Origin of the sequence: Leifsonia sp. RAF41 (genome assembly GCF_052114085.1) — a bacterium.
Classification (GTDB): Bacteria; Actinomycetota; Actinomycetes; order Actinomycetales; family Microbacteriaceae; genus Leifsonia.
Genome location: NZ_JBFREB010000001.1, coordinates 963,293 through 1,072,340, shown reverse-complemented (window position 1 = coordinate 1,072,340; position 109,048 = coordinate 963,293). Strand labels below are relative to the sequence as shown.

Here is a 109,048-nt window from a genome sequence, read left to right as displayed (position 1 = left end):
GCGCAGCCAGAGGGGCCGGCGTCGCCGGATGGGCGCCTCGGGCGCCGGGAGAACCTGCGTCGTGTTGTCACTCATCCTCGTCCCCCTCACATGCGGTCGGGCGCCGAGACTCCCAGCAGCCCGAGCCCGTTGCGGATGACCTGGCCGGTGGCGTCGTTCAGCCAGAGGCGGGTGCGGTGGAGGTCGGTCACGGGCTCATCGCCGTGCGGGAGGACGCGGGTGGAGCCGTCCCGCACCGCGTACCAGGCGTGGTACAGGCCCGCGAGCTCTTCCGTGTAGCGTGCGACGCGGTGCGGTTCGCGCAACTCCGCCGCCAGAGCGACGATGCGCGGGAACTCCTGCAGGCCGCCCAGTAGTGCCGACTCCGTCTCGTGCGTGAGCAGCTCGGGAGCGAACACGCTGCGGTCGACGCCTGCCTTCTCGGCATTCGCGGCGACGGAGCGGGTGCGGGCATGCGCGTACTGGACGTAGAACACCGGGTTCTCATTGCTGCGCTTGGCCAGCAGGTCGAGGTCGATGTCGAGCTGGGAGTCGGTAGACGAGCGGACCAGGGCGTAGCGCGCGGCGTCGACGCCCACCGCATCCACCAGGTCGTCGAGGGTGACGATCGTGCCCGCCCGCTTCGACATCCGGACCGGCTCGCCGTCTTTCACCAGGTTGACCAGCTGCCCGATGAGGATCTGGAGGTTCACGTTCGGCACGTCGCCGAACGCCGCCACCATCGCCATCATCCGGCCGATATAACCGTGGTGGTCGGCGCCCAGCATGATGATGTTCTGCTCGAAGCCGCGTTCGCGCTTGTCGAGGTAATAGCCGAGGTCGCCCGAGATGTACGCGGGCTCGCCGTTGGAGCGGATGACGACGCGGTCGCGGTCGTCGCCGAAGTCGGTGGTCCGCAGCCAAATCGCGCCGTCGGCCTCGAAGATGTGGCCCTGCTCGCGGAGGCGCTCGATCGCGCGCTCGACGGCACCGGATTCGTGCAGCGAGTCCTCGTGGAAGTAGACGTCGAAGTCGACGCCGAACGAGTGGAGGCGGTCCTTGATCTCCTCGAACATCAGCTGCGTGCCGATGGAACGGAACGCCTCCTGCTGCTGCTCACGCGGCAGGTCCGCGAGGTCGGTTCCGCGTGCGGAGGACTCGGCGACGACGCGTTCGGCGATCTCGCCGATGTAGGCGCCGCCGTAGCCGTCCTCCGGGGTCGGCTCACCCAGGTAGGCGGCCAGCAGGCTGCGCGCGAACCGGTCGATCTGCGAGCCGTGGTCGTTGAAGTAGTACTCGCGGGTCACCTCCGCGCCCTCGGCCTGCAGGATGCGCGCCAGGCTGTCGCCGACGGCCGCCCACCGAGCGCCGCCCATGTGGACGGGGCCGGTCGGGTTGGCGGAGACGAACTCCAGGTTGACGCGCAGGCCGTCGTAGACGTCGCCGCGACCATACGCGTCGCCTGCCTCGATGATCGTCTGCGCGAGCTGGCCGGCGGCGGCCGCCTCCAGGCGGAAGTTGATGAACCCGGGACCGGCCACCTCGGCCGAGGCGACGCCGTCGATGCCGGCCGCGGCGGACGCGATCTGCTCGGCCAGCTCGCGCGGGTTCGCTCCGACCTTCTTGGCGATGCGCATGGCGACGTTGGACGCCCAGTCGCCGTGGTCGCGGTTCTTGGGCCGCTCCAGAGGCACGTCGTCGACGGTGAGGGTCAGTTCCGGGATGTCGGCGCCCGCCTCGCGTCGCTGCTCGACCACCGTCGTCACGATGTCGAGGAGGGCGGCGGAGAGATCAGCGGGTGTCATGACGAACGATTCTACCGGGCCGGAGGGACCGCCCCGGATGGCGGTGCGCCCTGGCAGTTCCGACCCGTCTCCAATTGATAGGGTCATCGCGACGCGCGCTCCCGCACAGCGCGCGCCGAGCACAGAGACGAGTCGCCTGATGACCACCACCACCCGCCGCTTCGCCCTTCTCGCCGTAACGACCACGGTCGTCCTGGCCGCCACCGTCGCCCTCGCCGGCTGCACGCCGTCCGCGACGCCCGCCACCCCCTCGCCGAGCCGGACCGCCACCGCGGCCCCCACGCCGAGCACGACTCCGCTGCCCGTCGTGACCCCCACCGCGCCGCCGACGCCGGTCGGGCTCACCTGCGACCAGGTGCTGACGGCCGACCAGGTGTACGCGTTCAACCCCAACTACGGCGCCGACCCGAACTACGCGCCCAAGGACGGCTCCCTCGAGAAGAAGATCGTCGACTGGCAGGGCGTCGCGTGCGGCTGGCTCAACCAGACGAGCAGCGACGTCGTCCAGATCGCGGTGGCCAAGCCGCCGGTGGATGTGATGGAGAGCCTCAAGAACAGCGCGATCACCGACTCCAAGCCGGTGCCGACGTACGGCGTCCCGCCGGAGATCGAGGGCTACTTCAAGCCCGGGTCCGCCGGACAGGTGCAGATCTTCCGGGGACCGTACTGGATCGTGGCCGAGTCGAGTGCGTTCTTCGAGCCGGGGGACGCCGGCCCGCTGATGGAGAGCGTGCTGGGCAACATCCCCGCGTCCTGATCCAGCGCCGGGCCGCCTCCTCGCGGTCGGGCCTGGGCTCGCGGCCGCCGTGTCTTCGCCTGCTGTGCGGGGATGCTAGCCTGGTTGGGCACCCTGGCCCCCATAGCTCAGGGGATAGAGCGTCTGCCTCCGGAGCAGAAGGCCGTAGGTTCAAATCCTACTGGGGGCACCATTCCTTCATTCGTGAGCCGCTTCATCCGAGAGCCGCATGGACTGTTCCTACTTCGACGCCGGCGTGTGCCGCTCGTGCACGCTGATGGGTGTGCCGTACGCGGAGCAGCTCGAAGGCAAGGACCGTCTCGCCCGCGAGCTGCTGTCCCCGTTCGGGGATGCCGTGTGGCTTCCGCCGGTGGCGAGCGCTGAGGCGGGCTACCGCAACAAGGCCAAGATGGTCGTCGGCGGCACCGCGGACGCGCCCACGATCGGCATCCTCGGCGAGGCGGGGCGCGGTGTAGACCTGCGCGAGTGCGGCATCTGCGCACCGGGCATCCGCGCGGCGCTTCCGGTGCTCGCTGGGTTCATCACGCGGCAGCGGCTGGAGCCGTACAGCGTGCCGGATCGGCGCGGTGAACTGAAGTTCGTCCTCGTGACGGAGTCCCCCGACGGTGAGCTGATGGTGCGGTTCGTCGCCCGTTCGGAGCACACGGTGGCGCGGGTCAAGGCAGGGCTGGACGGGTTGCTGGCCGAACTGCCGCGTGCGCGCGTGGTGACGGTGAACCTGCAGCCCGAGCACAAGGCCGTGGTCGAGGGCGATACGGATGTGGTGCTCACTCGCGAGTCGGCGCTCCCGATGCGAATGGGGCCGATCTCGCTACGGCTGCGCCCGCAGAGCTTCTTCCAGACCAACACGGCCGTCGCGACCGAGCTGTACGCGCAGGTGTCGTCGTGGGTCGACGAGATCGCTCCCGCCTCGGTATGGGACCTGTACTGCGGGGTCGGCGGGTTCGCCCTGCACGTCGCTGCGCCGGGGCGCCGCGTCGTGGGTGTCGAGACCAGCCGCGAGGCGGTCCGCAGTGCTCGCGCGAGCGCTTCGGCTGCGGGCCTGCCTCAGGTAGCGTTCCGCGCAGGCGACGCCACCGCATTCGCTCTCGGAGCGGTCACCGCTCCTGAACTGGTGATCGTGAATCCACCCCGTCGCGGCATCGGAGCGGAACTCTCCGCCTGGCTCGAGGGTTCGGATGTCCGGAGCGTGGTCTACTCCAGCTGCAACCCCAAGAGCCTCGCCCACGACCTGGCCCGGATGTCGTCGTACAGCATCCGGACCGGCCGCGTGCTCGACATGTTCCCGCAGACCGGCCACATGGAGGTGGCCGTCCTGCTCGAACGGCGCTGAGCTGACCCGCTGGCCCAGCGGCTAGCTGGCAGCCGACTCGCGCTTGGGAAGCTTCCAGCCCGGGCGCACGTAGTGGCAGGTGTACCCCCACGGGATGCGCTCCAGGTAGTCCTGGTGCTCGGGCTCGGCTTCCCAGAACTCCCCTGCCGCAGTCACCTCGGTGACCACCTTGCCCGGCCAGAGGCCTGAGGCGTCCACGTCGGCGATGGTGTCCTCGGCGATCCGGCGCTGCTCGTCGTTCTCGTAGAAGATCGCCGAGCGGTAGCTGGACCCGACGTCGTTGCCCTGACGGTCCTTCGTCGACGGGTCGTGGATCTGGAAGAAGAACTCGAGGAGGTCGCGGTAGCTGGTGCGCTCCGGGTCGTACTCGATCTCGATGGCCTCGGCGTGGCCGCTGTGGTTGCGGTAGGTGGCGTTGGGGACGTCGCCTCCGGTGTAGCCCACCCGCGTGTCCGTCACGCCTGGGAGCTTGCGGATGAGGTCTTCCATGCCCCAGAAACAGCCGCCGGCGAGGATTGCCTTCTGCGTCATTGTGGTCTCCTTGATGTCGTTGATTCTGTGTCGTTACTTCTGGAAAAGGTGGGCGTACTGGCCGTACCCCGCCTCGTCGAGCTCAGCGAGAGGGACGAAGCGGAGAGCAGCGGAGTTGATGCAGTACCGCAGTCCGCCCTCTTCGGCGGGCCCGTCGTCGAACAGGTGGCCGAGGTGGCTGTCGCCGTGAGCCGATCGGACCTCCGTGCGCACCATGCCGTAGGTGCTGTCGGTCTTCTCCACGATGTTGCCGGGCTCGACCGGGATGGTGAAGCTCGGCCATCCCGAACGGCTGTCGTACTTGTTCACGGACGCGAAGAGCGGCTCCCCCGACACGACGTCGACGTACAGGCCCTGGTCGTGGTTGTCCCAGAAGCGGTTGCGGAACGCCGGCTCGGTGGCGGCCTCCTGTGTCACCGCGTACTGCTGCGGCGTGAGACGGCTGACGGCCTCCGGGTCCTTGCGGTAGTCCTGTGTCACGTTTCCTCCTCGTGCGGTGCGCTGGCTGCAACACCTTCAGTAGATGGAACACGCGACCCCACCCGGATGGTCCCGTCCTTCCTGTGAGTTCGCCGTGTGCGCGAGGACACTGCGGATGCGACTCAGAACGACGTCCCACTCCCCCAAGACCTGGGCCGCGGAGACGCGAAGGCGCCGCAGATCGAGTGCGGCCATGATCGCATCCCGTGCTCGGTCGCGCTCGAACTGCCTTCGATCGTTGTGGAATGCGAAGCCGTCGATCTCCAGGTAGACGACTCCATCGACCCGCATGTCGACGCGCCCGACTCCGACGACATGCACCTGCTGCTCGACGATGTGGCCGAGACCTTGCAGACGCTGCCGCACGATCGACTCGACGCCCGAATCCGCACCGGCGCGAGCCAGGCCGCCCCGGGCTCGTACGTTCACCGGTTGCCGGGCGAGCACCTCCCGGAGGGCGACGGGGTTGGTGAAGCCGGCGGAGATGGCCGTATCGAAGACGGCGACCGCGGTCTCCTGGTCCGCACACCGCGCTACCGACCTGAGGCAATCCCCGAGGCTCACCCTCCAGACCTCCGCGTGAGGCTCGAGCGGAGACCAGTGGCACAGGTGTCCGGAGCGCGGGCCTGCCCGAGCGTTGGGCGCGAACTGCAGATGAAGCCGGGCATCGTCTCCCGACCACAAGCCATAGCTGCGGGCCGCCGTCACGCAGGAGAGGCGCCCTCGAGCCGCGATCGCGGCCATTGCCGCCGCTGGTGCGGACGGCAGCGCGTAAATGCCCGTGCGCGGACGCCACAGCGAGCCCTCCCGCACCGCCGCTGTCAGTTCGTGGGACGAGGCGCCGGCGGCACGCAGCTGACGGGCGGAGGCTATGCCGCCGAGGCGGTCAACAGTAACGAAATCGATCATGGTGCGAGCCTCCCATCGCCCGCGGACGGCCGGCGCGGCCTGCCTGAATCTGTGGATAGCCGAGCGGGGACGCCGATTGTGAAACGAAGGAGATCGGGGTTCGAATCTCCTTCGATTGGCAGTCCTGCGGGAGATTCGAACGTGAGCCGACCGAACCTCCTTCGCTGGCGACCGTGCAGAGGCTAGACGGGCGAGGCGGGCGACCTCTAGCCTGGCGCCGTTCCGAGAGTGTCGCCCCACCCGTTCACAGCACCGAACGAAGGAACACGCATGCCGAATCCCACCATCGTCCTGGTCCACGGAGCCTGGGCTGACGCGTCCAGCTGGAACCCTGTCATCACCGACCTGCGCAGCCGCGGCTACACGGTGCTCGCACCGCCGAACCTCCTGCGCCAGGCGGCATCGGACGGTGCCTATGTCGCGTCGTTCGTCGCCCAGCGCACCGAGGGCCCGGTCGTGCTCGTCGGGCACTCGTATGGTGGCGCGGTCATCAGCGCGGCTGGGCTCGGCGGCGGCGACGTGCGCGCACTCGTCTATATCGACGCCTTCATCCCCGACGAAGGGGAGACGGTTTTCGGCCTCCTCGGCGGTTCCGGGTCGGCACTCGATGTGCCGGACCCGACCACCGTGCTCGACATCGTCGGCTTCCCGGGCGCCGCAGAGGGCAACGCGGACGCGTACCTGAAGGCGTCCACCGTGCACCAGTTCTTCGCTCAGGACCTGCCGGAGGAGGCGCGCGATCAGATCGTCGCGGGTCAGCGTCCGATATCGCTGGAGGCCAACACGACTCCGGCGGGAGCGGGAGCGTGGCAGAGCCGTCCGGTGTGGGCCGTGGTCGGCACCGAAGACAAGGTCATCCCGCCGGCGCTGCAGCGGCGGATGGCGGAGCGCGCCGACGCGACCATCATCGAGACGGCGTCAAGCCACGTCTCGATGCTCTCCGCGCCGGATGTCGCCGTCGGAGCGATCGTCGCCGCGGCCGAATCCATCGGCTGAGCGCTCGATTCTCGGCTCCCCACCGCCCTAGAGCCCGGGCCCATCGACCCGGGCTCTACGGCCGGGCCTCGTGGCCGGGCTCGCCGTGCGTCCTCCGCTCCTCCTTGAGCTCTGCCTCGAAGAGGTGGCGGCGACCGCCGGCGAGCCGGTCGCGTGCCTCCCGCTCCAGGTCCCGGAACACCGAGTAGTAGCCGTCGTCGTAGTCCTCGACGATCTGGAAGGTCCATCGGCCGGCGATGACGTTTCGCCCGAGCAGTTCGCGCTCGATCCGGTCACCGAGTTCCGTGTGACCCGCGTCGCGCAGCTTCGAGACCGCCTCGCCCAAGGTGAGGTCGGCGGTGCCGGTCAGCCGGTGGAATCCGTACAGGAGCCCCCGGGCGTGCTCCACCACCTCCAGCGCTTCGGACAGCGAGCCGAGCGCATCCACTGTGGCGTCGTCGAGCCCCGCTGGCCGGGTGTGGGCCGCATCGGGTCCGTCGCCTGTGTCCTGCTCGGTCTCGTCGGCGGCATTCGCACGATCGGTCATCGGCTCTCCTTCGTGGTCGGGGGGACGTCGTCGGGGTCGATCGCGACCGGCTCGCCGTCCGGTTCGCGGATCACGGGGATGGCGTCGGTGAACTGCTGCGCCCGCTGCTCGCCGTCCGGCGATCCGCTGAACAGCCGGCCCTCCTCCTCGCTCCGAGCGCGCGGAGGCCGCTCGAGCGCCTCCGGTCGCTCGGCCAGCTCGACGCGCTGCCTCGGGAGGGACCCCGGCGAGTAGCGCTGCATCCAGTCGATCAGGCGCTCCCGCACCAGGCAGCGCAGGTCGAACAGAGTCGGCGCATCCTTCGCCGTGACCAGGACGCGGACGCGCACCCAGCCGCCGACCGCATCCGTCACCTGGAGGATGCCCGTGCGCTTGTCCCACAGGTCCGTATCGGCGAGGACGCGGTTCAGCTCGGCGCGCATCCCTCCGGTGGAGACGCGCCAGTCGAGGTCGAATTCGACCGAGCCGAGTAGCTCGCTGTGCTGGCGTGTCCAGTTCTCGAAGGCCTTCGTCGTGAAGTACGTCGACGGCAGGACGAGTCTGCGGTCGTCCCAGACATGGACGACGACGTACGTGAGCGTGATCTCCTCGATCGTGCCCCATTGCCCCTCCACGACCACGACGTCGTCGATGCGGATGGCGTCCGAGAAGGCGAGCTGGATGCCGGCGAACAGGTTGGCCAGGCTCGACTGGGCGGCAACACCCGCGATGATGCCGACGATCCCCGCTGACGCGAGCAGGCTCGCGCCGGCCGCCTGCAATGCGGGGAAGGTCAACAGGATGGCGCCCAGTCCGATGACGACGGCAGCAACAACGGTGAGGCGGCGGAGGATGAGCACCTGCGTCCGCACACGGCGCGCGTAGCGGTTGTCCGGAACGTCGAGCCGGTAGCGGTCGAGCCCCAGATCCTCCACGAAGATCACGAGCGCGGCGGCGAACCACACTCCGGTGGCGATGGCCAGGATCAGGAACGCGTGATGGATGCCGCTCCTCCAGGCCGCCGTGGTGTCCGGCGGCAGGGTGACGGCGACCGCGATCCACAGCACGATCACGAGGAGGAAGAGCCGGAAGGGGACGCGCGAGCGGCGGATCAGCAGCGCGGGCCACTGGCGACGCCGGCCGATGAGCCGAAGGATGAGCGCCAGGATGGCGGTGACGACGACCGCGACGACAACGGCAAGGAGGCAGGCGCTGGCCAGGCCGGGCCAGCTGCGCAGGGGGAACACGGGTCGACGGACTCCTCGGGTCGGGATGCGTGACGGAGTGTACGCGCGCGCCGGTCGAGCCTCCACCTGCTTCGCGAGCACCGCCTCCCGGGACTAGCCTGTCCAATCGGGGCAGATCCCGACCGAGCGTGAAGGAGCGGCAATGGCAGCGACACGGACACTCTTCATCGGGGGGACGGGCGTCATCAGCTCGGCCTGCGTGGCGGAGGCGCTGGACCAGGGCCACGAGGTGACCGTGGTGAATCGCGGCAACAGCTCGATCCGTCCCCTGCCCGACGGTGTCGAAGTGCTGCACGCCGACATCCGCGACCCCGAGAGCGTCCATCGGGTGCTGGGTGAGCGCAGTTTCGACGTGGCGGCTGAGTTCCTCGCTTTCACGCCCGAGCATGTCCGGACGGACTTCGACCTGTTCGAAGGCCGGGTCGGCCAGTTCGTCTTCATCAGTTCCGCATCGGCGTACCAGAAGCCGCCGTCACGCGTGCCGGTCACCGAGTCCACCGCGCTCAGGAACCCGTTCTGGCAGTACTCGCGCGACAAGATCGCCTGCGAGGACCTGCTGGTGGAGGCGTACCGTGACCGCGGCTTCCCGGTGACGATCGTCCGTCCGTCTCACACCTACGACCGCACGCTCATCCCGACGTCGGGTGGCTGGACGGATCTGGCCCGGATGCGCCGCGGCGCCCCCGTCGTCGTGCACGGCGATGGGACGAGCCGATGGACCATCACGCACAACACGGACTTCGCCGTCGCCTTCGTCGGGCTGCTGGGGCTGCCCGAGGCGGTGGGCGACAGCTTCCACATCACGGGGGACGAGGCCCCGACCTGGGACCAGATCTACTGCGACCTCGCCGAGGCGCTCGGAGTCGAGGCCGACCTGGTACACGTCGCCAGCGAGTCGATCGCCGCCGTCGTGCCGGACCTGGGGCCTGGCCTGCTCGGCGACAAGGCGCATTCGATGCACTTCGACAACAGCAAGGTGAAGGCGCTCGTGCCCGGCTTCCACGCGCGCGTGCCGTTCGCCCGCGGGGCCGGCGAGATCGTCGAGTGGTTCCTCGCCGACGCCGAGCGCCAGAAGGTGGACCCGGACCTCGATGCCGCGTTCGACCGCCTGGTGGACCACGCCCGCGCGTTCGCCTGAGCGCGGTCCCTCGACGAGTGGTGAGTCGCTGCTCGAATGGGGGTCGAGTTGCGACCAGATGTCACCACTCGTCGGGTGCCGCTACTTCGAGTAGCCGCCGGATGAGGACGACGAGGATGCCGACATGATCTTCGTGCCGTCCGGACCGACGACCCACCAGATCCCGGCGAAGCCCTGGCCGGTGACATCACCCGCGGAGGTGTCCTGGGCGAAGGTGTAGAGCGGCCAGCCGTTCAGCGTGACCTGCTTCTTGCCGTCGACCCCGGTGATGGTGCCGATGGTCCCGGTGACGCCGGTGACGGCCGGGTGGTCGCTGGTGGCCTCGATCGCCGGCCACTGGGCGGCGCAGGCGCCCGTGCAGACGCTCTTGCCGGAGTTGGCAGTGTCCTTGTCGAAGACGTAGGCGGTGAGGCCCTTGCCGTCGACGACGACCGTGCCGAGTGTCGTCGATCCGGTCTTCAGGATCTCTCCTCCCGAGGCGGATGCGGAGGAGGACGACGATGACGACGACGGGGACGGGCTCGCCGGCGCCCCGTAGCCGCTCCCGGACCCTCCTCCGGACGAGCAGGCGGCGAGCGCGAGGAGCGCGGCGGCGGCTCCGGCGGTCAGAGCGCCGAGGCGGATGCGTGCAGTGATGGTTCTCATGAGCGGATGCTCCCTTCCATCCTGTGCACGCTGCCGGGGCCCCGAATAGTTCAGCTTCTGAGGGAACAATCAGGGCACAATTCGAAACAAGAGCTTTACTATAAAGAAACTTTCCTGATACATTCTCGCGAAAGCATCGTTCCAACGAAGGGATGAGGATGACCGGACCGGTTCGGGGCACCCCCGGGTGGCTGCGCGAGACCAACGACCGCACTGCGCTGTCGCTGCTGCTCGAGCACGGCGTCCTCACCCGCAACCGCATCGGCGAGCTCTCCGGGCTCTCCAAGCCCACCGCCGCCCAGATGGTCTCGCGGCTCGAGACGGCGGGTCTCATCCACGTCGTCGGCGAGGTGTCCGGTGGACGGGGACCGAACGCCGCGAGCTACGCGGTCCGCACCGATCGGATGCTCGGCGTCGCGATCGACATCGACGCGGAGGTCATCCGCTCGACCGTCGTCGACGCCGCCGGCGAGGAGCGACCCATCGCCGTCACCCCGCTCGCCGGCCGCTCCCCCGAGGTGGATGTGCGGCTCGCGATCGACGCGGCATGCGAAGCGGCGGGCGTCGACCCCGAACGCGTCGGCGCCGTCTGCATCGGCGTCCAGGGCGCGCTCGACCCGCGTACCGACGAGCTGACCTACATCGAGACGCTGCCCGGGTGGCCCAAGCAGGGCATCCGCCGCCGCCTCGGCGACGCGCTCGGGCGTGCGGTGCGCATCGACAACGACGTGAACCTGGCGGCCCTCGCCGAGCGGACCGACGGTGCCGGACGCGACGCGGGCGGCTTCGCGCTGCTCTGGATGGGCGAAGGCCTCGGCCTCTCCGTCGACCAGGGCGGCAGCGTCCACCGGGGCGCGTCGGGCGGCGCGGGCGAAATCGGCTACCTGCCCATCCCTCGCTCGGCGGCCGAGTTGGATGCGGACGCCCGCGACCTGCAGGACCTCATCGGAGGTCCCGCCGTCGCGCGCCTCGCCGACGCCCACGGGCTGTCACCGCAGTTCGACGGCACACCCGATGCGCGCGAGGCCTTCCTGCACGAACTGGCCCGCCGCGTGGCCGTGGGCGTCGTCCCCGTGCTCGCCCTGCTCGATCCCGAACTCGTCGTCCTCGGTGGCGCGACAGGCCAGGCCGGCGGTCCCCGCCTCGCCGCGCTGGTCACCGCCGAGCTCCGCCCCGCCTGGGGCGACCGCAGCGTCGTCGCGACCGGCGTCGCTGCTCATCCCGTCCTCCGCGGAGCCCGGGAGCACCTCATCGGCGACGTGCGCGATGCGCTCTTCGCCGAAGTGTCGCGGATCGCACCGTAGCGTTCCGCGTCCTGCCATTGCACCGTCTGCCCTGCATCATCCACCCGCACCACCAGCAGTGAGGGAGTCACACCCGTGAAACACCGTCATCTCATCACCGCGGCCGCGGTCACCGCCGCCGCCGCGCTCGTCCTCTCCGGATGCTCCGGAGGGTCCGGAAGCGCGACCTTCAGCGAGACCACGCCGAAGGACCTCAGCGGCACTGTGTCGTTCTGGCACTTCTTCTCCGACCGCGAGGCGAAGGTCATCCAGTCGGTCGTCGACGATTTCGAGAAGAAGTACCCGAAGATCAAGGTCGACGTCCACTCCGGCCAGGACGACGAGAAACTCCAGAAGGCGATCGCCACCGGAAGCAAGGTCGACGTCGGACTGTCCTACTCCACCGATATCGTCGGCAACTTCTGCTCCAACGGTGCCTTCCGCAGCCTGAACAAGGTCATCGAGCGGGACGGCGTCGACATGGGCCAGTTCTCCGACACCGTGAAGTCGTACACCGAGTACAAGGGCACGCGCTGCGCGATGCCGATGCTCGCCGATGTGTACGGCCTCTATTACAACAAGGACCTTCTGCGGGGCGCCGGCTTCACCGCGCCGCCGAAGACCCTGGGTGAACTGGAGTCGATGGCCGAGAAGCTGACGACCTTCAAGGCGGACGGCTCCATCAAGACCCTCGGCTTCAACCCAACCATGGGCTGGTACGAGAACTCGGCCGCCCACTACGGCCCGGCCGCCGACGCCGCATGGCTCAAGCCGGACGGCACCAGCGCGATCGGCTCGAGCGAGGGCTGGAAGGAGCTGATGACCTGGCAGAAGGGGTTCGTCGACAAGATCGGCTGGGACAAGCTCAATACCTTCACCTCGGGACTGGGCCAGGAGTTCTCCGCGGATAACGCCTTCCAGACCGGGCAGGTCGCGATGAACCTCGACGGCGAATACCGCACGGCGTTCATCGACGACCAGGCGAAGCAGCTGAACTACGGCACCGCGCCGTTCCCGACAGCGGACAACCACACCGACCTCTACGGCGGCGGCTACATCACCGGGAACATCATGGGCATCTCGAAGGGGTCGACGCAGCCCGAACTCGCCTGGGCGCTGATGAAGTACCTGACGACCGACACCGACGCCGTCGTGAAGCTTGCGAACGGCCTGAAGAACGTGCCGACCACGAAGGATGCGCTCAACTCGCCGAAGTTGGAGGTCTCGGACCAGTTCAAGACCTTCCTCGACATCGCGTCCAACAAGAACGTCCAGACCACGCCCGCCAGCCCTCTGGGCGCCGGCTACCAGCAGTCGTTCGAGGACTGGTGGAACAAGTACCAGAGCCAGGGCGGCGACCTCGATGCCGGGCTGAAGGCGGTCGACAAGCAGATCGACGACGCGCTCGCGCTGAGCACCGGTCCGTGAGCCGAACGTCATGACCGCGACCATCGATCGTGCGGGGCGGGTCGCCGCCCGCCCCGCACGGCGCTCCCCCGCACGACGGCGGCGGAACCTCGTCACGCTGGCGCTCCTGGCGCCCGCACTGCTGGGGCTGCTGATCTTCTTCGTCTACCCGCTCATCGCCTCCATCTACTACTCGTTCACGCGCTTCGACCTCGTTTCGGCGCCGCAGTGGATCGGGTTGCGCAACTACGAGTACCTGTTCACCCAAGACCCGAACGTCTGGCTCGCGACGCTCAACACGCTGTGGTTCGTCGTGATCTGGGTGCCGGTGAAGACCGCCTTCGCACTGCTCATCGCCGGCCTCCTGGCCCGCGCGCGCCGCGCCTCCGGTCTCTGGCGGACGGTGTTCTACCTGCCGGCGCTGGTGCCGCCGGTGGCGAGCGTTGTCGCCTTCGTGTTCCTGTTCAACCCGGGAACCGGTCCGGTCAACCAGGTGCTCGGCTGGTTCGGGATCAAGGGCCCGCTCTGGTTCAACGACCCCGCGTGGTCGAAGCCCTCGCTGGCACTGCTCGGGATCTGGGTCATGGGCGACATCATGATCATCTTTCTTGCCGCTCTGCTGGATGTGCCGCGCGAGCAGTACGAGGCCGCCTCCCTCGACGGCGCGAGCGGCGCGCAGAAGGTCCGCTACGTCACCATGCCGTCGATTTCGCCGGTGCTGCTCTTCGCCGCGGTGACCGGAGTGATCGCGGCCATCCAGTACTTCACGGAGGCGGCGGTGGCGTCGTCGGTCGCCTCCGGCAAAGCCGTGGTGGGGCAGGGCATCTCCACCAACCTCGGCTATCCGGACGGCTCGCTCCTGACCTACACGCAGTGGCTGTACGTGCGCGGGTTCGGCACGTACCAGCTCGGCTATGCCTCGGCTCTCGCGGTGCTGCTGTTCGTGGTCGCGGCCGTCATCCTCGTCCTGCTGCTCCGCCGCTTCAAGGCGTTCACCCCGGAAGGCGCGCAATGACCTCCGCCACCCTCGATCCCGACACGACCGCGGCGAACCGCCCGCTCGCGCCCCGGCGCATCCCCACGCCGCGTTCGGCACGCTCCCGGCGCATCCTCGCGTGGATCGCCGAGCACGCGGTGCTTGTCGTCCTGGCCGTGCTGTTCGTCGCTCCCGTCGTGTTCGTCTTCCTGACGTCGCTGATGTCGAGCGAGCAGACCCTGACGGCCTCGCTGTGGCCCCAGCCGTTCCGCTGGGACAACTACGTGAAGGTGTTCACGACCGTCCCGCTGGCGCAGTGGTTCGCGAACTCCGCTGTGTACGCAGTGCTCGCCACCGCCTTCATGCTGGTGTCGAGCATCCCGGCCGCGTATGCGCTCGCCAAGATCCGGTTCCGCGGCTCGGGCGTGCTGTTCACCGTGATCATCATCGCGATGCTGCTGCCACCGCAGGTCACCGCGATTCCGATCTATGTGATGTGGTCGCAGCTGGGGCTGACCGGGACGCTGTGGCCGCTCATCCTGCCGAATCTGCTGGGCGACGCGTTCTCGATCTTCCTGCTGCGGCAGTTCTTCCTCACCATCCCGACCGAGTACTCGGACGCCGCACGCATCGACGGCAACGGCGAGTTCGGCGTGCTGTGGCGGGTGGTGCTGCCGATGGCGAAGCCCGGCATCGCGGCGACCGCGATCTTCCTGTTCTTCGCCTCCTGGAACGACTACTACGGACCGCTGCTGTACACATCCGAGAACCCGGCCGCCTGGCCGGTCGCGTACGGCCTCGCGTCGTTCCGCGGTGTCCACGGCACCGACTGGGGGCTCACGATGGCGATGACGATGCTCGTCACCCTCCCCGTGGTCCTCATCTTCTTCTTCGCCCAACGCGTCTTCGTGGAGGGCATCACACTCACCGGCGTGAAGGGATAACTCGTGAAACTGACGGTCGTCGGAGGCGGCTCCACCTACACCCCCGAACTCATCGACGGCTTCGCCCGGCTGCGCGATGTGTTGCCGATCGAGGAACTGTGGCTGGTCGACCCGGATCCTGAACGGCTGCGACTGGTCGGCGGGATGAGTCAGCGGATGTTCCGCGCCGCCGGCCACTCCGGCCGTGTCGTTCCTACCTCCGACCTGGTGGCGGGCGTCGCGGACGCGGACGTCGTCCTGCTCCAGCTGCGGGTCGGCGGCCAGGCCGCACGCCACGGAGACGAGACCTGGCCGCACGAGTGCGGCTGCATCGGCCAGGAGACGACGGGCCCCGGCGGCTTCGCCAAGGCGCTGCGGACCGTGCCGGTCGTCCTCCGCGTCGCAGAAGAGGTCCGCAAGCACGCCAGGCCGGACGCCTGGATCGTCGACTTCACCAACCCTGTCGGCATCGTGACCCGCGCACTCCTGCAGGAAGGCCATCGTGCCGTCGGCCTGTGCAACGTGGCGATCGGCTTCCAGCGCCGGTTCGCGGCCCTCCTGGATGTCACGCCGGGCCAGGTGCAGCTCGGGCACGTCGGCCTCAACCACCTGACCTGGGAGCGTTCAGCACTCGTGACGGATGCGACGGGTACGCGGGATGCCCTCCCCGGGCTCCTCGACACCCGGCTGGAGCAGCTGGCCGAGGAGGTCGAACTGCCCGCCTCGCTGCTGCGCCTGCTCGGCGACGTGCCCAGCTACTACCTGCGCTACTACTACGCCCACGACGAGGTGCTGCGCGAGCAACTGGACTCCCCCACCCGGGCCGAGGCGGTGCAGCGCGTGGAGCGCGAGCTGCTGGAGCTGTACGGCGACCCGGCCGTCGACACCAAGCCAGAACAGCTGGCGCAGCGCGGCGGCGCGTTCTACTCGGAGGCGGCAGTGGACCTGATCGCCTCGCTGACGGGCGACCGGGGAGACGTCCAGGTCGTGAACCTGCGTAACGACGGCGCGCTGCCGTTCCTCCCCGACGATCACGTGATCGAGGTGCCGGCGACGGTGGATGCGCGGGGCGTCACCGCGCTGCCGATCGACCCCCTGCCCGCCGATCACGCCGGGCTCATCTCCCACGTCGCCGGCTACGAGCGGCTCGCTCTGGACGCGGCCGTGCACGGCGGACGTGACCGGGTGCTGCGCGCGATGCTCGCGCATCCCCTCGTCGGTCAATACGACCGGGCCGAGCGGCTCACCGATCTGCTGATCGCGCACAATCGCGACCACCTGGAGTGGGCGCGATGACCGGCGCCGGAGCCCCGCTGGTCATCGCCCTCGACGGCGGTGGCTCGAAGACCGACGCGGTCGCGCTGGAGCTCGACGGTACGGTCGTCGCCGAGGCCCGCGGCGAGACGTCGAGCCCGCACGTGATCGGGATGCGCGGCTCGGCGGACCTGGTGTCCGGGCTGATCGGCCGCCTCCTGGAGGAGACCGGCCCGCGATCGATCGCCGCGGCGAATCTGTACCTCTCCGGGCTCGATCTGCCGAGTGAGATCGACGAGTTCCGCAGGGAGATCGCCGGAACACCGTGGGCAGCGGCGACGGTCGACAACGACCTGTTCGCGCTGCTCCGCGCCGGCACGGGTGAGCCGGATGCCGTCGCCGTCGTCTGCGGGACCGGCATCAACTGCGTCGGCGTGCGCTCCGACGGGCGTGCAATCCGGTATCCCTCCCTCGGCACGATCTCGGGAGACTGGGGCGGCGGTTGGCACCTGGGCGAACGTGCCCTCTGGTACGCCGCGCGTGCTGTCGACGGACGCGGCGCGCCGACCGTGCTCGCCGAAGCTGTTCCGGCCGCCTTCGGGCTGGACACGGTGCAGGAGGTGATCGAGGCCATCCATTTCGGGCGGCTGGCCAGTAACGACCTGGCGCGCCTCTCGCCCACGGTCTTCGCCTGCTCCCGTGAGAGGGATGCCATCGCGGCCGGACTGGTCGACGAGCAGGCGGAGGAGATCGTGACGATGGCTGTCACCACGCTGCGCCGCCTGGAGCTGCTTGCGAAGGCGGTGCCCGTCGTGCTGGGCGGCGGCGTCATCGGCGGCCGTGACGAGCGTCTCCTCGGGACGATCGAGCGCCTCCTCGCCGAGCGGGCACCTGCGGCCCGGATGGAGCTGGTGACAGCCGCCCCCATCCTCGGCGCCGCGCTGCTCGCACTCGAATCCGCGGGGGCCGGGGTGGAAGCGGTCGAGAACGCCAGAAGCACTCTGGAGGAGCGCCCCGCCGCGGTGGTTCAATAGCCCCACGAACCACGACCACGCCATCGAACGTGCGCGGATGGTCGAGGAGCAACTCGCCCGCCGCGGGATCGAGGACCAGCGCGTCCTCGATGCGATGCGACGCGTGCCTCGCCACCTCTTCGTCGAGGACTCCGCGGCGCCGTACGCCTACCAGGACCACCCGATGCCGATCGGCGACGGGCAGACGATCTCTCAGCCGTACATCGTCGCGCTGATGCTGGAGGCCGCCCGCATCGGGCCCGAGGACACGGTGCTGGACGTCGGCACCGGTTCGGGCTACGCGGCGGCGGTCACCGCCCAACTGGCGCATCGCGTGGTGAGCATCGAGCGACATCCGGACCTCGCGAACGGAGCCGCCGCGACGTTGGAAGCGCTCGGTTACCGGGTCGAGGTGGTCACCGGGGACGGGACGCTCGGCTGGCCGTCCGGCGCGCCGTACGACGCGATCGTGGCGGCGGCGACCGGTCCGTCCGTGCCGAGGGCCTGGGTGGAACAGCTCCGCCCGGGCGGGCGCATCGTCATGCCGGTCGGCCGCCCGGGGCGCTCACAGCGCCTCGCGCTGTTCACGCGCGACCAGGACGGCGCGCTGGCCGAGACGAGCCTCGGCGCTGTCGCGTTCGTGCCGCTGGTCGGCCGCAACGGCTGGCCTGGCTGACTTGCTGCCTCCGCGCTCTGTTCGCTGAGGTGAGCGTTGTTGCTGCTATTCGCGTCGAATATCAGCCACGACCTGCACCTCGGCGGCGCGTGCGTGTCAGGCGGGGAGGGGGGCGAGCGAACGGAAGGCGGAGGGGGCGCGGAGGCCCGCGAGCAGGGCTGCCAGTTGGCCGGCGGGAGCAGCCACATCCTCGGGGTGCCACTGCACGGCCAGGACGGGAGCGTCACGGTGCTCGACGGCCTCGATGTGGCCGTCGTGTGAGCGAGCCGTGACCACGAGGTCGGCGCCGACCATATCCACCGCCTGGTGGTGAGCGCTGCGCACCTCGACGGTCGGTTCGCCGAGGAGGTCCGCAACGCGACTGCCGGAGGCGACGTCGACCGTGTGGGTGGTGAGGACCTGCGGGATGGGGACCCCGCGGTTCACGTGGCCGCACTCCTCGCCGAGGTCCTGAACGAGCGTTCCGCCGAGGGCGACGTTGACGACCTGCAGGCCGCGGCAGATGCCGAGAAGGGGCGTGCGGCGTTCGATGGCGGCACGGACCAGCGCGATCTGCGCCGCGTCCGCCACAGGGAGGTGGCGCGACTCGTTCGGGTAGCCCGTCTCGGCGCCGTAGAAGCCCGGGTGGATGTCCTCGCCTCCGACGATCACGATCGCGTCGGCCGTCTCGGTTGCGGCCAGCAGCGCTTCCGTGCCGCGATCGGCCGCCAGGCGGTCGACCCTCCAGCCGTGACTGCGCGCCTCTGCGATGACGTTGCCGACCAGCAGCTGCACGTAGTCGTGGTACGCCGGATCGTGGGAGCGGAAGCGCGTGGCCTCGACGACGGCCAGGGTCGGCTGCTGGGACATGCGCTCCTCCTCTCCACGGGACTCCCCCCATCCCACCAGGCGTCGGCGATGTTCGCACGGTACGCGTAACAGGCGGAAACAGTGACAGGTGGATGCGGCCCGCATACACTCGGCTGAGTATCAGCTGAACCCGAGAGAGTGGATGCATGCGCGTGCGACGTCTGCTGACCTGCGCTCTGCTGGCGCTGGGGCTCATCGCCGGACCGAGCATGCTCCTGGCTGCTCCCGCCGCAGCGCAGGACCCGGTAGACCTGGGTCCGAGCCACGTGGTCGACCAGTCCCATGTGCTGAGCAGCGCCGAGGAGACACGGATCTCGGACGCCGCGAAAAAGCTGTACGACGATCACCGCATCGACCTCTACGTCGTCTACGTCACCGATTTCACCGACCCCACCGAGGCGGCGGACTGGGCCAACGAGACGGCCGCGCGGAACGGTCTGGGGCAACGCGACTATCTGCTCGCCGTCGCGACCGACGGGCGCACCTACTACCTCTCGGGCGACGACGACGGCCCGGTCAGCGCCGATCAGCTCGACAGCATCGAGCAGAACGACATCGAGCCGAAGCTGCACGCGAACGACTGGGCGGGGGCCGGAGTCGCGGCCGCGACCGGCCTCGGCGATGCGGTGGGCGGCGGAGGCGCCGGGAGCGTGTTCTTCTGGGTGTTCCTCATCGGGGTGCTCGTCGTCGGCGTCGTCGTGTTCGTGCTCGTCCGCTCTCGCTCCTCCCGCAAGAAGCAGGCCGCGGCCGGGCCGGCGACACCGCAGAGCGAGCTGCAGACCATCCCCCTGTCCGAGTTGGAGCGTCGTGCCGGCTCCGCTCTGGTGCAGACGGACGACGCCATTCGCACCAGCGAGGACGAGCTGAGCTTCGCTTCGGCTCAGTACGGCGCAGAGGCCGTGGTGCCGTTCCAGGCGGCCCTCGATGCCGCGAAGGCCCAGCTGCGTGAGGCGTTCACGCTGAAGCAGCGCCTCGACGATGCGGAGCCGGACACCGACGAGCAGCGGCGCGAGTGGAACATCCGCATCGTGCAGCTGTGCGGTGCGGCGAACCAGGCGCTCGACGCGCAAGCCGACGCCTTCGACGAGCTCCGGGCGCTGGAGAAGCGCATCCCGGAGGCCACAGCCGAGATCACCGCCCAGGCGACCGCGCTGCGGCAGCGGCTGGCGACGACCCGCACCACCCTCGACGCGCTCGCCGCGCGCTACACCGAAGCGTCGCTTGCGACGGTGCACGACAACATCGACCAGGCCACCCAGCGGCTCGACTTCACCGACACAGCGCTGGCCGCCTCGACGCAGAAAGCGACCGCCGGGGAGGCCGGGGCCGCCGCCGTCGGGGTCCGCGCCGCCGAAGAGTCGGCCGACCAGGCCGGTCTCCTGCTCGACGCCGTCGACCGGCTCGGAGCCGACCTGGCGGCGGCGCAGCAGTCGCTCGACGGCACCCTCGCCGAACTCCGCAGCGACCTGGCCGAGGCGAAAGCGTTAGCGGCGTCCAGTGACCCGGGCGGCACGATCGCCGCGACGGTCGCGGGCACCGAGCAGACCGTCACGGACGTGCAGGCGAAGCTGGCGGCCGGCCTCGTCAATCCGCTCGAGCTGGCACAACGGCTCGACGCGGCCAACCGCTCCATCGACGCTGTCCTGCAGGGCGTGCGGGATGCGCGCGCTCAGGCACAGCGCGCTCAGTCGGCGCTGCAGCAGACGCTGCTCACCGCCAAGGCGCGTGTGTCCGCCTGCGAGGACTTCGTCACGGCCCGCCGCGGAGCCGTCGGTCCGGAAGCCCGCACGCGGCTCGCGGAGGCGGGCCGACTCGTCGTCCAGGCCGAGCAGACGGCAGCGACCGACGCGGTGTCCGCTCTGGCGCAGGCGGAACGAGCCGCGCAGCTCGCCGATGAGGCGACCCAGTTCGCGCAGCAGGACGTCGGCGGCTTCCAGCCCCAGATGGGCGGGATGGGCGGCATGTTCGGCGGCGGAACCTCTGGCCGCGGCGGCGGAAGCGGCGCCATGGGCGCGATCCTCGGCGGCATCCTCATCGATTCGGTGCTGCGCGGCGGTATGGGCGGTGGCGGCGGATTCGGTGGCGGTGGATTCGGCGGCGGTGGCGGCGGCGGCTTCAGCGCCGGGAGCTTCGGCGGCGGCGGGACACGCTCCCGCCGTGGCGGCGGACGGTTCTGACCGTCCGCCGGACAGACCTCACAAGCGCCCATCGGGGCGGGAGCGAAAGGAAGAGCATATGGCGAAGCAATCCATCTTCGGGCGGATCTCGCAGTTGATGCGGGCGAACATCAACGCCCTCCTCGACCAGGCGGAGGACCCGGAGAAGATGCTGGACCAGATGGTCCGCGACTTCACCAACAGCATCGCCGACGCCGAAAGCGCCATCGCGGAGACCATCGGCAATCTGCGACTGCTCGAGGACGACCACCGCGAGGACGTCGAGGCCGCGAGCGAGTGGGGCGACAAGGCCCTCGCCGCGAGCCGTCAGGCCGACCAGTACCGCGCATCGGGCGAGACGGCGAACGCCGACAAGTTCGACAACCTCGCCAAGGTGGCGTTGCAGCGGCAGATCTCGTCCGAGAACGAGGCGAAGGCCGCTGAGCCGCAGATCGCCGCGCAGACCGAGGTGGTCGAGAAGCTCAAGACGGGCCTCAACGGCATGAAGGAGAAGCTGGAGCAGCTCAAGAGCAAGCGTTCCGAGCTGATCGCGCGCGCCAAGAGCGCCCAGGCGCAGGCCCAGGTCATCGACGCGGTGAAGAGCGTCGACATCATGGACCCGACCAGTGAGGTCTCCCGCTTCGAGGAGAAGATCCGCCGCGAGGAGGCCAAGGTCCGCGGGCAGCAGGAGCTGGCGGCATCCAGCCTCGACGCGCAGTTCGAGCAGCTGGACGACCTGGGCGAGCTGACCGAGGTGGATGCGCGGCTCGCCGCGCTCAAGTCCGGCGGCGGGCAGTCCGCGGTGACGTCAGGTTCCGAGGGGTGAGCGGCGCGTCCTTCCTGGTCGTCCCGCAGTGGCAGGGGTCCGGGTCATCGCGGGCGATGCGTCTGATCGACGGCGCGGACGCCATCCGCGGCGATCTGCCGTCCGCCCGCACACACCAGGTGCCGGTGCCCGCCTCGGCCGGTGAGTCGCTGGGGACGGGCGTCAACCGGTTCTCGTCGCTGACCGCCGTCCGGGATGCGACGGCCGAGGAGCTGGCGCTGCTCGAGGCGCCGGTCGTCACCATCGGCGGCGACTGCGGCGCGGAGCTGGCGGCCGTCCAGCACGCGCTGGCCGCGCATCCAGCCGGTGACGTGGCGGTGGTGTGGTTCGACGCGCACGGCGACCTCAACGATGTCGACTCGTCGCCGTCGGGCGCCTTCTGCGGGATGGTGCTGCGCGCGCTCCTCGGGGACGGTCCGGACGGACTCGCCTCCTCCGGGGCGAACGCCCTGGCTCCCGCACAGCTCGTGCTCGCCGGAACGCGCGCGCTCGACGACGGCGAGTCGGACTACGTCGACGCCCACGGCATCCGGCTGATCGAGCCGTCCGGGCTCGACGACCCGGAGGCGCTCGTCGAGGCCGTGTCCGCGACCGGAGCGAGCGCCGTGTACGTCCACATCGACCTCGACGTGCTCGACCCGTCCGCGATCGGGGGCATCGGCTCGCCCGAGCCGTTCGGCGTGCTGCCGGAACGGTTGACGGAGGCGATCCGCGCACTGCGGCGTCGATTCGACCTCGCCGGAGCGGGTCTGATGGAGTTCGCGCCGGAGTCGGTGGACGCCGCAGAGCACGACCTGCCGGTCATTCTGCGCATCCTCGCCTCGCTCACCGGGCCGACCGGCTCGCCGGCGACGGCAGTGTCCGAAGAGGCGCGATAGCTTGAGAGCCATGAGCGCGCCCAAGATCCTCACCGAACGGCGGGGACACGTCATGCTGATCGGCCTCAACCGCCCCGAGAAGCGCAATGCCGCCGACTTCGAGCTGCTCACCCAGCTCGCGGACGCGTACGGGGAACTGGAGCGCGACCCCGAACTGCGCGTCGGCCTGGTGTACGCGGTCGGCGAGCACTTCACCGCGGGCCTCGACCTCGCCGACCTCGGTCCACGCATCGGACCGGACGGTCTGTCGCTCGTCGGCGAGAACGGCATCGACCCGTGGCAGGTGTCCGGGAGCCGACTCAGCAAGCCCGTCGTCATCGCGGTGCAGGGCACCTGTTTGACCCTCGGCATCGAGCTGATGCTCGCCTCGGATATCGTCGTCGCCGCGGCAGGGACGCGGTTCGGCCAGATCGAGGTGACGCGCGGCATCCTGCCGTTCGGCGGTGCGACGCTGCGTTTCCCGCGCGCGGTCGGGTGGGGCAATGCGATGCGCTACATCCTCACCGGCGACCTCTTCGATGCCGCAGAAGCGCACCGTCTCGGTCTGGTGCAGGAGGTCGTCGACGACGGAGCGCAGTTCGACCGCGCCCTCGAGCTCGCCGAGCGGATCGCCGCCCAGGCGCCCCTGGCCGTACAGGCGGCGCTCACCAACGCCAAGCGGGCGATTCGCGACGGTGTTGCGGCTGCCGAGGCGGAGTTGCAGCCGGCCCTCGTGCGCCTATCCGGCAGCGAGGACGCGCGCATCGGTATGGAGGCGTTCCTGACCCGCACCGAGGCGCGGTTCGTCGGTCGCTGAGATTCCATCCATTTCGTCGTCCGCGACGAAGACAGAACGCGGCATCGCCGCAGCAGATCAGGAGAAGGCATGAGCGAGACCAGGGACTACGACGTCATCGTCATCGGGGCGGGGGCTGTCGGTGAGAACGTCGCGGACCGCGCGGTCCAGGGCGGCATGAAGACCGTCATCGTCGAGTCCGAGCTGGTGGGCGGCGAGTGCTCCTACTGGGCGTGCATGCCGTCCAAGACGCTGCTGCGGAGCGGCGCCCTGCTGCGGGCAACGCAGAGGGTGGGCGGCGCGCGGGAGGCGGTGACCGGTCCCCTCGACGTTGCCGCCGTGCTCAAGCGGCGCGACGACATGACGAGCAACTGGAAGGACGACGGCCAGGTCGAGTGGCTGACCGGCGCCGGCATCGACCTGGTCCGCGGCTGGGGCGTCATCACGGCCCCGAAGGAGGTGACGGTGACGGCCGACGACGGCACGGTCACCGTTCTCCGCGCCAAGCACGCGGTCGCGGTGTCGACCGGATCAGCGGCGCTGATGCCCGACATTCCGGGGCTGCGCGAGAGCGAGCCGTGGTCGAGCCGTGAGGCGACGAGTGTTCAACGCGTCCCGGTCTCACTCGCCATCCTCGGCGGCGGGGTCGTGGCGACGGAGATGGCGACCGCTTACGCGGGCTTCGGCACCGAGGTGCACCTGATCGCGCGGAGCGGCCTGCTCGGCGGGGAGGAGCCGTTCGCCGGGGAGCTGGTGGCCGAGTCTCTGAAGGAGCTCGGCGTCAGCCTCCACCTGGACACGAAGACGGAGCGCGTGGAGCGCACCGACGCCGACGGGTTCCGCCTGGAACTCGACGACGGGACCGTCGTCGAGACCGACGAGTTCCTGGTTGCGACCGGCCGGCTGCCCCGCACCTTCGACCTGGGCCTCGATGCGCTGGGCCTCGAGGAGGGCGCCTGGCTCGACGTCGACGACAGCATGCGGGTGCTCGGTCCCGACGGGGAGGTCGTCGACGGCGGCTGGCTCTACGGCGTCGGCGATGTGAACCACCGCGCGCTGCTCACCCACCAGGGCAAGTACCAGGCGCGAGCGGCCGGCGACGCCATCGCCGCCCGCGCCCACGGCCGCGAGGTGTCGCTGGAGCCGTGGGGAGCCTTCGTCGCCACCGCGGACCACGAGGCCGTCCCCCAGGTCACCTTCACCGACCCGGAGGTGGCGTCCGTCGGACTCACCGCCGCCCGCGCCGAGAAGGCCGGCTACCGCATCCGCGTCGTCGAGTATGCGATCGGCAGCGTCTCCGGAGCGCATGTCGTGGCCGACGGCTATAAGGGCACGGCACGCATGGTCGTGGATGAAGACCGCCAGGTCGTGCTCGGCGTCACGTTCGTCGGACAGGATGTCGGCGAGCTGCTGCACTCGGCGACCGTCGCGGTCGTCGGCGAGGTTCCGCTGAACCGGCTGTGGCATGCCGTGCCGTCGTATCCGACGGTCAGCGAGGTCTGGCTGCGGCTGCTCGAGACTTACGGGCGGCCCACCGAATGACGGGACGCTTCGAGCGCGGGGCGCTCGGGAGCCTGCTGCTCGACTCCCCCTTGAGCCGCCTCGGGTACCTGTACGCGACGGCCGTCGGACACGCCTGGGGCTTCCTGTGGAGCACGGGTCGCATCGAGCGGCGCGCCGGGCTGACGGTGTTCCGCGGCATGCCGAAGCGCACGTTCGGGCGCGGCGGCTCCTGCGTCGGTGGGGTCTACCTCACCGACCACAACGTGACCGACGACGTGCTCGAGCACGAGGCGATCCACAAGCGGCAGTGGCAGCGCTACGGGATGCTGTTCCCCTTCCTTTACCTCGTAGCGGGACGCGACCCGCTGCGCAACCGATTCGAGGTCGAGGCCGGCCTCGAGAAAGGCGGCTACCGATGACCCGCACGATCGTGATCACCGGGGCCAGCTCCGGCATCGGGGTGGTCGCCGCCGAGCGACTCGCGGCGGGTGGAGACCAGGTCGCCGTGGTCGGACGCAACCCCGAGCGGACGCGCGCTGTCGCCGAGCGGATCGGCGCGACGCCGTTCCTCGCCGACTTCGAGCGTCTCGACGACGTCCGGGCTCTCGCCGCTGCCCTCCTCGACCGCTACGAGACGATCGACGTGCTCGCCAACAACGCGGGCGGGCTGAACCACGATCGCGAGTTGACGTTCGACGGGCACGAGCGCACCATCCAGGCCAACCACCTGGCGCCGTTCCTGCTCACCGCGCTGCTCCGTCCCCGTCTGGTCGAGACGGCGGCTGCGGGTCGCGATGTGCGCGTCGTGTCGACGGCCAGTCTGGCCAATCGGTTCGGGAGCCTGCGCATCGACGACCTGAACTGGGAACGGCGACCGTGGCAGGGAGGCTGGCGCGCCTACGGTACGGCGAAGCTGGCGACGATCCTGTTCGCGTCGGAACTCGCCGAGCGTCTGACGGGGACCGGCGTGACCGCGTACTCCTTCCATCCCGGGACCATCGCCACCAACTTCGGCAACACGTCACCGCTGATCCGCCTGGGTCACCTGGTGACCCGCAGCACGTTCGGCATCCCCGTCGAGGCCGGCGCCGCGCCGCTGCTCCTGCTCGCAGGCCCCGCGCCGGTCGGCGCGCCGAGCGGCACCTACTTCGACCGCCTCAGCGCGAACGGCCGCACCAACCCGCAGGCGCGCAATGCGCAGCTCGGCCGCGACCTCTGGGCCGCGAGCGAGCAGCTCGTCGGTCTCAGCGTTTCCGCCTGACTTTTCGTTGCAGCCCGTGCATCCGCTGGTCCCAACACCGCGCGCAGCGCCGGTCAGCGGGCGGCGGGCGCCGAGACGGCGGCGGGCGACATGCCGACCGCGTGGATGAGGTGGTCGCGCACCTCGGTCGCCAGGGAGTAGCCGCCGGTTACGATCGCGCGGGTCTCCCCGGGGCCGTCGCACAGCATCTCGTCGCACCACGCGCGCACCGCGCGGGTTCCGGCCTCGCCGGGCGCGCAGCGCTCACCGGTGCCGGGCCGACCACTGCGGCGCGAGCGCGCCAGCCAGGTGACCGTCATGCGCATCGGCGTCGCGAGCGGGACGACCCGGGAGGCATCGCCCACCTCGACGAACACGCGCCCGCGGGCGCAGAGCGGCAGCAGCGCGAGCTCGGCTTCCAGCTCGGAGAGCGAGGACTCGTCGCCGACGACCAGGAACTGCACGCGGTCGTCGACGTGCGCCGTCGTGGCGGTGTGGGAGGCGTGGTCGGGGCGGTACATCTCGTCATCCACTATAGGCGAGGCTTACCTAACCACCACCGGCTCCGAGCCCATCCTCAGCCTGCCAGGGGCGGGGCGCGACGAGCGGGGCGCCGTGGCCGCATCCCTTCCGGACGTCCGGGGTTCGCGGCATGATCGGAACATGCAGCCCTCCGCCTCCTCCCCGATCGCCCCGATGCTCGCGAAGGCGGTTCCGGCCGTCCCCGAGCCCGACAGCGTGGCCGGGGGTCTGAGCTTCGAACCGAAGTGGGACGGTTTCCGCGCCCTCATCTACGCGGCCGACGCCGGCGACGGCAGCATCGGCGACGTGGAGATCGGCAGCCGCGGCTCCAAGATGCTGACGCGCTACTTCCCCGAGCTCGTGGAGGCGTTCCGCCGCCTCCTGCCCGGCCCCTGTGTCCTCGACGGCGAGATCGTGGTGCCCACCGGCGAGCCCGGGCGGCAGCGGCTCGACTGGGAGGCGCTGTCGCAGCGCATCCACCCTGCCGCCAGCCGGGTGAAGTTGCTGGCCGAGCAGACCCCGGCGACCTTCGTCGCCTTCGACCTGCTCGCGCTGGGCGACGAGTCGTTCGTCGACCGGCCCTTCGCCGAACGACGGGCCGCGCTCGAGGATTTCGCGGGCGACCTCCCGGCACCGATCGAGCTGACCCGGACGACAACGGAGGTCGACGTCGCCCGCCGCTGGCTGGTCGAGTTCGAGGGGGCCGGGCTCGACGGCGTCGTCGCGAAGCCGCTCGCGGGCGCGTACTCCCCCAACAAGCGGACGATGCTCAAGATCAAGCACCACCGCACCGCGGACGTCGTCGCGCTCGGCTACCGCATCCACACCAGTGGTCGCGGGGTGGGCTCCCTGCTCGTCGGCCTCTACGGCGACGACGGCGAGCTGCGGAACGTGGGTGGCGTCTCCGCCTTCACCGACGCGAAGCGCCTCTCGCTGATCGACGAGCTCGAGCCTCTGGTCGAGCGCGACGAGAGCGGTGGCGCCGTCACCGGCGAGACCGACCGCAGCCGATTCTCCGGAAGCAAGGATGTGTCGTTCGTCCGCCTGCGCCCGGAACGGGTGCTGGAGGTGCGATACGACCAGATGGAGGGGATGCGGTTCCGCCACACGGCGCAGTTCGAGCGCTGGCGTCCCGACCGCGAGGCGCGCTCGTGCACGTTCGAGCAGCTGGACCGTCCGATCGCCTACGACCTCGGAGACGTCCTGACCTGACGCGCTACGCCTTCTTGGCCCGGCTGGGCTGCACCCGCGGCGGCTCGCCCGGCATCTTCGGGTAGTCGGGCGGGAACGGCAGCTCGCCGAGGCCGTTCGAGAGGTCGCGCTCCCACCACCCCAGCAGTTCGTCGATGCGTCCGGGGTTCTCGCCGAGGGTCTCCCACGGGTCGCCGACCGTCCGCAGCCGCTCCGGCATGGTGAGCACGGTGAACTGCTCGGGCGAGACGTGCTCGAGCTCGTCCCAGGTGATCGGGGCCGAGACCGACGCGTGTGCCAGCGCCCGCGGGCTGTACGCGCCGGCCATCGTCCGGTCGCGGTTGGCCTGGTTGAAGTCGACGAAGATGCGCTCCCCACGCTCCTCCTTCCACCACGCCGTGGTCACCCGGTCGGGCATCCGGCGCTCCAGCTCACGGGCCGCGGCGATGACCGCGTGCCGCACGTCGAGGAACTCCCGCTCCGGCACGATCGGGGCGAACACGTGGAGGCCGCGGTTTCCGGACGTCTTGATGAAGGCGGTGAGCCCGGCCTCCTCCAGCACCTTCCGCAACTCGATGGCGGCGGGGACGGCGTCCGCGAACCCCGTGCCCGGTTGCGGGTCGAGGTCGATGCGCAGCTGGTCCGGGTTGTCGGAGTCCTCGGCGCGGGACGGCCACGGGTGGAACACGACCGTGTTCATCTGCGCGGCCCAGACGGCCGCGGCCGGTTCGTCGATGACGAGCTGGGGATGCGACCGCGCGCTCGGGTAGACGACCGGAACCGCGCGGACGTAGTCGGGCGTGCCGCGGGGCGGGTTCTTCGAGAAGAACTGCTCCCCGTCGATCCCCTCGGGGAACCGCTGCAACGACACCGGACGGTCGCCGTTGGCCCGAACGAACGCCTCGCCGACGTCGACCAGGTACTTCGCCAGGTCGAGCTTGGTGATGCCCGGTTCCGGGAAGATCACCCGGCCGGGACTGGAGATGCGCACCTCCCGTTCACCGTGGGGCCCGGGAACCGTGAGGACGACCGCGTCACCTGCCATGCGACCACCGTACCGCCCGAACCGACGGTGACTGCGATGTGAATTCCTTGTGGGATCCCGCGGGGCCGCTTGAGCGTCCGCCCAAGTGGGCCAGAATGGCAGGGCGGGTGTTCATCTCCGAGCGGCCGCGATCGAGATCTTCGAGAAGAGGTGCATGACCCTGAGGATCGTGAGCTACAACCTCCGCAAGCACGCGGCGAGCGGTGAGTTGGATGCCATCGCGCAGGACTACGACGTCGACGTCCTCTGCCTGCAGGAGTGCGACAGCGAGGCCCTGCCGCAGCGGCTGCACCACCTAGCACTGGCGGACACCACCCGTGCCAACCGCCTCGGGCTGGCGATCTACGTACGCGACGACCGCTACGAGATCCTCCACTCGCAGGTCTTCGCCGTGCAGAAGTCGCTGCACGACCGGGTGCTCGCGCCCGCGAACGAGCGCCTGCTGGCCGTGCACCTGCGCGACCGCGACAGCGGTGAAGACATCCTCGTCGGCTCGTTCCACGCCGCCCCGCTGACCGCCCTCAACTCGCTGCGCCGGAAGCAGATCGCGGCCGCACATGATGCAATGCGATCGGTCTCCCCCAGCACTCCTGTTGTGATGGTGGGCGACTTCAACTACCCATGGTTCATCCGCGGCCTCGAGCGTCACCTGACGACCTCGGGCTACACGCTGAAGCGAACCACCGAGCCGACGTACCTGCGCTACAAGTTCTTCTCGGGCTACTTCGACTTCGTCACCTCAACGGGATTCGAGATCGAGCAGGTGGATGTGCTCCCCGCCGGCGCATCCGACCACCGCCCGATCCGACTGGATGCGGAGCTCGCGGCCTGATAGCGGCCACACCCGCGTCGTGCCCTCGCGCTCCGTCGGCCTCCGGCGTACGGTGAACGGGTTCCGACGACGAGGTGGTGTCGATGGAGTTCCCCGCGTGGCTGACCGGGTGGCTGGCCGGCGATGACTACACGATCGCGCGCGAGATCCTCGAGCGGGGTGTGGCAGCGCTCTACCTCATCGCGTTCGTGTCGGCGGTGAACCAGTTCCCGGCATTGCTCGGTGAGCACGGCCTGCTGCCCGTCCGCCGGTTCCTGCGGCATCCCTACGCCCGCAAACAGCCCACGCTGTTCCGGTGGCGGTACTCCGACCGGCTGCTGCGCGGGGTGGCGTGGACGGGCGCTGTGCTGTCCGCTCTCGTCGTCTCCGGCATCCTGCAGCTGGCGCCGTCGTACGTGTTCGTCCCCGTCTTCCTGGTCGTCTGGTTCCTGTACCTCTCGATCGTGAACATCGGGCAGACGTTCTACGGTTTCGGCTGGGAGAGCCTGATCTGCGAGGCTGGTTTCATCGTCGCGTTCCTGGGGGCGTACGACACGGCTCCGCCGATCACGATCGTGTTCTTCGTCCGCTGGCTGGTGTTCCGGCTGGAATTCGGTGCGGGCATGATCAAGATGCGCGGCGACCGCTCCTGGCGAGACCTGACTGCGCTCTACTACCACCACGAGACGCAGCCCATGCCGAACCCCGTCAGCCGGTGGGCGCACTTGCTGCCGAAGTGGTGGCATCGTGTGGAGGTTCTCGGCAACCACTTCGCGCAACTGATCGTGCCGTGGTTCCTGTTCGCGCCTCAGCCGGTGGCGAGCGTCGCCGCGGTCATCATGATCCTGACCCAGCTGTGGCTGGTCCTCACCGGAAACTTCGCGTGGCTGAATTGGATCACGATCGTGCTCGCCTTCGCCGGCATCAGCGACTCGGTGTGGTCGTGGGCGTTCGGGGGTGCTGCGCTGGGCGGCATCGGATCGGACACCATCCCGCTCTGGTACGCGGTGGTCGCCCTCGCCGCGACGATCTTCCTGGTGGTGCTCAGCTGGCCCCCGCTTCGGAACCTGTTCTCGCGGCGGCAGCTGATGAACGCTAGCTTCAACCGCTGGCACCTCGTCAACGCCTACGGCGCGTTCGGCAGCGTGACCAAGGAGCGCTACGAGGTGATCGTCGAGGGCACCGCCGACGACCCCTACGACCGCGAGGCGCGCTGGCAGGAGTACGGATTCAAGGGCAAGCCCGGCGACCCGCGCCGCGTGCCCCGGCAGTTCGCGCCGTACCACCTGCGGCTGGACTGGCTGATGTGGTTCCTCGCGCTGGGCTCCCGCGACTCCCCCTGGTTCGAGGTGTTCCTGCTGCGTCTGCTGGAGGCGGACCGCCCGACGCTGAAGCTGCTCCGGCACGACCCGTTCGACGGGATGCCGCCCCGCGCCATCCGCGCCCGCATGTTCCTCTACCGTTTCAGCACGCGCGCCGAGAAGCGCGAGACCGGAGACATCTGGGTCCGGTCGGAGGTCGGCGACCTGGTGCCGCCCGTGAGCCTCCGCGACGGTCAGTAGCCCGTGCGCTCGTCCTCGAGTCGGGCCGGGACGCCTCAGCGGGGTATCGCTACATCAATCAGCGAGCTGGCGATTGCGAAGGCGATGACCTCGCCGACGAAGCCCAGAAGCGGGACCCACCAGGTGTACGCGCCGGTTCGTCTGCGGTGCGCCAGCGCGATCCAGCTAGCCGTGAGCGTAGCGGCGGTGGCTGCGGGCACGAGCCAGGTGCTGATTCCGATAAGCGTGAAGTCGCACCCCGTGAGGTCGACGGAACATGCGGCGACCTTCATCTGCTCGATCAGCACGGCGAACGAAAGGGTGGCTCCGACCAGGAGGGCGACGACGAGCAGACCGATGGAGGCAGCCAGATCTCCCGCTCCGCCCCGGGTGGGTGGGTGTCCGTCCAGCGTTGGACCGAAGTCATCGTCGAGATCGTACGACACGTCTTCCCTTTGATTGATGGTGGGCGCCCACGCGCGGCGCCCGCCTACCCTAGTTGTTGTCGGTCAGCCAGCCGCGGATGAAACCCCATCCTGCGGTGGTGAGCGAACTTGCCGCGTAGCTGCCGTGAATGGCCGCGCCCTGCGCGGTGTAGTTGCCCTGGCAGAACTCATCCCCGGCAAGGCAGTAGGACCGGATAATCGGAAGCATGCCTTGTGAAGAGTAACTCGGCGGAAGCCAAGCGAGACGCTTGTAGTTGCCAAGTGCGGGGGTTCCTGACAATCCGAAAATTCCGTTATAGACGCCGGTTCCGGCATTCCAGCTCTCTCCGAAGTGAAAAGTGGGCGCCCCGTACATAACCACAGCACCGATGTGATTCTTTGCGTTGGTCGTCAGCGAACCGCTCGCCCCCGATAGGACGTTGGTGATCCCCTGCGCACCCTGCGAATATCCGACCAGCACGATATTCGATGCGGGACACGAGGACGCCAGGTTCTCGATCTCACCGCGCAGGTTGGCGACGCCAATCTCGAGGCTTGACTGATAGTTGTTCGCCTGCGGATTTCCCGGATCCATGGCGACGGCGGGGTAGTTCAGCGCCTCGACCCAGTACGGAATCTCCGGATCTCCGCCTGCGCCGGCTGTGACGGCGTTGACGGTGTCGCCGAGGCCCCCTGAGACGTAGGTTCGGCCGCCGTTGGTCGTTCCCGTGCCTGCAGGTTCGTTCGTGCCGCGGATCCCGATGATCACCGCGAACGCGCAGCGATTGGATCCCAGTAGGCGTGCGCCGGTGCCGCGGCGAAAACCGCCCCAAGGATGATCACTATCGTTCCGATGACTGCCCCGAGTCGAATCACGTTGCCCACACCTTTCGGAAGGAGGAAATACTCCTGCTGCAGGTACAGACGGTTCTGTGCTCGTATCGTGACGCGCCTGGCCCGAGAATTCCGCGTTCGGGCCGGTGGGCACCGCCCGGTCAGTAGCCCGTGCGCTCGTCCTCGAGTCGGGCGAGATCGCGCCAGATGAGCAGCTTCAGGCGGGCCGGCTTCTCGCGTTCGTAGTCGTCCTTCAGAGCTTCGGCTCCGGAGAACGCGTCGAGCCCGGCCTCGATCGCACGGCCGACCTCATCCCAGGCGTCCTTGCGCCCCCGTTCGACGAGGGCGAGCAGCTCCTCCTCCGAGTCGGCTTTCGCGCGCAATGCTTGAGCGAGCGAGATCGCCGCATCCCGTCGCAGGCGCAGGTTGTCCGCATCCACCCGTCGGTAGTCGTGCGGGTGCAGGGCGTCGCCGCCGAGCTGTTCAGCGGCCTCCAGCTCCTCCTCGATCCGCCCGGCCGCCACCCCCTGCTCCGAAGCCAGTTCGCGCAGCATGGCCGCCGCCTCCATGGCGTGGAGGGCGGGATCGTACGAGTTGCCGTACTGGATGGTGTCCACCACGATGTGGTTCTTCACCGCCATGCGTGTGGCGTAGTCCGCGAGCAGCATGCCCTCCTCGACCGACTGCTCGAGGGTGGGCGCGACGGGCTCCGGAAGGGCGCCCTCGTCGAAGGGACGCGTGCGCGTCGTCTTCTCGACGCCACGGCGGAACCACTTCGGCCAGCGCATGGAACTCCTCGATACCTGAGCGCCGGGCGCGGCGCCGCCCCTCCATTCTGTCCGATTCGGCGGTTCGATCGAGCGTCCGCGACGGCTTCAGCGGCTCCCGAAGAACTCGTTCGCGCGCCGGGTGAACAGGAGCGCCATGATCAGGAGCGCCCAGAGGATCTGGATGATGCCATTCGCCAGCTGCGAGGCGAACAGCAGCAGCACGCCGTTGACGATGTCGATCACCATCACGACGGCGACGACCGCTCTCGCGCCCGAGCTGCCACGCAGCAGGCCGCGCGCGACGATCACGATGATCACGCCGAGGATGATGGAGATGATGGCGGCGGTCGTGATGCCTGCCAGCGCGGAAGAGTTCCCGCTCTGCACCATCGAATCGCGCGTGATGAGGATGATCACGCCCCCGATCACGTTCAGGATGCCGTTGATGTAGGTGAGGACGGCCACCAGTGTGACCGATCCCGGGCGTTGCGCCATGTCGTCCCCTTGCCTTCTCCGGAGGTCGCTTCACCCGGTAGCTTGGCGGATATGGCCGGTTATCGCTACGAGTTCGAGACAGAGCTCTTTCGCTGGGCGTCGCGGCGCGAACTCTATGTGTTCGCCCGGCTGCCGCTCGAGGTGTCCGAGGAGATCCGGCTGCAGCCGCATCCACCGGCCGGTTTCGACTCGGTGAAGGTCGTGGTGACCCTGGGCGGCTCGCGGTGGTCGACGTCGATCTTCCCGCAGTCGGACGGCGCGTACGTGGTCCCGATCAAGAGTGCGGTGCGCCGGGCTGAGGGCGTCGACCTGGGCGACCGGGTCCGGATCGGCGTGGAGACGCTGCTTTAGCTCGAGGCGCTACTTCGCGCCCGACATGATCGTGTTCAGCGCCAGCACGATGATGAGGCCGTTGAAGAAGTAGCTGAGCACCGAGTGCCAGACGGTCGTCCAGCGCAGGCGCGTGCTGAGCACCTCGACGTCCGAGGCTGCGAACGTCGTCCCGAGTGTGAAGGCGAAGTAGACGAAGTCGACGAATCGGGGTTCCGGGGGCGGCGCGTTCTCGGGATGTGGAAACCGCAGCATCGGGTCCGCCGCGGCGTAGTAGCGCTGGTAGTAGATCTGCGCGAAGCCCCAGTGCAGGAAGCCCCAGGCGAGGAGCATCGACCAGACGCCGACGAAGTCCGCGGCGGAGCCGATCTGCGGATCGTTGTGGAGCGCCAGCACCTGGATGGCGGCGCCCAGACCGATGAGGCTGGCCAGGATGGTCGCGGTCATCGAGACGATGCGGGCGACGCGTCCGGTCTCCCACCGAGCCGGACGTCCTCCCGGTGTCGCCGGTCGCTTGGAGATCCGGCCGAGCACGAACAGGACGACAATCAGGTAGACGGTTCCGATCCCGCACCACGACGCGAGCAGCACGAGCGAGGTGCCGACGTCTTCCGACAGCACGATGAACCAGACACCCACCGCGATCATCGCCAGTTGCGCCACGACGCTCAGGGCGAAGCCGACGACCACCATCGGTCGCCTCACGGGCGCGCTCTGCGACATACCTGGATGCTAGCGGTGCGGTCCCGCATCCCACCGCAGGGCAGGATGGAGTGGTGCAGCCGCTTCTCGTCGTCGCCGCCGTCATCCGGGACGGTGAGGCCGACGGCGCGCGCGTGCTGGTGTGCCGACGCGCTCCGGGGAAGGACGCGGCCGGGCGGTGGGAGTTCCCGGGCGGCAAGGTCGAGTCTGGTGAGTTGCCGGAGGCGGCGCTGGCGCGCGAGATCCGTGAGGAACTCGGTGTGGACGTCCGTGTCGGGACGTTGCTCGACCGCACGGTCACCGTTCGCCCGGCCGGCCGTGCGATCGACCTGGCCTGTTACGACTGCCGCCTGGTCGGCCCCGCGCCCACGGCGAGCACCGACCACGATGAGCTGCGCTGGCTGCAGGTCGGGCAGCTGGCCGGACTGAACTGGGCGGAGGCCGACATGCCTGCCGTGACGATGCTGACCGCGCGAACAGCCATGACCGAGGAGGACGTGTGAAGGCCTTGTACTACGAGCGATTCGGCGGCCCTGTGGAGGTGGCCGAGCTGCCCGACCCGACGGTGCCTGCGGGCGGTGCGATCGTGCGCGTCGAGGCGTCCGGACTCTGCAGGAGCGACTGGGACGCCTGGGTCGGACACGACGAGACCGTTCCGCTGCCGCACGTCCCCGGTCACGAGTTCGCCGGCGTCGTCGAGGCGGTCGGTCCGGGCGTCACGCGGTGGAGAGCCGGCGACCGGGTGACCGCGCCGTTCGTGAACGGCTGCGGCGAGTGCGAGTGGTGCCGGGCGGGGGCGGCGCAGGTGTGCCCGCAGCAGACGCAGCCAGGCTTCACCCACTGGGGGTCGCACGCCGAGCTCGTCGCCGTGCGGGCCGCGGACACGAACCTGGTCCGCATCCCCGACGGACTCGAAGCGGATGCGGCGGCCGCCCTGGGCTGCCGGTTCGCGACGGCGTTCCGGGCGGTCACAGCGCGGGCGCGCATCCAGCCGGGCGAATGGCTGGCGGTATACGGCGCGGGCGGCGTCGGGCTGAGCGCGGTGATGATCGGCGTAGCGCTCGGAGCGCGCGTTGTCGCCGTCGACCGCTCGCCTGCTGCCCTCGAACTCGCCATTCGGCTGGGCGCCGAGCAGATCGTGCAGGCTACCGGAGACGCACCTCAGCGCATCCACGACGTGACGGGCGGCGGTGCCCACGCCACCATCGACGCGGTGGGTTCCGCCGAGACGGCGAGCGCCGGGATCCGCTCGCTGCGTCGGCGCGGCCGCCACGTGCAGGTGGGGCTGCTGGCCGCCGCCGTTCCCGACCTGCCCCTCGACCGCGTCATCGGCTGGGAGTTGGACGTGCTCGGCAGCCACGGCATGGCCGCCGCCGACTATCCCGGGATGCTCGACCTGGTGGCGGGCGGGCGGCTGCGGCCGCAAGACCTCGTAGGCCGGTCGGTCGGCTTCGCGGAGGCTGCGCGGCTGCTGCAGACCGCCGACACGGCCCCTCCCACCGGCATCGCCGTCCTCCACCCCGCCCCCTGAGCGCACCGCCCATTCCGCCCTTGCCACGATTCGTGCCGAATTGTCGCTGTGGCGTGGTCACAGCGACAATTCGGCACGAATCGCGACGCCAGGTGGGGTGGCAGGATGGACGCATGCGGATCGCAGACTTTACCCGCCCCGACACCCCCGCCGCACGCGCGGCCGTGCAGATCGCGACGACCTACCACTCCCCCTCACTGCTCAACCACGTGCAGCGTTCGTGGCTGTGGGCGGAGGGTTTCGCCGCCCTGCGCGGCTTCGAGCCCGACCACGAACTGCTGTACGTCTCGGCCCTGCTGCACGACCTCGGCATCACGCCCGAGTTCGACAACAACACCCTCGCGTACGAGGATGCGGCCGGTCACGTCGCCATCGCACTCACTGCGGGCGCGGGCTGGCCGGCCGAGCGCGGCATTCGCGCCCACGAGGTGATCGTCCGGCACAACTGGCCGGAGGTGGACCCCGCAATGGATGTGGAAGGGCACCTTCTCGAGATCGCCACCGCGCTCGACATCTCCGGCGCCCGCTCCGAGGACCTCCCCCTCGACTTCCGCCGCGAGGTCATCGTGGAGTACCCGCGGCTCCATCTCGCCGCCGAGTTCGGCGCCTGCGTGGCCGATCAGGCCGCGCGGAAGCCGGACACCTCTGCGCGCCGGCTCGTCGACGGCGGCGTGCAGCGGAAGCTCCGCGACAACCCGCTGGAACGTATCCTCGAAGGGTGACCGTCGCCCCTCCCGAGCCTCTCGTGCTGCCCGTGGACACGTGGCGCGCCCGCGAGCGCGCGCACGCCGAGCGGGCCGACGCACTGACCGCGGATCACCGCGAGCGGGCGGCGCGCGGCGAGAAGCACCCGGTGTGGGACTTCCTCTTCACCTATTACTCGTACTCACCTGCCCAGCTGCGCCGGTGGCACCCCGGCCCCGGTGTCGCGTTGCAGGACGCCGCTCAGGATGCCCGCGCCGCCTGGCGCTGGTACGCGCCCGGGCCCGGCCCCGGTTCGCTCATCGTCGACCGCGACGGCCTCGAGCGCGAGAAGGCGCCACTCCTGCGGACGGTGGAGCGGATCCTCCGAGCGACGGCGGCCCGACCGGGACGGTTCGGCTGTTTCGGCCTGCACGAGTGGGCGATGGTGTACCGGCAGGGCGAGCACCGGCATCCTGTGCCCCTGCGACTCGGCCAAGAGGCGACGGATGCGGTGGTCGACTCCCATGAGCTGCGTTGCACCCACATCGACGCGTTCCGCTTCTTCACCCCGGAGGCCGTGCCGCGCAACCGCTACCTCCCCACCAGAGAGACGCAGCCGGAGTTCGAGCAGCCGGGCTGCCTGCACGCCGGGATGGACGTCTACAAGTGGGCGATGAAGCTCGGCCCGCTGGTTCCCGGCGAGCTGCTCCTCGACGCGTTCGAGCTGGCCCGCGACATCCGCCTGCTAGACATGCAGGCGTCGCCGTACGACATGCGGCCGTGGGGTGCCGCACCGGTCGCCATCGAGACCGCGGAGGGCAAGGCCGAGTACGTGCGGCGGCAGCGCGGTTTCGCCGAACGGTCCAACGCGCTCCGGGGGCGCATCCTCACCGCCTGGTCACCCGCCGGCGAACTCGTCGGCTGAGCGTCAGCCGCGGTCGCCCTTCTTGCCGGTCGGTGTCGGTGTCGGTGTCGACCCGACGCCCTGTCCGCCGGAACCCGGCGTCGGGGTCGCCTTCTGGCCGTTGCTCACCGTGAGCGTGATCGAGTCGCCGTCGCTGAGAGTCGCGCCCGCCGCCGGGTCGCTTGCCGCGACGGTGCCCGCCGGTTGATCACTGTCGACCGGCGTCGGGTCGACGGTGACATCCAGGCCGAGGCCTTCGAGCAGCTTCTGGGCGACGTCCGGCGACTTTCCGGCGACGTCCGGCATCGTGATCTGGTCGCCGTAGAGCACCGCGTCGGTGGGCTCGGTGAAGTCGGTGCCTCCGTAGGCCGCATTGAGGGCCTTCAGGATGGGCTTGGCGATCGAGAACTTCACGTTGCCTCCGCCGATGCCGCTGAAGTACAGCGAACGCAGCGGCGTCGAGCCGGAGACGTTGCCCACCCAGGTCGCCGTCGCCACCTTCGTCGTGGAGGTGATGAGCCAGTTCTCGAGCGAGTCGTCCGTCGTTCCGGTCTTCGCCATGATCGGGATGTCGTCGTGCGGGTTGGCGCTCGCGGCCGTGCCGCCGCCCTTGATGACGCCCTCCAGCGCGTAGGTCACACCGGCCGCGATCTCGGGCTTGAGGCCCTGCGTGCACGTCGTCGCGCCGACCTTGTGGTCCGTGCCGTCGGCGTTCACCACCTTGTCGATGGCGATAGGCGTGCAGACCGTGCCGTTGTTCGCGATGCCCGCATAGGCCGTGGCCATCGTCAGCGGCGAGATGTAGTTCGTGCCGAGGATCATCGACGGCGTCGAGATCAGCGGGTTGCTCTTGGACGCGGGATGCACGCCCAGGCCTTTGGCTGCGTCCAGGATGGAGCACAGATCGACCTTGGTGCCCATCTGGGCGAACGCCGTGTTGACCGACTCCGCTGTCGCGGCCATGACCGAGAGGCGGCTCGCCGACCCCTCGTCGTTGGTGACGGGCCACGCCGGGCCGTTGATGTCGGCGCAGGTGTTCGTGAAGTCGGAGGTCGGAAAGAGGTGCTGCGAGGCGTTGACCGTCTCGTACAGGCTGTGGCCGGCCTCCAGCCACGCCGCCAGGTCGAACGCCTTGAACGTCGACCCGGTCTGGAACCCCTGCGAGCCGCCGTAATCCTCGTCGGTGTTGTAGTTGACCGCGGTCGTGCCGTCGATTGGGGTGTCCGTGTTGTTGAAGGCCCGGTTCTGCACCATCGTGACGATGCGTCCCGTCCCCAGCTCGAGCGCGACGTTCGAGGCGCCCAGGTCGATGCCGGGCCGTGACCCCGGGATGTACTTGCTCAGCGAGGCCTGCGCGACGTTCTGCAGGTCGAGGTTCAGGGTTGTGTAGATCTTCAGCCCGCCGCGGTTGAGCGTCTGCAGCCGGGCATCGGACGTGGCGCCGTACGCGGGGTCGGTGAGGATCACATCCCGCACATAGTCGCAGAAGAACGCGGCGTTGAACTGCTGCGCGCCCGCGCATCCCTGGGTCGTCGGTGTGATGGCCGGCTGGATGGGCGTGGCCTTCGCCGCGTCGCGCTGCTGCTTCGTGATCGAGTGCGTGATGTACATCCGATCGAGCACGTAGTCGCGCCGCTCCTTGGTCAGCGTGTAGCCGTTGGCGGCGCCGTTCTCCTTGTTGTCCGGCTGGTCGATGCGCAGATTCGCGGGGTTGTTCAGGATGGCCGCGAGCGTCGCCGCCTGCGCCAGGTCGAGCTTCGCGGCGGTCGTGTTGAAGTAGTACTGCGCAGCGGCCTGCACGCCGTACACCTGGCCGCCGAAGCCGACCACGTTGAGGTAGCCGGTGAGGATGTCCTTCTTGCTGTAGGTCTTCTCGACCTGCACCGCGTAGCGCATCTCCTGCACCTTGCGCTGCAGCGTGACGCCGGCGGCGTCGGCGTAGCAGGCCTGCACCTTCTTCTCGCTGGTGAGCGCCTCGCACTTCTCGACCTCGACGTTCTTCACGTACTGCTGCGTGATCGAGGAGCCGCCCTGCACGTTGCCGCCCGCGACGGTGGAGACGGCGCCGCGAACGGTGCCCCAGATGTCGACGGCACCCTCGGTGTAGAACCGCGGGTCCTCGGCCGACACGGTCGCATCTTTCACGGTCTGCGCGATCTGATCCCAGGAGACGTCCTGCCGATTCTGAGCGAAGAATGTCGCGATCGGCACATCCTGACCGCCCTGCTTGGCGTAGACGGTCGAGTTCTGGGCGAACTGCTGGATGTGCAAGTCCGCGGGAAGCGCGTTGAAGTCGCTAGCACCGGCAGCGGCCGCCGCCCCGGCCCCGAGGAACCCCGGCAGCATCAGCAGCGAACTCAGCACGGCGGCGACCAACGCCAGCCCCAGGAACTGCGCGATCAGCCCGCCACGGGTGCGGGCGGGCTTCAGCTCGAAGCGCTTGACGGGCTCCAGCCGCTCGTCGAGGGCGGCCAGGCGTTCGGGCAGGCGGGATCGTTCGGAAGCGGGCACGCCCTCCAACCAACCAGCCGTATCTGGGCGAGTCCAGGGGGTTGCGTGTGCGTCGGTGAGTAGTCCCTCAGGATGTGCACATCGTGACGGTCGTGGAGGCGCTGGGGCCGCGCGATCGAGTGGGCGCAACACGCCGTTACGGTTCGTGGGATAACGGCGTGTTGGGACCACTCGATGCGCAGAGGCCGCGGGGGCCGCGGGAGAGGCCGGGATGCGCGAAGGCGCCGGCCCTGAGAACAGGGTCGGCGCCTTCGCGTGGGGTGGGGCGGGGCGGGTTACGCCGCGAGCGGCAAGGCCGCGGGGGCGGTGACCCGGAGGTCGCCGGCCTCGGCGTCTACGGTCACACGGCCGCCCTCGGCGAGCTCGCCGCTGACCATCAGCTCAGCGATGCGGTCGTCGACCTGGCGCTGGATGACGCGGCGGAGCGGGCGGGCTCCGTACTCCGGCTCGTAGCCGGCGTCCGCGATCCAGGCGACCGCCGCATCCGTCGCCTCGAAGGCGATGTCGCGGGCGGCCAGGCGGGAGGCGGTCGCGTTCAGCAGCAGGCGGACGATGTCGCGCAGCTGCTCGGCGTCCAGCTTCCGGAACAGCACGATCTCGTCGATGCGGTTGAGGAACTCGGGGCGCATCGCCTCACGAAGCTTGCCCATGACGCGGTCGCGGATGTCCTTCTCCGACGAGAAACCGTCCGAGTCCGCCGGCACGAATCCGAGCGCACCGGAACGCGACGCCAGGAACTCCGAACCGAGGTTCGACGTCATGATGACCACCGTGTTGCGGAAATCGACCGTGCGGCCCTGACCGTCGGTCAGGCGACCGTCGTCGAGCACCTGCAGCAGCAGGTTGAACACGTCCGGGTGAGCCTTCTCGATCTCGTCGAACAGCACCACCGAGTACGGGTTGCGGCGCACGCGCTCGGTCAGCTGGCCGGCCTCGTCGTATCCGACGTATCCGGGAGGGGCACCGACCAGGCGGGCGACGGTGTGACGCTCGCCGAACTCGCTCATGTCGAACCGCAGCATGGCCTTCTCGTCACCGAACAGGGACGCCGCGAGCGACTTCGCCAGCTCGGTCTTGCCGACACCGGTCGGGCCGAGGAAGAGGAAACTGCCGACAGGACGGCCCTCGTCACCGAGACCGGTGCGATTGCGGCGCACCGCCTTCGCGACGGAGACGACCGCGTCGTGCTGGCCGATCACCCGCTCGTGCAGCTCCGACTCGAGGCGCGCCAGGCGCTCACGGTCGGCCTCGCCGACACGGGACACCGGGATGCCCGTCGAGCGCGACACGATCGCCGCGATCTCGGGCTCGCCCACCACCGCATCCACTCGGGGGGCTGAGGCGAGCTCGTCCAGCGAGTGCTGAACCGTCTCGATCTCGTCGCGCAGACGCGATGCCTCCTCGTAGTGCTCGGCCGCGACCGCGGAGTTCTTCTCGGACTCCAACGTGGCTAGGCGCTCCATCAGGGCGGACGTGTCCACGCGCTTGCCGAGCGACAGGCGCAGGCGAGCGCCGGCCTGGTCGATCAGGTCGATGGCCTTGTCCGGCAGGAAGCGGTCGGAGACGTAGCGGTCGGAGAGCTCCACCGCGGCACGGATCGCGTCAGCGGTGTAGCGGACCCCGTGGTGGTCCTCATAGGCAGGACGGAGGCCGTCGAGGATGAGCACCGCGTCCTCCACGGACGGCTCGCCGACGGTCACCGGCTGGAAGCGGCGCTCCAGCGCCGGGTCCTTCTCGATGCGGCGGTACTCCTTGAGAGTGGTGGCACCGACCAGGTGCAGGTCGCCGCGGGCCAGGCGGGGCTTGAGGATGTTGCCGGCGTCCATGCCGCCGGACTCGCCCGAACCTCCGGCACCGACCACGGTGTGCAGCTCGTCGATGAAGACGATCAGCTCAGCGGTCCCGGCGCTGATCTCGTCCATGAGCGCGGTGAGCCGCTCCTCGAAGTCGCCGCGGTAGCGGGTCCCCGCGACCATGGCCGCCAGGTCGAGCGAGACGACGCGCTTCTCCTGCAACTGCTCGGGCACATCGCCTGCGACGATCGCGCGGGCCAGGCCCTCGACGATCGCGGTCTTGCCGACGCCCGCCTCGCCCACCAGCACCGGGTTGTTCTTGGTGCGCCGGGAGAGGATCTCGACCGTCTGCTCGATCTCGTCGAGCCGGCCGATGACCGGGTCAAGCTTGCCGTCGCGCGCGAGCGCGGTCAGGTCGGTGCCGAACTGGTCGAGCATCGGGGTCTGCGACCCACCCTCGGAGCCGAGGGAGTCGCCCGGGTCGCCGGCGTCGACCGTCGCGCGGTCGCCCAATGCGTCGCTGAGGGCCTCGGGCGTCACGCCCGCGGACTGCAGCACCCGGCCGGCCGGGGCGTCCCGGCCGATCACGAGCGCGAAGAAGACGTGCTCGGGGTCGATGTAGGTGGAACCGGACGCCTGGGCGACCTGGTACGCGTGGAACAGTGCGCGCTGCAGCGCACCGGTGATGGATGCGCCGTCGGCGCGGATCACGTCGCTGGAAGCGGGCAGGCGCGACTCGGCGGCCTGCGCGACCCGCGACGGGTCGACGCCGATGCGCCGCATGGCGTCAGCGGCCGGCTCCTGCTCGGCCATCACGCGCAGGACGTGGAGGGCGTCCAGCTCGTTGTGACCGTGCTGCAGGGCGAAGCGCCCCGCCTCGGCGAGGATCTCCTGGGTGCGGCGGCTGAGGAAGCGGCTGATGTCGATCGAGCGTGCATTGCGCGCACGCTCACCCGCGAGGTACCGCGCAAGGAACTCGTCGAACGAGTTGTTGCTGTCACCGTCGGGAGTGAAGTTCTCAGGCACGTGTTCTCCTGTTTCTGAAAGTTGAGCCTTGTGCACTCAAGTCCAACGCAGGAGGGGGAGCTTTATTCCGGGGTCCGGCAACCAGTTGATTCGCTGAGGGAGGTGGTGTCAGTCCCCCGCGTCGAGCGCGTCGAGCGCCGCCACATCCTCGGCCGAGAGCTCGAAGTCGACGTCGGCATTCTCGACGATTCGGCTCGGCGTAGTCGACTTGGGGAGAGGCAGGATGTCCTTTTGCAGCAGGTAGCGGATGCTCACCTGTGCGACCGACTTGCCGTACTTCTCCGCGATCGCGGCGATGTCGGCGTTGTCGAGGAGGCGTCCGGTCGCAAGCGGCGAGTAGCCCTCGACGAGGATGTCGCGCTCCTGGCAGAACGCCGTCGTCTCCGGCTGCGTGTTGCCGACGAACCAGCGGATCTGGTTGGCATGCGGAAGGACCTCCGTCGCGTCGATGAGCGACTCCAGGTCGGCCACGGTGAAATTGCTGACGCCGATGGAGCGGGTGCGGCCGGCCTCGTAGATCTCCTCGAACACCTTCCAGACCTCGATGTTGCCCGCGCGGTGGTCGCTGCCGATCGCGTTCCACGGCCAGGGCGCGTGGATGAGGTAGAGGTCGATCGCACCGAGGTCCAGCAACTCGGTGGAGCGGTCGAAGGCGTGCCGCGCGCCGTCCGCATCCTTCACCTCCGCCGGACACTTCGTCGTGATGAAGATCTCGTCGCGCCGCACCCCGCTGTCGCGAACCGCGCGCCCGACGCTCGCCTCGTTTCCGTAGGCGCGGGCCGTGTCGATGTGGCGGTAGCCGGCGTCGAGCGCGGTGCGAACGGAGTCGTAGGTCTTCGGGCCGTCGGGGATCTGCCAGGTCCCGAAGCCGATCTTGGGGATGGCGACCCCATTGGAGAGCGTGAACGTGTCGGTCAGTGCGGGCATGCGTGTGTTCCTCTCGAAGGATGCGGTGCGGCACATGGTAGCCCCGCCGGGCGAATCAGTTGAGCGGGTCCGGGCTCCCGTTGCGCAGGTGCTCGTACACGACCGACGTGCGGACGTCCGCGATCTCGCGCCGTTGGGTGAGCCGGTCGATCACGAACGCGTACAGACTCTCGTTGTCGGCGACGGCGACATGGATGATGAAGTCCTCGTTCCCGCTCGTCACGAACACGCCGAGCGTCTCGGGCAACCCCGCCACCCAGTCCCGGAAGCCCTCGATGACGGGACGCGACGGCGGCCGAATGCGCACCGCGATGAGAGCCTGCACGGGGCGGCCGATGGCGGCGAGGTCCACGTCGAGCATGGCGCCGCGAATGATGCCGCGCCGCCGCAGGGCTCTGGTGCGTTCGAGTGCGGTGCTCGGCGAGACCCCGACAGCCGCGGCGACCTCGCGGTTGCTGCGCCGCGCATCCGACTGGAGTTCGCGCAGGATCGCCCGATCAAGTTCGTCCATGTCGAGCAGAATAGCGGTTCTGCCGAATGATGTTCGGCCTTCGTGCACGGGGCTCGCATTTTCAGTAGATTCGGCTCGCTCAGACCGAACGAAGGGACACGCGTCATGACGAAGACCGTCGGCTTCCTGCCGCACGAGGTGGACACCGGGGCGCCAACGCGGTCGGCCCGGCTGAAGTGGGTGGTCGTCGTCCAGGAGTCCCTGCCAGCGGGTATCGCGGCGAATGCGGCCATCTGCGCGGCAGCGGCCACGGCCGACCGGGTCGATGGCCTCCTGGGCCCGGAGGCCGTGGATGCCGACGGCACCGTCCATCCGGGCCTCCCCTGGGCGGGCTGCTCGGTGCTGCGTGCATCCGGAGAGCAACTGGCTGCGATCCGGGCGAAAGCGGACACAGCAGAGGACGTCTTCGTCGCCGACATGCCGGCCGCGGCGCAGCTGACCCGCATGTACGACGAGTACCTGCGGGCGGTCGCCGATACCGAGTCGGACGCTCTGCCCTACTATGCGGTGAGCATCGTCGGACCGCGCAACCGCGTGGATCGCATCGTCGGAAAGCTCGCGCTGCTCTGAGCGTCACTCTGAGCGCGCCCCGTGGTGCCCGATGTCGGACCCCTGCGCTACCGTCGGCGCATGGAGATCATCCTCGTTCCCGGATTCTGGCTCGGAGCCGACGCCTGGCGGGAGGTGACGCCGGTCATCGAGCGGGCGGGGCACCACGCGCATCCCCTCACGCTGCCCGGGTTGGAGCCGGGCGCGAGCGACCGCGGACGGATCACGGTTCCCGACCAGGTGGACGCGATCGTCCGGCAGATCGACGGGGTGGGCGATGCTGGCGAACGGGATGTGGTCCTCGTCGGCCATTCGGGCGGCGGTCCGCTGGCGTATGCGGCGACGGGTCTGCGTCCGTCCCGCATCTCACGGACGGTCTACGTCGACTCCTGGCCGCTCGGGCCGGGCGGTGTCATCGCCTCGGACATGACCCCGGTCGACGGCGAGATCGACCTGCTCGCCTGGGAGGACTTCGAAGACGCCGACCTGATCGACCTCACCGACGAGCAGCGCGACGAGTTCCGGCGCACCGCCGTCCCCGAACCGGGAGCGATCCCGACCACCCCGATCGAACTGGCCGACGACCAGCGGCGGCGAGCTGTCCCGGCCACAATCGTCGCGTGCGAGTTCACCCCGGCCGACCTGCGCTCCTGGGTCGACGGCGGCTCACCGGTGCTGGCGGAGGTCGGCCGACTCGAGCGCCTGGAGGTGGTCGAGCTCCCGACCGGGCACTGGCCGATGTTCACACGACCGGCAGAGCTGGGCGCCCTGCTGGCGGAGGCCGCCGACCACTGACGACCGTCCAGAGCTGATGACCGCGGTCAGTGCTGCAGGGCGCTCTTCAGCAGGATGACGACGATCCCGAACGACCCTGTCACCACCGCGCCGGCGAGGCACACCAGCATCCTGCGACCGCGTCTGCGGAAGACCGAATAGCCGAGGAGCGCGAGCATCAGCACCGCCAGCCAGAGCGCCAGACCGACCCCGAAGTCGGCGGGCAGGATGCCGAGGGCGGCGAGAAGCAACGGCACGCTGGGCACGATGGCCGCCTCCAGCATCCCGCCGGACTCGGCGAGAGCGTGACGGATCGAGTCGCGCACCCGATTGCCCGTGTCGTCCGCGTCGCCCTGGAAACCGAGCGCCGTCGAGTAGACGTGGGCGAGCCAGAAGATGAGGATGCTCACCACGCTGAACACCAGCAGGCGCACCGCCGACGCCTGATCGTCATCGACCTTTGAGGCCGCCGCAACAACGCTCGCGTACACGATCGTGCCGTAGATCGCGGCCGGCGACCCCCAGTGCCGCCACAGCCCACTGTGGGTCGGCGAATCGCGCCCGGCCGGCGGGCTTCCCGACTCGTTCAGGTCCATCGCCGGCGTGTGGCCGCACTCTCGAGGGCGGCGTCCAGGTCGATCGCCGCCCGGATCAGCGCCAGGTGGGTGAACGCCTGAGGGAAGTTGCCGAGCTGCAGACCGGACGGGTCGACCTCCTCCGCGTACAGGCCGACGTGGTTGCCGTAGGTCAGCATCTTCTCGAAGGCGTACTGCGCCTCCTCCAGCCGGCCTGCGTCCGTCAGGGCCATGACGTAGAAGAAGGAGCACAGCGAGAAGGTGCCCTCCTCGCCCGGGAGCCCGTCCGGCGAGGCCGCCGGGTTGTACCGGTACACCAGACTGTCCGTCACCAGTTCCTCGCCGATCGCGTCTAGCGTGGACAGCCACATCGGGTCCTGCGGCGCAATCATCCCCACCCGGGGCATGAGAAGCGTGATCGCATCCACGACGTCGGTGCCCGGATACTGCGTGAAGGCCTTGCGTTCCGGGTTCCAGCACCGCGTGAAGACCTGTTCGTAAATGGCGTCGCGTTCGGCCGTCCACCGTTCGAGCGGTGCGGGGAAGCCGCGGTCGCGCGCGATGCGGATGCCGCGATCGAAGGCGACCCAGCACATGATGCGGCCGTAGGTGAAGTCCTTCCGCCCGCCGCGGGTCTCCCACACCCCCTCGTCGGGCTGATCCCAGTTGTCCGCCAGCCAGTCGAGGATGCCGCGCAGCTTCGTCCATCCGGGGTGACCCATCGGCCGGAATTGCTCACCCGCGGCGATCGCCCACAGCGCCTCGCCGTAGATGTCGAGTTGCAGCTGGTCCGCCGCACCGTTGCCGATGTGCACAGGACGCGAGCCCGCATAACCTTCGAAATGGTCCAGCGTCAGCTCCTCCAGGTCGGACGACCCGTCGATCCGGTACATGATCTTCAGCGGCCCGGACGAGTCGCCCACCTGTTCGAGCACCCGATCGGCGACCCACAGCTGGAAGGAGATGGCCTCGTCGGTGTAGCCGAGTGCGAGCAACGAGAAGATGGAGAGGGAGGCATCGCGGATCCAGGTGTAGCGGTAGTCCCAGTTGCGCACGCCGCCGAGCTGCTCCGGCAGCGCTGCCGTGGGAGCGGCGACCAGCGCACCCGTGGGGGCGTACTGCAGCAGCTTCAGCACCATGGCGGACCGCTCGACCTCCTCGCGCCAGCGTCCCGAGTGGGTGGAGCGCGAGAGCCAGTCGCGCCAGAAGTCGACCGTGTCGCGGAACAGCCGGGTGCCTCTGGCTCGTCCGAGGGCGCGCGGGTCGCCCGTCGGTTCGGTCTCGAAGGCCAGCAGCCGCCGGTCGCCTGCCGCGAGGGTGATCGTGGTGTCGACGTCGTCTCCGTCGAGAGTGTCCTGGCTGACTCCGTGCAAGGCGGCGGTGGATTCGCCGGCCTCGAACCGGACGCCGTGAGCGGAGGTCGTGGCCGTGTGCGGCTGGCGGCCGTAGTCGAAGCGCGGCCGGCACTCCACCCGGAAGGTGAGCTCTCCACGGACGACGCGGACGACGCGGACGATGATCCGGCTCGCCGTCGGCACCGTCGGCTCGTCCGCCACGGGCATGAAGTCGATGACCTCGCCGACGCCGTCCGCCGACATGAAGCGGGTGATGAGCACGGCCGTCTGCGGGAAGTACATCTGCTTGACGCGCATGTGCTCGCCCAGAGCATGGATGCGGAAGTATCCGCCCTTCTCGGGGTCGAGCAGCGCGGCGAACAGCGACGGCGAGTCGAACCGTGGAGCGCAGAACCAGTCGATGCTCCCTGCTGTGGAGACGAGGGCGACCGTTTGCAGGTCGCCGATCATGCCGTGCTCGTCGATCCCGGGAAATCGGGAGTCGTCTCGCGGTTCCTCAGTCATGTGCGCCTCTTCCGATCGGCCGGCCCTACTCGCGCGCATGCTAACGCCGGAGACGTTCGAGCGGGAAGGGGCGTCGGCCGGACTGAGGGCTAGCCGAGTGCGTTGCCCAGGAGGCATCATGCAGCCGACGCGAAGGGAGCCCCGGATGATCGAGCACGGCAGCGTTCGGAAGGCCGGGGGGCCGACGTCATGACCGGGGTGCGGCAGAGGACCACCGGGCGGGTCGCCGCGCGAGCGGCAGCGCTCGACCTCGAGGGGGCGGCCATCGTGGTCGGCGCTGCAGCGCTCGTCGTCGCGGGCATCGTATCCCTTCCCTTCTTCTGGGGCCGCTCCCTCCCCATCGCCGGCCCCGGCTCGGTGTCGCAGTTCACCGCTCTGGCGGCGGGCGTCCTGGCGGTGGCCGCGTACGTCGTCGGCCGGCTGTGGCACCGCGAGACGTTGACGCCCTTCGGCGGCGTGCCCGACCGCGAGCCGGGCGGTGGCCCGCGTACAGCTCCGGCGGTCCCGGTTTTCGACACGGCCGTGATCGCCCTCGCCCACGGGATCATCGCCCTGCTCGGGTGGCTCCTGCTCGGCGCGGTGCTGGCGGACGGCTTCACCGACGCGACCGTCTACGCGGTGTCGGCGACGGCCCTCGCCGGAGCAGCGGCGGGCGTGACGGCTTACGCGGTGTTCCTTTCGGCGACGCGGATGGATCTGATGCGGTTGTCGACGGTGCTGGCGGCATTCGCTGTAGTGGGCATCCTGGTGGCGACACTGACCGCTCCCGACCCGCACTGGTGGCAATTCCACCTGAGTGCCCTCGGGATGACGAACAGCGTCTCGTCGCTGACCTTCAACCTCACGCTGATCCTGGCGGGGCTGATGATGGCGGCCATCGCGCGGTATGCGACGGACCTCACCCATGTCGACCCGGCTCTGCGGGCCGCGACCCTCCGTGTGCGCGTATGCCTCATCCTGATCGGCGTGCTGCTGGCGGGAGTCGGGCTCTTCCCGCTGGATGTGTCGCAAATCCTGCACAACGTCTCGGCGGTCGGGATGCTCATCGCGTTCGCGCTGCTCATCTTCTGGGTGCGCCCTGCGGTACCCGAGGCGCCGCGCGCGTTCCTGCTGTTCGGTTACGCGTCGTTCGCGGTCATCGTGGTGGCCGCCGTGTTCTTCGTGACCGGTTACTACGTGCTCACCGCGACGGAGCTGATCGCGGGCGTCATCGTTCTCGCGTGGGTCACGGTCTTCCTCCGCGTGAGCGGGGCGGCCGCTCGGGGTCGAGGGTCAGAGCGGCCCGTGGTCGGTGGCGCCGGGTAGCCTCGGCGGCATGGAGATCGTCCTCGATCGTGATGAGGCCCGGCGCATCGCCGTGCGCGCTCAGCGCCTCGATTCCGCACACTCGCCGGCCCTGGTGCCACTGGTCGAGCACCTCACCTTCCTTCAGCTGGATCCGACAGCCGCCATCGCACCCAGCGCCGATCTGATCGCTTTCGCCCGGCTGGGGTCGGCGTACCGGCCCGAGCAGCTCCAGCAGGCCGTGGAACGCGATCGGACGCTGTACGAGCTGAAGGCCCAGGACGATCCGGTCCAGCCTCCGTTCGCCATGGTGCGTCCGGTCTCCGACCTCGCCCTCAACCTCGACCGCATGAGAACCGGGCCGATCGCCGGGTCCTGGCAGGCCTGGCTCGACGCGAATGTGCGCTTCCGCGAAGACGTGCTGGACAGGCTTCGCGACTCCGGCCCGCTGCTGTCGAAAGACATCCCGGACACGGCGCAGGTGCCGTGGCAGTCGACCGGGTGGACACACGAGAAGAACGTCACGCACATGCTGGAGCTCCTGCAGCGGCGGGGCGTCGTGGCGGTCTCCGGACGCATCGGACGGCAGCGCACCTGGGATCTCGCCGAACGCGTGTACCCGTCCGGGATCGAGGCGGTGCCCGAGGCGGAGGCATCAGGGCTCCGCGACGGACGCCGGTTGCGCGCGCTGGGGATCGCGCGACCGCAACTCGTCGGCGGAGCGGGTGTTGCCGCACGCGTCGACGGGAGCGACCGGGAGTGGCGCGTCGACCCGGACGCGGTCGGGCTGCCCTTCACGGGGCGCGCGGCACTGCTGTCGCCGTTCGATCGCCTCATCCACGACCGGGTCCGTTCTCTGGAGCTGTTCGGCTTCGAGTACCTGCTCGAGATGTACAAGCCGGCCGCCCAGCGGCGGTGGGGCTACTTCGCGCTGCCCATCCTCCACGAGGACAGGCTGGTCGGGAAGCTCGACGCCACCGCCGACCGCACGACCGGGGTGCTGCGTGTGGACGCCGTCCACGAAGACGAGCCGTTCGACGCGCGAACCCGCGACGACGTCGACCTCAGCGTGGACGACCTGGCGGCCTGGCTGGGGCTCACGGTGCGGCGGCCGTGAGCCCACAGCACGCTACGCCGCGTTTTTGCCGTGCGGGTCAGACGCGTTGAGCACCTCGACCACGCGGTCGTAGTCGCCACGCGCCTCCCCGTAGCGGAGGAACTTGACCCGCTCCACCTGGAGTTCTTTGACCTCGGGCTGCGTCTCGATCAGTTCCATGACCTCCGCGACGAACTCGTCCAGCGGCATGGCGAACTCGCTCTCCTCCTGGCCGGGCAGCAGCCCGGTCCGCACGGCCGGCGGCTCCAGCTCGAGGACCTTCACCGAGGTGTCGGCCAGCTGCAGGCGGATGCTCTCGCTAAGCATGTGCACCGCGGCCTTGCTGGCGTTGTAGCTGGGCGTCGCCTTCAGCGGGGTGAAGGCGAGCCCGGACGACACGGTCACGATGGTGGCGTCCGGCCGGGTCTGCAGATGCTCGACGAACGCGGCGATCAGGCGGATGGGGCCAAGCACGTTCGTCGAGACCACGGCTTCGGCCGAGTCGAGGAAACCGGCAGTGTTGTGCCAGTCCTCGACCCGCATGATTCCCGCCATGGCGACGAGGACGTTGAGGTCGGGATGCGCGGCGATCACGTCGGCGGACGCCTGGCGAATGCTGACGGCGTCGGCCGTGTCGATGCGGACGGTGTCGATGCCGGGGTGCTCGGTGGCGATCCGCTCGAGCAGTTCGGTGCGGCGCCCGCCGACGATGACGGTGTTGCCCCGCTCGTGGAGCGCGACCGCGAGGGCGAGCCCGATTCCGCTGGTCGCGCCGGGGATGAAGACGGTGTTTCCTGTGATGTCCATGACCCCACTTTCGGTCGACGCGTGATGCGCAGGAAGTGGAGCGCTCATCCATGGATCGGCGATCCCTGGTTCCCGGGCGCGACCGCGTCCATCATGGAGGGATGGACCGTGCCGCACTCGCCGATTTCCTGCGCCGACACCGGGAGGCGCTGCATCCCGAGGACGTCGGGCTCCCCTCCGGCGCACGTCGGCGCGCTCCGGGGCTCCGCCGCGAGGAGGTCGCCCAGCTCGCCGCCATGTCGACCGACTACTACACCCGGCTCGAGCAGCGCCGCGGCCCGCAGCCGAGTGGGCAGATGCTGTCGTCGCTCGCTCGCGCCCTGCGGCTGACCGCCGACGAGCGCGACTACCTGTATCGGGTGGCCGGCCACAACACTCCTGACCGGCTCTCGGGTGGCGGCCATGTCGCGCCCGCGCTCCAACGCGTTTTGGACCGCCTCGATGACTCGCCGGCGCTCGTCCTCTCGACCCTCGGCGAGACGTTGGCGCAGAACCGGATGGCGGTCGCGCTGTTCGGCGACCGCTCGGGTTACACCGGACTCGCCCGCAGCGAGTTCTACCGCTGGTTCACCGATCCGGGCGCACGGGCGCAGTACCCGGAGGAGGATCGGGCACGTCAGAGCCGCGCTCAGGTCGCTTCGCTTCGAGACGCCTACGGCGTCATGGGTCCGCGGTCGCGTGCCGGCGAGCTGGTGCGTGCTCTGCTCGCCGAGAGCCCCGAGTTCGCCACCCTGTGGGAGAAGCACGAGGTCGCCCGTCGCTTCGAGGATCACAAGACGCTGCTCCATCCCGAGCTCGGCGCGATCGAGCTGGACTGCCAGGCGCTGTTCACCGAGGACCAGTCGCAGTGCCTTCTCGTGCTCACGGCACCGCCGCGCACGGAGGCCGCCGAGAAGCTGGCGCTGCTCTCGGTGCTGGGCACGCAGTCCTTCGCCCCGGCCGCCCCCCGCGAATAGGCAGTCGAAGGCGGCCGCCGCACGCACCAGCCCGGTATGCCGCCTCCGTCAGTGGCTCGCGTGACGCCGCGGCGTACCCTGTCGGCATGACTGCGGGGGCTTCTGATGTGCACGATCGCACCATCGACTGGCTGCTCGACGGCGACCCATCGATCCGCTGGCAAGCGCTGCGGGATCTGGTGGGCGCCTCCGACGACGAGGTCGCCACCGAGCGCGCTCGGGTCGAGCGCGAGGGCTGGGGCGCCCAGCTGCTCGACCTGCAGGATGCGGCAGGCACCTGGGGCGGGACGGTCTGGAAGCCCGACGACCGGGACGCGACCGACACCGTGGTCCTCCTGCTGGCACAGCTCGGCGCCGACGGCGATCGCACCCGCGCGGCGCTGGAGCGGACAGCGGCCGGGGTCGACTGGGGCGAGGAGTGGGGCCACAGCCCGTTTTTCGAGGGCGAGGTGGAGGCCTGCATCAACGGCCGGGTGCTCACCGCGGCCGCCCCGTACGGCCATGCGACGGAGGTCATCCTCGGAAAGCTGCTCGACGGTCAGCAGACCGACGGCGGTTGGAACTGCTACGCCGAGACGCCCGCCGACCCCGGCTCCTTCCACAGCACCATCTGCGTCGTCGAGGCCTTGGCGGCGTATCGGGATGCGGGCGGCCAGACCGACGTCAGCGAGTCGCTTCGGCGCGGGCAGGAGTACCTCCTCAACCGGGGCCTGATGCGCCGCCTGAGCACGGGCGAACTGATCGACGAGGCGTGGCTGGACTTCCGGTTCCCGAACTACTGGCATTACGACGTGCTTCGCGGGCTCGACCTCCTGCGCGCCGCGGGCGTTCCGTTCGATGACCGCGTCGCAGAAGCCGTCGAACTGGTGCGGTCGAAACGGCGGCCGGACGGGCGCTGGGCGCTCGACGGCCTGCTGTGCGGGCGGCCGTCCGTCGCGTTCGAGACCGTGGGCGAGCCGAGCCGCTGGATAACGCTTCGGGCACTCCGCGTGCTCGACTGGGCGGGCGTACAGTCCACTCCATGACCGCCCGCACCCTGCTCCTGATCCGCCACGGCGAGAGCACGGCGAACGTCGCGGCCGCTGCCGCGGAGGCCGCCGGCGCCGACGTCATCGCCGTGGAGGCCCGCGACGCCGACGTCACCCTCTCCCCGCTCGGAGAGCTGCAGGCCGGGGCCCTCGGCTCCCGGCTGCGCGAGATGCTCCCGGCCGACGCCGTCCTGTACAGCTCCCCCTACCGACGCGCCATCCAGACCGCGCGGTTCGCGCTGGGCGAGGAGACTCCCCTCCGGCTCGACGAGCGGCTCCGCGACCGTGAACTGGGCATCCTCGACCGGCTGACCGCGACCGGGGTGGAACACCGGCTGCCGTTGGAGGCGGACCGCCGCCGCTGGTCCGGCAAGTTCTACTACCGTCCGCCGGGCGGCGAGGCGTGGACGGACGTCGCCCTGCGCATCCGCTCGTTCCTGCGCGACGCGCTCCCGAGCGACGCGAAAGACGGCGTCGTCGTCGTCTTCGCCCACGACGCGGTCGTCAGCCTCTTCCTCTACGTGCTGCTCCGGATGTCCGAAGCCGAGCTGGCCGATCACCTGCTGACGCATCCCGTCGCCAACGCCTCGGTGACTGAGCTCACCCGCGACGGTGACGAGTGGACGCTGCAGGCGTTCGCCGACGACACGCACCTCACCGCCGCGGGCCTTCCCGCGACGGAGCACGTGGGTGAGGCCCGGACCGATGCGTGAACATCAGGACCCGCGGCCCGCGGAGGACGTGACACCCGAGCTGCTGCGCGCGTGGCCGCTCCCCGAGCCTTCCGGTTCCAAGCGATCCCGCGGAGAGGTGCTGGTCGTCGGTGGAGCGCTCCGCTCCCCCGGCGCCGCCATGCTCGCCGGCCGTGCCGCACTGCGCGTCGGCGCGGGCCGCCTCACCCTGGCGGTTGGCGCATCCGTCGCGGCGCAGGTGGCGGTCGCGGTGCCGGAGTCGGGTGTTGTACCGCTGCCGGAGACGTCAGGCGGCAGCGTCCGCGGTGCGGGCGTCCGCGAAGCGGCACCTGATCTGGCGGGCGCTGATGCCGTGCTGATCGGCCCCGGCCTCGACGACGCGACGGAGACGGCCCGGATGCTTCGCCACGCCTCGCGCGCGGCCGGCCGCGATGCCGTTCTCGTCCTCGACGCCTTTGCCCTCGGCGCGCTCGCCGGGCACCCGCGACTCGCGGGCGACGGCCCGCGCATCCTGACACCCAACACCGAGGAGGCTTCCCGGCTGCTCGGGCGCGAAGTCGACGACCTGGACGCGGACACGCGCGAGCTCGCCCACCGCTACCGGGCGGTCGTCTGCTGCTTCGGCCGGATCGCGTCGCCGGACGGCCGACTGTTCACCGTCGGCAACGGCGACACCGGACTCGGCACCTCGGGAAGCGGTGACGCCCTGGCCGGAGCGATCACCGGACTCGCCGCGAGGGGCGCGGAGCCGCTCCAGGCCGCTGTCTGGGGCACCTACCTGCACGCCGCGGCAGGGCGCTCCCTGACCGAAAGCGCCGGTCGCCTGGGCTTTCTCGCCTCCGAGATCGTAGACCGGCTGACGATCGAACTCAACGCTCTGACCTGACCGGCGGGCCCCCAAATTTCCCTCTAGCCGTGCGAACGCGCCCAGCGATACTCTCACCGCACATCCAGACACCGAGCTGGAGTCGAAAGGGGAGTCCACCATGGACTGGAGCAACTTCTGGAGCGTCGTCTGGTTGTTCTTCTGGAGCTTCGCCTTCGTGGCGTATCTCTTCGCGCTGTTCGCGATCATCAGCGATCTGTTCCGTGACCACAAACTGAACGGCTGGTGGAAGGCGCTGTGGATCATCTTCCTGATCTTCGTGCCGTTCCTCACCGCGCTGGTCTACCTGATCGCGCGCGGGCCCGGAATGGCCGAGCGCAATCAGAAGGAAGCGCGGCAGATGCAGTCCGCCACCGACGACTACATCCGCCAGGTCGCCACCTCGAGCCCGGCAGACGAGATCTCGAAGGCAAAGGCCCTGCTCGACAGCGGAGCGATCACGCCCGACGAGTTCGCCCACCTGAAGGCGCGCGCCCTCTCCGGCCACACCGGCCCGGCCACCGCACCCGGCGCCGCCACCTCTGCACCCGCGGCCCCGGCCGCAACAGCCGGACCCGCCACAACGCCGCCGGCGGCGCCGACGGCCTGAGCACGATCCGGTCACGACAGCCGTCCTGACCGGCCGGACACCCGAGGACCGCAGCCGTCGCCGCTCTCAGCGACGGCTGCGGAAACCCGGGGGCCGACACCGCGCGCCCGATGGACGCCGTCGTGAGGAGGGAAGCGGACATGAGCGCGGATGAACCCGAATCTCCACCGCAACCGGCGGCGTCCCGGCCGCGCCGCTGGCCGTTCCACCGCCGTCCGCGCGTGGCCGAGCAAGCCGGTCCGGCCGATCCGGACGCGGAGCTCGCCGCAACAGGCGGCATCGGGCGGGGGCTCCGCATCCTCCTCGGCCTCGCCGCCGCGGTGGTGTTCTCGTTCGGCATCGCGGCCATCGGCGGCATCTTTGCGCCCACGTTCCTCGCCCTCGTCCTGACGATCTGCGCCCAGCCGGTGCGTGTCTGGCTGGAGCGGCACGGGACGCCCCAAGGCCTGGCCACGGGTGCCGTCGGCCTGACCGTGTTCGCGCTGCTGGCCGGTTTCATCGGCCTGCTGTGGGTCGCGCTGGCCCAGTTCGTTACGATGCTGCCCCAGTACAAACCGCAGCTGCAGCAGCTGGGCGCTCAGATCACCTCCTGGCTGCAGAGCATCGGCGTCGGCCCGGAGCAGGTCAAGGAGATCAAGTCCGGTTTCAATCCCGGCACGATGCTGAACTTCTTGACCGGGCTCCTCGGGAATGCCCTCGGCATCGTCACACTGCTGGTGATCGTGCTCACCATGCTGATCCTGATGCCCGCAGATGCCGCCTATACGCCGTCGCTGCTCCGGCAACTCAAGCCGACGCGGCCGAACCTGGTGTACGCGATGAGCGCGTACGCCCACTCCGTCCGCCGGTACATGGTCGTCACGACACTGCTCGGAATCGCGCAGGGTGTCCTCAACGGCATCCTGCTGTGGATCCTGGGAGTCCCCGCGGCGCTGTTGTGGGCGATCCTGTCGTTCCTGTGCAGCTTCATACCGAATGTGGGCTACTTCTTCGCGCTGGTGCCGCCGCTGGTGTTCGGCTACCTCACCGGCGGCTGGGGAACGGTGATTGCGATCGTCATCGTCTACGGGATCATCAACGCCGTGGTCCAGTCGGTCGTGCAGCCGAAGGTGGTGGGCAGCGCGGTCGCATTGAGCCAGACGCTCACCTTCTTCTCCGTACTGTTCTGGGCGGTCGTCATCGGTCCGATCGGGGCCATCCTGGCCATTCCGATCACCCTGCTGCTCCGCGCAATCCTCGTCGACTCGGACCCGCGAGCGCGACTGTGGCGACCGATCATCGGCGATTTGGCGCACACCCGTGAGCTGATGAAGGAGGAGTCTCTCGCCCGGCGCGAGGAGCGCCATCAGGAGCGCGGTCGGAGTCTTTAGCGGTCCTTGAAGTACCGGAAGAGGTGCTTCTCTCGTGTCAGTGCGGCAGCGACAAACGCACCGAGTAGGCCTGCCACACCGGCTGCCAACACGATTGCCCCTCCGAGCGCGAACGTCGCTTCTCTGTCGTGAAGTGTGGCGTTTTCGTCACTGGGACCTGAGCGAGCGGTTTCGCCGTCGCCAGACTCTGCGGTTTCGCCGCCATCCACGCAGCGGTCACTCCCGAACCGAATGCGATGGCGACAACGGCAACAACAACGACGACCGCGTAGCGAACGGTGAACACTCGCGGCTGCTTCAGCCTCGACATCGGCTATTTGCCTGTGGCAAGGCTCAGGGGATCATCGTTGCATTGCTGCACCTGACCCTCTCTCTTGTCGTCCGGAAAATGGGGAAGCCCACGCTTGTAGTCGTATCCGGGGCCAACCAGATGGTGCTTTTTGAAGCAGGCAACGATTTGCGGTACGAGGTCGATGTTCTGCGGATTTCTGAGCGTCAATTCGTAGATCAACCCGACCGTGTTCGACCCAGAAGACGTCTCACACGACTCGAGTGCTTCGTTGCTGGCGTCTGGATCTTGGCTCTTGTCCAGTATTTCGATCTCCTGGCCGCCACCTTTCGTGTACTTCACCAATTTCATCCCGATACCGGCCAGGCAGGTCCGCAGACGTTCGATCATCTCGGCTTGTTCGGCATCGGTGATCGTGCCATCGGCTAACGCATCGCGCTCGAAAGCCGAGTGCGATTTCGCGTACCTCTCCTCAAGCTCCGCCGCGTACGGGCCAGAGAAACTCGGGCCGCCCGCCGCCGTCGACGACGGGCCGGGGGTGGAAGTTGGCGAGAGACTCGACACGGAGGCAACACCCGGTGCGGTACACCCCGTCAGAGCGGCACTAACGGCCAACACCAACGATGTTTGTTTCTTCATTTTTCCTTCGATCGCTAGCGGGACCGGAGACGTCAAGAGCGAGGCCGTGAACCATCACGCGCGCCTCGTCCGTGAAGGTGCCGCGAAGAGGAGGTTCGGGTGGGTCCCGGTCGGCCGCTGGGTCGGCATGAACCGCAGAGACGGCAACAAGGACGATCGCCGCGCGGCGAACGCTGAACGCCGCGCGGCTGCTTCAGCCCCGATTTGAGCTATTCACCCTTGGCGAGGTTCAGCGGGTCATCGTTGCATTGGGTCACTTCAGCGTCTCTCTTGTCGTCCGGGAAATGCGGAAGCCCACGTTGGTAGTCGCTTTTGCTGTAACCGGGACCAACCAAATGATGCTTTTTGAAGCAGGCAACAATCTTCGGTATGAGGTCGATGTTCTGGGGATTCAGAAGTGTCGCTGAATAGATGAGACCGACCGTGTAGAGCCCGGCATACTTGTCACACGACTCGATTTGTTTCCTGCCTACTTCGGCGTCTTCGTTCGGATTGTGAGCGCTGATTTCATGCGCCCCTGACTTCTTGAACGAGTCCAGCTCGTGTCCGTTGCTGGATAAGCACGTTCGGAAACGTTCGATCATCTCAGCTTGCTCGGCATCGGTGACCTTGCCATCAGCCAGCGCCTCGCGTTCGAAAGTCGAGTGCGACTTCGCGTACCTTTCCGCAAGCTCGGCCGCATAAGGCCCAGTGAACTTGGGGCCGCTCCTGACCGCTGATGATGGGCTCGGTGTGGTGGGCGCCGACGGACTCGGCTGGGAAGCGAGGTCCGACGCGGTGCACCCGGTCAGGACGGCCCCGACAACCAGCAGCAGCGATGCGAATTTCTTCATTTTTTCCTTCTACGACCAGCGAAACCGGGAGACTTCGAGGGTGAGGCGCAATGCGGCCCGAATCACTACCCAGCTAGGTAGACGCAGCTGTCTGTCAAAAATGACGCACATGTGTAGAAGATTTTTTCGGCGCGCCTCAAAAGGCAGTCTCGTGCGAATCTGAGCGTCAGAAACTGAACCCCGGCTCGGGCGCTACCGCTAACCGATCCGCTCGGCCACCGCGAGGTCGCCGCCGCCTTCGACGGTGAGGCGGCGACCGATCCGGACCCGCTGCGGCTCGTCCGTGAAGGCGCCCGCGAACAGGGCCTCCCCTTTGCGGAACGACGGGGACTGCTCCAGCAGCTGGGGCGGCACGAAGCCGAACACATCGGCGAGCTCCGCCAGATCGCGTGGCGAGTTCATCCGCATCAGGCCCAGGTTGTCGCACTGGGAGAGGACGTTCGGGTGGATCTTGGTCGGCCGCTGCGTCGACAGGAACAGCCAGAGGCCGAATTTGCGGCCCTCCGCGGCGATCTGAATGAGCTGCTCGGTCAGTTGCGCCTCCACACTCGTTCGCGGGGTCGGGGGGCAGAAGTTGTGCGCCTCATCGATGACGATGAGCACGGGCCGGCGCTCCATCCGCTTCAGCCACAGGTCCTCCAAGATTCCGAGGGCCGCGGCCTGCGGCTCTCCGGGATGCGTGAAGCCTCCGACGTCGAGGACCACGGCGCGCGGGCGCTCCGCGACGACGGCCGCGCTGGAGGACCTCCCGAACGCCCACAGCGGCCAGTCGAGGACCTGGAGGTTGTCGAGCCGCAGCCCCAGACGCCGCCGCGCGGGGTCCGTGGACGCGGCCAGGGTCTGGATGAAGGTCTCCCGAGCGAAATTCTCCGGTCGCACGTCGATGTGCAGGAGGGCGTTGTACTCCTCCTCGTCGATGATCGGGTCGAGCCGGCCGACCGCGGCCTTCGACGGAACGCTCAGGTCGACGAACCGGATGTGGAGTTGCGGCTCCCGCTCGGTGCTGGAATGGAACGTCCGGATGTCGAGGTCGCGCCAACGCGCTGCGTCGACCTCTTCGACATCCTCACGCGTACGGGAAAGCTCGGTGAAGTCGGCGTTCGGGTCGAAAACCGCTATCGGCAGCTCGGTCTCCAGCAGCAGCTGCTCCAGCACGACGCCCAGCGCGTACGTCTTCCCGGACCCGCTCTGCCCGCACCAGAACGTGTGCCGGTTGAAGCGGGAGCCGTCGAGGACGGCCGGCCGCTCCGGGGTCTCTACTGTGGTGCCGACGGTCAGCGGAATCATGGGGCCTCCTCCCGTCGGGCCGTCCGGCCCGCGTGCGGCCGATGCTAGCGCCGGGATGCGGCGTGCCAACAGCCCACAATCCGCCCGGTCGGTTCAGGCGGGCCGCAGGGTGTCCGGCAGAGGGAACGGCAGCGTGTAGGTCAGCTGCGGCGCGTCGATGGCGCCGAAGTCGTCCTTCTTCACGACGATCCGCTGCGTCGACACTTCGGTCAGCCGGACGCGCAGACGGCGGCCGTCGTCGAGGAGCAGCTCATACCGGTCGGCCAGGTAGCCGATCCCTGCCCGCTCCAGCGTCTCCTCACCCGTGAGCCAGTCCACCGGGCCGGTGAGCTCGCGCCCCAGGAGGTCGACCGGGACGAAGGAGTCCCCCTCCGGACGCAGCCATCCGACGCGCTCGCCGTCCTCGCGGCGGTGCTCGATCCATCCGTGCATTCTGGATACCCTAGCGGCCGAGTGCGGACCTATGATGAGCGCGTCGACACCCGGTGGTGCCCGGCGCCCGACGTCGAGCCCCCTTCCGGAAGGAGGTGCGGCATGTCATTAGACGTCGCGGAGGCGGGTGAGCGTGCCGAGAGCCCGCTCACGGCCGAGGAGCTGTTCGAGGCGGGTCGCGCCGCGCGCGCCGACCTACCACGCTCCGATCTCGCCGAGTATGAGCCACCACCGGGGCGCGACCCGGTCGGCATCCTGCGCGCGCAGCACGAGAACCGCCTGCAGAACCTGATCGACCTGCGGGTCGAGCGGATGAGCACGAGCGCGTTCGCGTTCTACCGCGGAACGGCGGCGATCCAGGCCGCCGACCTTGCGAGCGCACCGACTACCGGCGCGGAGGTGGTGATCTGCGGTGACGCCCATCTGAGCAATTTCGGCATCTACCGGTCGCCAGAAAACTCGATGGTGTTCGACATCAACGACTTCGACGAGTCGACGGTCGGACCGTGGGAGTGGGATCTGAAGCGCCTTCTCGCCAGCGTCGTCCTCGCGGGACGTTCGCTCTCGCTGCCGGCCGCTGCCCTCCGCGAGGCCACCGAGGCGGCCGCCGCGCAATACCGTACCGCGCTGCAGCGCACGCTCGAAGCCCCCTTGCTGAACCGCTACTACGCGCCCGCGACGGTCGAGTCCCGGCGCAACCGCAATGCCCTGAGCGCCGACATGGTCAAGCTCGTCGACCAGGTGACGAAGGAGTCGCTCAAACGCACGAGTGAGCGCGTCGCTCGCAAGACCCTCGAGACGGATGAGAACGGCGTGCTGCGTTTCGTGGACAATCCACCCATCCTGCGGCGCGCCGAACCCGAGGTGCAGGCCCTGGCCGAGGGCGCCTACCAGCTTTACCGGACGACCCTCCCGCCGAATACGGCGTTGCTCGCATCCCAGCTGCGGCTGGACGACGTCGCCCGCCGCGTCGTCGGGGTCGGCAGCGTCGGGACCCGGTGCTTCATCATCGCCCTCCGCGGGCCCACCGGCGAAGCGGTCCTGCTGCAGCTCAAGGAGGCGGAGGCTTCCGTCGTGGAGCGCTTCGGCGGCGTCGCCCCGCTGCCCGGATACCTGGATCTGACGCTGCTTCCTGACGAGCAGGGGTACCGCGTGGTCGCCTGCCAGCGCATCCTGCAGGCGGTATCCGACCCATTCCTCGGATTCCTCCGGGTGGAGGGGTTCGCCTTCTACATGCGCCAGTTCCGCAACCGGAACGCCTCGTTCGACATCCCGTCGATGAACCCGACGCAGTTCTTCGACTACGGCCGGATGTGCGCCGCGGTGCTCGGACGGGCCCACGCCCGCTCGCCCAAGGCGGCGTTCGTGTCCGGCTATGTCGGCTCGGGGCCCTCGTTCGTGCGTGCGACGTCGGACTGGGCCGAGCGCTACGCCGACCAGGCGGAGGCGGACTTCGCCGAGTTCCGCGTGGCGGCACGGGACGGGGTGTTCGCCGTCACCTGACGCTGGTGCCTGCCCGCTGGCCTTCCGGCAGGAGGAACGCGCGCACCGCATCCTCGACGCCGGGAGTGTCGAGGTGGAGGCCGTGCCGTGCGTCGAACTCGGCGAGCGACGCATGCGGGATGCGCTCGGCGAGCACGCGGGCGTGACCCACAGGCGTCAATGCGTCGTGCGTACCGTGGAGGACCAGCGTCTCGGCGCGGATGCGGTCGAGGACGGCCAATCCGTCGTGGTCCCGGCTCGCGGCGAAGTGCCCACGCAGCGCGGGACGTGTGGCCACGCGGGTGAAGAAGCGGTCGACGTCGTCGGGATGCGCGCCCGCCCAGTCCGCGTCGAAGAACAGCGGGAGCATCCGGTCCCTGTCGCCGCTGAGCAGGTCGGCGATCGCGGAGGGGTGGCGTGGCGCCGCGCTGCGGTCGCCGGAGCTGGTGGCGATCAGCACCAGACGACGAACGCGCTCGGGGTGGTCGGCGGCGAGCCATTGGGCGACCCGGCCGCCCATCGAGTGGCCGACGAAGTGCGCCGCCGCCACTCCGGCTGCGTCGAGCACCGCGACGGCGTCGTCGCCGAAGCCGCGCGTCGAGTAGGCGGCGGGATCGCCGATCCCGCTCTCCCCGATCCCCCGGTGGTCGTAGCTGATGACCCGGAAGTCGTGGGCCAGCGCGTCGGCGAAGGGACCCCAGCCGTGCATCCCGGTCGCCTGGCCGGCGATGAGCAGGACCGGCACGCCGACGCCGTGATCTTCAAAGGCGATACGCGTGCCGTCGTCGGCGGTCGCGAACTCCGTCACGAGGCGGGCACGATCGGGCGCTCGCGGACGGCGCGCGCACTCCAACGGCCGTCCCCCTTTTCCACCCGGATGCGGTGCTCGAACGCCCGCGAGACGGTCTCGGTCGTGATGACCTCGTCGATGTCGCCGACGGCGAGCGTTCTGCCGTGCGCGATCAGCAACGCGTGCGTCGTCGTCTCGGGAAGCTCCTCCAGATGGTGGGTCACCAGCACGGAGGCGAGATCGGGCGAGCTGTGCGACAGCCCGTCGATGGTCTCGAGCAGCTGCTCGCGAGCGGCGACATCGAGGCCGGTCGTGGGTTCGTCGAGGAGCAGGAGGCGCGGGTCCGAGATGAGCGCACGGGCGATGAGTGCGCGGCCGCGCTCGCCCTGCGACAGTGTGGGCCAGCGGGCGTCCGACCGTTCGTCCAGGCCCACCGCATGCACGAGGTCGCGCGCCCGTTCCAGCTCCGCCGCCGTCGCCTCCCAGCGCATCGGCGGTTCCAGCGTGCCGGTGAGCCCGGTCAGGACCACCTCGGTCACGGTCAGCGGCGAGCGCACCGGGTGCCGCGGGTTCACATGGCCGATGTGGCGGCGCAACTCCTGGAGCTCGACGCGGCCGAGACGCCTGCCCAGCACATCAACGGTGCCGGATGTCGGGAAGCTGAGAGCCCCGCAGAAGCCGAGCACGGTCGATTTACCGGCGCCGTTCGGACCGAGCAGCGCCCAGTGCTCCCCCGCCCGGACGGTGAGGTCGATGCCCTCGAGGATGTGCGTCCCACCGCGACGGAAAGTCACATCGTGCAGTTCGAGGACGGGTGCGGGGCTCACCGATCCACCCTATCCACCGCCGAGGGCGACCCTGGCAATCGGCAGAGCGTCCCTTCTCGGGCCAGGCTGCCGGGTCTACTGTGCGTGATCGATGTATGCATCCCGCACAGCGATGCGTCAGAAGGAGAACCCGAACGCCGTGGCCCTCGACCTGCCGACCCTCCCCCTCATCACCGCGCGTTTCCGCGGCGATGCCACCGCCGAACTCAGCGTCGACGGCGAGCGGGAGGAGTTCGCGGCCGAGAGCCTGGAAGAGCTGCGCGATGCCGTTCTCACCCGGGTGACCGCTGTGGCGGCCGATCTCGGGCGCCCGGTGCAACTCACCGCCGAGGACGACGACGGGGCGTGGCTGCTCGCGGTGCACCCGGATGGCGAGATCGGCGAAGAGGAGCCGCTCGAAGCGGATCCGGGCGAGTCCGGTGAGGTGCCGCCACCGAGCCCGGCCCACGGAGCGCACGCCGCGGGGACGCACAACGCGCTGGATGCTCCGCAGCGCACGTCGTTCCTCCAGGAGCAGCCCCGGACCGACCGGGCCGGCCGCGGATGGCGCGGCGTCCTCGTGCGCGTCGGGGTCCCCGTCGCCGCCTCGCGTTCGGAGCGGGAGGAGCGGGCCGAGGTGCAGGCGGTGAGCCGGCACTGGGCCGGTCCACGAACGGTCTCGATCGTCAACGGCAAAGGCGGCGCCAACAAGACGCCCACCACGGCGATGCTCGCGTCCGTCTTCGCACGTAACGGCGGATCAGGCGTGCTGGCCTGGGACAACAACGAGACCCGCGGAACGCTGGGCTGGCGGACGGAGCAGGCGGCCCACGACGCGACGCTGCAGACCCTGCTCCCGGCGGTCGAGCACCTGCTCTCTCCGGCCGCGCAGTCGTCGGAGCTGGGCTACTTCGTCCACCACCAGACCGGCGACAAGTACGACGTGCTGCGGTCGAATCCCGCCATGCTGGCGACCGAGCAGCGGATCACGACCGAGGACTTCGACCGGCTCCACGCGGTCGCCGCCAAGTACTTCCGGCTGATTTTCGTCGACTCGGGCAACGACGAGTCGGCCGAGCGCTGGCTGCGCATGATCGACCACACCGACCAGCTGGTCATCGCGACCACCGCGCTCGGTGAGCACGCCGAAGCAGGAGCGCTGCTGCTCGAAGCCCTCGCGCAGCGCGACGAACGGTCGGCCCGGCTCGCGCGGGACGCCGTCGTGGTCGTCTCGCAGTCCGAGCGGACACGAAACCGCACCGACGCACGGACGGTCGCGGCAGGATTCGAGCCGATCGCCCGGCGGGCGGTGACGATTCCCTTCGATCCGGCGCTGCACGGGGGAAGACTCGACTTCGCCTCGCTGGCGAAGCCGACCCGCCGTGCGTGGCTGCATGCCGCCGCCGCTGTCGCCGAGGGACTCTGACCCGGGGCAGGCCCGGACCGCGGGTCACGGTTCGGTGACGTTCGGGCTTTCTTCGACATCCACCTAGCCGACGCACAGGCCCAGTGCCTACGCTCCCCCGATATGACGACGCAGCCACTGAGAGTGGGGCTCCTGGCTCGCCGCCGGCTGGCCCGGCTGGCCCGCCGCGACGCCGCCGCCGTGCACGACACGGAGCCGGATCGTGGCGACGCCACGACCCCGACCGTGGCGACCCTGCAGGCGCGCGCCGACGCCTACGCCCGGCGGGAGGAGCAGCGCTTCTTCCGCGGGATGCGCCGCGAGCTGACGGAGCACCGCGTGCTCGTCTCGGCCCTGCGCGGCGATCTCGACGCGTACGAGGAGCAGCTGGACCGGGTCCCCGACGGCGACCGGCGGAACGTCGCCGAGGGACGCGGACCCGCCTTCGAGGAGCTGCGGCGCCTCGAGCGGCGCGTCCGGCGCGCGAACCGTCGCGCCGACGAGCTCAGCGCCCTCATCAACTCCCACTTCACCGCGGCCCAGCTGCGGGCGGCACGGATGTTCGACCGATCCGACGAGAAGACCGCGATCTACTGGGGCGCGCTCCGCGAGGCCACGGCCGGACGCGTCGCACCCCGCCCGCCCGCGCTGCGGCGCTCGGAATGGCTCACCGCACGCGGGACCGCGGTCGACGCGCTGCACCCGATCAGCGCATCCCGAACCGTCGACACCACCCGCGAACATGACGACGACCCCAGGAGGACCGATGCCCGGACGTGAACGGCTGAAAGACTATCGCGTCCCCGCCACCGGCGGCCTGCGCCGCCGGCTCCTCTGGAGGCTGCGGCGCATGCGCCACGCGGTCGACGTCGAGACGCTCGAGGTGTTCGAGCACGAGCTCTCCGCCTTCGAGCGCGCCGGCGTCGCCCACCTGGAAGGGCAGCGCACTCGGAATGTCGCCGCCGCTTCGGCGCGGGTCGCCGAGGCGCAGCAACGCGAGGAGCTGATCCGACGGGCGCTCGACCGCGCCGAGGCCGACATCCGTCGCGCCGACCAGGACGTCGAGCGGCTGGACGCCAAGCTCGCCGGTCACGATCCCGACTTCCACACCTACGCCTGAGAGGACGCCATGGCACGCGACATCGTCACCCGCCCGCCGCGCCTGCGCCCCCGCGTCGGCCACATCTCGCCCTTCGCCCACGCGATGGTCTATGTGCTGCTCGCCGCCATGATCGCGGTCGACTACATCCTGCTCGCCCAGGCGCTGACCCTGCTGCTCCGGAACGACAGCCAGTACGGCTCGATCGGGTTGCAGATGTACGTCATCACACTCGGGATCTCGCTGGCCGTCGTCACGCTCCCGCACGTCGTCGCGATCCTGCTGCGACGCGTACAGGCGGGAGTGATGTCGCGCCGCTGGATCGCGACCGCCATCGTTCTCGGTCTGATCTGGGCGGCCATCCTCGCGGCGATCACCGTCGCGCGGATCAAAGCCGGCATCGACGCGCAGAGCGCCGGCGGCCTCACCGGCCTGGTCGGCGGCTCGCAGACCGCCGCTCCCGCCGGCTTCTCCTGGACGGCGCCCGACACGATCATGGCGTTCCTGATGCTCGGGGTGCTCATGACCTCCGGCGCTCTGAGCTTCGTCGCGGCGTGGTTGACCACACGCCCGCTCCTCACCGCCGCCGAGAAGGCGCACGCGCACGCGACCCGACTCCGGGTGCACCGCGACCGCTTGCTCGGCGAGGCCGTCGCCGCACAGGAGCGGACGCGATCCGCCCTGCAACTCGACGCCCACGACGCCGTGCGCTACACCGGGGCGCGGGTGACGTTCCACTCCCGGATGGACGTGGTCCGCGCCCAGCTCGCCACCCGGTTGGCCCAGCGCGAGCGCGACCCGGAGAGCACCAGCCAGATCATCCGGGAGCTTCGGGCGCGCCGCAGCGTCGAAGCGGCCGACGTCGCGGCGCCACTGCCTCCCGGCGGATCGACTCCGGGCACGGCGACCGGAGGGCTCCAGTGAACCGGACCCGCAGCCGGCTCCTCGCTGCCGCCGCTGCCGTCGTCGCCGTGTGCGCCGGTCTGACGGCCTGCGCGCCCGCAACCGCCTCGGGCGAAGCCTGCGACCAGTCCCACAAACGCAACCTCGGCGTCGTCGCCGGCAGCACCGCGAACGCGCCTGCGGTGGCGCTCCCCGCCTCCGCCTCGACGCAGCTGGCGGCCGCGGGCAAGACGAACGGCGCGGTGACCGTCGTGGTGCCGTCAGGCACGCCGCAGGTCATGGGCACCACACCACTGGGCTCGTCGGCGCAGGATGCGATCGTCTGCCAGAACGACCAGCGCACCAAGCTGACGCAGATCGCCTCCTACATCGACGGTCTGAAGGCGACCGCTCCGGAGGTCGATTACCTCGGAGCGATCGACCAGGCAGCACGCAACCTCGGCAGCGACCCGATGGGCGTCGTCGTGATCGGCAGTGGACTGCAGACCACCGACCCGCTGAACTTCGCCGGCACCGGCCTGCTCTACGCCGACCCGACCCAGGTGGTCTCCGATCTGACGGCCCGCAACCTGCTGCCGTCGGATCTGAAGGGTGTGACGGTCTACTGGTCCGGGATGGGCGACGTCGCGGGAGCCCAGCAACCGCTCACCGTCCCGGCGCGCAGCAACCTGGAGGCCATCTGGTCCGCCGTGGTCCAGGCTGCCGGCGGCACCCTCTCGCTGCTCCCCGAGCCTGCGTCCGGAAGCGCAGCCGCTGCGCTGCCGGCCGTCACTCCCGTGACGGTCGAGGCGGTGGCGACGAAGACGGACTGGACGCATCCCGTCGTCATTCGCAACAGCGACCTGCTCTTCACGAAGGACACGGCCGAGTTCTCGGACCCGACGGCCGCCCAGACGGTGCTCTCCACCCTCGTGCCGGCGATCGAGCAGAACGGCAAGCCGGTGAGGGTCACCGGGACCGCCTCGAAGGACCAGGCGACGGACAACTCCGCCGACACGGCCCTGTCGTTGCGGCGCGCCGACGCGGTGAAGGCCGCGCTCGTCGGACTGGGCGTCCCCACCTCGCTTCTCCAGACTGCGGGCGTGGGCTACGAATGGTGCGGCTGGAAGAGCGAGACGGACGCTGCGGGAAAGTACTCCGACGCCCTCGCCGAGCAGAATCGTACGGTTATTCTCACGTCCGCAGGCGTGGGCCTGTGCGGCTGATGCGAAGCCACCCATGATGGGAATGCCGGGGCGGCAGCCGAAGTTCCCCCCGGCATGACGACTATCGGACTCATCGGTTCAGGACACATCGGATCCCAGCTCGCGCGGCTCGCGGTGGCGCACGGCTACGACGTGGTGCTCAGCAACTCCCGCGGCCCCGAGACCCTGCAGGGGCTCGTGGACGAACTCGGCGAGCACGCGCGCGCGGCAACGGCCGCCGGGGCGGCCGCCGCCGGCGACATCGTCGTGGTGACCACGCCGCTCGCCGCCGAGGCGACGCTGCCCGTCGCCGAGCTCGCGGGCAAGGTCGTGATCGATACGAACAACTACTACCCGCAGCGGGACGGGCACATCCCGGAGCTGGACGACGAGTCCACCACCGTTGCGGAGCGCCTGCAGAAGGTCCTTCCGACCTCCTACGTCGTGAAGGCCTTCAACCACATCGGAGCCGCTGAGCTCACCAGCCAGGCTCGGCCCGCCGGCGATCCCGACCGCCGTGCGCTCATCGTGGCGGGCGACGACGCCGGGGCGCGCGAGCGTGTCGCCGCACTCATCGACCAGTTCGGGTTCGACGCGATCGACATCGGGGAGCTGGCGGAGGGGTGGCGCGCTCAGCGCGATACTCCGGCCTACGTGAAGAGGTACGACGCGGCCGGACTCCGCGAAGCTCTGGCCGCTGCGAAGCGCTACCGCGACAAGTGATCGAGGACGGTGGGGCTCAGTGCGCGGGCTCCGCGACGAGCTCCACCGTCACCGTCGCGTCGTCCGCGTCGGCCGCGGCGCGGGCGGAGAGGTAGCTCCCGCTCACGAAGGCGACAGTCGCGAAGACCAGTGCGACGATGAGGTCGGCCCACTCGGTGGAGGTCATGTGCTGCAACAGCCCACCCGGTCCTTCGGTGGCGTCGGCGGCGTCGGGCGCCAGGAGCAGTCCGAAGGCCAGCGCGCAGACAGCGGCGGAGAATCCGAAGACGTACCAGGCGATTTCTTTCACATGCCTAGCTAACCGCGGCGAGAGAAGCGGATGAAGAGCCTTGCGCGATCAGCGACCAAGGTGCTAAAGGGACACCCGACTACCCTCTGTACTTTTCCATGTGGACGCAACACAATGACGTTACATGAGCCACCCTCATATAATCCGCACGCCGGACCAGCGGCTCCGGATCTTCGTCTCCTCGACGCTGCAGGAGCTCGCCGCTGAGCGCCGCGCCGCGCGTACGGCCATCGAACGCCTCCACCTCGCGCCCGTGATGTTCGAGCTCGGCGCCCGCCCGCATCCCCCTCGGGAGCTGTACCGGGCCTACCTGGAGCAGAGCGACGTCTTCCTCGGGCTCTACTGGGAGCGCTACGGCTGGGTCGCACCCGACGAAGAAGTCTCGGGCCTGGAGGACGAATACAACCTGTGCCCACCCGAACTACCCCGCCTGCTCTACGTGAAGAGCCCGGCCGACGCCCGCGAGCCCAAGCTCGCCACGCTGCTCGCCCGCATCCGGGACGACGACCGGGCCGCCTACAAATACTTCGAGACCCCGAAGGAACTGGCGCAGCTGATCGAGAACGACCTCGCCACCCTGCTGGCCGAGCGCTTCGACCAGAGCCGCGCCGTCGTGACCGCCGACGTCGCGAGCGACGCCGACCGGGTCGTCGAGCCGGTCCGCCTTCCGGTGCCACTGACGGGACTCGTCGGGCGAGACGGCGACATCGCGGCGATCGTCGACCGGCTGGAGCACGGCACCCGGTTCGTGACCCTCGCCGGACCGGGCGGGATCGGCAAAAGCCGTCTCGCGATCGCCGCCGCCCGCGCAGCGGCGCAGGACTTCGACGATGGCGCCGTATTCGTCGACCTCTCCGCCGTCCATGACCCGAAGCGCGTCCCCAACCGCATCGCCCAAGCGCTCGGGGTGCGCGACACCGGCGACGCGCCCATCGTCGACAATCTGGTGACCGCGCTGCGCGACCGCCGTATCCTGTTGGTGCTCGACAACTTCGAACAGGTGCTGGACGCCGCCCCGCTGCTCACCGGACTCCTCGCCGCCGCCCCCGGGGTGTCGATGCTGGTCACCAGCCGAGCTCTGCTCCGGGTGAGCGCCGAGCAGAGCTACGAGGTCGGGCCCCTCGCCGAGGACTCGTCGGTGAGCCTGTTCGTCGAGCGCGCGCACGCCGTGAAGCCGGACTTCGAGATCACCCCGGAGAACACCGAGGCGGTGACCCGGGTCTGCGCCGCTCTGGATGGCGCCCCGCTTGCGATCGAACTGGCCGCCGCGCGCATCCGGGTGCTCTCCCCCGCCGAGCTGCTCGACCGGCTCGACCGCCGGCTCTCCGTGCTCGTCGGCGGATCGCGCGACCTCCCCGAACGCCAGCAGACCATCCGGCGGACCATCGAGTGGAGCACCCAACTGCTGTCGCCCGATCAGCGGCGGCTGCTGTCGTGGCTGGGTGTCTTCGAAGGCGGCTTCACCCTCGAGGCCGCGGAATTCGTGGGTACCGACGGCGATCAAGCCGACGTGCTCAGCGACCTGGCCGTGCTCGTCGACTCGAGTCTGGTCTCCCAGCACGACAGCGATGACCGTCCCCGCTTCACGATGCAGGCGATCGTGCGCGAGTACGCCAGGGAGCAGCTCGCCGCCGATGGCGGCCTGAACAGCGCCCGCGACGCCCACGCCCGGTACTTCATCGACCTCGGATCCCGGGCGCGACTCCCCTTGAAGGCCGGCGGTCAGCGCGAGTGGATGCAGCGGCTCGGCGACGAACGTGACAACCTCCGTGCAGCCGAGCGCTACCTGCTGGATGCTCGTGACTGGGACCGCGCGGCGCAACTGGCCTTCAACCTGTTCCTGTACTTCTGGGTGATCGGGCTCCTCGGCGAGGTGCGCACCTGGATGGACGAGCCGCTCGAGTCCGGCGACCTCCTCCACGATCGGACGCGCGCGATCGCCCTGTACTTCACTCGGACCATTCGCTTCTGGAAGGACCCGGACGGGCGCGTGGCGGCCGATCTCTCCGAGAGCGCCGACCTGTTCCGGCAGAGCGGGGACCGCACCGGCGAGGCGATGGCCTACATCTCGCTCGCTCTCGCCCTGATGGCCGGCGAGAAGCCCGACAGCGCCCGCGCGGCCGAGGTGATGGAGCGCAGCCTCCAGCTCTTCCGGGAGACCGGGGACGTCTGGGGCGAGTCCATGGCGCAGGTGCTGCTCGGCCGGGTGGCACTGCTCGAGCAGCACGTCCGGACGGCCCTCGACCGCTTCGACGAGTCCCTGGCGCTCACCCAGCGCAGCGGGGACGGGGTGGGCGGCCGCATCGCCGCCTACCATCTGGGCTGGGCACACCTCCTCCTCGGGTCCCCCGAGGACGCCAGGAAGGACTTCGCGCTGAGTGTCACGCTCTCCACCTCCCTGGGGCACATCGAGGGGATCGCCTACGGACTCGAGGGATTGGCGGCCGTCGCGGCCCTGGCCGGCGACGTCGACCGGGCCGGTCGGCTGGCGGGGGCAGCCCACGCGTTGCGGGAGCGGTCGGGCACGCACAACGGCCCCACGTTCACGTTCCACCAGCGATACCTTGACCGCCTCGCCGCGGCAGCGCCTGCCGGCCGTCTCGCGGCGGCGGTCGCCGAGGGCCGCGAGCTGGGGGTCGAGCAGGCGGTCGCCGAGGCCCTCACCGAGCCCAGCCTCAACTGACGGACGCGGTCAAGCGGGGAAACGGGTCAGGCGATGAGGGCCTGCTCCTCGTTGTCAGCAGCCGGTGCCACCCACGCGCCGTAGACGGCGATGCGTGCGGACTCCTGCGTCGCGTACACGCCCAGCTCACGTCCGGTGCAGTCGGTGGCGACGAAACCGTCGTGGTTGCGGTCGACCATGCCGACGTACGCGGTCGGGGTGGAGGCCACCCAGAGGGAGGCGGCGGGCGAGTGCCAGGAGACGTACTCGGTAGGGAGATCGATGATGTCGGCGAGCTGTTCGGCCACGGTTCTTCCTTACTTTTCTGCCGTCGGGATGCGATCGGACGTGTAAGAAGATGATCGGACGACCGGTTCCGGGACGCAAGAAAACCGGGGGGCCTTGCATGGGTGAACGGCTTCCGCTATAAGCCCTTCACCCTGCTGCTTCCCGCTGGCCCGGCGTCAGCGCTGGCCGGGCGGCCGCAGCTCCGACTCGTCCATCACGACCATCCCGGAGGCGCGTCCACCGGTCTGGATCATGGCCTCGATCCAGTCTTTGTTGAGGGTCGGGATCTTGGAGCCCGAGAAGAACATGTGCAGGGCGACACCGTTGTCGACCCAGATCGTGTGGCGACCGCTTCCGAGCTCGGCGGGGACCGGCCAGGTGAGGAAGAAGTTCTCGCCCCGGCGCAGCTTGGTGCTGATCGCGATCTGCATGTGGAACAGCAGGCGGTCGTCGAGTTCATAGCTTTCGCCGTCGTAGCGGAGTGTGCCCACTGGGAGCCTTTCGGGTCGTTGTTACCGCGCTTCACTGCTGCTGTGAGCCTATACGCCTGGAATACAGGTGTACGGTGGCCGCGCGATAGGGTTCTACAGCATTCGCGTCGAAAGGATAACCGCATGATCGTTCACCGCCTCACGGTCGATGGAAAGGACTACTTTCTCCCCGATCCGGTGGACGACCTCCGCGGGAAGATTCTGGAGGCGGTGCGCGCCGGTGGCGGCTACGTCACCATCCCGCCGCTCCGGGGTGGTCCCGGCGTGGATGTGCTGTTCTCCCCCGGCATGCCGGTGACCTGGGCTCAGATCGAGGTCGACCCGCCGGCGACGCGCCAGGAGGAGCAGCGCGTCGACATCGACTCCTTCGACGCCCTCTGATTCTCTGAGATACGCACACCGAACGCGCGGCCTCATGGGGCCGCGCGTTCCGTCGTCTCAGGAGGTCTGCGTGCGCGCCCGGTACCAGTCGCGCAGAGAGTCCGCCGGCTGCGGTTTCGCGATCCAGAAGCCCTGAGCACGGTCGCAGCCGGCAGCAGCCAGCCGGTCCATCTGGGCTCGGTGCTCCACGCCCTCCCCGACCACGCGGATCCCGCGTCGATGAGCCTCGGAGATGATCTGCGCGACCTCCGCGGCTCGCTCCTCCGGCTGCACCAGGCTCTTGTCGAGCTTCAGCTCACGGGCGTGAAGAGCCTCCGCGCGCGCGAAAGACGAATGCCCGGTGCCGAAGTCGTCGACCGAGATGGTGACACCAGCGGCCGCCAGAGCCTCCAGCGGTGCTGCGACGCGTTCGGGATGCCGGATCCGCCGACTCTCGGTCACCTCCACGATCAAGGTCTTCGGGTCGCAGCGACCCGTGGCGAAGGCGCCCTCGAACATGTCGTACAGGGACGGATCCTCGAGCTGGGTCGCGGAGACGTTCACCGCGACGTCGATGCTGCAGCCGGGAACGAACTCCGCGGTCACGTCGGAGAGGATGCGCGCGGTCAGGAGCGGCAGCAGTCCCGTCTTCTGCGCGACGTCGACGAAGACGTCCGGCGGGACGGAGCCGCGCTCAGGATGCGTCCAGCGGGCCAGAACCTCGACCCCGACCACAGCGCCATCCGTGACGTCGATCTGCGGCTGGTAGGCAGCCAGGACGTGGCGCTGGGCCAACGCGATCTCGAGATCGCGAGCGAAGGCCTCCTGGGTCCCGTCCACTAACGTCATCATGTCGATGCTCCCCAGCCTCGCGGGGGTTGTCAATTTTTCGACTGACCCCTTGCGGACGCGGACGCCGCCCGCTAGCGCACCCGACGACGTCGGTGGCGCACTCCCCCAGCGATCCCGAGGCAGGTCGCCGCAGCCGCCCCCGCGACCCCGGCGACCACCAGATCCACCGCCTGCACGGCGGGTTCGATGGCGCTCCCGACCGGTGCGAGCACCAGGACGATCGCGGCGAGCGCGATCGCCGCGGCGAACGCGCCCGCCGATGACAGTCCTTGCATGGCCGTTTCCCCTCCGAGGGCCTTCCCTACGCTGGGGAGCATAGCCACCTCATAGGTTCCCCGGCAGACACCCCACGCCATGTTCACCGAATCGTCACAATGTCCCCCACTGGCCCCTCCGCCCACCGCCGAGTCCGCGAAGACTGCACGCGACACGCGGGGGCGGCGTGCAGTCTTCGCGGACTCGACGGTGGGGTGGGGGTGGAGGTGGGGGTGGGGGTGGGGGTGGGTTAGGCGGCGGGCGGGAAGGGAGCGGGGTAGGGCTGGTCGGCGTCGGCGGAGCGGGATACGGGAGCCCAGGCGAGATCCGACGCGAGGAGGCGTCGGTCCTGCGCAACGCTCATCTCGGTCGCGTTGACGCCGAGAGGCAGGTTGGTCGGGATGTCGGAGCGCTTCGCGAGGGCGACGAGGATCTCGGCGGCGCGGACCGGGTCGCCGGCGGGGCCCTCACCGCTCTGGCGCACGCGCCGATTCATCGCCCCGACCGTGTCCTCGTACCCGTCCGGGATGGCGCGCACCTCCATGGAGGAGCCCGCCCAGTCGGTGCGGAAGCCGCTCGGCTCGACGAGCAGCACCTTCACGCCGAACGGCGCGGTCTCGGAGCGGAGGACTCGGCTGAAGCCGTCGATCGCGAACTTGGCCGCCTGGTAGGACGCGATCCCCGGTGAGCCGCCGACGCGGCCGCCGACCGAGGAGAACTGGATGACCAGTCCCCCGCCCTGCCTCCGCAGCAGCGGGATGGCCGCCTTGCTGACGTTGTAGACGCCCCAGAAGTTGGTCTCGAACTGGATGCGGAAATCCGCGTCGTCCGTGGTCTCGATAGGCGAGACGTTCGCGTAGCCCGCGTTGTTGACGATGACGTCGACGCGGCCGAAACGGTCGCTCGCCTCGCGGAGGGCGGCCGCGGCGCGTTCCGGGTCGGTGACGTCGAGGGCCAGCGGCAGGATGCGGTCGCCGTACTCGGCGACCAGATCGTCGAGCTGTTCGGGACGGCGGGCCGTCGCGGCGACCCGATCTCCGGCTTGCAGCGCGGCGACGACGAGGGCGCGGCCGAAGCCGCGTGAGGAGCCTGTGATGAACCATGTCTGTTGCATGGACTTAATGAAACACCGTTTTCTTACGTAATGCAACTCTGTTGCGATAGAATCGCGTCATGACACCGGCCGAGACCTTCCAGCGCGCACGCACCCCGGAGGCGAAAGCCGCCCGCGAGCAGGCCATCCTCGACGCCGCACGCGGTCTCGGGTCGGAGCGCGGCATCCGTGCCGTCACCCTGACCGACATCGCCGACGCCGTCGGGATGCACAAGTCGGCGATGCTCCGCTACTTCGAGACCCGGGAGGAGATCTTCCTGCGGTTGACGGCCGACGGCTGGCGCGAGTGGACGCCCGTCGTCCGCGACCGGGTCAGCGCAGCCTCCACGCCGGCCGGAGTCGCCACCGCCTTCGCCGCGACGCTCGCGGCGCGCGGCCCGTTCTGCGACCTGCTCGCGCAGGCGCCCCTCAATCTCGAACGCAACGTCTCGGTGGAGGCGGTGCGCGCTTTCAAGCTGACCACCGGCGAGAGCCTGGCCCGGATCACGGAGGCCACCCGCGCCGCCCTCCCCGCCCTCTCCGCTGCCGCTGCGGTCGACCTGGTCGCCACCGCCACCTCGCTGGCGGGCACGTTCTGGCAGATCTCGACGCCCCCGCCCGAGATCGCCGAGCTGTACCGCTCCGACCCTCGGCTGGGCCACGCGCTCGTCGACCTCGAACCGCGCCTCCGTCGCATCCTCACGGCATACCTGACCGGCGCCCTCGCGAGCTGACGCCGCGAGCCGCGACGCACACCCACGCGACGGTGTCACGATCGGTTCACCCCGGCGGGCGCGTCACTCCCTGGCAGTGGGCCGCGCAGACCGTAGCCTGTCGAGGTACATACGCCCGTTCGGGGATGGGGTAGTTCGGATGGTCTCGCAGCACGCGCACTCCCGCGCGCCGATCGCGCTCAGCCTGCTGGCCGGGGCGGCGGTCCTCGGTGCCCTGCTCAGCGGATGCGCGCCCCAGAGCAGCCAGGCCGACACGGCCACGCCGTCGTCGTCCGCGAGCAGCAGCTCGACCCACACTCCGAGCGCGACCCCGACCAGCGCCGCCCCCAGCGCGACCCCGACCGCCCTCCCCACTCCGGAGGCGTCGTCAGTTCCCTCGGGCAACCCGGCGGCGAAGGCCCTGGCCGTGCGGGCCTGCGAGGCCATCGCCGACGGGTTCGCCGCGGACCGTGTCACCGCGGCGGCTCCCCTCGCCGCGCAGGCCGCAGCAGCCGACGCGGGCTGGAAGCCGCTCGCGGACAAACTGGAGTTCATCCGGACGCATCCCATCGACCCGGAGACGGGCGAGGGTCCGCAAGCGACCATCGACTACTCGGCCGCCGTGGCGCACGACTGCTTCGCCCAGGCCGGCGTGACGGTGAGTCAGGACTGACATGCGCGCGCTTCGCCGAGCTTCCCTCCGCCTCGCTCTCCTGCTGGCCCTCGTGATGGTCGCGGGTGCGTTCTCCGCCGCATCGCCGGCCCCCGCGGCCCACGCGGCCATCGCGCAGCCGGCCGAGAGCAGGTGCGTCGAGACGTGCGTGAACGTCCCGAGCACCCCGCAGGCGGCCGCGCAGAAGCTGATGGAGTACTACAACTCGGGTGCCCTGGTCATCGAGTGGGCGGAGCGCGACATCATCCCGGCCGAGATCCAGCCGATCGCCAACGGGACGATCTCGCAGACCCCGCAGTGCAACATCGACCTGCGCACGCTGCAGACGCTGGTGATCATGATCCGCAACTACGGGTCGGTGCAGGTGAGCGACCTCAATCGGCACTGCGCGAACGACGGCGTGGCGACCTGCGCGAGCAACCCCACCTCGCGGCATTGCACCCCACCGGGCGCGACCACCGCCATGGACCTCACGTACATCGGCAGCCTGCGCACCCGCGGAAACGACGGGGCAACCGGCATCCTGCTGTCCTTCCTCGACTCGTTCATGCCGGCCGGGTCGAGGGCCGGCCAGGCGGCCAACAGCGACGGCTGCGGGTCGTACGGGATGCCGGCCTTGAGCAACATCTCGCGGTTCGCGGATTACTGCACGCACATCCACGTCGACTTCGGCTCCACCACCGCCGGCCTGCGCGGCCTCACGACCCGCTGGACGACGTCGTAGTCGTCACTGCGGGTAGGGCGTCTCCCCGCGCTCCAGCATCCCGACCAGCTTGGCGAGCCGGTTGGCGCGACTGGCATCGCTCGGCGCGGTGACGATGCGGTGCAGCACGGCGTAGCGGTTCTGCCCGTTCAGCCGGTCGAAAGTCATGCTCGCCGTCGGCGACGCGGCCAGCGCCGCAGCCAGATCGTCGGGCACTTGGATGGACGACGGCCCCGCGTAGGCGCGCTCCCAGCGGCCGTCCGCCCTGGCCCGCTCGATCTCGGCGTGACCGCTCGGACGCATCCGCCCCTCCTCGATGAGCGTCGTCACGAGACCGATGTTGCGCTCAGACCACAGGGACGTCTTCCGTCGTGGCGTGTACCGCTGGAGGAACGTGATCTCGTCGCGCGACCGTCGCTGCCCGTCGATCCAGCCGCTGCACAGCGCTTCGATGAGGGCCTCCTGGTAGGTCAGACTGGTCGGGTCGGTGACGCCTTTCTTGGCGAGGACCAGCCACACTCCGTCGGAGGTCTGCTCGTTCTCGTCGAGCCACCTACGCCACGCCTCCCGGTCGCGGAACACGCGGTGCTCGGCGGCGGGTGCTTTCGGGTCGTCGGCCATGCCGCGATCCTACGGTCACCCTCCGACGATGTCCGGCTCAGGGACGAGCCGCGCCCGCGTCGTCCGCCGTCGCCTGCAGCGCCCGGATCAGCGACTGCGCGTCGTACGGCCCCCGATGCCGTTGCCCGTTGATGAAGAAGGTGGGCACCGCAGTGATGTCCATCGCCTCCGCGTCGAGCATGTCGTCGCGGACACGGGCGGCGACCTCGGCCGACGCGAGGTCCGCCTCGAAACGGCGGAGATCGAGGCCGAGCTCTTCGGCGCGCCGCATGATGTCGGAGGGCAGCTGATTCTCCTGGTCGCTGAACAGGCTCCGCTCGAACTCAAAGAACTTGCCCTGCCGCGCGGCGGCCTCCGATGCTTCCGCAGCGGCGAGCGCGTTCGGGTGGAAGCGTGTCAACGGTGCGTGCCGCCAGACGTAGCGGAGTCGGTCGCCGAGCTCGCGCTGCACCTCGAAGACCGAGCCGGTCGCCTTCAGGCAGAATCCGCACTGGAAGTCGCCGTACTCGACGATTTCGAACGGTGCGTCCAGTGCGCCGAAGATGTGATCGCGCGCCGGGTCGACGGGCCGCACGAGGGTGAGCCCCGCCTCATCCTTGGGCCGACGCGCGTCGGAGATACGGAACAGCAGCGTCGCGACAACGAACGCGACGACCGTGGCCGCGAGCACACCGACGCGGGCGGCGTTCTGCGCCTCCTCGCCGGGGATCGCGAGGTCGACGATGAACAGCGAGATCGTGAAGCCGATGCCGCACAGGGCCGCGCCGCCGGCGAGCCGGTCGATCGTCAGGCCCGGCCCGAAGTCGCCGATCCGCAGCAGGCGCAGCAGCGCGGTCGAGCCGAAGACACCGACGAACTTGCCGACCACCAGGCCGACCAGCACGCCCCAGGCGACCGGAGAGACCAGCGCTCCGACCAGGATGTCGCCGCTGAGCCGCACGCCGGCGTTCGCCAGCGCGAACAGCGGCAGCACGACGTACGCCACGTAGGGCGACCACGCCGACTGCAGGCGTTCATTGATCGAGATCGACTCGCGGAGGCTGTTCGCGGCGGCACGGGCGTACTCGGTGTTCGGCGACTGCCGGAAGGTGCGCGCGAGATCCAGTGCGTGCTCCACGTCTGTACGGTTCGGACGGTAGACCGGGATCAGGAGCGCGATCGCCACACCGGCGAGCGTGGGATGCACACCGGAGGCGAGGAAGGCGAGCCACACGATGACGGCGAGCGTCGCGTACACCGGACCACGCCCGCCGCGCAGGTAGCGCGTGAAGTACACCCCGACGAGACCCACCGCGGCGACGATGAGCGGCACCGGGTTGAAGTTCTGGGTGTAGATGAGCGCGATGATGCTCAGGGCGCCGATGTCATCCACGACGGCGAGGGCGAGCAGGAAGACGCGCAGCCGGCCGGTCGCGTGCGGACCGACCAGGGCGAGCGCCCCGACGAGGAACGCCGTGTCGGTGGAGATCACGACCCCCCAGGCGTGCTCCATACCGGTGCCCAGGGTGAACAGCACGTAGATGACCGCGGGCACCGCCAGCCCGAACACGGCGGCCACGACCGGCACGACCGCGCGCGACCAGCTGGTCAGCTCGCCGATCGCGAACTCGCGCCGCACCTCCAGGCCGACCGTGAAGAAGAAGATGGCCATCAGGGCGTCGTTGACGAGTGCGTGGAGGGTGAAGTCGAGGTGGAGGTCGCCGACGCCGAGCGTGAGGCGCGTATCCCAGAACTGCTGGTAGCCGGCGAAGGAGATGTTTGCCCAGACGATCGCGATCAGCGTCGCCGCGACGAGGAGCAGCGCGCCGATCCGGCTGCGCCCCATCGCGCGGAACCGGTCCGCGATGCTCGGCCGCCGTTCCCGCGACTGCCCGGCCGACTCCGGGTCGGGGGAACGCTGGATGACAGTGAGCGGGATGGTCACGGGCGCAACTCTACCGAGTGCGGCAGCCCGGGTCACGCCCTCGGGAAGAAAGCCTGCGCTCCCCCGGTTGCGGATGCTGAAGGGGCGAGAGTCGCCTCGCGAAAGGCACCGACATGGCGGACATCACGATCATCGGAGGCACCGGGTTCACCGGGAGCCACATCGCCGCGGAGGCCGCATCGCGCGGGCACCGCGTCACCTCGCTGAGCCGCTCGGAGCCCGCCGAACCGGTGGAGGGCGTCCGGTACCTGACCGGTTCCGCGGACGAGCCGGACCAGGCTGTCGCCGGGGCCGACGTGATCGTGGCGACCGTCTCCCCCCGCGGCGACAGCGCCGGCACGCTCGGGCATCGCTACGGCCGCCTGGCCGAGCTGGCTGCCGCATCCGGAGCCCGCCTGGTCGTGATCGGCGGCTTCAGCTCGCTCCGCCCGGCACCCGGCGCCCCTCGATTCGCAGAGGGCGACGACCTGCCGCCCGAGTTCGCCGACGAGGCCCGCGAACTGAACGCCGTGCTGGACGCCCTGATCGCCGACGCGCCCGAGGGCCTGGATTGGGTCTTCGTCAGCCCGGCAGCGACCTACGGAGCCTATGCCGCACCGACGGAGCCGCGCGGCGCGTACCGGGTCGGTGACGATGTCGCGCTGTTCGACGCCGACGGTTCGTCCTTCATCGGCGGAGAGGACTTCGCACAGGCCGTCGTCGACGAGATCGAGACTCCGTCGCGCAGCCGCGCCCAGGTTCACTTCGCCTATTGACGGGTGCCGCGGGCAGCCGAAAGGCGCGAACGGGCACCTGTGCCTTGCCCTCCCCTCCGCCACGTGGCACCGTGCGGGGTGAGGGTGCACGAAATCGACGGCGCCCTTCCGCGAACCACCGGACAGAGTGACCGATCGGAGTGGCATGGCGAAGCAGAAGAAACTGGAGAAGGCGGCCGCCAAGGCGTTGGACCGCGCCGAGAAAGCGGTCGCCGACGCCCGGAAGGCCGCGGACAAGCTCGGCACGAAGAAGGTGAAGAAGCGCGCCCGCGAACTCGAGAAGGAGCTCGCCGCTCTGGTGGGTGGTGGCAACAGCGGCCCGGGCGACAGCGCCGTCGGGGTCGACCTCACACCGCCTCTGCCGTCCGTCCGCGACACGGAGGTCGAATCGACCGTCGAATTCGCCGGGTCCGTCACGACGCCCGTCCCGCACGACCCCGAGCTCGATCAGCTCAGCGTCCAGGCGCTCCGGGATGTGGCACGCTCACGCGGCCTCCTGAACGTCTCGCGGCTCACCAAAGGCCAGCTCATCGAACGTCTCAGCGAGTGACCCGCACAGGTCTACGTTGGCAGGCACGGAAGGAGACCGAGTGAACGACGAGGCACCCGGGGTGACCGAGCAGACCCAGAGCGAGCCCATCGAATCCGGGCAGGTGGAGTCGACGCCTGAGGCGGAGATGGAGGCGACGGACGAACAGCCGCCGGAGGAGATCACCTACGACGAGCAGCTCTACCCGGCGCGCCCGCGCCGGCTGCGGCCACGCACGAACCTCCGCGGCGGCAGCATCCGCCGCACGTTCTCCGATCCGCGCGCGGCCAACGGGCAGAACCCGGCGTACGTCGAGTGGCTGGTCCGCCAGTCCATGCTCAAGGATGCCGACGTGCTCAGCCGCCAGCTGTCCGGCTCACCGAGCATGTGGCGCAACCCGTACGCTCGGCCGGATGCGCGGCGCGCCCTCGCCACGTCCGACGTGTGGTTCACCGCATACCCGATCTCGTTGATCACCCGCCCCGGTGAGTCGTTCCTGACCGCCCTCGCCGACCCGGAGCTGTGGACCGCGTTCGAGCGGATCGGTATCAACGGCGTCCACACCGGTCCGGTGAAGCGCGCCGGCGGCATCCGCGGCTGGCAGGAGACGCCGAGCGTGGACGGCCACTTCGACCGCATCGGCACGCAGATCGATCCCGCCTTCGGCGACGAGGAGACGTTCCGCCGGGTGACGGACGTGGCCGAGGAGCACGGCGGCAGCGTCATCGACGACATCGTCCCCGGGCACACCGGCAAGGGCGCAGACTTCCGTCTCGCCGAGATGGCCTTCAAGGACTACCCCGGCATCTACCACATGGTGGAGATCCCGCCCGACGAGTGGCACCTCCTGCCCGAAATTCCCGAGGGCCGCGACTCGGTCAACCTCGATCTGGCGACCGAGGCCTCGCTCGCCGAGCGCGGATACATCATCGGGGAGCTGCAGCGGGTCATCTTCTTCGCGCCCGGCGTGAAGGAGACGAACTGGAGTGCGACCGCACCGGTGATCGGCGTGGACGGCATCACCCGCCGCTGGGTCTACCTCCACTACTTCAAGGAGGGCCAGCCGTCGGTCAACTGGCTCGACCCCACGTTCTCGGGCATGCGCCTCGTCATCGGCGACGCGCTGCACTCGCTCGGTGACCTCGGGACGAGCGCGCTGCGTCTGGACGCCAACGGGTTCCTCGGCGTCGAGAAGAGCGCGGAGGGCATGCCGGCCTGGTCGGAGGGGCACCCTCTCTCGCACGCGGCGAACCACATCATCGCCGGCATGGTCCGGAAGGTGGGCGGCTTCACGTTCCAGGAGCTGAATCTGACCGTCGAGGACATCCGCGACACGGCCGCGGTCGGCGCGGACCTGTCGTACGACTTCATCAACCGTCCCGCCTATCACCATGCCCTGGCGACGGGCGACACCGAGTTCCTGCGGCTGACGCTCCGCACCTCTCTGGAGCTGGGCGTCGAACCCGCGAGCCTCGTGCACGGCCTCCAGAACCACGACGAGCTCACCTACGAGCTCGTGCACTGGGCGACCCTGCATCAGAACGACGTGTACACGTTCCGTGGTGAGGAGACCACGGGCGGGGAGCTGGCGCAGCGCATCCGCGCCGACCTCACCGAGGCGATCACCGAGCCGGCCGCCGACTACAACCTCGTCTTCACCACCAACGGCATCGCCTGCACCTCGGCCTCGCTCATCGCCGCCACCCAGGGGCACGCCACACTCGACTCGATCACGGAGGCGGACATCCCGGCGATCCGCGACGCCCACCTGCTGCTCGCCGCGTTCAACGCGTGGCAGCCCGGTGTCTTCGCGCTTTCGGGGTGGGACCTGCTCGGCGCGCTGACCCTGCCGCGCCAGGAGGTGGCCGACCTGATCGCCGAGGGCGACACCCGCTGGGTGGAACGCGGGGCACACGACCTCCTCGGCGTCGCCCCGGAGGAACAGCGCTCCGCCTCGGGGATGCCGCGGGCCCGGGCTCTCTACGGCACCCTGCCGGAGCAGCTGAAGCGACGGAACTCGTTCGCGAGTCGCCTGCGTCAGCTGCTGCGCATCCGGAACCGTTGGGGAATCGCTACGGCGCGCCAGGTGGACGTGCCGGACGTGGCGCACCCCGGGATGCTGGTGATGGTCCACGAGCTGGAGACGCTGGATGACCAGGGCCTCCCCGTCGTGCAGCTCACCGTGCTCAACATGACGGGCTCACCGGTGGACGGCACGGTGCGGTCGGAGGCGCTCCCCCACCGCGCCCTGGTGACGGATGCCGCCGACGGCAGCGAGGTCGGAACGGTGGACGATCTGGCCAGCTTCCCGCTCGGCGTCCCCGCGTACGGAGCCCGCTTCCTCGTGCTGCAGCGGCCGCCTGTGGATCAGTGATGGGCGTGGGCCAGCGACGCCTGTGAGGCGAGCAGCTCCCGCACGCGCGGGACGACCTCCTCGCCGTACAGCCGGATGGCCGTGAGCAGCGACTCGTCGGTCATCCCGGGGATGCCGTACTTGAGGTCGAAACGGTCCGCTCCGACCACCCGCATGTTGGCAGCGATCTTGGTGGCGACCGTCTCCGGTGAGCCGACGTAGAGGCTGCCGTCGGGGCCGAGCTCGCGCTGGAACGAGGCTTCGGTCGGGATGGCGAACCCGCGGGTGGCGCTCACCTTGGTGATCATCTCGCGGTAGTGCGGCCAGAACTCTTGCCGCGCCTGCTCGTCCGTGGCGGCGACGTGGCCGGGCGAGTGGAGGCCGATCCGCTGCTGCGGCCGACCGAACTGCTCAAGGGCCTTGTGGAACAGCTCGGCGTATGGCGCGAACCGCGACGCCGGGCCGCCGATCACGGCGAGCATCAGCGAGAACCCGTAGTGGGCGGCGCGGATGACGGACTCCGGGCTGCCGCCGACACCGATCCAGGTGGGCAGCGGCGTCTCGAGGTGCGGCACGACATCCTGGTCGCGGAGGCCCTTCCGGGTACGTCCCTCCCAGGTGACCGGGCCGCCCTCCAGCAGGTGCGCGAAGAGGTTCGTCTTCTCCTCGAAGAGGTCCTCGTAGTCGGAGAGCTCGAAACCGAAGAGCGGGAACGAGTCGATGCTGGACCCGCGGCCCAGGATGACCTCGGCACGGCCGTCCGAGACGGCGTTGAGGGTCGAGTACCGCTGGAAGACGCGGACCGGATCGTCCGAGCTCAGAACGGTGACGGCGGAACCGAGGTGGATGCGCGAGGTGCGCGCGGCGATCGCGCTCAGTACGACATCGGAGGCAGAGAGGGGCATGTCGTCGGTGTGGTGCTCGCCGATGCCGAAGAAGTCGAGGCCGGCCTCCTCCGCGGCGACGCCGTGACCGACCAGGTCGCGGATGGTCCGGGCGTGCGAGATCGGGTTGCCGGCCGGGTCGCTGGTGACGTCACCGAACGTGTTCAGGCCGAAGGTGAGCGGGAAGCTCTGTGGTGCGGTGTTCATGTGTGTGAAGTGCTTTCTCGGGTGAGTGTGCTGGTCGAGGGAGAGTGAGGGATGGCCGCCGCCCGTCAGGCGGCGACCTCGGAGGGGCGGAGTTCGGCCGTTTCGAGCACGCCGTTGACGGCGGCCGTGAAGGCGTCCGCGTCCAGCCGCGCCCCGAACACCGGGCCGCCGGGCTCGAACGCCACACCGTCGCGCAGCGTTTCCACCAGGACGGTGTCGTAACCGGCGTCCTGGATGAGGGAGGCGACCAGGCTCGCGGCGTCCGGATCGTCCGACGCGACGCCGAGCGCGCGACGGCCTGTGGCTGTAGCGGGCCGGCGGTCCTCCTCCATCTCGTGGTAGCCGATGTGGTTGAAGGTCTTGACGACCGTCGCGCCCGGGAGCTCGCGCTGGACGATCTCGCTGCTGGTCAGGGTCGGATCCTCGAACAGCGACTGCGTGCCGTCGGTCGGCGCCCAGTAGTTCATCGAGTCGATGACCAGCTTGCCGTCGAGCATCGAGCGGTCGAGTCCGGCGAACCGGTGGAGCGGGATGGCGAGGATCACGATGTCCGCGCCGGCCACGGCATCCACCGCCCACCGCGCGCGGGCACCCGGCATGACAACGGAGGCGATGAGTTGGATGCGCTGCGGGTCGCCGGACGCGGCGACATCCACCTCGTACCCGGCGTCGATCAGGATGCGCGCGAGCGCCGAGCCGACGTGGCCGACGCCGAGGATCGCGACACGCGGCCGCGGGGAGGCGGTGATCATGAGTGCTGCCCTTCCGTGGTGGTGGAGGCGAGGTGGGTGCGGATGCTGTCGAGCACGCCCGCGAGGTCGTCGAGCTGCCGAGGTTCGAGGGCGTCGGCGAAGTGCCGCTTGATGGCGCGGAAGTGGGGTCCGGACGCCCGGCGAATGGCCGCGAAGCCGTCGTCGGTGAGGATCACGAGCGCTCCGCGGTTGTCGCCGGGACACTCGGCGCGCCGGATCAGGCCACGGCGCTCCATGCGCCCGAGGTGGTGAGAGACGCGGCTGCGTTCCCAGTCGATGGCGTCGGCGAGCTCGGACGAACGCAGGGTGCGGTCCGGCGCTTCGGTCAGCGCGAGCAGCACCGCGTAGTCCCCCGACGAGAGCTCGACCCGCTGGAGTTCGACCGACAGCAGGCGCTGCAGTTCGGCAGTGGTCTCGACCAGTGAACGCCATACCTCGAGTTCACGGTCGCTGAGGCGCTCGGGGGCTTCGGTCTGGGGCATTGCATCCTCGGTTCGAATCGATGTCGCTGAAGTAGCTGACATGTCAATCAACCGTGGAGCCGGTGGAAATGTTCCCGCTGTCGCGCCCGCCTTGTAGCGTTGGGGCATGACCGACCTGCCGGACGCTCTCCCCGCCGACTACGATCCCGCACACGTGTTCCGAGTCGTGGCGACGCCGGTCGCGCAGGGCTGGGGAGTGTGGCTCCGAGCCGCGGACGACAGCATCATCCACAGCTTCGGCCTCGGCTTCCCCGCCGGGACCCCGTTCATCCCCGACGTGCTCGACATTCTGGGCCCGATCCTGAACGTGCAGTACGCCTTGGCGTTCCACGGCCCGGAGTCGTGGGACGAGCTGGACAACCACTGGTCGGCGGTCGTGTACGAGTACATCCCGCGCTGAGCCTCGTGAGTACCCCTCCCGTCCGGCAGGCGATTCGACGCCTGATCGCCTTCGTTACGCCTCGGCTTCCTCGCGTGCCGGGTCGGTGTCGCGACGGAGCGGCTGGAGTCGGGTGAGCTGGGTGACGTGCTGCGGGGTGAGCTCTTCCAGGGACCGCACTTGGAGGAGTTTCATGGTGCGGACCAGTTGGTCGGTGAGGATGTGGATGGTGCGGTCGACTCCCTCCCGTCCGCCGGCCATGAGCCCATACAAGTACGCGCGGCCGATCAAGGTGAACTTGGCGCCGAGGGCGTAGGCGGCGATGATGTCGGCGCCGTTCATGATGCCGGTGTCGATCGCGACCTCGGTGTGGTGGCCGACCTCGCGCACCACGTCCGGGAGCAGGTGGAACGGGATCGGTGCCCGGTCCAACTGGCGGCCGCCGTGGTTGGAGAGCACGATCCCATCCACCCCGTGATCGACCAGCGTCTTCGCGTCCTGAACGTTCTGCACGCCCTTGATGACCAGTTTCCCCGGCCACATCTCCCGGATGATGGCCAGGTCCTCATAGTTGATCGAGGGGTCCATGGCCGCGTTCAGCAGGTCACCGACCGTGCCACCGGTGGCGGACAGCGACGCGAACTCGAGCTTCGGGGTGGTCAAAAAGTCGTACCACCACCACGGCCGCGGGATCGCGTTCAGGATCGTGCCCAGCGTCAACTGCGGTGGGATGGAGAACCCGTTCCGTTTGTCCCGCAACCGTGCCCCCGCGATCGGGGTGTCCACGGTGAAGAACAGCGTGTCGAACCCCGCCTGCGCGGCCCGCTCCACCAGCCCGTAACTGATCTCCCGCTGCCGCATCACATACAACTGGAACCAGTTCCGCCCGTGCGGGTTCGCCGCTTTCACGTTCTCGATCGAGGTGGTCCCCAAGGTGGACAGGGTGAACGGGATCCCCGCCGCCCCCGCAGCACCGGCCCCCGCGGTCTCCCCCTCGGTCTGCATCAACCTCGTGAACCCCGTCGGTGCGATCCCGAACGGCAACGCCGACGGCCCGCCCCAGATCTCGCACGACGTGTCCACCGTAGACACGTCCCGCAGGATCGAGGGGTGGAACTCCACATCCTGGAACGCTTGCCTGGCCCTGGCCAGCGACAACTCGCCCTCCGCAGCGCCCTCCGTGTAATCGAACGCCGCCTTCGGCGTGCGCCGCTTCGCAATCCGGGCCAGGTCCTCGATCGTCAGCGCCGACTCCAACCGCCGCTTCTTCAGATTCAGTTCCGGCTTCTTGAACTGCATCAACTCCAGCAATTCGAGCGGCTTCGGCACTTGGCGATTCACCATGGGGATGGATCCTATCGGGGGTCGTAACGGACGATCTGGGTGGTGCGGGCGACCAGGGCGCGGAGCGTCTCCAGGTCGCCGGTGAGGAGCCCCGCGGCGCGGGCCTGCACCAGCACGTTGCCGATGGCGGTGGCCTCCACGGGACCTGCGAGCACCGGCAGCCCGGTGCGGTCGGCGGTCGCCTGGCAGAGCAGCGCGTTGCGCGCTCCCCCGCCGACGATGTGGACGGCCTCGACATCCACGCCGCTGAGCGAAGCCGCGTGCCGCACGGTGTCGGCGAAGGCGGCCGCCAGGCTCTCGACGATGACGCGAACCATCCCCGCGGGCGAGGCCGGCGCACGCAGGCCATGCTCGTCGAACCAGGACGCTATGCGGGAGGGCATGTCGCCGGGGGCGAGGAAGCGCGGGTCGTCCGCGTCGAAGACATCGGTCGGTCGCGGCAGGGCGGCCGCCTCGGCCAGCAGCGCCTCGAGACCCACGTGCAGCCCGCGGCGCTGCCACTCGCGAATGGACTCGCTGAGCAGCCACAGTCCCATGACGTTGTGGAGGTACCGGATGCGGCCATCCACGCCGCCCTCATTGGTGAAGTTGGCCGCGCGCCCTTCCTCGGAGACGACCCGGTGCTCCAGTTCCACGCCGACCAGCCCCCAGGTGCCGCAGGAGATGTAAGCGGCGCGGGACGCATCCATCGGCACGGCCACGACGGCGGAGGCGGTGTCGTGCGAGCCGACTGCGGTGACCGCAGGTCCGACGCCCGAGAACGGCAGCTCGCCGGCCAGCGACGGGAGCAGTCCGGCGACGTGGGTTCCGGCGTCGACGAGCGGCGCGAACGCCCCCCGCGGCAGGCCGAGCCGTTCGATGAGCGCGTCGTTCCAGGCGCCGTCCGCCGTGAGCAAGCCCGTGGTGGAGGCGTTGGTCCGCTCGGCCTGCTGGGATCCGGTCAGCCAGGAGGTGATCAGGTCCGGCACCAGGAGGAAGCGATCAGCGAACCCGAACGAGCCGTCCGCCGCATCCACCGCCAGCTGGTACAGCGAGTTGAACGGGAGGAACTGCAGGCCGCCCGCGCGGTACAGCTCCTCGGGCGAAACGGCGTCGTGCACCAGCGCAACCCCGCGCTCGGTGCGCTCGTCGCGGTAGTGGTACGGCTCCCCGAGCAGGCGGCCGTCACGCAGCAGGCCGTAGTCGACCGCCCAGGCGTCGACACCGATGCTGGCGAGCCCGGGGTCGGTTCGCGAGACGGCGGCCAGGCCGTCCAGCACCCTCCCGTAGAGTCCCGTCACATCCCAATGGAGCGCAGCGCGGTCGCCTTCCCACAGACGCACAGGGGTGTTGGAGAACCGCGCGGCCTCCGTCAGCTCGAGCGTGTCGGCACCCACGCGGGCGTGCATGACCCGGCCGCTGGTCGCGCCCAGGTCGACCGCCGCGACGGTGCCGTTCCTCATGGGAGCCTGACTCATCGCAAGAATGCGGCCGCGACCCCGGCGTCGACCGGGATGTGCAGACCGGTGGTGTGGTCCAGGTCGCTGGTGCACAGCACGAACACCGCGTTGGCCACGTGCTCGGGCAGCACCTCGCGCTTGAGCAGGGTGCGCTGCGCGTAGTACTGGCCGAGCTCCTCCTCGGGCACGCCGTAGACCGCGGCGCGCTTGGCGCCCCAGCCGCCGGCGAAGATTCCCGAGCCGCGCACGACGCCGTCGGGGTTGATGCCGTTGACGCGGATGCCGTGCTCGCCGAGCTCGGCCGCGAGCAGTCGCACCTGGTGCGCCTGGTCGGCCTTCGTCGCCGAGTACGCGATGTTGTTGGGCCCGGCGAAGATGGAGTTCTTGGACGAGATGTAGACGATGTCGCCGCCGAGCTTCTGGTCGATCAGCACCTTCGCCGCGGCGCGCGACACAAGGAACGAGCCCTTGGCCATCACGTTGTGCTGGAGGTCCCAGTCGGCGTTCGTCGTCTCCAGCAGCGGCTTCGAGATGGAGAGGCCGGCGTTGTTGACCACCAGGTCGAGGCCGCCGAAGGCGAGCAGCGCATCCCGGATGGACGCGTCGACCGCCTTCTCGTCGGTCACGTCGGCGACGACACCGATGGCGACATCCGTGCCGCCGATCTCGGCGGCGGCGGCCTGCGCTGTGGCCAGGTCGAGGTCCGCGATGACGACGCACGCACCCTCGGCGGCGAGCCGGGTGGCGATGGCCTTGCCGATGCCGGAAGCCGCGCCGGTGACGAGGGCGATGCGGCCCGCGAGCGGCTTGGGCTTCGGCAGACGCTGGAGCTTCGCCTCCTCCAGCGACCAGTACTCGATGCGGAACTTCTCCGCCTCGTCGATGGGCGCGTAGGTGGAGAGCGCCTCCGCGCCGCGCATGACGTTGATGGCGTTGGTGTAGAACTCGCCCGCCACCCGGGCCGTCTGCTTGTCTTTGCCGTAGGAGAACATCCCGACGCCCGGGATCAGGACGATCGCCGGGTCGGCGCCGCGAATGGCGGGAGAGTCGGCGGTCGCGTGCCGGTCGTAGTAGGCCTGATAGTCCGCTCGGTACTGCTCGTGCAGCTCCTCCAGCCGGGTCACCGCGTCGTCGATGGACGCGTCGGCGGGCAGGTCGAGCACGAGTGGCTTGACCTTGGTGCGCAGGAAGTGGTCGGGGCACGAGGTGCCGAGCGCGGCGAGCCGCGGGTGCTCGGACGAGGCCAGGAAGTCGAGCACGACGTCGGAATCGCTGAAGTGGCCGACCTGCACCCGGTCGGTGGATGCGATGGCGCGCACGTGCGGGGCCAGGGCAGCCGCCTTGGCACGACGCTCGGCCTCGGGCAGCGGCTCGTAGCCGGCGAGCGGCGCGCCGAACGGGTCGGGACGGCCGTTGGCCGCGATGTAGTCCGCAGCGGTCTGGATGATCCACAGCGAGTTGGCCTCCGCCTCCGCGCTGGTGTCACCCCACGCCGTGATGCCGTGGCCGCCGAGGATGGTGCCGATCGCGTCCGGGTTCGCCGCCTTGATCGCGGCGATGTCGAGTCCGAGCTGGAAGCCGGGTCGCCGCCAAGGCACCCACACCACGCGGCCGCCGAAGATCGTCTCGGTCAGCGACTCCCCGTCGGCCGCGGTCGCGATCGCGATCCCGGAGTCGGGATGCAGGTGGTCGACGTGGGCCGCATCCACGAGTCCGTGCATCGCCGTGTCGATCGAGGGAGCAGCGCCGCCCTTGCCGTGCAACGTGTAGTCGAAAGCGGCGACCATCTCGTCCTCGCGCTCGACACCGGGGTAGACGTTCTGCAGCGCGCGGAGGCGGTCGAGGCGGAGCACGGCGAGGCCCTGCTCGGTCAACGTGCCGAGGTCTCCCCCGGAGCCTTTCACCCACAGCAGCTCGACCGGCTCGCCCGTGACGGGATCGGTCTCCGTGCCCTTGGCGGACGTGTTGCCGCCGGCGTAGTTCGTGTTCTTCGGGTCCGACCCGAGGCGGTTGGAGCGGGCGATCAGGTCTGCGACAGTGTCGTTCGTCATCGGTGTCACGCCCCCCATCCGGCCTGGGTGCCGCCGACGCGGTCGGCCTCGATCTTCTCCTGGTAGCCGCTGGCCTTGTAGGCGGCCATCGGGTCGGCCGGGAGGCCGCGCGACTCACGCCACGCAGCCAGATCGGCGCGCACATCCGTGTTGAACGCATCCATGAACACGGTGTTGGCGGCGAGGACGTCGTTGGCGCGCTGGGCAGCGGCGAGGGCATCGGCGTCCACCAGAAGCGCCTTGGCAGTGGCCTCCTGGACGTTGAGCACCGACCGGATCTGGCCCGGGATCTTCGCCTCGAGATTGTGGCACTGGTCGAGCATGAACGCGACGTCCGGGTTGGCATAGCCGCCGCCCTGGATGACCTCGAACAGGATGCGGAACAGCTGGAACGGGTCCGCAGCACCCACGATCAGGTCGTCGTCGGCGTAGAACCGGCTGTTGAAGTCGAACGAGCCGAGCTTGCCCAGCCGCAGCAGCTGCATGACGATGAATTCGATGTTGGTGCCCGGGGCGTGGTGGCCGGTGTCGAGGCAGACGAACGCGCGGTCGCCGAGAGCTGCGGTCTGGATGTAGCTAGTGCCCCAGTCCGGAACATCGGTGTGGTAGAACGCCGGCTCGAAGAACTTGTACTCCAGCACGAGCCGCTGGCCCTCACCGATGCGCTCGTAGATCTTCTGCAGGCTGTCCGCCAGACGGTCCTGGCGGGCACGCATCGAATCCTGGCCCGGGTAGTTCGTGCCGTCCGCGAGCCAGATCTTCAGGTCACGCGACCCGGTCTCGTTCATCACGTCGATGCACTCGAAGTGATGGTCGATCGCCTTGTTCCGGATGCGGTCGTCGGCATGGGTGATGGAGCCGAACTTGTAGTCGTCGTCCTGGAACGTGTTCGAGTTGACGGTGCCGAGGTCGACGCCGTTGTCCTGGGCGTGCTTGCGCAGGTCGGCGTACGATTCGACCTTGTCCCACGGAATGTGCAGGGCGACGGTCGGCGCCAGCCCGGTGTGCTTGTGCACCTGCGCGGCGTCCGAAATCTTCTCGAACGGATCGCGCGCGGTGCCCGGGGTGCCGAACACCTTGAAGCGGGTGCCCGAGTTGCCGAACGCCCAGCTCGGCAGCTCGATCGCCTGGAGCGCCAGCTGGTCCCGGATGGACGTGAAGTCAGTCAATGTCCTGCGCCTTTCGTGTCATGTCGTCGATCGCTGCGAGCTGGTCCTCGAGATGGAAGATCTCGGGGATCAGCTCGAAGGACCGATCGGGGGCGGCCCCGTCGAGTCCGTCGAACAGCCGGCTCATCTCGGCCTGCCAGCGGGCGTTGACCTCCGTGAGGTCCATGCGCCGCTGGGCCGATTCATAGTCGTCCCGCGCCTCGACGTAGCCGATCAGCCAGCCGTCGGGGCTGAGGAACAGCGAATAGTTGTCCCATCCCGTCTCCTTCAGGGCCGTCAGCATCTCGGGCCAGACCGCCGCGTGCCGCGTGCGGTACTCGTCGAGCTGTGCCGTGTCGACATGGAGTCGGAAGCACGCACGTTGCATGGTGGTCACCTTCGGGAGGGAGGGGGCGCCCGGCCGGCCGCAGCCGGCCGGGCGTGAGGGGTCAGGGCGTGATGGTCAAGGACGCGATCAGAAGTTGAACTTGTCGATGTTGTCCTTGTTGAACACGAACGGGTCGCCGAGGAGCACGGTCCCCTTGTCGCCGACCGTGAACGAGCCGAGCTTGCCTGCCTTGAAGGTGTCGCCCTTCTTGCCGGTGATGTCGCCGTCGATCAGGGCCTTCGCGGCGAAGGCCGCGAGGTAGCCCAGATCCTCCGGGTTCCACAGTGCGAACTCGTCGACCGTGCCGTCCTTGATGTACTCGCGCATCTGGTTCGGGGTGCCGAGGCCGGTCAGCTTGACCTTGCCCTTGGCGTCCGAGGTGGACAGATAGCGGGCGGCCGCCGCGATGCCGACCGTGGTGGGCGAGATGATGCCCTTCAGGTCGGGGTGCGTCTGCAGCAGCGCCGCGGTCTTGTCGAACGAGGTCTGGTCGTCGTCGTTGCCGTAGACGGTGTCGACGAGCTTGATGTTGGGGTGGTTCTTCGCGAGGTCCTTCTTCATCAGGTCGATCCAGGCGTTCTGGTTTGTCGCGTTGGCGGCCGCCGACAGGATGGCGACCTCGCCGCTGTCGCCGATCTCCTTGGCGATGGTGTCGACCTCGACCTTGGCGATGCCATCCGCCGTGGCCTGGTTGACGAACACATCGCGGTACTTCGCATCGGTGTCGGAGTCGAAGGTCACGATCTTCACGCCGGCCGACTTCGCTTGCGTGAGGGCGCTGCCGATGGCCGTCGGGTCGTTGGCCGAGAGCACGATGGCGCCGACCTGCTGCTGCGTCAGGGTGTTGATGTAGCTGACCTGAGCATCCGCCGACGTGCTGGTCGGGCCGACCTGGTTGTAGGTGCCCTTGAACGACGTGACTGCGGTCTCCCCGCCCTTGTCGGAGGTGTCGAAGTACGGGTTGCCGAGGCTCTTCGGCAGGAAGGTGATCTTGTAGTTCTTGTCGCCGGAGCCGGAGCCGCCGGAGCCGCTCGAGCAGCCGGTGACGGCGAGAGCGACGGCGACGACGCCGGCGCCGAGGGCGAACAGGCGCTTGGTGCGGCGCGAGGTGGAGGGCAACATCGTTGTTCCTTTCGGGGTGGGTGAGTGCAGGTGGTGCGGTGGAAGGTGACTACGGCTGACTTCGCCGTCGACGGGCCCGGGAGCCGCGCGCCCAGGCGAGGATGCGCGGCGAGAGGACGGAGAGGATGAGGAGGACGCCGGTGATGATGTTGATGGCGTCGGAGCTGACGTTCGCCAGCCGTAGCGCGCTCTGCAGCACGCCGATGAGGAGCACGCCGGCGACGACGCCGTGCATCGCACCCTTGCCGCCGAAGATCGAGACGCCGCCGAGCAGCACCGCCGCGATGACCGAGAGCTCGAGCCCGACGGCGTTGTCTCCGCGGGCGCTGCCGTAGCGGAGCGTCCAATAGATTCCGGCGAGGGCCGAGATCAGCCCGGTGAGCATGAACGCGATGAATTTGGTGCGCGCCACGTTCACCCCCGAGAAGGCGGCCGTCTGGGGGCTGAGACCCAAGGCGAACAGCCCGCGACCGTAGGGGGTGGCGTGCAGCACCAGCGCGAAGACGATCACGAGCACCACGACGAGCACCATCACGACGGGGATGCCCGACGTACCGAAGCGCTGCTGAGCGAGGTTCTGCCAGAAGAACGGGAAGTCGGTGATCGCCGTCGTGCCGAGCAGGCCGACCGCGACGCCGCGGAACAGGGCGAGCGTACCGATGGTGACCGCCAGCGACGGGAGCCCGACGACGGTGACCAGGAACCCGTTCACCGCCCCGCAGACCAGGCCGACCACGAGGCAGATCACCATCGCGAGCTCGAACGGCACACCCGCTTTCGTCAGCACTCCGAGCAGGACGCTGCTGAGGCCGAGGGTGCTCGCCACGGACAGGTCGATCTCGCCGGTGACGATGACGAAGGTCATCGGGAGGGCGATCATCAGGATGGGCGTCACATCGAGAAGCAGGAAGCCGAGAGTGACGGGGGTGCCGAAGTTCTGCACGGTCGCCGACGCCACGACGGCGACCACGATCAGCGCGCCGATCACGGCGAACTCGCGGGTCAGCAGCCAGCGCTGCCAGAGCGGGCGGCTGTAGTCGGGGTAGGTCCGCGCGGGCGCGGCGGTGGTGGGCACCTGGGTGTCGGTCACGCGGCGACCTCCCTTTCGGCGACGAGGCGGCGGGACAGCCGCAGAGAGAGGACGCGGTCGAGCACGATTGCTCCGATGATGAGAACGCCGACCACCGCCTGCTGCCAGAAGTCCTGGATTCCGAGGATGGGCAGCGCCCGGTTGATGGTCAGCAGCAGCACCGCGCCGAGCACGGCGCCGTACACCGACCCGCTCCCGCCGAAGATGGCGACACCACCGATGACGGCCGCTCCGACCGCCTGCAGTTCGAGGCCGGTTCCGGTCTGCGAACTGACCGTGCCGTAGCGTGCGACGAACAGCACTCCGGCGAGGCCGGCGGTCGCGCCGGAGAGGACGAACGCGGTGAGGATGCGGCGCGTCACCTTGAGTCCGTACAGCTCAGCCGCCGCCGGATCCGATCCGATCGCGTACAGCTCGCGGCCACCGCGCCGGTTCCTCAGGAACCAGCCGGCGACGAGCATGACGATCACCGCCAAGATGGTGAGATACGGGATCGAGAGGAACGAGCCCGTCCCGAGCCCGAGGAAGTCGGAGGGCATGTCGCTCGCATTGATGCGGTTGCTGCCGGCCCACAGAACGTCGATGCCTCGGAACGCGTAGAGCGTTCCGAGGGTGATGACCAGCGCCGGCACCTTGCCGAACGCGACGAGCGCGCCGTTCACGAGTCCCAGCACCGCGCCGGCGAGCGCGCCGATGACGAAGACGGCGATGATCGGGATGCCCGGGATGTCGGCGAACAGCCGACCCGTCAGGTAGGCGGTCAGCCCCACGACCGAGCCGACCGACAGGTCGACGTTGCGGGTGATGATCACGATCGCCTGCCCGATGGCGACGAGCGCCAGGATGGCCGGGGTGAGCAGCAGGTCGCGCCAGCCGTCGGCGCTGAACAGGAACGACGGGTTGATCGCCGTGGTCACCGCGATGACCACGAGGATCGCGAGCAGGATGCCGGTCTCGCGCGCCCGGACGAACGAGCGGGCGATCCGGACTCCCGCGTTGGGCGTCTTCTCGGGGGTGAGGGCGGGTGTCGTCATCGGGCGGCCTCCTCGGAAGCGTGGGTGGCCGCGAACATGACGTTCTCGGCGTCGGCGACGGAGCGGTCCAGCTCGGCGGTGATGCGACCCTCGCGGATGACGAGCACGCGGTCCGCCATGCCGAGCACCTCGGGCAGCTCGGACGAGATCATGAGGATGGCCATGCCGCGGCCGGCCAGCTCCGAGAGCAGCCGGTGGACCTCGGCCTTGGTGCCGACGTCGATGCCGCGGGTGGGCTCGTCGATGATGAGCACGCGCGGGTCGGTCGACAGCCACTTGCCCAGAACGACCTTCTGCTGGTTGCCGCCGGAGAGCGTCCCGACGAGCGTGTCGAGGGCGTTGGTCTTCAGCTGGAGGCGGCTCGCCCATACGCGGGCGGCGGTGTTCTCGGAGGCGCTGCGGATGAACCCGAGCGTGGACAGCTTGGTGCGGATCGCCAGCGTGCTGTTGCGCGCGACGGACTCCTCCAGCACCAGGCCCTGCTTGCGGCGGTCCTCCGGGACGAGCGCGAGGCCGGCGGCCATCGCCGCGGTCGGCCGGCGCTTGGGCACCGTCCGCCCCTCGACGCGGACACTGCCGGTGTCGTAGCCGTCGACGCCGAACACCGCACGCGCGATCTCGCTGCGGCCGGCGCCCACGAGCCCGGCGAGCGCCACGATCTCACCGGAGCGCACCGTGAAGCTGACGTCGTGGAAGACACCGGGCGAGGTCAGGTGCTCGACGACGAGCCGCGGTTCGCCGATCGTCGTCTCCTGCTTGGGGAACAGGTCGGTGACATCCCGGCCGACCATGCGGCGCACGATCTCGTCCTCGGTGACGTCGACGGTGCTGTCGGTGGAGACGTAGGCGCCGTCGCGCATGACCGTGATCGTGTCGCAGAGCGAGAAGACCTCATCGAAGCGATGCGAGATGAAGACGATGCCACGGCCCTCGTCTCGGAGGCTGCGAGCCACAGCGAAGAGGCGCTCGACCTCGACGCCGGAGAGGGCAGCGGTCGGCTCGTCCATGATCAGGAGGCGCGCATCCAGAGAGATGGCCTTGGCGATTTCGATGAGCTGCTGGTCGGCGATCGAGAGACCTTCGGCGAGGCGGTCCGGATCGATGTGGACGCCGAGGCGCCGGAAGATGTCTCTCGCCTCGACGCCCATCGCCTTGCGATCGATCCGTCCGAGCCGGTCGGTGGGTTGCCGGCCCATGAAGATGTTCTCGGTGACCGACAGGTCGGGGAACAGGGTCGGCTCCTGGTAGATCACCGCGATGCCCGCGCTCTTCGCCTCGGCCGTCGTCGTGAAGTCGACGGTCTCGCCGCGGAACCGCATGTCGCCGCTGTCGCGCTGGTACAGTCCGGCGACGATCTTGACGAGCGTGGACTTGCCCGCGCCGTTCTCACCGACGAGCGCATGGATGGTCGCTTGCTCGACGACGAGGTCGGCCCGGCTGAGGGCGATGACCTGGCCGAACGCCTTGGCCACGCCCCGGAGTTCGAGGACCGGCGGGCCGCCAGGGGCGGAAGTTGCTGGGGACGTCATTGTCGTGAACGTAATCTCCGCATTGAGGTGTGAACCGTTTCAATTTGAATCGTTGAAATGACCATGCCAGAACCGACGGGGGCGCGTCAAGTCTTTGTGGGGATCACTCTCTGCATCTGGTGAAACGTGGGTACTATTCAGGCACTGCCTCGAATAAAGGAGCCCCATGCCGTCCGCCAGCGTCAAAGACGTCGCCGCGCTCGCCGGCGTCTCGGTCGGGACCGTCTCCAATGTGCTGAACCGCCCGGAGCGGGTTTCCGACGCCGTGCTGCAGCGCGTGCAGACCGCGATCACCGAACTCGGCTTCGTGCGCAACAACGCCGCCCGCCAGCTCCGGATGGGCCAGGGCACCGGGATCGGCATGGTCGTGCTCGACGTCGGCAACCCGTTCTTCGCATCCCTCATCCGCGGCGCCGAAGACCGGGCGGCGCGCGACGGTCTCTCGGTGCTGGTCGGCAACTCGGACGAGAACGAGCAGCGCGAGGCCGGTTACCTGGACATGTTCGAGCAGGAGCGCATCCGCGGTGTCCTCATCTCCCCCGTCGGCGACGCCATCCCGCGCCTCCACCGGCTGCGCGAGCGCGGCATCCCCTCGGTACTGGTCGACCGGACCAGCCTCGACCGCTCGTTCAGCTCCGTCGCCGTCGACGACGTGGCCGGCGGCCGCCTCGCGGTGGCGCACCTGATCGAGCGGGGGTTCGGCCGTATCGCCTTCGCGGGCGGACCGTTCGCCATCGAGCAGGTCGCCGACCGCTACCGCGGAGCGGCCGAAGAGCTGACGTCATCGCGTCCCGGCAACGTGATCGAGAAGCTGGAGACCGAGAACCTCACCATCGAGGGCGGGCAGCGCGTCGGCGCCGCGCTCGCTTCGCGGGCGCCGGACGACCGGCCGGACGCCGTCTTCGCCGCCAACGATCTGGTCGCGATCGGTTTGCTGCAGAGTCTGCTCCAGGCGGGCATCCGGGTACCTGAGGACGTCGCGCTAATCGGCTACGACGACATCGCCTTCGCGTCGGCGGCCGTTGTGCCGCTCTCCTCCATCCGCCAGCCCAGCCACGAGATCGGCTCGACCGCGATGGACCTGCTGCTTCAGCTCACCGCCCAGCCGGACGCCCCGCCGGTGCACGTCGAGTTCCAGCCCGCGCTCGTCGCGCGCGAGAGCAGCGGCGCGCATCCCGCGCCGTCCCGCGCCTGACGCCTCCCCACGCGCGCGCATCCCTCCCCGCTCGGGAAGGAGATTCGAACGGATTCCGGCCGAATCTCCTGCGAGACTGCCAATCGAAGGAGAAGTCGGCCACGTTTTCCTTCATCAGCCCTAGCATCGCCCTAGGACCGTGACGAAGGGGGATGTCCGTGATCGAGTCGAAGCTGCGACCGCAGGTCGTGCTGTGGTGGGGAATCGGCCTGACAGTGGGTGGGCTGCTGGCCACCACGGTATTGCCTCGCCTGGCGTACGGGATGATGCCGGCCGTCAGTGGCGCTAACGGTGTCGACCAGGGTCTGTTGACCGGGTTGGCGTATATCGTGCAACTGATCACTCAGATCGTCCCGCCGCTCGGCGTCGCACTGATCGGCGCGTCGGTCGTCATGGCCTACGTGCGCCGGCTGCTTGCACCCGTGCCCGACCGCGTTGTCACCGGGAACGAGAAAGGCGCGGCACCCGTCGAATGACGGGCCCGCGCCCTGGTGCGTGACCGCACTCAGCTCTGCTGCTGCTCGGCCGCTGCCTTCAGCTCGTCGTACTGCTTCCGCACCTCGGTCATGTCGAGTTCGCGGATCTGCGCGATGAGGTCCTCCACCGCCTCGCCCGGCAGTGCGCCGGCCTGCGAGAACAGGGGGATGCCGTCGCGGTAGGCGACGAGGGTCGGGATGGACTGGATGCCGTACGACGCGGCGAGCGCCTGCTGCGCCTCCGTGTCGATCTTGCCGAACGTGACGTCGGTGTGCTGCTCGGACGCCTTCTCGAAGACGGGGGCGAACATGTGACACGGGCCGCACCAGTCGGCCCAGAAGTCGAGCAGCACGATGCCGTCGGAGACGGTCTGGTCGTGGTTGGTCGAGGTGATCTCGGTGGTTGCCATGCCTGATGAAACGCAACGGGATCAGGGAGTATTCCGCCTCAGCTGCCGCGCCGCCCGGCGAACACCGCGAACCCCAGTGGAATCACCGACGCGATCATGATCACACTCCCGAGCACCGCGTCGCCCGTGTGCACGATCGCGCCGGCGATGATCGCGCCGCCGAACACGACGGCAGCCACCAGCCGCCGCGCTGTGCGTTCCAGCCGTCCGACGCGCTGCTCCAGCCGCGGCGACGTGACCGCGACCGAGCCGTCCTCGACCCGCGTCACCAGCGCGTCCAGCCGCTTCGGCAACCTCACGGCGAGCCCGGCGATCTCGAGCGCCTGCTGGGCGACGTCCTGGATGACGTTGCCGCGCTCATCCCGGATCAGCTGCGCCGCGTACGGCTCGACCGAGTCCCACAGGTTGAACGACGGATCGAGCGCGCTGCACACACCCGACGTGAGCGACATCGCCCGGATGATGAGCAGGAAGTTCTCCGGCAGCTGGAACGGCAACGACCGGACCACGTCGCCGAACTCGGTAGCGAACTCGCGGAACTCGCGCGGGTCGACCTCCCGCAGCTCGGCGAACCCCATGCCGCCGAACCGGCCGAACAGGTGCGTCATCGCCCGCTCGAGCTCGGCCGTGTCGGCGCTCGGGAGGAGCACGCCGATGTCGCGGATCGCATCCACGAGCCCCTTGCCGTCGCGGGACGCTGCCGCGATCAGCAGCTTGCGGAGGCCGCTGCGCGTGCCGGGCGGGACCTCGCCCATCATGCCGAAGTCGACGAAGGTGAGGTGCCAGGGCCGGCCCTCGGTCGCATCCGGCCGCGGCGTCACGAAGATGTTGCCGGGGTGCGGGTCGGCGTGGAAGAAGCCGTTGGAGAACAGCTGGTCGAACATGACCTCGGCGAATACCGGAGCGACCTCGGCCGGGTCGATCCCCGCCGCGCGGAGTGCGTCGGCGTCCGTGATCTTGATCGCCGTCACATCCTGCAGCGTGAGGACGCGGCGGGTGGTGCGCTCCCAGACGACGGAGGGCACGGCGACGCGCTCGTCGCCGACGAACTCCTCGGCGAACCGCTCCGAATTGGCGGCCTCGTGCAGGTAGTCGATCTCTTCGAGGCTGGTCCGGGCGAACTCCTCGACGAGCGCCGGTGCGTCCACCCGGTCGGACACCAGCCGGACGTGACTGAGCCAGCGGCCGACACGGCGCAGGGCGGCGAGGTCCACATCCACGATCGCGTCGATACCGGGGCGCTGCACCTTCAGGACGACACCGACCAGACCGGTGTGCTCGGCCGTCTGCGCGGTGAGCGTCGCCCGGTGGGCCTGCCCGAGCGAGGCGGCCGCCACCGGCACCGCGTCGATGGATGCGAACGCCTGCTCGAGCGGAACGCCCAGCTCGGACTCGGCGAGCGCCCGGATCGCCGGGAACGGGACGGCCGGCACCTCGTCCTGCAGCCCCGCCAGCTCGCTGGTGATCTCGGGAGGCAGCACGTCGAGCCGGGACGACATGAACTGCCCGACCTTGATCATGAGACCGCCGAGGTCGACCGCGAGCACATGGAACCGTTGCGCGAATCGCCGCATCCGCCGTGACCGCGTCCGCGCGGCGACGCCGGCGAGACCGATGCGCGGGAGGAACAGCTCGTACCACCAGGTGACGGCCAGGTTCCAGCCGGCGAAGCGCAGGATGCGGCGGTAGCGCGCGCGGGTGGCCGGCGTCACCGCGGGCCGAGCCGCGGCGACGCCCGACTCCGACGTCACCCGCCTCAGCCCTCGGCGAGGATCGAGTACAGCCGGCGCCGCGCCTCCTCGAGCACGGTCACCGCCTCCTGCACCTGCTGGGGCGTTCCGGTGCGGTGCACCTGTGCCGCCGCCTGGGCCAGCTCGACGCCGGCCTTCGGCAGCGCGCCGGGGCTCGTCGTGGTGCGGCGCTCGCCGGTCGTGCCCTCCGTCTGCCACGGGGCGGATGCCTCACTCGCCGCGACCTCGCGCCCGGCGTCGGTCAGCGCATAGGTCTTGCGGCCGTTCGACTCCTCCGCGGTGATGAGACCTTCGTCGGCGAGGAGTTGGAGCGTGGGATAGACCGACCCGGCGCTCGGTTTCCAGCTGCCGCCGCTGCGCTCCTCGATCTCGCGGATGATCTGGTAGCCGTGCATCGGCTTCTCGGTGAGCAGGGAGAGCACGGCCGCGCGCACGTCGCCACGGCCCATCCGGGAGCCGACCTTCTTCTCGAACGTCGAGCGCAGTTGCTCGAACGCCTGCCACATGGTGTCGGGATCCATGCGGGCACCGAACCCGCCAGTGGGGAACGAGCCCGAGGGGAATGAGTTGGACATGACAGCCTCCTGTCGTCAGCGATAGCTAACGATATATCGCTGAGCGCTCCAGCGGAAGAGAGAACGCGTTGTGTTCAGCGAACGCACCGGAACACTCCGACCGAGGGGAGGTGCGGAGGGCGCGCCCGGTTTCCGGCTAGCCTGCACAGGACCCGAACGAGAAAGACCCGCGTGACCGACTCCTCCCCCGCAACCGCCAAGAAATTCCGCATCATCGCGGGCGCCGGCATCGGAGGGGCGCTCACCCTCCTGATCGTGCTCCTCTCGACCTGGGCCGGTGGCGCCACCGCCAGCCCCACCGCCAGCCCCACCCCCACCGCCACCGCCACGGCCACGCCCAAGGACAGCGGCGCGCCGAAGACCGCGCTCGAGGTGCTCGCCACGATCCCGGTGAAGGGCAGGGCGCCCGCCACGGGATATCAGCGGACCGCCGACTTCGGAGCGGCCTGGCTGGATGTGGATCGCAACGGATGCGACACCCGCAACGACATCCTCGCCCGGGACCTCACCGGCACCGTGCGGAAGGGACGATGCACGGTGCTCACGGGCACCCTCCACAACCCGTACACCGGGACGACCATCGCCTTCGTTCGCGGTGCCACGACCTCGGCGCTCGTGCAGATCGACCACATCGTGCCCCTGCAGAACGCGTGGGTGACGGGCGCGCAGCAGCTCACGCAGGCCCAGCGGATCAGCCTGGCCAACGACCCGCTCAACCTGCTCGCGGTGGATGGGCGGTCCAACCAACAGAAGTCGGCTGGCGACGCCGCGACCTGGCTGCCTGCCGATAAGTCGTTCCGCTGCGAGTACGTCGCCCGCCAGATCTCCGTGAAGGGGACCTATGGACTCTGGGTGACGAGTGCGGAGAAGGCGGCGATGGTCCGGGTGCTGGGCGGCTGCCCTGCGCAGCCCGCTGAGTCGTCGGCGCTGGCTGCGAGCGTCGGGTGAGGCCCCGCTTCTCGCCTGCCCTCCGCGGTTCTCGTCAGGCCGGCGCCGACTCCACCAGCGGGTAGACGTCGATCCCTGCCGCGATCGCGACCTGACGGTAGGCCGACGCCAGATCAGCGAGCGACGAGTGCGCGTTCAGCCCGCTCGGGTTCGGCACCACCCACACCTGGGTCGGCCCCCAATCCTCGGGCTGCCGTCCGACACTCGCCTTCGGCCGATCGAACGCCACCCGGTACGCACTGATACCGAGGAAGGCGACGACCGGAGGTGCGAGAACATCGACGCGGCTCCGGAGGTCGGCCCCACCCTCGCGCAAGCGGGCCGGTGCCAGCTCGGCCGCCCGCGCCGTCGCCTCCGGGACGATGCAGGTGATCCCGATGCCGCGCTGTTCCAGCTGCCGGACGTCGGCCGGATCGAACCCCGTGGAGGCGTCGATGACGTGATCCGTCAGCCCGCCGAGGAAGAGCGCCTTGTAGAAGCGGTTACCGCGACGCGCGAAATGGGCCTGCACCGCCACCGTAAGCAGGCCGGGATTGATGCCGACGATCAGAAGCCGGAGATTCGGCGGGATCAGGTCGGGCAGCGTCCCGCCGGTGAACGCCGCCAGCTCGGCTCGACTGAAGCCCATCGCATCCTCTCGCGCCACACTGCCCTTCAGCCTACGTGCCGGCGCAGGAACCGCCCGGCGCGGTCGACCGCCTCGGCCGCTTCGGGGGTTTCCGCGTTCAGCTGGTAGACGTGCGGGAGGCCCTCACCGATCTCGAGGGTCACATCCACTCCGGCCGCGGTCGCTGCGGCGGCCAGCCGCTCGGCGTCGCTGAGCAGCAGGTCGGACGTCCCGACCTGGATCAGCAGCGGCGGAAGACCGCCGAGCGGCGCGAACAGGGGCGACGCGAGAGGCGACGCCGGGTCCGCGCCGTGAAGGTAGTCGGCGGCGAGGGTCCGCAGCAGCTCGGGAGTCGAGATCGGGTCCTGGTCGACGCGGTCGGTCATCGAGTCGCCGGAACTCGTCAGGTCGACCGTCGGCGACATCAGTACCGCGGCCGCCGGAAGGTCTGCTCCGGCGTCCCGCAGCGCGACAAGCAGGGACACCGTGAGGCCCCCGCCTGCGGAGTCGCCCGCGACCGCACACCTCCCCGCCGCGTGGTCGGAGGCCAGCCACGCCCACGCCGAGCGCACGTCGTCGAGCGCCGCCGGGAAGGGGTGCTCAGGAGCGAGCCGGTACTCGAGGAAGAGGACGCGCATCCCGGCGGCCCTGCCGATCCTCGACGCCAGTTCCCCGTCGCTGGCGAGCGAGCCCAGCTGGAAGCCGCCGCCGTGGAGGAAGAGAAGCACGCGGCCGGTGTCGACCTCGGGCGCATCGAGCCAGTAGGCGCGGGCTCCGAGTCCCAGTCCCCCGGGAGCGGCCTCCATCACCCGCACATCGTCGGGAAGGGGATGCGCGGCGGCCGCAGGCAGAAACGTCGCGCGCACCTCGGCGAGGGGAGGCGCGGGCCGCCCGGCCTTCGCGGCCTGTCGCGCCCTCAGGGTGGAGAGGACCGCCTCCATCTGGTCGCTCGGCATCGACGGCATCTCACCGCGCGTCGTCGGACGACACCTCGGCGAGTCGCCCGGTCTTCTCGTCGTAGAGGAAACCCCGGACCGGAACCTCCTGCGCGATCCACGGATGGGAGCGAACCTTGCGGATCTGCTCGCGCGTGTTCTGTTCCGGGTCTGTGAACGTGAAGAAGCTCGCGGGCGCGATCGGGTACTCCCCCGTCTCGCTCCGCAGCCGGGCCTCCAACTCGTCGCCCGAGAACCGGGACAGGCCACAGTCCGTGTGGTTGATGATCATGATCTCCCGCGTGCCGAGCATGCGAGTGGAGACAATGAGCGAGCGGATGGAGTCGTCGTCGATCACGGTGCCGACGTTCCGGATCAGGTCGACGTCCGCATCCGGGAGCCCCATCAGCTGAACGATGGCCGTCAGTCTCGGATCCGCGCAGGTGACGACCGCGATCTTCGGCGCGGGTGGCCCGCTGTGGGAGGCATCGAACCCTTCGGAGAGCCGCGCGTTGGCCTGCAACGCATCGTCGATGATGGTCATCCCTGTACCTCCTGTGTTGCATGACTCCGGCACGTCTCAGCGACGCGGGGCCTAGATTGGGTGCAACGTTACGGCGGGAGGGAGGGCGCGGGAGCGTCGGGTTTCCCTCAACTTGCCGCCGTCGTGCGCGGATCCCGGCATCGCCGTGGCGTCGCCGTCCGGCTAACGTACTCAGCATGCGGGCACCGAGCGCCCGCGACGAGAGGAGCAGGCAATGGGCGACAGCACGGGTGGATCCTTCGAATACCCGGATGAGGCCGGGTACCCGGACGGGACCGGCACCCTCACCGAGTCACAGCGCCAGCTCGTGGCCGAGGTCAGAGCGGCCGACCGTGTCCAGCCCGGAATCAACTTCTTCGTGGTCGACAACGAAGACGCGCACCGGTTCGAGGCCGTCAGTGGTGACACCCTCGTCGGCCAGATCACCTACCGCCGGACCGGCGATGTGGTGACCCTGATCCACACGTCTGTCTTCCCGGAATTCCAGGGTCAGGGGGTGGCGACCGCACTCGTCAGGCAGGTCCTCGACTCCCTCCGCGCCGACGGCAAGAAGGTCGGCGTCGAATGCCCGGTCGTGAAGACGTTCGTCGAGACCCACCCGGAGTATCAGGAGCTCGTCGTCGCCGACTGACGCGCACGCCGCGCCGCGTCAGTCGACGTCGAGCGCTCGACGACGGCTATGCGCGCCTGGTGCGACGCGTCACCATCAGAACGAGTCCCGCAAGCACCAGAGCGGCGGCTGCCGGGAGCGGCCATCCGGGGAGGTGTGATCCCGTGTTCGCGAGCGCGGTCGTCCCTGAGCCGGTCGCCACCACAGCGGTGCCGTCGCTCGTGCCGGTGCCGTTGCCGCCACCGGCGACCGGACCACCGCCCGCGCCGGGTCCACCGGCGGGCGGCGGCGTGACGGCCGCCTCGACCGTGAATGCCGCGCTCTGACCGACGGTCACGCCGTTGACGCTGATCGACAGCACCTGAGTGCCGGTGACATCCAGCGGCACCGTGAAGCTGAAGGATGCGACTCCGTTGGCGTCGGTGACCCCGTTAGCGACGGTGTGCGTCCCGATGGTTCCGACGAATGCGGTGTTCGGCGGGAGCGCAGCCACCGACGCCGACTGCGCGGTGCCCGCGCGGACGGCGCCGGTCGGCGCGGTGACCGTGGCAGCCAGAGAGTAGGTGATGGTGACGGATCCGTCACCCGTGTTGGCGCTCGTGCTCGCGGCGGACAGGCCCGGCGCGAGATACCCGGATCCGCCTCCGCCCGCGCCGACGACGAAGCTGAGGCCCGGCATCCCGAAGCCCTGCTGCGTCTGCACGAAGTACCAGTTGCCACCGCCTCCGCCGGCATAGCCGCCGCCGCCGAAGCCGGCCGGCGTCACCTGCTGGCCCGGACCGTAGAGCGCGGCGACCCCGCCGAGGCCCGGAGTGATGGTGCCATCGGAGGCGACAGAGGCGACCGTCCCTGCGCTGCCCGACTGGAACCCGGTGCCGTTGGTGTCGAGAGCCGGATCACCCGTCCCGGGTGTGGCGCCGACGGCGCCCGTGCCCTCGCTCGACGCGCCGACCGTCGGGGTGTTGTATCCCGAAGCTCCGGACGCATCGGCCGTGGAGTATCCACCCGCTCCCCCAGCGAGCGCGACGCCGGGGCGGATTCCGTTGATGAACCCCTGACCGCCACCGCCGCCCGCGACGGCGACGAAGCCGTCGGCCGTCGCCACGAAGCTCCCGGCTCCCCCGAGTGCCCCGTCGCCTCCGACGACCCCGGCCGCTCCCACCAGCACGTGCAGCGTCTGACCGTCGTACTGGCTCCCGAGCTCGGTGGTGACGACGCCCCCGGGTCCGGCCGGACCCGTGATGGTGGTTCCGGGCGCCGTGGCACCGACCAGGCGCGAGTTCTGTGCACCCGCTCCACCGGCGACTTTCAACGTGACCTGGGTGGCGTTGGCGGGGACGACGAAGGTCGACTCCGCTCCCGGCGTGAAGGTGACGGTGCAGTCCACCAGGCAGGGGGTAGCGGGCACGGCGACAGCAGCGGAGGACACGCTGAGCGCGGCCGCGGTGACGGCGGCCGTGCCCAGGCAGAGGGTGAGGATGCGACGCACGTCCGCGAGCCTATCGGCCGGGCGTCGCGCGCCCGCGCGCGTGGGCGCTGGCGCGTACCCCGGCATGCGATCAGCGAACTCCGCCGCCAGCGAGCGGTGAGCAGTTGTCGAAAAACGCGCGGAATAACAGCAATTAGTCACCCCTCGCGGCGCAGACGAGGGATGCTGAGTAGGGTCGAAGGATGGAATATCGTCATCTCGGCCGGACCGGCCTGCGCGTCTCGACCGTCAGTCTCGGCACCATGGGGTTCGCGGGCACGGGATGGGCCAGCCCGGTCGGGCATATCGATGTGGAGGGTGCGCGGCGCCAGCTCGACATCGCCCGGGCCGCCGGCGTGAACCTGATCGACACCGCTGACGTGTACTCGGATGGCGCGTCCGAAGAGATCCTCGGGCAAGCCCTCGGGCCGAATCGCGACCAGATGCTGATCGCGACGAAGGTGCGCGGCGGCATGGGCGAGGGCCCGAACGACGGCGGTCTCTCCCGCCACCACATCATCGAGGCCGCCGAGGCCAGCCTGCGGCGGCTCGGCACCGACCACATCGACCTCTACCAGCTCCACGGCTGGGACGGCTCCACTCCGCTGGAGGAGACGCTCGCCGCGCTCGACGACCTCGTCCGCTCGGGCAAGGTGCGCTACATCGGCGCCTCGAACTTCTCGGGCTGGCACCTGATGAAAGCACTCTGGGCCTCGGACAAGGGCAGCTTCGAACGCTTTGCCAGCCAGCAGATCTACTACTCGCTGCAGTCGAGAGACGCGGAGAACGAACTCGTGCCGATCACGCTCGACCAGGGCCTCGGCATCCTCGTCTGGAGTCCGCTCGCGGGCGGCCTGCTGACGGGCAAGTACCGCCGCGGACAGGATGCGCCTGAGGGCTCGCGTCGGTTCGAGGGCTGGACGGAGCCTCCCATCTACGACGAGGACCGCCTGTACAACACGATCGAGGTGCTGGTCGAGATCGCCGAAGAACGCGATGCCTCCCCGACACAGGTCGGACTGGCGTGGACGCTGGCGAAGCCGGGTGTCACCTCCGTGATCGTCGGCGCCCGCACCGAGGAGCAGCTGAGCGACAGCCTCGGCGCGGCCGACCTGACGCTGAGCGACGCCGAGATCGCGCGCCTCGACGAGGCCAGCGCGACCCCGCTTCCGTACCCCTACTGGCACCAGGCGAACACGGCCGACGGCCGGTCGAGCGATGCCGACCTCAGCCTGATCGAGCGGCACCTGAACCTCGACTGAGCGATCGCCCGAGGGCATCGTCCGCCCCAGATTAGGATGAGCCGGTGCGACTCAGCCGATCGCGAACGCGCGCGCAGCAGCCTGCCGCAGACCCTGACGGTCTGTCGCGGCGAGGGTGGGCGCTGCTCGTCGGATGCACCCTTGCGGTGGCCGGTGTGCTCGTTGCGCTGGCCCTCCCGACCCTGATTCCTGCCCAGGGAGCGCCCGGTCGTACGGGCTCGGCACCTCAGTCGGAGTCGCCACAGTTTCCCCGTGCGGAACCGCGACCCACGCCGTTGGGTCTGCCCCCGCGCCCGAGTTCGACACAGGTCGCCACCGTCCCGTCGCAGCCGGTGAACTCCCTCCGGATCGGCGACTGCCTAGAGACCTATCCCTCCCCGTGGGCAGACGGTTATCCGGTAGTCGACTGCGCTGCGCCGCACATCGCGCAGCTCGTGTCGCGAGGTGTTCTGCCTCAGCCCGCCGGCACGCCCTTCCCCGGCGCTCCAGCGCTGAACGCGCAGGTCACCGACCTCTGCACCGCTCCCGGCATCCTGAACTGGGATTGGGTGGCGGTCTGGAACGAGGACGTCCTGACCGACTTGCGCTACCCGAACACGGATGCGCAGTGGGCGGCGGGCGCGCGCTCGTACTACTGCTTCGTTACAACGTTCTCCCGTCACGAGCTCACCGGGAACGCGATGGCCGGCGGCTGAGAAGCCGGGTCACTGGCTCAACGGAGGTCGTCACCTCAGTGGGACGCGCGCCATCCGTGGCAGTCGACCTCCGCCTCACGAACACGGGTGCAGGGTGCCGAGCGCCGGACTCAGCGACGCCGTACCGCCGATCAGCGTCACGCCGGACACACCCCACGCCTGCAGCGCCCCCACTGCGGGCGTCGGGA

At 69.5% G+C, this 109,048-nt stretch carries 115 protein-coding genes and 1 tRNA gene (2 of these 116 cut by a window edge); 59 read left to right on the top strand and 57 right to left on the bottom strand.

Annotated elements, in window-relative coordinates; translation table 11 throughout:
* Positions 1-75 carry the start of an LmeA family phospholipid-binding protein gene (locus AB4Y74_RS05100; protein WP_441798035.1) on the bottom strand. 720 nt of this gene lie to the left of the window's left edge, so the window shows 75 of its 795 coding nt (coding positions 1-75); it begins with the start codon at positions 73-75; its stop codon lies beyond the left edge, outside the window.
* Positions 76-86: 11 nt separating this feature from the next.
* Positions 87-1,784: an arginine--tRNA ligase gene (argS, locus tag AB4Y74_RS05095; protein WP_441798034.1), complete on the bottom strand. Its 1,698-nt coding sequence runs from the start codon at positions 1,782-1,784 to the stop codon at positions 87-89.
* A gap of 139 nt (positions 1,785-1,923) precedes the next feature.
* Here argS and AB4Y74_RS05090 point away from each other — a divergent pair, with 139 nt between their 5' ends.
* The 3 genes from AB4Y74_RS05090 to rlmC all read left to right on the top strand — a co-directional run bounded on the left by AB4Y74_RS05090 (position 1,924) and on the right by rlmC (position 3,874).
* A complete protein-coding gene (locus AB4Y74_RS05090; protein WP_441798033.1) occupies positions 1,924-2,541 on the top strand; it encodes an iron ABC transporter ATP-binding protein in 618 nt (205 codons plus the stop codon).
* A 96-nt stretch (positions 2,542-2,637) separates the two neighbouring features.
* Positions 2,638-2,713 (top strand) — tRNA-Arg (locus tag AB4Y74_RS05085).
* Positions 2,714-2,749: 36 nt separating this feature from the next.
* Positions 2,750-3,874 (top strand): 23S rRNA (uracil(747)-C(5))-methyltransferase RlmC, encoded by a 1,125-nt coding sequence (gene rlmC / locus AB4Y74_RS05080; protein WP_441798032.1) that lies wholly within the window; start codon positions 2,750-2,752, stop codon positions 3,872-3,874.
* A gap of 21 nt (positions 3,875-3,895) precedes the next feature.
* Here the strand turns inward: rlmC and msrA are convergent, their stop codons facing one another.
* From msrA to AB4Y74_RS05065, 3 genes are read right to left on the bottom strand one after another with little or no spacing between them, the layout of a single operon-like run.
* Positions 3,896-4,405 carry a peptide-methionine (S)-S-oxide reductase MsrA gene (gene msrA, locus AB4Y74_RS05075; protein ID WP_441798031.1) on the bottom strand — a complete coding sequence of 170 codons (510 nt, stop codon included), beginning with the start codon at positions 4,403-4,405 and terminating at the stop codon, positions 3,896-3,898.
* Between the two features lie 33 nt (positions 4,406-4,438).
* Positions 4,439-4,885, bottom strand: a complete 447-nt coding sequence (gene msrB / locus AB4Y74_RS05070; protein WP_441798030.1) for a peptide-methionine (R)-S-oxide reductase MsrB — start codon at positions 4,883-4,885, stop codon at positions 4,439-4,441.
* Between the two features lie 36 nt (positions 4,886-4,921).
* Positions 4,922-5,794 carry an endonuclease domain-containing protein gene (locus AB4Y74_RS05065; RefSeq protein ID WP_441798029.1) on the bottom strand — a complete coding sequence of 291 codons (873 nt, stop codon included), beginning with the start codon at positions 5,792-5,794 and terminating at the stop codon, positions 4,922-4,924.
* Positions 5,795-6,064: 270 nt separating this feature from the next.
* Between AB4Y74_RS05065 and AB4Y74_RS05060 the strand changes: the two genes are divergently transcribed.
* On the top strand, positions 6,065-6,790 hold the full coding sequence (locus tag AB4Y74_RS05060) for an alpha/beta fold hydrolase (protein WP_441798028.1): 726 nt from the start codon (positions 6,065-6,067) through the stop codon (positions 6,788-6,790).
* 55 nt (positions 6,791-6,845) lie between these two features.
* On the opposite strand, the gene AB4Y74_RS05055 is transcribed toward AB4Y74_RS05060, so the two are convergent.
* Together AB4Y74_RS05055 and AB4Y74_RS05050 are read right to left on the bottom strand one after the other, a co-directional pair.
* A complete protein-coding gene (locus AB4Y74_RS05055; RefSeq protein WP_441798027.1) occupies positions 6,846-7,316 on the bottom strand; it encodes a hypothetical protein in 471 nt (156 codons plus the stop codon).
* Positions 7,313-8,542, bottom strand: a complete 1,230-nt coding sequence (locus AB4Y74_RS05050) for a mechanosensitive ion channel family protein (RefSeq protein ID WP_441798026.1) — start codon at positions 8,540-8,542, stop codon at positions 7,313-7,315. Before AB4Y74_RS05050 ends, AB4Y74_RS05055 begins: the two co-directional genes overlap by 4 nt.
* A 142-nt stretch (positions 8,543-8,684) precedes the next feature.
* Between AB4Y74_RS05050 and AB4Y74_RS05045 the strand changes: the two genes are divergently transcribed.
* A complete protein-coding gene (locus AB4Y74_RS05045; protein ID WP_441798025.1) occupies positions 8,685-9,680 on the top strand; it encodes an SDR family oxidoreductase in 996 nt (331 codons plus the stop codon).
* An 81-nt stretch (positions 9,681-9,761) separates the two neighbouring features.
* Here the strand turns inward: AB4Y74_RS05045 and AB4Y74_RS05040 are convergent, their stop codons facing one another.
* On the bottom strand, positions 9,762-10,325 hold the full coding sequence (locus tag AB4Y74_RS05040; RefSeq protein WP_441798024.1) for a COG4315 family predicted lipoprotein: 564 nt from the start codon (positions 10,323-10,325) through the stop codon (positions 9,762-9,764).
* A gap of 158 nt (positions 10,326-10,483) precedes the next feature.
* Here AB4Y74_RS05040 and AB4Y74_RS05035 point away from each other — a divergent pair, with 158 nt between their 5' ends.
* The 7 genes from AB4Y74_RS05035 (at position 10,484) to AB4Y74_RS05005 (ending at position 17,857) form a co-directional block, all read left to right on the top strand.
* Complete coding sequence (locus tag AB4Y74_RS05035) at positions 10,484-11,629, top strand: ROK family transcriptional regulator (RefSeq protein WP_441798023.1); 1,146 nt, start codon at positions 10,484-10,486, stop codon at positions 11,627-11,629.
* Between the two features lie 75 nt (positions 11,630-11,704).
* Positions 11,705-13,036 (top strand): ABC transporter substrate-binding protein, encoded by a 1,332-nt coding sequence (locus tag AB4Y74_RS05030; RefSeq protein WP_441798022.1) that lies wholly within the window; start codon positions 11,705-11,707, stop codon positions 13,034-13,036.
* 10 nt (positions 13,037-13,046) lie between these two features.
* Entirely contained in the window at positions 13,047-14,030 is a 984-nt protein-coding gene (locus AB4Y74_RS05025; RefSeq protein WP_441798021.1) for a carbohydrate ABC transporter permease, read from the top strand.
* Positions 14,027-14,935, top strand: coding sequence for a carbohydrate ABC transporter permease (locus AB4Y74_RS05020; RefSeq protein ID WP_441798020.1), 909 nt, complete (start codon positions 14,027-14,029; stop codon positions 14,933-14,935). Before AB4Y74_RS05025 ends, AB4Y74_RS05020 begins: the two co-directional genes overlap by 4 nt.
* A 3-nt stretch (positions 14,936-14,938) precedes the next feature.
* Entirely contained in the window at positions 14,939-16,210 is a 1,272-nt protein-coding gene (locus AB4Y74_RS05015; RefSeq protein WP_441798019.1) for a 6-phospho-beta-glucosidase, read from the top strand.
* Positions 16,207-17,202 carry an N-acetylglucosamine kinase gene (locus AB4Y74_RS05010; protein WP_441798018.1) on the top strand — a complete coding sequence of 332 codons (996 nt, stop codon included), beginning with the start codon at positions 16,207-16,209 and terminating at the stop codon, positions 17,200-17,202. The genes AB4Y74_RS05015 and AB4Y74_RS05010 overlap by 4 nt, the downstream gene beginning before the upstream one ends.
* A gap of 37 nt (positions 17,203-17,239) precedes the next feature.
* The gene (locus AB4Y74_RS05005) at positions 17,240-17,857 is read left to right on the top strand and encodes a protein-L-isoaspartate(D-aspartate) O-methyltransferase (RefSeq protein WP_441798017.1); all 618 of its coding nucleotides are present in this window, start codon (positions 17,240-17,242) and stop codon (positions 17,855-17,857) included.
* 96 nt (positions 17,858-17,953) lie between these two features.
* Here AB4Y74_RS05005 and AB4Y74_RS05000 read toward each other — a convergent pair whose 3' ends face one another.
* Positions 17,954-18,706, bottom strand: coding sequence for a gamma-glutamyl-gamma-aminobutyrate hydrolase family protein (locus AB4Y74_RS05000; protein WP_441798016.1), 753 nt, complete (start codon positions 18,704-18,706; stop codon positions 17,954-17,956).
* 146 nt (positions 18,707-18,852) lie between these two features.
* Here AB4Y74_RS05000 and AB4Y74_RS04995 point away from each other — a divergent pair, with 146 nt between their 5' ends.
* The 7 genes from AB4Y74_RS04995 (at position 18,853) to AB4Y74_RS04965 (ending at position 26,105) form a co-directional block, all read left to right on the top strand.
* A complete protein-coding gene (locus tag AB4Y74_RS04995; protein ID WP_441798015.1) occupies positions 18,853-20,883 on the top strand; it encodes a TPM domain-containing protein in 2,031 nt (676 codons plus the stop codon).
* A 58-nt stretch (positions 20,884-20,941) separates the two neighbouring features.
* The gene (locus tag AB4Y74_RS04990) at positions 20,942-21,688 is read left to right on the top strand and encodes a PspA/IM30 family protein (RefSeq protein WP_441798014.1); all 747 of its coding nucleotides are present in this window, start codon (positions 20,942-20,944) and stop codon (positions 21,686-21,688) included.
* Entirely contained in the window at positions 21,685-22,566 is an 882-nt protein-coding gene (locus AB4Y74_RS04985; protein ID WP_441798013.1) for an arginase family protein, read from the top strand. The genes AB4Y74_RS04990 and AB4Y74_RS04985 overlap by 4 nt, the downstream gene beginning before the upstream one ends.
* Positions 22,567-22,576: 10 nt before the next feature.
* Positions 22,577-23,362: a crotonase/enoyl-CoA hydratase family protein gene (locus AB4Y74_RS04980; RefSeq protein WP_441798012.1), complete on the top strand. Its 786-nt coding sequence runs from the start codon at positions 22,577-22,579 to the stop codon at positions 23,360-23,362.
* 69 nt (positions 23,363-23,431) lie between these two features.
* Complete coding sequence (locus AB4Y74_RS04975) at positions 23,432-24,883, top strand: dihydrolipoyl dehydrogenase family protein (protein ID WP_441798011.1); 1,452 nt, start codon at positions 23,432-23,434, stop codon at positions 24,881-24,883.
* Positions 24,880-25,263: a Fe-S oxidoreductase gene (locus AB4Y74_RS04970; protein WP_441798010.1), complete on the top strand. Its 384-nt coding sequence runs from the start codon at positions 24,880-24,882 to the stop codon at positions 25,261-25,263. The genes AB4Y74_RS04975 and AB4Y74_RS04970 overlap by 4 nt, the downstream gene beginning before the upstream one ends.
* Positions 25,260-26,105, top strand: coding sequence for an SDR family NAD(P)-dependent oxidoreductase (locus AB4Y74_RS04965; protein WP_441798009.1), 846 nt, complete (start codon positions 25,260-25,262; stop codon positions 26,103-26,105). The genes AB4Y74_RS04970 and AB4Y74_RS04965 overlap by 4 nt, the downstream gene beginning before the upstream one ends.
* A gap of 53 nt (positions 26,106-26,158) precedes the next feature.
* Here the strand turns inward: AB4Y74_RS04965 and AB4Y74_RS04960 are convergent, their stop codons facing one another.
* Complete coding sequence (locus AB4Y74_RS04960; protein ID WP_441798008.1) at positions 26,159-26,617, bottom strand: SIP domain-containing protein; 459 nt, start codon at positions 26,615-26,617, stop codon at positions 26,159-26,161.
* A 130-nt stretch (positions 26,618-26,747) separates the two neighbouring features.
* Between AB4Y74_RS04960 and AB4Y74_RS04955 the strand changes: the two genes are divergently transcribed.
* The gene (locus AB4Y74_RS04955; RefSeq protein WP_441798007.1) at positions 26,748-27,818 is read left to right on the top strand and encodes an ATP-dependent DNA ligase; all 1,071 of its coding nucleotides are present in this window, start codon (positions 26,748-26,750) and stop codon (positions 27,816-27,818) included.
* A 4-nt stretch (positions 27,819-27,822) separates the two neighbouring features.
* On the opposite strand, the gene ligD is transcribed toward AB4Y74_RS04955, so the two are convergent.
* Positions 27,823-28,842 (bottom strand): non-homologous end-joining DNA ligase, encoded by a 1,020-nt coding sequence (ligD, locus tag AB4Y74_RS04950; RefSeq protein ID WP_441798006.1) that lies wholly within the window; start codon positions 28,840-28,842, stop codon positions 27,823-27,825.
* A gap of 154 nt (positions 28,843-28,996) precedes the next feature.
* Here ligD and AB4Y74_RS04945 point away from each other — a divergent pair, with 154 nt between their 5' ends.
* Entirely contained in the window at positions 28,997-29,674 is a 678-nt protein-coding gene (locus tag AB4Y74_RS04945; protein WP_441798005.1) for an endonuclease/exonuclease/phosphatase family protein, read from the top strand.
* A gap of 83 nt (positions 29,675-29,757) precedes the next feature.
* The gene (locus tag AB4Y74_RS04940) at positions 29,758-31,215 is read left to right on the top strand and encodes a lipase maturation factor family protein (protein WP_441798004.1); all 1,458 of its coding nucleotides are present in this window, start codon (positions 29,758-29,760) and stop codon (positions 31,213-31,215) included.
* A gap of 35 nt (positions 31,216-31,250) precedes the next feature.
* Here AB4Y74_RS04940 and AB4Y74_RS04935 read toward each other — a convergent pair whose 3' ends face one another.
* From AB4Y74_RS04935 to AB4Y74_RS04920, 4 genes are all read right to left on the bottom strand, one after another.
* Entirely contained in the window at positions 31,251-31,640 is a 390-nt protein-coding gene (locus tag AB4Y74_RS04935) for a hypothetical protein (RefSeq protein WP_441798003.1), read from the bottom strand.
* 49 nt (positions 31,641-31,689) lie between these two features.
* Complete coding sequence (locus AB4Y74_RS04930) at positions 31,690-32,388, bottom strand: cutinase family protein (RefSeq protein WP_441798002.1); 699 nt, start codon at positions 32,386-32,388, stop codon at positions 31,690-31,692.
* Between the two features lie 226 nt (positions 32,389-32,614).
* On the bottom strand, positions 32,615-33,241 hold the full coding sequence (locus tag AB4Y74_RS04925; RefSeq protein ID WP_441798001.1) for a hypothetical protein: 627 nt from the start codon (positions 33,239-33,241) through the stop codon (positions 32,615-32,617).
* 87 nt (positions 33,242-33,328) lie between these two features.
* Complete coding sequence (locus AB4Y74_RS04920) at positions 33,329-33,718, bottom strand: DUF7144 family membrane protein (protein ID WP_441798000.1); 390 nt, start codon at positions 33,716-33,718, stop codon at positions 33,329-33,331.
* A 51-nt stretch (positions 33,719-33,769) separates the two neighbouring features.
* On the opposite strand from AB4Y74_RS04920, the gene AB4Y74_RS04915 reads away from it, so the two are divergent.
* A complete protein-coding gene (locus AB4Y74_RS04915; RefSeq protein WP_441797999.1) occupies positions 33,770-34,069 on the top strand; it encodes a DUF1905 domain-containing protein in 300 nt (99 codons plus the stop codon).
* Positions 34,070-34,078: 9 nt separating this feature from the next.
* On the opposite strand, the gene AB4Y74_RS04910 is transcribed toward AB4Y74_RS04915, so the two are convergent.
* Positions 34,079-34,771, bottom strand: coding sequence for a DUF1345 domain-containing protein (locus AB4Y74_RS04910; protein ID WP_441797998.1), 693 nt, complete (start codon positions 34,769-34,771; stop codon positions 34,079-34,081).
* 53 nt (positions 34,772-34,824) lie between these two features.
* Here AB4Y74_RS04910 and AB4Y74_RS04905 point away from each other — a divergent pair, with 53 nt between their 5' ends.
* The 4 genes from AB4Y74_RS04905 to AB4Y74_RS04890 all read left to right on the top strand — a co-directional run bounded on the left by AB4Y74_RS04905 (position 34,825) and on the right by AB4Y74_RS04890 (position 37,890).
* A complete protein-coding gene (locus AB4Y74_RS04905; protein WP_441797997.1) occupies positions 34,825-35,253 on the top strand; it encodes a (deoxy)nucleoside triphosphate pyrophosphohydrolase in 429 nt (142 codons plus the stop codon).
* Positions 35,250-36,281: a zinc-dependent alcohol dehydrogenase family protein gene (locus tag AB4Y74_RS04900; RefSeq protein ID WP_441797996.1), complete on the top strand. Its 1,032-nt coding sequence runs from the start codon at positions 35,250-35,252 to the stop codon at positions 36,279-36,281. The genes AB4Y74_RS04905 and AB4Y74_RS04900 overlap by 4 nt, the downstream gene beginning before the upstream one ends.
* 113 nt (positions 36,282-36,394) lie before the next feature.
* The gene (locus tag AB4Y74_RS04895; protein ID WP_441797995.1) at positions 36,395-37,003 is read left to right on the top strand and encodes a cyanamide hydratase; all 609 of its coding nucleotides are present in this window, start codon (positions 36,395-36,397) and stop codon (positions 37,001-37,003) included.
* Positions 37,000-37,890 carry a 3-methyladenine DNA glycosylase gene (locus tag AB4Y74_RS04890; RefSeq protein WP_441797994.1) on the top strand — a complete coding sequence of 297 codons (891 nt, stop codon included), beginning with the start codon at positions 37,000-37,002 and terminating at the stop codon, positions 37,888-37,890. The genes AB4Y74_RS04895 and AB4Y74_RS04890 overlap by 4 nt, the downstream gene beginning before the upstream one ends.
* Positions 37,891-37,893: 3 nt before the next feature.
* Here the strand turns inward: AB4Y74_RS04890 and AB4Y74_RS04885 are convergent, their stop codons facing one another.
* From AB4Y74_RS04885 to AB4Y74_RS04870, 4 genes are all read right to left on the bottom strand, one after another.
* Positions 37,894-40,380: a penicillin-binding protein gene (locus tag AB4Y74_RS04885; protein ID WP_441797993.1), complete on the bottom strand. Its 2,487-nt coding sequence runs from the start codon at positions 40,378-40,380 to the stop codon at positions 37,894-37,896.
* Between the two features lie 275 nt (positions 40,381-40,655).
* Positions 40,656-43,199, bottom strand: coding sequence for an ATP-dependent Clp protease ATP-binding subunit (locus tag AB4Y74_RS04880; RefSeq protein WP_441797992.1), 2,544 nt, complete (start codon positions 43,197-43,199; stop codon positions 40,656-40,658).
* A gap of 108 nt (positions 43,200-43,307) precedes the next feature.
* Positions 43,308-44,126 (bottom strand): aldo/keto reductase, encoded by an 819-nt coding sequence (locus AB4Y74_RS04875; protein WP_441797991.1) that lies wholly within the window; start codon positions 44,124-44,126, stop codon positions 43,308-43,310.
* Between the two features lie 55 nt (positions 44,127-44,181).
* Positions 44,182-44,637 (bottom strand): Lrp/AsnC family transcriptional regulator, encoded by a 456-nt coding sequence (locus AB4Y74_RS04870; protein ID WP_441797990.1) that lies wholly within the window; start codon positions 44,635-44,637, stop codon positions 44,182-44,184.
* Positions 44,638-44,742: 105 nt separating this feature from the next.
* Here AB4Y74_RS04870 and AB4Y74_RS04865 point away from each other — a divergent pair, with 105 nt between their 5' ends.
* Positions 44,743-45,207, top strand: a complete 465-nt coding sequence (locus AB4Y74_RS04865; protein WP_441797989.1) for a DUF2000 domain-containing protein — start codon at positions 44,743-44,745, stop codon at positions 45,205-45,207.
* Between the two features lie 60 nt (positions 45,208-45,267).
* A complete protein-coding gene (locus AB4Y74_RS04860) occupies positions 45,268-45,981 on the top strand; it encodes an alpha/beta fold hydrolase (protein WP_441797988.1) in 714 nt (237 codons plus the stop codon).
* A 26-nt stretch (positions 45,982-46,007) separates the two neighbouring features.
* On the opposite strand, the gene AB4Y74_RS04855 is transcribed toward AB4Y74_RS04860, so the two are convergent.
* Together AB4Y74_RS04855 and AB4Y74_RS04850 are read right to left on the bottom strand one after the other, a co-directional pair.
* Entirely contained in the window at positions 46,008-46,556 is a 549-nt protein-coding gene (locus tag AB4Y74_RS04855) for a hypothetical protein (protein ID WP_441797987.1), read from the bottom strand.
* Positions 46,547-48,394 (bottom strand): glycoside hydrolase family 15 protein, encoded by a 1,848-nt coding sequence (locus AB4Y74_RS04850; protein ID WP_441797986.1) that lies wholly within the window; start codon positions 48,392-48,394, stop codon positions 46,547-46,549. The genes AB4Y74_RS04855 and AB4Y74_RS04850 overlap by 10 nt, the downstream gene beginning before the upstream one ends.
* Before the next feature lie 189 nt (positions 48,395-48,583).
* On the opposite strand from AB4Y74_RS04850, the gene AB4Y74_RS04845 reads away from it, so the two are divergent.
* Both AB4Y74_RS04845 and AB4Y74_RS04840 read left to right on the top strand, forming a co-directional pair.
* Positions 48,584-49,699 carry a DUF998 domain-containing protein gene (locus tag AB4Y74_RS04845; protein WP_441797985.1) on the top strand — a complete coding sequence of 372 codons (1,116 nt, stop codon included), beginning with the start codon at positions 48,584-48,586 and terminating at the stop codon, positions 49,697-49,699.
* 10 nt (positions 49,700-49,709) lie between these two features.
* Complete coding sequence (locus AB4Y74_RS04840) at positions 49,710-50,795, top strand: DNA glycosylase AlkZ-like family protein (RefSeq protein ID WP_441797984.1); 1,086 nt, start codon at positions 49,710-49,712, stop codon at positions 50,793-50,795.
* Between the two features lie 12 nt (positions 50,796-50,807).
* On the opposite strand, the gene AB4Y74_RS04835 is transcribed toward AB4Y74_RS04840, so the two are convergent.
* Positions 50,808-51,581 carry an SDR family oxidoreductase gene (locus AB4Y74_RS04835; RefSeq protein WP_441797983.1) on the bottom strand — a complete coding sequence of 258 codons (774 nt, stop codon included), beginning with the start codon at positions 51,579-51,581 and terminating at the stop codon, positions 50,808-50,810.
* A 101-nt stretch (positions 51,582-51,682) separates the two neighbouring features.
* Here AB4Y74_RS04835 and AB4Y74_RS04830 point away from each other — a divergent pair, with 101 nt between their 5' ends.
* The 6 genes from AB4Y74_RS04830 to AB4Y74_RS04805 all read left to right on the top strand — a co-directional run bounded on the left by AB4Y74_RS04830 (position 51,683) and on the right by AB4Y74_RS04805 (position 57,102).
* On the top strand, positions 51,683-52,537 hold the full coding sequence (locus AB4Y74_RS04830; protein WP_441797982.1) for a helix-turn-helix transcriptional regulator: 855 nt from the start codon (positions 51,683-51,685) through the stop codon (positions 52,535-52,537).
* 86 nt (positions 52,538-52,623) lie between these two features.
* Entirely contained in the window at positions 52,624-53,562 is a 939-nt protein-coding gene (locus AB4Y74_RS04825; RefSeq protein WP_441797981.1) for a hypothetical protein, read from the top strand.
* Positions 53,559-54,278 (top strand): histidine phosphatase family protein, encoded by a 720-nt coding sequence (locus AB4Y74_RS04820; RefSeq protein WP_441797980.1) that lies wholly within the window; start codon positions 53,559-53,561, stop codon positions 54,276-54,278. The genes AB4Y74_RS04825 and AB4Y74_RS04820 overlap by 4 nt, the downstream gene beginning before the upstream one ends.
* Positions 54,271-55,143, top strand: coding sequence for an NAD(P)H-hydrate dehydratase (locus AB4Y74_RS04815; protein ID WP_441797979.1), 873 nt, complete (start codon positions 54,271-54,273; stop codon positions 55,141-55,143). Before AB4Y74_RS04820 ends, AB4Y74_RS04815 begins: the two co-directional genes overlap by 8 nt.
* A gap of 100 nt (positions 55,144-55,243) precedes the next feature.
* Positions 55,244-55,732 carry an SHOCT domain-containing protein gene (locus AB4Y74_RS04810; RefSeq protein WP_441797978.1) on the top strand — a complete coding sequence of 163 codons (489 nt, stop codon included), beginning with the start codon at positions 55,244-55,246 and terminating at the stop codon, positions 55,730-55,732.
* A gap of 140 nt (positions 55,733-55,872) precedes the next feature.
* Positions 55,873-57,102 (top strand): AI-2E family transporter, encoded by a 1,230-nt coding sequence (locus AB4Y74_RS04805; RefSeq protein WP_441797977.1) that lies wholly within the window; start codon positions 55,873-55,875, stop codon positions 57,100-57,102.
* Between the two features lie 313 nt (positions 57,103-57,415).
* Here the strand turns inward: AB4Y74_RS04805 and AB4Y74_RS04800 are convergent, their stop codons facing one another.
* From AB4Y74_RS04800 to AB4Y74_RS04785, 4 genes are all read right to left on the bottom strand, one after another.
* The gene (locus tag AB4Y74_RS04800; RefSeq protein ID WP_441797976.1) at positions 57,416-58,030 is read right to left on the bottom strand and encodes a hypothetical protein; all 615 of its coding nucleotides are present in this window, start codon (positions 58,028-58,030) and stop codon (positions 57,416-57,418) included.
* 209 nt (positions 58,031-58,239) lie between these two features.
* Positions 58,240-58,863, bottom strand: a complete 624-nt coding sequence (locus tag AB4Y74_RS04795; RefSeq protein WP_441797975.1) for a hypothetical protein — start codon at positions 58,861-58,863, stop codon at positions 58,240-58,242.
* A 198-nt stretch (positions 58,864-59,061) separates the two neighbouring features.
* Positions 59,062-60,150 carry an ATP-binding protein gene (locus AB4Y74_RS04790; RefSeq protein ID WP_441797974.1) on the bottom strand — a complete coding sequence of 363 codons (1,089 nt, stop codon included), beginning with the start codon at positions 60,148-60,150 and terminating at the stop codon, positions 59,062-59,064.
* 93 nt (positions 60,151-60,243) lie between these two features.
* Positions 60,244-60,582 carry a hypothetical protein gene (locus AB4Y74_RS04785; RefSeq protein ID WP_441797973.1) on the bottom strand — a complete coding sequence of 113 codons (339 nt, stop codon included), beginning with the start codon at positions 60,580-60,582 and terminating at the stop codon, positions 60,244-60,246.
* Between the two features lie 102 nt (positions 60,583-60,684).
* On the opposite strand from AB4Y74_RS04785, the gene AB4Y74_RS04780 reads away from it, so the two are divergent.
* Positions 60,685-62,085 carry a DUF2252 domain-containing protein gene (locus tag AB4Y74_RS04780; protein ID WP_441797972.1) on the top strand — a complete coding sequence of 467 codons (1,401 nt, stop codon included), beginning with the start codon at positions 60,685-60,687 and terminating at the stop codon, positions 62,083-62,085.
* Here the strand turns inward: AB4Y74_RS04780 and AB4Y74_RS04775 are convergent.
* Together AB4Y74_RS04775 and AB4Y74_RS04770 are read right to left on the bottom strand one after the other, a co-directional pair.
* Complete coding sequence (locus AB4Y74_RS04775; protein ID WP_441797971.1) at positions 62,078-62,872, bottom strand: alpha/beta fold hydrolase; 795 nt, start codon at positions 62,870-62,872, stop codon at positions 62,078-62,080. The two genes, AB4Y74_RS04780 and AB4Y74_RS04775, sit on opposite strands and share 8 nt — an antisense overlap.
* Entirely contained in the window at positions 62,869-63,681 is an 813-nt protein-coding gene (locus AB4Y74_RS04770; protein WP_441797970.1) for an ABC transporter ATP-binding protein, read from the bottom strand. The genes AB4Y74_RS04775 and AB4Y74_RS04770 overlap by 4 nt, the downstream gene beginning before the upstream one ends.
* A 91-nt stretch (positions 63,682-63,772) precedes the next feature.
* On the opposite strand from AB4Y74_RS04770, the gene AB4Y74_RS04765 reads away from it, so the two are divergent.
* The 6 genes from AB4Y74_RS04765 (at position 63,773) to AB4Y74_RS04740 (ending at position 68,974) form a co-directional block, all read left to right on the top strand.
* Entirely contained in the window at positions 63,773-65,086 is a 1,314-nt protein-coding gene (locus tag AB4Y74_RS04765) for a MinD/ParA family ATP-binding protein (protein WP_441797969.1), read from the top strand.
* A 102-nt stretch (positions 65,087-65,188) separates the two neighbouring features.
* Complete coding sequence (locus tag AB4Y74_RS04760) at positions 65,189-65,845, top strand: hypothetical protein (protein WP_441797968.1); 657 nt, start codon at positions 65,189-65,191, stop codon at positions 65,843-65,845.
* Positions 65,832-66,185: a hypothetical protein gene (locus AB4Y74_RS04755; protein ID WP_441797967.1), complete on the top strand. Its 354-nt coding sequence runs from the start codon at positions 65,832-65,834 to the stop codon at positions 66,183-66,185. Before AB4Y74_RS04760 ends, AB4Y74_RS04755 begins: the two co-directional genes overlap by 14 nt.
* Before the next feature lie 9 nt (positions 66,186-66,194).
* A complete protein-coding gene (locus AB4Y74_RS04750) occupies positions 66,195-67,088 on the top strand; it encodes a hypothetical protein (protein WP_441797966.1) in 894 nt (297 codons plus the stop codon).
* A complete protein-coding gene (locus tag AB4Y74_RS04745) occupies positions 67,085-68,272 on the top strand; it encodes an OmpA family protein (protein ID WP_441797965.1) in 1,188 nt (395 codons plus the stop codon). The genes AB4Y74_RS04750 and AB4Y74_RS04745 overlap by 4 nt, the downstream gene beginning before the upstream one ends.
* Positions 68,273-68,326: 54 nt before the next feature.
* Complete coding sequence (locus tag AB4Y74_RS04740; protein ID WP_441797964.1) at positions 68,327-68,974, top strand: NADPH-dependent F420 reductase; 648 nt, start codon at positions 68,327-68,329, stop codon at positions 68,972-68,974.
* A gap of 16 nt (positions 68,975-68,990) precedes the next feature.
* On the opposite strand, the gene AB4Y74_RS04735 is transcribed toward AB4Y74_RS04740, so the two are convergent.
* Positions 68,991-69,263, bottom strand: coding sequence for a hypothetical protein (locus AB4Y74_RS04735; protein ID WP_441797963.1), 273 nt, complete (start codon positions 69,261-69,263; stop codon positions 68,991-68,993).
* Positions 69,264-69,387: 124 nt separating this feature from the next.
* Here AB4Y74_RS04735 and AB4Y74_RS04730 point away from each other — a divergent pair, with 124 nt between their 5' ends.
* The gene (locus AB4Y74_RS04730) at positions 69,388-71,946 is read left to right on the top strand and encodes an ATP-binding protein (RefSeq protein ID WP_441797962.1); all 2,559 of its coding nucleotides are present in this window, start codon (positions 69,388-69,390) and stop codon (positions 71,944-71,946) included.
* A gap of 26 nt (positions 71,947-71,972) precedes the next feature.
* Here the strand turns inward: AB4Y74_RS04730 and AB4Y74_RS04725 are convergent, their stop codons facing one another.
* Together AB4Y74_RS04725 and AB4Y74_RS04720 are read right to left on the bottom strand one after the other, a co-directional pair.
* The gene (locus tag AB4Y74_RS04725; RefSeq protein ID WP_441797961.1) at positions 71,973-72,233 is read right to left on the bottom strand and encodes a hypothetical protein; all 261 of its coding nucleotides are present in this window, start codon (positions 72,231-72,233) and stop codon (positions 71,973-71,975) included.
* 156 nt (positions 72,234-72,389) lie between these two features.
* The gene (locus tag AB4Y74_RS04720; protein ID WP_441797960.1) at positions 72,390-72,704 is read right to left on the bottom strand and encodes a DUF7882 family protein; all 315 of its coding nucleotides are present in this window, start codon (positions 72,702-72,704) and stop codon (positions 72,390-72,392) included.
* A gap of 123 nt (positions 72,705-72,827) precedes the next feature.
* On the opposite strand from AB4Y74_RS04720, the gene AB4Y74_RS04715 reads away from it, so the two are divergent.
* A complete protein-coding gene (locus AB4Y74_RS04715; RefSeq protein ID WP_441797959.1) occupies positions 72,828-73,085 on the top strand; it encodes a hypothetical protein in 258 nt (85 codons plus the stop codon).
* 57 nt (positions 73,086-73,142) lie between these two features.
* On the opposite strand, the gene AB4Y74_RS04710 is transcribed toward AB4Y74_RS04715, so the two are convergent.
* From AB4Y74_RS04710 to AB4Y74_RS04700, 3 genes are all read right to left on the bottom strand, one after another.
* Positions 73,143-73,916, bottom strand: coding sequence for an EAL domain-containing protein (locus AB4Y74_RS04710; protein WP_441797958.1), 774 nt, complete (start codon positions 73,914-73,916; stop codon positions 73,143-73,145).
* Between the two features lie 71 nt (positions 73,917-73,987).
* A complete protein-coding gene (locus AB4Y74_RS04705; protein WP_441797957.1) occupies positions 73,988-74,191 on the bottom strand; it encodes a hypothetical protein in 204 nt (67 codons plus the stop codon).
* Between the two features lie 230 nt (positions 74,192-74,421).
* Complete coding sequence (locus AB4Y74_RS04700; protein WP_441797956.1) at positions 74,422-75,285, bottom strand: SDR family NAD(P)-dependent oxidoreductase; 864 nt, start codon at positions 75,283-75,285, stop codon at positions 74,422-74,424.
* Positions 75,286-75,344: 59 nt separating this feature from the next.
* Here AB4Y74_RS04700 and AB4Y74_RS04695 point away from each other — a divergent pair, with 59 nt between their 5' ends.
* From AB4Y74_RS04695 to AB4Y74_RS04685, 3 genes are all read left to right on the top strand, one after another.
* Positions 75,345-75,998 (top strand): TetR family transcriptional regulator, encoded by a 654-nt coding sequence (locus AB4Y74_RS04695; protein ID WP_441797955.1) that lies wholly within the window; start codon positions 75,345-75,347, stop codon positions 75,996-75,998.
* A 139-nt stretch (positions 75,999-76,137) separates the two neighbouring features.
* Positions 76,138-76,650 carry a hypothetical protein gene (locus AB4Y74_RS04690; protein WP_441797954.1) on the top strand — a complete coding sequence of 171 codons (513 nt, stop codon included), beginning with the start codon at positions 76,138-76,140 and terminating at the stop codon, positions 76,648-76,650.
* A 1-nt stretch (position 76,651) separates the two neighbouring features.
* A complete protein-coding gene (locus AB4Y74_RS04685) occupies positions 76,652-77,374 on the top strand; it encodes a hypothetical protein (protein ID WP_441797953.1) in 723 nt (240 codons plus the stop codon).
* A 3-nt stretch (positions 77,375-77,377) separates the two neighbouring features.
* On the opposite strand, the gene AB4Y74_RS04680 is transcribed toward AB4Y74_RS04685, so the two are convergent.
* Positions 77,378-77,974 (bottom strand): YdeI/OmpD-associated family protein, encoded by a 597-nt coding sequence (locus AB4Y74_RS04680; protein ID WP_441797952.1) that lies wholly within the window; start codon positions 77,972-77,974, stop codon positions 77,378-77,380.
* 37 nt (positions 77,975-78,011) lie between these two features.
* Positions 78,012-79,898, bottom strand: a complete 1,887-nt coding sequence (nhaA, locus tag AB4Y74_RS04675) for a Na+/H+ antiporter NhaA (protein WP_441797951.1) — start codon at positions 79,896-79,898, stop codon at positions 78,012-78,014.
* 113 nt (positions 79,899-80,011) lie between these two features.
* Here nhaA and AB4Y74_RS04670 point away from each other — a divergent pair, with 113 nt between their 5' ends.
* The 3 genes from AB4Y74_RS04670 to treS all read left to right on the top strand — a co-directional run bounded on the left by AB4Y74_RS04670 (position 80,012) and on the right by treS (position 83,556).
* On the top strand, positions 80,012-80,653 hold the full coding sequence (locus AB4Y74_RS04670) for an NAD(P)-dependent oxidoreductase (RefSeq protein ID WP_441797950.1): 642 nt from the start codon (positions 80,012-80,014) through the stop codon (positions 80,651-80,653).
* A gap of 145 nt (positions 80,654-80,798) precedes the next feature.
* The gene (locus AB4Y74_RS04665) at positions 80,799-81,203 is read left to right on the top strand and encodes a Rho termination factor N-terminal domain-containing protein (RefSeq protein ID WP_441797949.1); all 405 of its coding nucleotides are present in this window, start codon (positions 80,799-80,801) and stop codon (positions 81,201-81,203) included.
* A gap of 127 nt (positions 81,204-81,330) precedes the next feature.
* Entirely contained in the window at positions 81,331-83,556 is a 2,226-nt protein-coding gene (treS, locus tag AB4Y74_RS04660) for a maltose alpha-D-glucosyltransferase (RefSeq protein ID WP_441800393.1), read from the top strand.
* Here the strand turns inward: treS and AB4Y74_RS04655 are convergent.
* The 3 genes from AB4Y74_RS04655 to AB4Y74_RS04645 form a co-directional block, all read right to left on the bottom strand.
* Complete coding sequence (locus tag AB4Y74_RS04655; RefSeq protein ID WP_441797948.1) at positions 83,550-84,626, bottom strand: LLM class flavin-dependent oxidoreductase; 1,077 nt, start codon at positions 84,624-84,626, stop codon at positions 83,550-83,552. The two genes, treS and AB4Y74_RS04655, sit on opposite strands and share 7 nt — an antisense overlap.
* Positions 84,627-84,691: 65 nt before the next feature.
* The gene (locus tag AB4Y74_RS04650; RefSeq protein WP_441797947.1) at positions 84,692-85,378 is read right to left on the bottom strand and encodes an NADPH-dependent F420 reductase; all 687 of its coding nucleotides are present in this window, start codon (positions 85,376-85,378) and stop codon (positions 84,692-84,694) included.
* Positions 85,375-85,860, bottom strand: a complete 486-nt coding sequence (locus AB4Y74_RS04645) for a MarR family winged helix-turn-helix transcriptional regulator (protein WP_441797946.1) — start codon at positions 85,858-85,860, stop codon at positions 85,375-85,377. The genes AB4Y74_RS04650 and AB4Y74_RS04645 overlap by 4 nt, the downstream gene beginning before the upstream one ends.
* A 106-nt stretch (positions 85,861-85,966) precedes the next feature.
* On the opposite strand from AB4Y74_RS04645, the gene AB4Y74_RS04640 reads away from it, so the two are divergent.
* Positions 85,967-86,260, top strand: coding sequence for a hypothetical protein (locus AB4Y74_RS04640; protein ID WP_441797945.1), 294 nt, complete (start codon positions 85,967-85,969; stop codon positions 86,258-86,260).
* A 54-nt stretch (positions 86,261-86,314) separates the two neighbouring features.
* On the opposite strand, the gene AB4Y74_RS04635 is transcribed toward AB4Y74_RS04640, so the two are convergent.
* From AB4Y74_RS04635 to AB4Y74_RS04595, 9 genes are all read right to left on the bottom strand, one after another.
* Positions 86,315-87,583, bottom strand: a complete 1,269-nt coding sequence (locus AB4Y74_RS04635) for an alpha-hydroxy acid oxidase (protein WP_441797944.1) — start codon at positions 87,581-87,583, stop codon at positions 86,315-86,317.
* 11 nt (positions 87,584-87,594) lie between these two features.
* On the bottom strand, positions 87,595-89,025 hold the full coding sequence (locus AB4Y74_RS04630) for a rhamnulokinase (protein ID WP_441797943.1): 1,431 nt from the start codon (positions 89,023-89,025) through the stop codon (positions 87,595-87,597).
* Between the two features lie 11 nt (positions 89,026-89,036).
* Entirely contained in the window at positions 89,037-91,073 is a 2,037-nt protein-coding gene (locus AB4Y74_RS04625) for a bifunctional aldolase/short-chain dehydrogenase (RefSeq protein ID WP_441797942.1), read from the bottom strand.
* A gap of 5 nt (positions 91,074-91,078) precedes the next feature.
* Positions 91,079-92,242 (bottom strand): L-rhamnose isomerase, encoded by a 1,164-nt coding sequence (gene rhaI, locus AB4Y74_RS04620; RefSeq protein ID WP_441797941.1) that lies wholly within the window; start codon positions 92,240-92,242, stop codon positions 91,079-91,081.
* Positions 92,235-92,609 (bottom strand): L-rhamnose mutarotase, encoded by a 375-nt coding sequence (locus AB4Y74_RS04615; RefSeq protein ID WP_441797940.1) that lies wholly within the window; start codon positions 92,607-92,609, stop codon positions 92,235-92,237. Before AB4Y74_RS04615 ends, rhaI begins: the two co-directional genes overlap by 8 nt.
* A gap of 87 nt (positions 92,610-92,696) precedes the next feature.
* Positions 92,697-93,731, bottom strand: a complete 1,035-nt coding sequence (rhaS, locus tag AB4Y74_RS04610) for a rhamnose ABC transporter substrate-binding protein (RefSeq protein ID WP_441797939.1) — start codon at positions 93,729-93,731, stop codon at positions 92,697-92,699.
* A gap of 49 nt (positions 93,732-93,780) precedes the next feature.
* Positions 93,781-94,821, bottom strand: a complete 1,041-nt coding sequence (locus AB4Y74_RS04605) for an ABC transporter permease (protein ID WP_441797938.1) — start codon at positions 94,819-94,821, stop codon at positions 93,781-93,783.
* On the bottom strand, positions 94,818-95,855 hold the full coding sequence (locus AB4Y74_RS04600; RefSeq protein WP_441797937.1) for an ABC transporter permease: 1,038 nt from the start codon (positions 95,853-95,855) through the stop codon (positions 94,818-94,820). The genes AB4Y74_RS04605 and AB4Y74_RS04600 overlap by 4 nt, the downstream gene beginning before the upstream one ends.
* Positions 95,852-97,384 (bottom strand): sugar ABC transporter ATP-binding protein, encoded by a 1,533-nt coding sequence (locus AB4Y74_RS04595; protein ID WP_441797936.1) that lies wholly within the window; start codon positions 97,382-97,384, stop codon positions 95,852-95,854. Before AB4Y74_RS04595 ends, AB4Y74_RS04600 begins: the two co-directional genes overlap by 4 nt.
* A gap of 166 nt (positions 97,385-97,550) precedes the next feature.
* Here AB4Y74_RS04595 and AB4Y74_RS04590 point away from each other — a divergent pair, with 166 nt between their 5' ends.
* Together AB4Y74_RS04590 and AB4Y74_RS04585 are read left to right on the top strand one after the other, a co-directional pair.
* Complete coding sequence (locus AB4Y74_RS04590; protein ID WP_441797935.1) at positions 97,551-98,579, top strand: LacI family DNA-binding transcriptional regulator; 1,029 nt, start codon at positions 97,551-97,553, stop codon at positions 98,577-98,579.
* A gap of 158 nt (positions 98,580-98,737) precedes the next feature.
* Positions 98,738-99,055: a hypothetical protein gene (locus AB4Y74_RS04585; RefSeq protein ID WP_441797934.1), complete on the top strand. Its 318-nt coding sequence runs from the start codon at positions 98,738-98,740 to the stop codon at positions 99,053-99,055.
* A 29-nt stretch (positions 99,056-99,084) separates the two neighbouring features.
* Here the strand turns inward: AB4Y74_RS04585 and trxA are convergent, their stop codons facing one another.
* Genes trxA through AB4Y74_RS04570 form a run of 3 tightly spaced genes read right to left on the bottom strand, consistent with a single transcriptional unit; the run spans position 99,085 to position 101,791 of the window.
* Complete coding sequence (gene trxA, locus AB4Y74_RS04580) at positions 99,085-99,465, bottom strand: thioredoxin (protein ID WP_441797933.1); 381 nt, start codon at positions 99,463-99,465, stop codon at positions 99,085-99,087.
* A 38-nt stretch (positions 99,466-99,503) separates the two neighbouring features.
* Entirely contained in the window at positions 99,504-101,216 is a 1,713-nt protein-coding gene (locus AB4Y74_RS04575; protein ID WP_441797932.1) for an ABC1 kinase family protein, read from the bottom strand.
* Between the two features lie 5 nt (positions 101,217-101,221).
* A complete protein-coding gene (locus tag AB4Y74_RS04570) occupies positions 101,222-101,791 on the bottom strand; it encodes a PadR family transcriptional regulator (protein WP_441797931.1) in 570 nt (189 codons plus the stop codon).
* A gap of 171 nt (positions 101,792-101,962) precedes the next feature.
* Between AB4Y74_RS04570 and AB4Y74_RS04565 the strand changes: the two genes are divergently transcribed.
* Entirely contained in the window at positions 101,963-102,739 is a 777-nt protein-coding gene (locus tag AB4Y74_RS04565; protein ID WP_441797930.1) for an HNH endonuclease family protein, read from the top strand.
* A 34-nt stretch (positions 102,740-102,773) separates the two neighbouring features.
* Here the strand turns inward: AB4Y74_RS04565 and AB4Y74_RS04560 are convergent, their stop codons facing one another.
* From AB4Y74_RS04560 to AB4Y74_RS04550, 3 genes are read right to left on the bottom strand one after another with little or no spacing between them, the layout of a single operon-like run.
* Positions 102,774-103,367, bottom strand: a complete 594-nt coding sequence (locus AB4Y74_RS04560; RefSeq protein WP_441797929.1) for a mismatch-specific DNA-glycosylase — start codon at positions 103,365-103,367, stop codon at positions 102,774-102,776.
* A gap of 26 nt (positions 103,368-103,393) precedes the next feature.
* Positions 103,394-104,302, bottom strand: coding sequence for an alpha/beta hydrolase (locus tag AB4Y74_RS04555; RefSeq protein ID WP_441797928.1), 909 nt, complete (start codon positions 104,300-104,302; stop codon positions 103,394-103,396).
* 10 nt (positions 104,303-104,312) lie between these two features.
* Complete coding sequence (locus tag AB4Y74_RS04550) at positions 104,313-104,825, bottom strand: beta-class carbonic anhydrase (protein WP_441797927.1); 513 nt, start codon at positions 104,823-104,825, stop codon at positions 104,313-104,315.
* A gap of 214 nt (positions 104,826-105,039) precedes the next feature.
* On the opposite strand from AB4Y74_RS04550, the gene AB4Y74_RS04545 reads away from it, so the two are divergent.
* On the top strand, positions 105,040-105,456 hold the full coding sequence (locus AB4Y74_RS04545; RefSeq protein WP_441797926.1) for a GNAT family N-acetyltransferase: 417 nt from the start codon (positions 105,040-105,042) through the stop codon (positions 105,454-105,456).
* 46 nt (positions 105,457-105,502) lie between these two features.
* On the opposite strand, the gene AB4Y74_RS04540 is transcribed toward AB4Y74_RS04545, so the two are convergent.
* Entirely contained in the window at positions 105,503-106,924 is a 1,422-nt protein-coding gene (locus AB4Y74_RS04540) for a hypothetical protein (RefSeq protein ID WP_441797925.1), read from the bottom strand.
* A gap of 182 nt (positions 106,925-107,106) precedes the next feature.
* On the opposite strand from AB4Y74_RS04540, the gene AB4Y74_RS04535 reads away from it, so the two are divergent.
* Both AB4Y74_RS04535 and AB4Y74_RS04530 read left to right on the top strand, forming a co-directional pair.
* Positions 107,107-108,165, top strand: coding sequence for an aldo/keto reductase (locus tag AB4Y74_RS04535; protein WP_441797924.1), 1,059 nt, complete (start codon positions 107,107-107,109; stop codon positions 108,163-108,165).
* A 332-nt stretch (positions 108,166-108,497) separates the two neighbouring features.
* Entirely contained in the window at positions 108,498-108,860 is a 363-nt protein-coding gene (locus AB4Y74_RS04530; RefSeq protein ID WP_441797923.1) for a hypothetical protein, read from the top strand.
* Between the two features lie 75 nt (positions 108,861-108,935).
* Here AB4Y74_RS04530 and AB4Y74_RS04525 read toward each other — a convergent pair whose 3' ends face one another.
* Positions 108,936-109,048, bottom strand: the end of a protein-coding gene (locus AB4Y74_RS04525; RefSeq protein ID WP_441797922.1) for a cell wall-binding repeat-containing protein. 1,939 nt of this gene lie beyond the right edge of the window; the window shows 113 of its 2,052 coding nt (coding positions 1,940-2,052); the start codon falls outside the window, past its right edge; its stop codon occupies positions 108,936-108,938.

Excerpts from the sequence above, each read along its gene's own strand:
- argS (WP_441798034.1), bottom strand. The coding sequence starts at position 1,784 with ATGACACCCGCTGATCTCTCCGCCGCCCTCCTCGACATCGTGACGACG.
- AB4Y74_RS05090 (WP_441798033.1), top strand. The coding sequence starts at position 1,924 with ATGACCACCACCACCCGCCGCTTCGCCCTTCTCGCCGTAACGACCACG.
- rlmC (WP_441798032.1), top strand. The coding sequence starts at position 2,750 with ATGGACTGTTCCTACTTCGACGCCGGCGTGTGCCGCTCGTGCACGCTG.
- msrA (WP_441798031.1), bottom strand. The coding sequence starts at position 4,405 with ATGACGCAGAAGGCAATCCTCGCCGGCGGCTGTTTCTGGGGCATGGAA.
- AB4Y74_RS05065 (WP_441798029.1), bottom strand. The coding sequence starts at position 5,794 with ATGATCGATTTCGTTACTGTTGACCGCCTCGGCGGCATAGCCTCCGCC.
- AB4Y74_RS05060 (WP_441798028.1), top strand. The coding sequence starts at position 6,065 with ATGCCGAATCCCACCATCGTCCTGGTCCACGGAGCCTGGGCTGACGCG.
- AB4Y74_RS05055 (WP_441798027.1), bottom strand. The coding sequence starts at position 7,316 with ATGACCGATCGTGCGAATGCCGCCGACGAGACCGAGCAGGACACAGGC.
- AB4Y74_RS05045 (WP_441798025.1), top strand. The coding sequence starts at position 8,685 with ATGGCAGCGACACGGACACTCTTCATCGGGGGGACGGGCGTCATCAGC.
- AB4Y74_RS05040 (WP_441798024.1), bottom strand. The coding sequence starts at position 10,325 with ATGAGAACCATCACTGCACGCATCCGCCTCGGCGCTCTGACCGCCGGA.
- AB4Y74_RS05035 (WP_441798023.1), top strand. The coding sequence starts at position 10,484 with ATGACCGGACCGGTTCGGGGCACCCCCGGGTGGCTGCGCGAGACCAAC.
- AB4Y74_RS05025 (WP_441798021.1), top strand. The coding sequence starts at position 13,047 with ATGACCGCGACCATCGATCGTGCGGGGCGGGTCGCCGCCCGCCCCGCA.
- AB4Y74_RS05020 (WP_441798020.1), top strand. The coding sequence starts at position 14,027 with ATGACCTCCGCCACCCTCGATCCCGACACGACCGCGGCGAACCGCCCG.
- AB4Y74_RS05010 (WP_441798018.1), top strand. The coding sequence starts at position 16,207 with ATGACCGGCGCCGGAGCCCCGCTGGTCATCGCCCTCGACGGCGGTGGC.
- AB4Y74_RS05005 (WP_441798017.1), top strand. The coding sequence starts at position 17,240 with ATGGTCGAGGAGCAACTCGCCCGCCGCGGGATCGAGGACCAGCGCGTC.
- AB4Y74_RS05000 (WP_441798016.1), bottom strand. The coding sequence starts at position 18,706 with ATGTCCCAGCAGCCGACCCTGGCCGTCGTCGAGGCCACGCGCTTCCGC.
- AB4Y74_RS04995 (WP_441798015.1), top strand. The coding sequence starts at position 18,853 with ATGCGCGTGCGACGTCTGCTGACCTGCGCTCTGCTGGCGCTGGGGCTC.
- AB4Y74_RS04990 (WP_441798014.1), top strand. The coding sequence starts at position 20,942 with ATGGCGAAGCAATCCATCTTCGGGCGGATCTCGCAGTTGATGCGGGCG.
- AB4Y74_RS04980 (WP_441798012.1), top strand. The coding sequence starts at position 22,577 with ATGAGCGCGCCCAAGATCCTCACCGAACGGCGGGGACACGTCATGCTG.
- AB4Y74_RS04975 (WP_441798011.1), top strand. The coding sequence starts at position 23,432 with ATGAGCGAGACCAGGGACTACGACGTCATCGTCATCGGGGCGGGGGCT.
- AB4Y74_RS04970 (WP_441798010.1), top strand. The coding sequence starts at position 24,880 with ATGACGGGACGCTTCGAGCGCGGGGCGCTCGGGAGCCTGCTGCTCGAC.
- AB4Y74_RS04965 (WP_441798009.1), top strand. The coding sequence starts at position 25,260 with ATGACCCGCACGATCGTGATCACCGGGGCCAGCTCCGGCATCGGGGTG.
- AB4Y74_RS04955 (WP_441798007.1), top strand. The coding sequence starts at position 26,748 with ATGCAGCCCTCCGCCTCCTCCCCGATCGCCCCGATGCTCGCGAAGGCG.
- ligD (WP_441798006.1), bottom strand. The coding sequence starts at position 28,842 with ATGGCAGGTGACGCGGTCGTCCTCACGGTTCCCGGGCCCCACGGTGAA.
- AB4Y74_RS04945 (WP_441798005.1), top strand. The coding sequence starts at position 28,997 with ATGACCCTGAGGATCGTGAGCTACAACCTCCGCAAGCACGCGGCGAGC.
- AB4Y74_RS04940 (WP_441798004.1), top strand. The coding sequence starts at position 29,758 with ATGGAGTTCCCCGCGTGGCTGACCGGGTGGCTGGCCGGCGATGACTAC.
- AB4Y74_RS04925 (WP_441798001.1), bottom strand. The coding sequence starts at position 33,241 with ATGCGCTGGCCGAAGTGGTTCCGCCGTGGCGTCGAGAAGACGACGCGC.
- AB4Y74_RS04920 (WP_441798000.1), bottom strand. The coding sequence starts at position 33,718 with ATGGCGCAACGCCCGGGATCGGTCACACTGGTGGCCGTCCTCACCTAC.
- AB4Y74_RS04915 (WP_441797999.1), top strand. The coding sequence starts at position 33,770 with ATGGCCGGTTATCGCTACGAGTTCGAGACAGAGCTCTTTCGCTGGGCG.
- AB4Y74_RS04910 (WP_441797998.1), bottom strand. The coding sequence starts at position 34,771 with ATGTCGCAGAGCGCGCCCGTGAGGCGACCGATGGTGGTCGTCGGCTTC.
- AB4Y74_RS04895 (WP_441797995.1), top strand. The coding sequence starts at position 36,395 with ATGCGGATCGCAGACTTTACCCGCCCCGACACCCCCGCCGCACGCGCG.
- AB4Y74_RS04875 (WP_441797991.1), bottom strand. The coding sequence starts at position 44,126 with ATGCCCGCACTGACCGACACGTTCACGCTCTCCAATGGGGTCGCCATC.
- AB4Y74_RS04870 (WP_441797990.1), bottom strand. The coding sequence starts at position 44,637 with ATGGACGAACTTGATCGGGCGATCCTGCGCGAACTCCAGTCGGATGCG.
- AB4Y74_RS04865 (WP_441797989.1), top strand. The coding sequence starts at position 44,743 with ATGACGAAGACCGTCGGCTTCCTGCCGCACGAGGTGGACACCGGGGCG.
- AB4Y74_RS04860 (WP_441797988.1), top strand. The coding sequence starts at position 45,268 with ATGGAGATCATCCTCGTTCCCGGATTCTGGCTCGGAGCCGACGCCTGG.
- AB4Y74_RS04855 (WP_441797987.1), bottom strand. The coding sequence starts at position 46,556 with ATGGACCTGAACGAGTCGGGAAGCCCGCCGGCCGGGCGCGATTCGCCG.
- AB4Y74_RS04850 (WP_441797986.1), bottom strand. The coding sequence starts at position 48,394 with ATGACTGAGGAACCGCGAGACGACTCCCGATTTCCCGGGATCGACGAG.
- AB4Y74_RS04845 (WP_441797985.1), top strand. The coding sequence starts at position 48,584 with ATGACCGGGGTGCGGCAGAGGACCACCGGGCGGGTCGCCGCGCGAGCG.
- AB4Y74_RS04840 (WP_441797984.1), top strand. The coding sequence starts at position 49,710 with ATGGAGATCGTCCTCGATCGTGATGAGGCCCGGCGCATCGCCGTGCGC.
- AB4Y74_RS04835 (WP_441797983.1), bottom strand. The coding sequence starts at position 51,581 with ATGGACATCACAGGAAACACCGTCTTCATCCCCGGCGCGACCAGCGGA.
- AB4Y74_RS04830 (WP_441797982.1), top strand. The coding sequence starts at position 51,683 with ATGGACCGTGCCGCACTCGCCGATTTCCTGCGCCGACACCGGGAGGCG.
- AB4Y74_RS04825 (WP_441797981.1), top strand. The coding sequence starts at position 52,624 with ATGACTGCGGGGGCTTCTGATGTGCACGATCGCACCATCGACTGGCTG.
- AB4Y74_RS04820 (WP_441797980.1), top strand. The coding sequence starts at position 53,559 with ATGACCGCCCGCACCCTGCTCCTGATCCGCCACGGCGAGAGCACGGCG.
- AB4Y74_RS04815 (WP_441797979.1), top strand. The coding sequence starts at position 54,271 with ATGCGTGAACATCAGGACCCGCGGCCCGCGGAGGACGTGACACCCGAG.
- AB4Y74_RS04810 (WP_441797978.1), top strand. The coding sequence starts at position 55,244 with ATGGACTGGAGCAACTTCTGGAGCGTCGTCTGGTTGTTCTTCTGGAGC.
- AB4Y74_RS04805 (WP_441797977.1), top strand. The coding sequence starts at position 55,873 with ATGAGCGCGGATGAACCCGAATCTCCACCGCAACCGGCGGCGTCCCGG.
- AB4Y74_RS04800 (WP_441797976.1), bottom strand. The coding sequence starts at position 58,030 with ATGAAGAAACAAACATCGTTGGTGTTGGCCGTTAGTGCCGCTCTGACG.
- AB4Y74_RS04795 (WP_441797975.1), bottom strand. The coding sequence starts at position 58,863 with ATGAAGAAATTCGCATCGCTGCTGCTGGTTGTCGGGGCCGTCCTGACC.
- AB4Y74_RS04790 (WP_441797974.1), bottom strand. The coding sequence starts at position 60,150 with ATGATTCCGCTGACCGTCGGCACCACAGTAGAGACCCCGGAGCGGCCG.
- AB4Y74_RS04785 (WP_441797973.1), bottom strand. The coding sequence starts at position 60,582 with ATGCACGGATGGATCGAGCACCGCCGCGAGGACGGCGAGCGCGTCGGA.
- AB4Y74_RS04780 (WP_441797972.1), top strand. The coding sequence starts at position 60,685 with ATGTCATTAGACGTCGCGGAGGCGGGTGAGCGTGCCGAGAGCCCGCTC.
- AB4Y74_RS04765 (WP_441797969.1), top strand. The coding sequence starts at position 63,773 with ATGTATGCATCCCGCACAGCGATGCGTCAGAAGGAGAACCCGAACGCC.
- AB4Y74_RS04760 (WP_441797968.1), top strand. The coding sequence starts at position 65,189 with ATGACGACGCAGCCACTGAGAGTGGGGCTCCTGGCTCGCCGCCGGCTG.
- AB4Y74_RS04755 (WP_441797967.1), top strand. The coding sequence starts at position 65,832 with ATGCCCGGACGTGAACGGCTGAAAGACTATCGCGTCCCCGCCACCGGC.
- AB4Y74_RS04750 (WP_441797966.1), top strand. The coding sequence starts at position 66,195 with ATGGCACGCGACATCGTCACCCGCCCGCCGCGCCTGCGCCCCCGCGTC.
- AB4Y74_RS04740 (WP_441797964.1), top strand. The coding sequence starts at position 68,327 with ATGACGACTATCGGACTCATCGGTTCAGGACACATCGGATCCCAGCTC.
- AB4Y74_RS04730 (WP_441797962.1), top strand. The coding sequence starts at position 69,388 with ATGAGCCACCCTCATATAATCCGCACGCCGGACCAGCGGCTCCGGATC.
- AB4Y74_RS04715 (WP_441797959.1), top strand. The coding sequence starts at position 72,828 with ATGATCGTTCACCGCCTCACGGTCGATGGAAAGGACTACTTTCTCCCC.
- AB4Y74_RS04710 (WP_441797958.1), bottom strand. The coding sequence starts at position 73,916 with ATGATGACGTTAGTGGACGGGACCCAGGAGGCCTTCGCTCGCGATCTC.
- AB4Y74_RS04705 (WP_441797957.1), bottom strand. The coding sequence starts at position 74,191 with ATGCAAGGACTGTCATCGGCGGGCGCGTTCGCCGCGGCGATCGCGCTC.
- AB4Y74_RS04700 (WP_441797956.1), bottom strand. The coding sequence starts at position 75,285 with ATGCAACAGACATGGTTCATCACAGGCTCCTCACGCGGCTTCGGCCGC.
- AB4Y74_RS04695 (WP_441797955.1), top strand. The coding sequence starts at position 75,345 with ATGACACCGGCCGAGACCTTCCAGCGCGCACGCACCCCGGAGGCGAAA.
- AB4Y74_RS04690 (WP_441797954.1), top strand. The coding sequence starts at position 76,138 with ATGGTCTCGCAGCACGCGCACTCCCGCGCGCCGATCGCGCTCAGCCTG.
- AB4Y74_RS04685 (WP_441797953.1), top strand. The coding sequence starts at position 76,652 with ATGCGCGCGCTTCGCCGAGCTTCCCTCCGCCTCGCTCTCCTGCTGGCC.
- AB4Y74_RS04680 (WP_441797952.1), bottom strand. The coding sequence starts at position 77,974 with ATGGCCGACGACCCGAAAGCACCCGCCGCCGAGCACCGCGTGTTCCGC.
- AB4Y74_RS04670 (WP_441797950.1), top strand. The coding sequence starts at position 80,012 with ATGGCGGACATCACGATCATCGGAGGCACCGGGTTCACCGGGAGCCAC.
- AB4Y74_RS04665 (WP_441797949.1), top strand. The coding sequence starts at position 80,799 with ATGGCGAAGCAGAAGAAACTGGAGAAGGCGGCCGCCAAGGCGTTGGAC.
- treS (WP_441800393.1), top strand. The coding sequence starts at position 81,331 with ATGGAGGCGACGGACGAACAGCCGCCGGAGGAGATCACCTACGACGAG.
- AB4Y74_RS04655 (WP_441797948.1), bottom strand. The coding sequence starts at position 84,626 with ATGAACACCGCACCACAGAGCTTCCCGCTCACCTTCGGCCTGAACACG.
- AB4Y74_RS04650 (WP_441797947.1), bottom strand. The coding sequence starts at position 85,378 with ATGATCACCGCCTCCCCGCGGCCGCGTGTCGCGATCCTCGGCGTCGGC.
- AB4Y74_RS04645 (WP_441797946.1), bottom strand. The coding sequence starts at position 85,860 with ATGCCCCAGACCGAAGCCCCCGAGCGCCTCAGCGACCGTGAACTCGAG.
- AB4Y74_RS04640 (WP_441797945.1), top strand. The coding sequence starts at position 85,967 with ATGACCGACCTGCCGGACGCTCTCCCCGCCGACTACGATCCCGCACAC.
- AB4Y74_RS04635 (WP_441797944.1), bottom strand. The coding sequence starts at position 87,583 with ATGGTGAATCGCCAAGTGCCGAAGCCGCTCGAATTGCTGGAGTTGATG.
- AB4Y74_RS04630 (WP_441797943.1), bottom strand. The coding sequence starts at position 89,025 with ATGAGGAACGGCACCGTCGCGGCGGTCGACCTGGGCGCGACCAGCGGC.
- AB4Y74_RS04625 (WP_441797942.1), bottom strand. The coding sequence starts at position 91,073 with ATGACGAACGACACTGTCGCAGACCTGATCGCCCGCTCCAACCGCCTC.
- AB4Y74_RS04615 (WP_441797940.1), bottom strand. The coding sequence starts at position 92,609 with ATGCAACGTGCGTGCTTCCGACTCCATGTCGACACGGCACAGCTCGAC.
- rhaS (WP_441797939.1), bottom strand. The coding sequence starts at position 93,731 with ATGTTGCCCTCCACCTCGCGCCGCACCAAGCGCCTGTTCGCCCTCGGC.
- AB4Y74_RS04600 (WP_441797937.1), bottom strand. The coding sequence starts at position 95,855 with ATGACGACACCCGCCCTCACCCCCGAGAAGACGCCCAACGCGGGAGTC.
- AB4Y74_RS04595 (WP_441797936.1), bottom strand. The coding sequence starts at position 97,384 with ATGACGTCCCCAGCAACTTCCGCCCCTGGCGGCCCGCCGGTCCTCGAA.
- AB4Y74_RS04590 (WP_441797935.1), top strand. The coding sequence starts at position 97,551 with ATGCCGTCCGCCAGCGTCAAAGACGTCGCCGCGCTCGCCGGCGTCTCG.
- trxA (WP_441797933.1), bottom strand. The coding sequence starts at position 99,465 with ATGGCAACCACCGAGATCACCTCGACCAACCACGACCAGACCGTCTCC.
- AB4Y74_RS04570 (WP_441797931.1), bottom strand. The coding sequence starts at position 101,791 with ATGTCCAACTCATTCCCCTCGGGCTCGTTCCCCACTGGCGGGTTCGGT.
- AB4Y74_RS04560 (WP_441797929.1), bottom strand. The coding sequence starts at position 103,367 with ATGGGCTTCAGTCGAGCCGAGCTGGCGGCGTTCACCGGCGGGACGCTG.
- AB4Y74_RS04555 (WP_441797928.1), bottom strand. The coding sequence starts at position 104,302 with ATGCCGAGCGACCAGATGGAGGCGGTCCTCTCCACCCTGAGGGCGCGA.
- AB4Y74_RS04550 (WP_441797927.1), bottom strand. The coding sequence starts at position 104,825 with ATGACCATCATCGACGATGCGTTGCAGGCCAACGCGCGGCTCTCCGAA.
- AB4Y74_RS04545 (WP_441797926.1), top strand. The coding sequence starts at position 105,040 with ATGGGCGACAGCACGGGTGGATCCTTCGAATACCCGGATGAGGCCGGG.
- AB4Y74_RS04535 (WP_441797924.1), top strand. The coding sequence starts at position 107,107 with ATGGAATATCGTCATCTCGGCCGGACCGGCCTGCGCGTCTCGACCGTC.